The organism is Nocardia concava NBRC 100430, from assembly GCF_000308815.1.
In the GTDB taxonomy this organism is placed as follows: Bacteria; Actinomycetota; Actinomycetes; order Mycobacteriales; family Mycobacteriaceae; genus Nocardia; species Nocardia concava.
Map to the genome: position 1 here is coordinate 57,672 of NZ_BAFX01000133.1, position 100,227 is coordinate 157,898.

A 100,227-nucleotide genomic window follows, 5' to 3' on the forward strand; every position below is an offset into this window, starting at 1 on the left:
CGTCGTAGCCGAAGCCGGCGATGGTTTCGGAGAAGATCTCGATGCGGCCGCTGGGGGTGTGCAGCGGGTGGGCCGAGGGGTCGGCTCGGAAGTCGGCGAAGGCGATGTGCTCTTCGGCTTCCAGCGGGAGCTGCGTCGGCTCCCCGGCCCAGAAGGCGTCGAAGTCGGGCATCTCGTAGCCGCGGGCGCCCAGCCGTTCGCGCCATTCGTCGTAGAGGTGGCGCAGCCATTCCTGCGCGGTGCGGCCCTCGGTGAATTCCTTTCCGATGCCGAGTCTTTCGGCCAGTTCGCCGAACATCCAGTAGTCGTCGCGGGCCTGGCCGTGCGGGCGGGTCAGGGCGGGCATCGGGAAGAAGAAGCGGTCGCCCTCGCCCGAGCCGTAGTCGTCGCGTTCGATGGTCATGGTCGACGGGAGCACGATGTCGGCGTGCCGGGCCGTCGCCGACCAGAACGGGTCGTGCACCACCACCGTGTCGGGGCGGCCGAAGGCGGTGCGCAGGCGGGCCAGGTTCTGGTGGTGATGGAAGGGATTGCCGCCCGCCCAGTAGACCAGCTTGATGTCGGGGTAGGTGCGGTGCTCACCGTTGTATTCATAGGGCGCACCGGGATTCAGCAGCATGTCCGCGATGCGCGCTACCGGGATGAAGTCGTCGACTCCATTGGTCCCCTGCGGCAGCCTGGGCGGCGAGGTGACCCGCACCGCCAGACCGACATTCGCGGCCGAGCCGTAGCCGTGCCCGAATCCGCCACCGGGCAAACCGATCTGGCCGAGCATGGCCGCGAGCACCACGCCCAGCCACAGCGGCTGTTCGCCGTAGTGGGCGCGCTGCAGCGACCAGCTCACCGAGATCAGGGTGCGGGTGGCGGCCATCTCGCGGGCCAGGGTTCGAATCCGTTCCGCGGCAATGCCGGTGATCGGCTCGGCCCACTCCGGGCTCTTGAGGATGCCGTCGGTACTGCCACGCAGATAGTCCGCGAAACGCTCGTACCCGACGGTGTAGCGGTCGAGGAAGGTCTTGTCCGCCAACCCTTCCGCGTCCAGCACCTGCGCCAACGCCAGCATCAGGGCGGCATCGCTGCCGGGCCGGGACGCTATCCATTCCGCCTGCGCCTCGGCCGGAATATCGTCGCGCAGCGGGCTCACGGTGACGAACTTGCAGCCGTTCTCGCGCGCCGTCTCGATCCAGCCGCGGCCATTGTGCCGCGACACCCCGCCCGGTGAGACGGCCGAATTCTTGGGTGACAGACCACCGAACGCGACCACCAGCTTCGAATGCTCGGCCAGCACCGACTTGGTGGTGGCCCGCGCCATGATGGTGCCCATATCGGCGAGGATGTGCGGCAGCAACACGGTTGACGCGCCCAGGCTGTAGCTGTTGCGGTGGGAAACATAGCCGCCCAGGCAGTTCAGGAAGCGGTGGACCTGGCTCTGCGCGTGATGGAAGCGCCCGGCGCTGGCCCAGCCGTAGGAGCCGCCGTACACGGCCTGTGCGCCGAATTCGCGGTACACCCTGGACAATTCACCGGCCAGCAGGTCCAGCGCGGTCTCCCACGACACCGGCACGAACTCCTCGGCTCCGCGCGGCCCGGGCCCGGGCCCGTTCTCCAGCCAGCCTTTTCGCACATACGGCCGGTCGATGCGCGCGGGATGGTGCTGGGCCGAGGCGACATTGTCGATCAACGGCATGGGTTCCGGATCGCCGCGCCAGGGGCGCACCGCGGTAAGCCGATCGCCGTCACTGTCCGCCTCGAAAACGCCCCAGTGGGTGAGATGCGTGCCCATGGGACCAACGTACTCCGGGTCAGTGACATCATGACCTTGCGAATTCGGTAACCCGGAGTACGCTCATTTTTGAGTCCACTCAGTTTTCCAATTCGATTCGGAGGTGTCCGATGGCGGTTCGATCCGGATCGGAGCACGTCGGGCGCAGGCAGCGGAAGATGCATGATAAGCAGTCCCGCATCTTCGAGGCCGCGGCCGCGATGTTTGCCGAGCACGGATTCGAAGGCACGACAACCCAGCAGATCTCCGATCGCGCGGATATCGCCGCCGGGACACTGTTCCGGTACGCGGCTTCCAAAGGCGAACTGCTGCTCATGGTTTACAACGAGGAGCTGCGCAGCGCGCTCGAGGACGGCGCGGCCGCGGCGCGGGCGCACACCGAGACCCGCGAGGCGGTGTTCGGCATGGTCGGGCCGCTGCTGCGAGCCGCCGAGCAGCGACCCGAGAACACCATCGTCTATCAGCGCGAGCTGCTGTTCGGCTCGGCGACCGACAAGTACCGCTCCGAAGGACTCGCGCTGGTGGCGCGGCTGGAATCGATGATCGCCGAGCGGCTCGTCGCCGACGCGCGACGCGACGGATTTGCTTCGGACAGCGCCGAAATCGACTCGGAGCAATTGGAAGAGCGGGCCGCGTTGGCCGGGCGCAGCATCTTCGCGGTGCTGCACCTGGCACTCGTGCAACCGTCCACCGGGGCGCATTCCGGTCAGGACGCCATGGCGGATCTGCGGGCACAGATCGCGCAGATCATCGCCGGTTACTTCACATCCCTAGGGAGGCAATGACAATGAGCATCGAAATCCGTAAGGTCACCGTGCTCGGAACCGGCGTGCTCGGTTCCCAGATCGCGTTCCAGACCGCGTTCCACGGCTTCGACGTCACCGCCTACGACATCGACGACGAGGCGCTGACCGCCGCGCGCGGGCGCTTCGACAAACTGGCGGCCGTCTATCGCGAGCAGGTGGCGGGCGGTGGCGACGGCAAGGCCGAGACCACCGCGGCGGGCATCGCGCTGACTTCCGATCTGGCGCAGGCGGTTTCCGATGCGGACCTGGTCATCGAGGCGGTGCCGGAGGTGCTGTCCATCAAGCAGGACACCTACGAGAAGCTGGGCAAGCTCGCGCCCGAGCGCACCATCTTCGCCACCAACTCCTCCACGCTGCTACCCAGCGCCATGAAGGATTTCACCGGGCGGCCGGACCGGTTCCTGGCGCTGCACTTCGCGAATCAGGTGTGGCACTTCAATACCGCCGAGATCATGGGCACCACCGAGACCGATCCGGCCGTGTATCAGGCGGTGGTGGACTTCGCGTCCGCGATCGGGATGGTGCCGATCGAAATCCACAAGGAGAAGGCCGGATACGTCCTCAACTCGCTGCTGGTGCCGTTGCTGAACGCGGCCATGAATCTGGCCGAGGGCGGCTACGCGAGTCCGGAGGACGTGGACAAGACCTGGACCATCGGCACCGGCGCACCGGCCGGGCCTTTCCGGATTCTCGACATCGTCGGCCTCACCACGCCTTACAACATCCTGGTCAACAACCCCGACGAGACCGCGCAGCGAATCGCCAAGTGGCTCAAGACCAATTACATCGACCAGGGCAAGCTCGGGATCGCCACCGGAGAGGGGTTCTACAAGTACTGAGCCGTCATCCCGGCGTGCTTTTGGCCGGGATCCACTCCAGCTCAATAGATTCCGGCCAAAAAACATGCCGGAATGACGACGGAAGGGAGTTCTCATGTACTACAGCAGTGGCAATTACGAGGCTTTCGCTCGGCCGCGCAAGCCCGCCGGGGTGGACGGCAAGACGGCGTGGTTCGTCGGATCGGGTCTGGCCTCGCTCTCGGGCGCGGCGTTCCTCATCCGCGACGGGCAGCTGCCGGGCAGCAAGATCACCATCCTGGAGGAGCTTAAGCTGCCGGGCGGTGCGCTCGACGGCATCAAGGAACCCAAGAAGGGCTTCGTCATTCGCGGCGGCCGCGAGATGGAGAACCACTTCGAATGTCTGTGGGACCTCTACCGGACCATTCCGTCCATGGAGGTCGAGGGCAGTGTGCTCGACGAGTTCTACTGGCTGAACAAGGACGACCCGAACTTCTCCCTGGAGCGCGCCACGGTCAATCGCGGTGAGAGCGCGCAGACCAAGGACCTCTTCACGCTGAACGACAAGGCGCAGAAGGACATCACCAAGATCTTCCTCGCCACCCGTGAGGAGATGGAGGGCAAGCGCATCAACGAGGTGTTCTCGAAGGACTTCTTCGAGAGCAACTTCTGGATGTACTGGCGCACCATGTTCGCCTTCGAGGACTGGCATTCCGCGCTGGAGATGAAGTTGTACCTACACCGGTTCATCCACCACATCGGCGGGCTACCGGACTTCTCGGCGCTGAAGTTCACCAAGTACAACCAGTACGAGTCGCTGGTGCTGCCGCTCTACCGCTGGCTGCTGGATCAGGGCGTCACCTTCAAGTTCGATACCACGGTGACCGATGTGGACTTCGATATCACCGCGGATCGCAAGCAGGCCACCAGGATTCACTGGGTCTCCGAAGGTGTCGAGGGCGGTGTCGACCTGGGGCCGGACGATCTGCTGCTGATGACCATCGGCTCGCTCACCGAGAATTCGGACGAGGGCGACCAACACACGCCCGCCAAGCTGAACGAGGGCCCCGCACCCGCCTGGGATCTGTGGCGTCGAATCGCCGCCAAGGACAAGGTCTTCGGCAATCCGGACGTCTTCGGCGGGCACATCCCCGAGACCAAGTGGGAGTCGGCCACCGTCACCACGCTGGATCAGCGCATCCCCGAATACATTCAGAAGATCTGCAAGCGGGATCCCTTCAGCGGCAAGGTGGTTACCGGCGGCATCGTCACCGTCAAGGACTCCAGCTGGCTGATGAGCTGGACGGTCAACCGCCAGCCGCACTTCAAGCAGCAGCCCAAGGATCAGATCGTGGTTTGGGTCTACTCGCTGTTCGTCGACAAGCCCGGCGACTACGTGAAGAAGACCATGCAGGAGTGCACCGGCGAGGAAATCACCCAGGAGTGGCTGTACCACATGGGAGTTCCCGAATCCGAGATTCCGGAACTGGCCGCCAACGCCGCCAAGTGCGTGCCGGTCATGATGCCCTACGTCACCGCCTTCTTCATGCCCCGCAAGGCCGGCGACCGCCCGAACGTGGTCCCCGAGGGCGCGGTGAACTTCGCCTTCATCGGCCAGTTCGCCGAAACCAGCCGGGACTGCATCTTCACCACCGAATACTCGGTCCGCACCGGCATGGAAGCCGCCTACCAGCTCCTCGACATCGAACGCGGCGTCCCCGAGGTCTTCAACTCCACCTACGACGTCCGCACCCTCCTCGCCGCCATGACCCGCCTCCGCGACGGCGACCCGGTAACCCTCCCCGGCCCCGACCTCCTCTGGCGCGGCCTTGCAAAACGCCTCGGCAACAACGAAATCGGCGAACTCCTCACCGAATACGGCGTAATCGGCAAGTAGCCCCGGGCGCAGCCCGTAATCAAGATCAGGGAGCTCTCGGCGTCGGAATTCGCCCGAATTACCGGCCTGGGAGCTCCCTGATCTTGATTAGGATCGTGGGATGGAGAGGCGTTCGGTGGTTTTGGGTGGGGGCGGGGTTCCCGGGGCGGCGTGGATGGCGGGACTGGCCGCTGGATTAGGCAGTCGGGGTATCGATTTGGGGGCGGCCGACTCGATCGTGGGCACGTCCGCGGGTGCGATTGTCGGGGCCGCGCTGGCAGTGGGGCGTGATCTGGATTCGTTCGCCGAGGTTCCCCTTCCCCCCGGCAGCAGTGCACCGCCGCCGGCGGCGGTGAATCCCGAGCTGATCGCCGCCGCCTCCGCGGTGCTATTCGACCTCGCACCGGACCGAGATGCGGCCCGGCGCGAGGTGGGTCGGATGGCGATGGCCGAGGAGCCCGCGCAACCGGAGCACATCGCACCTCTCGAGTGGCTGGTCGGCGGCAACGACTGGCCGGACCATCGGCTGCGAGTCGTCGTCGTGGAGGCGGCCACCGGCGAGCGCCGGGTCTGGGACGGCACCAGCGGCGTACCTCTAGCCACGGCCGTCACCGCGAGCCGCTCCTTCCCTGGAGCCTTCCCACCCGTCGTAGTCGAAGACCGCTACTACATCGATGGCGGTATCTGGTCCCCCACCAACGCCGATCTCGCCGCCGACTCGAACCTGCTCCTGGTCATCGAGCCACTGGCCCACCGCACTCCGCGCGACCAACTCCGAGCCGAACTCGCCTCGACGGGTACTGATTCCGTCGTGCATTTCAGCCCAGACGCCCCCACGATCGACATCCTCGACGCACCCGCGACCGCCCGGAATCCACTCGCAAGCTGGCCGCAAGCCTTCCAAGCGGGAATTCGCCAGGCACCCGACCTGGCGAAGCAACTGACCGACGCAGATTGGTAATCCCAACGCTCCCCGTGTATTCGGGGGTGGGGTGGGCAATCTAGTGTAGGTGGGCGTGGCTGGGACAGTATTGGGGGAAATCGGGCCAGGTTACAGTTTGCGGGGGTGAATGTTTCTGGACTGCCCAATGACCGGGGGTGTCGGGGCTGGTCAGGATGCTGCTGTGAGAACTTCAGCGGTGTGGGGGACGGTTGCGGTGGCGGTGGGGACCGTCGGGGCGTTGATGTCGCCGTTGACGCCTCGAGCGGAGGCCAGTGCACCCGTCAGTGTGGCTGTCGATCGGCAGGAGCAGGTGCTCGGGACTCGGGACGGGGTGGTCGTGTCGCAGGTCAGTTTTCTGTTGCCGTTGCCGGCGAACGCGCCCGCGCATGCACCGGAGTGTGATCGGGCCGGGTTCCTGCGGTATCGGGCGGTGGATGGGCCGGGTGATTCCGCCGAGGCGGACTCGGTGGTGGTGCAGCAGCAGGGATTCAATGGCGGGGCAATGAATTCCGACAGTGTGGCCGCGAATACGGTGCGGTCCGCCGCGCAGTTGGGGCGCAAGGTGGAGTTCTGGGCGATGGCTCGGCGGAGCAGTTGCCTGGATGAGACGGCGGGGTTCGATTACGCGCTGCGGACCGGGAATTATCTGGATGCCGTGGATTACTACTTCAATGGGATGCCCATCGACGGGCGGGTGTTCCCGGGGTTCCGGAATTCGCAGGATCTGGCGCTGTTGGATTCCATGGGGCTCGAGCGGGTGCTGCGGGACCAGTACGAGATCATGCTGCACGAGATTCCGGATCAGGTTGTGCGGCAACGGAAGTACGTGTGCACCGGGATCTCGATGGGCGGGCTGGTCACGGGATTCTTCGCGGACTGGGACTTCGGCAACGGCGACCCGGACACCAGCGGCGCGGCCCAGTGCGCGGCCTTCGTGGCGCAGGACTCCATGGTCTCCTCGGATCCGGTCGCGATTCAGAACACGCCGTTCCTGCACGACCTCACCAATGCCCTCATCTCGCCCGTCAACGACGTGCTGAAGGCGACGCAGAACGTCGGTCTGCTGCCCAGGATTCTGGGTGCGACACCGGTCATCGGGACCAAGGCGTTCCTGCTCTACCGTCTGGCGGGGCTGGCCGCCTATCTCGATCCGGACGGCGAAAGCCAACTGCTGGCGCATCTTCCGCACGATTTCGAGATCGACTCGACTCTCAACTTCCTGTTCGCCACCACCTGGGCCGACTTCGCCACCAATGGCGCGGACGGCACCGGCACCCTGCGCGACTACCGCTTCACCAATACCGCCCTGCTGGGTGAGCTGCTGGACAACAACTCCTGCAACTTCGAACTGCTGCAACAGGGCATGGGCGTGCTCGATGGCGGCCCGGTGCAAGCCCGGAGCTTCCCGAATCCCGGTTCGGCGACGCAGATTCCGCTGCTGGGCAACTATCTGCGCCTTAGTGCGGGCCCGCAGGAACGCTTCGCACCATCCGACCGGTCGGTGCTCTACACCTGGCGAAACTACGACAACGTCCAGGGCGTTCCCTACACCTCCCCCGGCCACGAGGTCGCCGACATCCGTGACGTCGCAAGGCAATTGGGCTCCGGCGGTCCCTACGCCTACTGGGAGACCTACTTCCCCCTGCGCGTCGTCCTCGACATCGCCGCGGGCTACGGCGGCGCGCGCACCGCGGACATGACCAACCTGCGCTACCACGGCCTGGAACGCCTCAAGCCGAACCTGGTCCTCTGGGCCGGTGACAGCGTCGTGCAATTCGGCCCCGGCCTGGTGTTCCCGGTCCCGCAGACCGCCATCGTGCAGACCCTGCCGGGCTACAACCACGTCGACACCATCGGCGCGGCCGCGGTCCAGAACAACGGCCTCACCGACTACAGCGGGCGTTATCTGGCGGAGTTCCTGAGATCGCTCGGATAACCCTGCCGCACCCTCCGCCGCCAAAACCGAGCGGTTCACCGCCAATTCGGTGGCCGCCGCGCCGCGCTGCGAGGACGATTGGGCGTGGATGTACCCATCGCGGAGGGAAGGTATTTCGATGAGTGTCAGCCTGGCCAAGGGCGGCAATGTCTCACTGTCCAAGCAGGCGCCGAATCTGACGAAGGTGGCCGTCGCGCTGGGCTGGGACGTGCGCAGCACCACCGGAGCCGATTTCGATCTGGACGCCAGCGCCATGGCGTGCGGACCCGACCAGCGCGTCGTGTCCGACAAGCATTTCGTGTTCTACAACAACCTGCGGTCCCCCGAGGGCACCATCGAGCACACCGGCGACAACCTGACCGGTGAGGGCGAGGGCGACGACGAGGTGATCAATGTCGACCTGGCCGCCATGCCGCCGAGCATCACCAATATCTTCTTCCCCGTATCGATCTACGACGCCGAGAACCGGCGGCAGGCCTTCGGGCAGGTGCGCAATGCCTACATCCGGGTGATCGACGCCGTCACCGGCACCGAGCTCACCCGTTTCGACCTCACCGAGGACGCCTCGACCGAGACGGCCATGGTGTTCGGCGAGCTTTACCGGCACGGCCCGGAGTGGAAGTTCCGCGCCATCGGGCAGGGGTACGCGTCCGGATTGGCCGGTATCGCAAGGGATTACGGCGTCAACGTCTGATCCTCGCGCCGGAACACGGGGGTGCTCAGATACTTCAGGCCCGAGTCGACCAGCACGGTGACCACGCGCGCCCCCGGACCCAGCCGCCGCCCGATCTCGATGGCGGCCAGCACATTCGCGCCCGAGGAGGTGCCCGCGCACAGGCCCTCCTCGCGCGCGAGCCTGCGAGCCATGGCCTCGGCGTTCGCGGTCGAGACCGCCACCACCTCGTCCACCAGGCTGGCATCCCACATGGGCGGCGGATAGCCGATGCCGATCCCCTCGATGCGATGCGCCCCGGGCGCGCCGCCCGACAATATCGCCGATTCGGCGGGTTCCACAGCGACCACCAGCATTCGCCGCTGCTTGTGATACCGCAGCAGCGATGCCGCGCCCCGCAATGACGCCGCGGTGCCGACGGCCTGCACGAACGCGTCCAAACGCCCCTCGGTCTGCGCCCAGATCTCCTGGCCCATCGAGTGATAGCCGGTAATGCTGTCGGTGTTGTGCAGCTGGTCGGTCCAGAAGGTGTCCGGTTCGCGGCTGAGCCGTTCGGCCGTCTCGATCATGGCCCGGAACAGCGGTTCGGTGAACATGCCGTCCGGGCTCGGGATCAGGGTCAGCTCCGCACCGAAAGCGGCCATCTGCGTGAGCTTCTCGGCGCTGAAGGCCGTCGAGCTGACAATTCGCAGCCGATAGCCCTTGGTCGCGCAGACCATCGCCAGCGCCGCGCCCGTGCTGCCGCCGGTGTATTCGACCACGGTGCCGCCGGGTTTCAGCCGGCCGTCGCGTTCGGCCACGCCGATCATGGCCCGCGCCATGCGGTCCTTCATACTGCCGGTCGGATTCTGGCCCTCCACCTTCACCAGAATCTCCGCGCAATCCCGCGGCACGACGCGGTGCAGGCGCACCAGCGGAGTATTGCCGATCGCCGCCAAGGCATCGTCGCCAATGAACATGGTCCACACCGACCTTCCCGCCCCCCACTGGGCTCAGGGTCGATTGTCCGGCAGCGGAAGCGGTTCCGGTGCCGGATCGGCGCGGCTACGGGGTTGCCGCTACAGGGCGAGGACGGGCAGCGGGTCCGGGCGCTTGGCGGAGCGATTGTCGCCGGAGGACAGGCCGCGCAGCCGGCGCATCAGCCACGGTCCCAAGGCGACTGCGGCCCAATGCAATTCGTTGGCCATCGAGCGCAGCGGGCCCGGTTCGGGCAGGGCCGGAATGAGCGGGCGGGTCCAGGCGTCGTCCGCGCCGGGCAGGCGCAGCGCCTCGGCCATGGCGTCGGCGATCCGCTGGTGACCCAGCGGACTGCAGTGCAGGCGGTCCGAATTCCACATGCGCGGATCGGAAACCACGGCGTGGTTACCGGTTTCGGCCACGATCACGCCGTGCCGCGCGGCGGCGGCCCGAATGCGGTCGTTGAGCACCGCGATCCGGCCGCGAATCGGCCGGGCCAGCGGAATGGTGTTGGCGATATCGGGAAAGGTGAGGGTCCCGACCACCGCACCGGCCGCCCTGCAGGCCGCGAACATGGCCTCGACGTGACCGGCGATCACGTCGGGTTCGAAATTGGGGCGCAGCAAATCGTTCATGCCCGCCAGCACGGTGACCAGATCCGGGCGCAGCGACAGCGCCACGTCCAACTGGTCGGTCCGGATCTGGTGGGCCAGCTTGCCGCGCACCGCCAGATTCGCGTAGCGCAGTTCGGGATTGGTGACCGCGAGGCGCTCGGCCAGCCGGTCCGCCCATCCGCGCAGGCCGGTCAGGTCGTCGCCGTCGCCGACACCCTCGGTCTGACTGTCGCCGATGGCGACATAGCGGGTGTAGTTGCCATTGGTCATGGCGGATCGGCCTTTCGTGACTGTTCGTGGATCATCCCAAAGAAAGCGGCTCCCTTGCGGGCCGCCGCGAGTCATTTCACGAGCCCGCCGCTTCCCGTTCGATTTGCGCTACGGCTTCCTTTTGAATCCGGTCGAACTGCGCGGCCATCGCCTCCGCGAGCGCCTGGGCTCCGGACAGCGGGCGCACCATCACCATGAATTCGTCGATCTTGCCGTCGGCGTCGAAGTGCAGGAAATCGCAGCCGGTGAGGCGCTTGCCCGCGACGGTGGTCTCGAAGACGAGGGCGTGGTCGGCGGCATTCTCGTCACCGATCTCCTTGATGTAGCGGAAGTCCTCGAACACGCGCAGGACGCCGCGCAGGATGGCGGCCGTGATCGCCTTGCCCGGGTAGGGCTTGAAGGCGACGGGGCTGGTGAAGACCACGTTGTCGGCCAGCAGGGCCTCGATGGCCGCTTCGTCGCGAGCCTCTACGGCCTTCCGGAAGGGGTGCATGACGCCTCGATTCCCTAGTCAACTCATTGCATACCCGTCAGCACCGTAGCGCGATGACTCAGTAGATGTCCAGAGCCTGGATAGTCAACAAATTGAGTAGGTATCACCCGGTCAATAGACTGGTCGGGTGCGACATAGGCCGGCCGATGGTGCGATGGACCTGGCTCAACTGCGGACATTCCTGGCCGTCTACCGCGCCGGATCCATTACCGCGGCCGCCGGGCACGTCGGCCTCTCGCAGCCGACGGTGACCACCCAGCTGCAGGCGCTGGAACGCCAATTGGGCCGACCGCTCTTCGAACGTCTGCCACGCGGAGTGGCGCCGACCGCCGCCGCCCACGATCTCGCCGCGCGGGTGGCCGCGCCCCTGGACGCTCTCGAATCGGTGACCGGCAACGGCTCCGACAGCCGCCCGGTCGCGGAACCGCCGGTCCTGCTCGGTGGCCCGACCGAATTGCTGGCCACCAAGGTGCTGCCCGCGCTGGCGCCGCTCATCGCCGACGGCGTCCGGCTCACGGTGAGCACCGGTCTGGCCGACGACCTGCTCGCCGACCTCCGAGTCGGCACCTTGGATCTGGCCCTGTCCACTATCCGCCCCCGCGGCCGGTCCGTGCTCGCCGAGACCCTCGCCGACGAGGAGTTCATCCTCGTCGCCGCCCCGGAGCTGGCCGCCCGCGCGGACCTGAACCGGCTGCGCGCCAACGACTTCACCGCCACGCCCTTGGTCGCCTACGCCGCCGACCTCCCGATCGTCCGCCGCTACTGGCGACACGTCTTCGGCACCCGCCTGGAAGCCGAACCCGCCCTGGTGATCCCGGACCTCCGCGCCGTCCTCGCCGCAGTCGTCGCCGGCGCAGGCATCTCGGTCCTGCCCAGCTACCTGTGCACAGGCGAATTATCCTCGGGCACACTGCAACTCCTGCACACCCCCGAAGACGCCCCGATCAACACCATCTACCTCGCCCGCCGCGTAGGCGGCCCCACCCGCCCCGACGTAGACCGCGTGCGCACGCGATTGCAAGAGGCAGCCCGTGAGTGGCGGACCTGCGAGGACTGACACAACAGGTTGATTGTCGGTGTCGCGGCGTAGGGTTCGCCGTCGTGCAACCTGCCACCGCTGTTGTCGCGGATATTGTCGCGGGCATCGATCCCCACGATGAGCTCGAGCAACGCCATATCGCACAGACATTGGAGTGGCTGGGCTCCACCGACGACATCTTCCGCCGCGCCAAACCGGCCACTCCGTCACCGCACCTGGTGTCCTACGTGGTGTTGGTCGATCCCACCGAGCGTGGGATCTTCCTGGGTCAGCATCGGCTGGCGGGCCTGCATCTACCGATGGGCGGCCACGTGGAGCCCGGCGAGCACCCACTGACGACCGCACGCCGCGAGGCCGTCGAGGAACTTCGCATCGACCCCAATTTCGATGTGGTGGGCGAGGATCCACTCTTCCTCACCCGCACAACCACCGTCGGCCGCACCGCCGGCCACATCGACATATCCCTCTGGTACCTGATCCGCGGCACCCGCACCCACCAATACCCCCTCGACCCAACCGAATTCGACGGCGGCCAATGGTGGGACCTCAACCCGGAAGGATTCCCGGAGACCGACCCCCACCTGCCCCGCTTCGTCCGCAAACTCAATCGCGTCCTGCAGTAGCGGGCGAACCGATGAGCCTTTTGTCGCGGGTTGAACTTTGGTTACTTGCTCGGGTCGGTTACTTCCTTGGGGAAGTCGCGGTCTGGGGTGACGGTGTGGCCGTCTGCGCCCAGGGTGAGGGTGATGGTGGTTGGGCCGCCGGAGGGGCAGCAGCTGGGGTCGTTGGTTGCTAGCCAGCGGTATTGGATTTGGACGGTGCGGTCGGCGGAGCCGACTACCTGGGTGTAGGAGGTTGCCTTCTTGGTGGCGGTACCGAGGTATCCGGCGTTGTTGAAGAGGAGGACGTGCCAGGGGGAGCTGGCGGTGCCGTGGGGGGTGGCGGCCAGGACCCAGAGGAGGGAGGGGCAGGAGCCTACGGCGGCTTCGGTGGCGGATTCGGGGGTGTAGTTTTCGCCGCCTACGCCGGGGCCGAGTTTGGCGAGAGCGGCGGTGACTACGGGGGATTTCAGGTCTACGCATTTGCCGTTTCCGGCGGTGGCGGGGGCGGTGTCGCCGGTGGGGCGGGTAGGAGTCGGCGACTGCTGGGTGGCGGGGGGTTGGGTTGATTCCGGTGGGGCCAGAGTCGCCGAGGTTTGCGGCGAGGAGGCTGGGGCCTTGGTCGATCCGTCGTCCTGGCAGGCCGCTACCAGTGACAGTGCGGCGACTGCGCTGACGATGCCGAAGATCCTCTTCATGGAATGTCCCTTCCCCTGACAGACAACTACCGGATCTTTCGTTTTGCGGACTCTATTCGTTAAACCCGGCCCAGAAGGCGCAGCGATGGTCGGTGGCGAAGGTGTCGGAGAGTTGGTTGCCGGTGGGGCGGAGGGAGAGGTGGGTCGGGGCTGATGGGGAGTATCGCGGGATGGGTTGTAGGCCTTGGGGATCGGGGGTGTTGGAGACGATGAAGCGGGTCCAGTAGCGGCGCATTTCGGAGGCGAGGCGTTGCTGGTCGGGGGTCATGACGGTGGGGAGGAGGGTGCCCAGTTGGGTCAGGTCGAACAGGGAGGGGAGTTCGGCGGCGTGGTAGGCGCCCATGGGGAAGGTGCTGGGTGGGGCGAGCGGGGCGGGGTCGTCGAATTGGTAGGCGTAGGTGGGGTTTTGGCGGCTGAAGTCGGCGATCTGGTCGATGACGTTGCAGACGACCTTGTCGGTCCAGGCTCGGGTCAGGGCCAGGGCGGGCTGGGCGTAGGCGGAGAGGGGGTACTCCTGGAGGACGCGGTCGACCTCACTTCGACCGAGGCTCAGTTGGGTCTCGAGGACGGCGGGGTAGGCCGAGGCTTCGAGTCGGGCGCCGAGCGGGTTGCCGTATCGCATCCAGACCCATAGAGCCATTTCGTCGTGGTTCGAGCCGATGAAGGTGGGAACCTGCATCATTCGACCGGCTTTCAGCTCCGCCACCGGACTCCTGGGGAGAAAGCTGTTGCCGTACACCACACTCGCCGATTCCGGCGCGCGGTCCACCAGCACGTCGGGTGAGAGGCCGCGCAGGCAGTCGGCGGAATCCGGTCCGGCGCAACCGACTCCGGCCGCCCAGGCATCGCCCGCCGCCTTGGCCTCTGGCAGCGACTGCGCGAGGCACGGGCCGCTCTGGAGCATGGCGGCCTGGAACAACCCGGCCGAACTCGGCGTGGCCATGTGGGCGCAGATCGAAATGCCGCCCGCCGATTCACCATCCACGGTCACCCGGTTCGGGTCACCGCCGAAGGCCGCGATATTGCGCTGCACCCAGCGCAGTGCGGCCTGCTGGTCCATCAGCCCGTAATCGCCCGCCCCCTCCCCCTCGTCCAGCGCCGAGGCGGCCAGGAACCCGAGCGCGCCGAGCCGGTAGTTGAGGGTGACCACGATGGCGTCGCCGTCCGGCTGCGACACCAAAGGCGCTGCGCCGTACATGCTTCCGGCGCCGACCTGCAGACTGCCGCCGTGAATCCACACCATGACCGGCAGCCCGCGGCCGTCGGCGGGCAGGGTGGGCGGGGTCCAGACATTCAGGTAGAGGCAGTCCTCGGTGGTCGAGCGCAGGCCGCCCAGACCGGTCGCTTGCGGGCAGTTCGGGCCCGCGTCGCGAGCCTCCCGGACACCGGGCCACGGCGGCACGGGTTGCGGCGCACGCCAGCGCAGCGATCCGACGGGCGGTGCGGCATAAGGGATTCCGTTGAACAGTCGGTAGTTCCGCGTCACGACGCCGTGCAGACCGCCACTGTCGATGGCGACGATATCGGGCGCCGCGGCATACGCGGGCGAGCCGCCCACCGCGAAAGCCATGACCAGCATGGCCACCAGCGCGATCACCGCTCCGGCCCCTCGTCCCGCCCACTTCCGGTTGCGCACGATCACCCGAGCCTCCTGAGGCCAGCAGCGTTTCGCGTAGGCGTTCGATACTAGTCGGCCGGTTCTGAGCACGGTCCGGAGTCTCGCCACGGGCGCGAAACCGCAGCATAGGCATGAGGCGGAAGCCGAATACTGTCTCACCGTGAGACGGTCGTTGACAGTCGATTCAGCGCCGGAAACCGTGGGCCCACGAGACCTTCCACAGTTGGGATCCCGCGATGACGCTGCACTCACCCGATGCCCTCGACCTCTTCGATCCCGCACACCTCGACGACCCCTACCCGCTGTATCGCAGGCTGCGCGAGCACGCGCCCGTGTACCGCCTCCCGGGCACCGACTTCTACCTGGTGACATCGTGGGATCTGGTGACCGAGGCGGTGACTCGGGTCGAAGACTTCTCCTCGCATCTCACTGGCGCGCTGCAACGGCGGCCGGATAGCCCGCCCGCCACCTTCGATATGGACGGCGGCGGACAGGCCATCCACGTGCTGGCCACCGCGGACGATCCGAGCCATCAGGCGCAGCGCAAACTCGTACAGCCGCTGCTGGCCAGGCGGATTCGCGAGCTCGGCCCGACCGCCCGCGACCTGGTGGACCGGCTCTGGGCACAGGAGCTGCACGGCGACCGCATCGAATGGGCGAAGGGCATGGCCGACCGGCTCCCCCTGGCCCTGGTCGCCGACATCATCGGTCTGCCGGATGCCGATGTGCCGCAACTGCTTTCCTGGGCCTACGACAGCACCGAGATGCTGGGCGGCCTGGCGGATGCCGACCGGTTCGCACAGCTCGCGGCGACCACCACCGATCTGGCGGCGTACCTGTTCACCAAACTCCGTGAGGCTCACCAGAACCCGAGCGAAGACCTGCTGGGCGTACTGTCGCAGGCCTGCCGCACCGGCGAGATCACCGATCCCGTCGCGGTGCTCATCCTGCTCCAACTCGTCGGCGCGGGCGGCGAATCCACCGCCGGCCTGATCGCCAACGCCGCCCGTCTGCTCGCCACTCACCCGGATCTCCAGGACGAATTGCGCCGTGAACCCGGACTGCTACCCGCCTTCCTCGACGAGGCCCTGCGCCTGGAATCACCCTTCCGCGGCCATCATCGGCACGTCACCACCGATACCGTGCTGGGCGACACCGCGATTCCCGCGGGAAGCCATCTCCTGCTGTCGTGGGGCGCGGCCAATCGGGACCCGGCCCGCTTCACCGATCCCGACGCCCTCGATCTGGACCGCCGCAGCGGCGCGAACAATCTCGCCTTCGGCCGCGGTATCCACTTCTGCATCGGCTCGGCCCTGGCCAAGCTGGAGGCCACCGCCGCCCTGACCGCCCTGCTCGACCGCACCACGACGTTCACCCTCGTCGAAGACGCCCCGCCGCAGTGGTTTCCGAGCATCCTGGTGCGCCGCCACCGCAACCTGCCGCTCCGGGTGCGCTGACCGTGGCATGATCGTCGTCGATCGGGGGGTCTCTACAGCCGTGACCATAGGAAAGGGGTTTGTTCGTGAAGACCGTGTATCTCCGCCGTGCCGCCCTGGCCGCGCTCGCGTGTGCCGTGTCCGGTGGCCTCGCCGCACCCGCGTCCGCCGCCGACGCGGGCTCGCAGAAGATCACGCTCGACTACGCCAAGGGCAAGTGCGGCCAGACCACGCTGATGGCGCACTCGTTCACGCCCACCACGCTGGAGATCACCACCTCCAACAACTTCACCGACGACGCCAAGATCGATATGAACGGGCAGCGCACGCCGCTGCCGGATACCTATGGCGCCCAGACCACCAGGATCGATCTGGGCAGCCCGATGCCGGGCGCCATCCCGTTCGAGGTGTCGGGATCGGAGTGGCCGGGCAGCGCCGGAACCGGCTGCAAGGGCTGGATCATCGTCGCCTGAGTGGTCACGACAACGACTGAGCCCCGGGACTTCTCCCGGGGCTCGATCATTTCAACGCGCCGTGCGCATCGAAAACGCTGTGTGCCGCAGGCTCACTTGCCGTGGGCGCGCAGCTGGTACAGCCCCTCGGTCTCGACGACGACCACACCGTTGGCGTCGGTCACGACGGCCTTGAGCGTGTAGTCGGCCTTCCCCTTGGCCTCGGCCTCGTCGGCGATCCGCGCGATCTCCTCGGCCGACAGCGACGCCTCGGCCCGCACATCGGTGGCCGCGGGCTTGCGGAAGGTGATCCGCAGATCCTTCACCAGCGGGAAGTACTTGCTGGTGTCGAAGCTCGCGATGGCCAGCGCGCCGCCGAGCACCTCGGCGACGGTGAACAGCACCCCGGCGTACATCACGCCGAAGTGATTGCCATTGCCCTCGATCGGCACCGAGGTGGCCGCGAAGCCGGGGCGCACCTCTTCGGCGCGCACGCCCATCTTGTGCGCCACCGGAATCGTGAATTCCAATCCACCGTTCACGACCTCGTTCAGCGGCGGGGCGTCGTTCGCCATGCGGACCTCCATGTCCTTCGATAGGCAGAGCCTGGATACGGCCTACTTACTGACGTAGTGCCAACAAGATGAATCATTGCGGTTGAGAGGGTTGTGGCGCAACTCCCTCAGCGCTTCTTTCGAAATTGACAGAGCGCGTGAACCCGGCCACATCCGAGCAAATCATCCTACGACCCATCTAGTATGCAAGTTGTGTCCAAGACGTATTCGGCTGCCGAGCGGGCCTACCACGAGATCAAGGAACGCATCCTCAGCGGCGACCTGCCGGGCGGCGAGCTGGTCAGCGAGAACGAGATTGCCGGCGAACTCGGCACCTCCCGCACCCCCGTGCGCGAGGCGTTCCTGCGCCTGGAAACCGAGGGCTGGATGCGGCTGTACCCCAAGCGCGGCGCGCTCGTGGTGCCCGTCCCCTCGCACGAGGCCGAGCATGTGATCCATGCCCGCTACATCGTGGAGACCGGTGCGGTCGACGCACTCACCCGCATCGCCCGGGCGGGGCTGATCCCCCGGCTGCGCGAATCCCTCGACCGCCAGCGCGATCTCGCCGACGCGGGCGATCTCGACGAATTCGCCATCGTGGACGCCGATTTCCATCGCGAGTACGTGGTGGCCGCCGACAACCCGCTGCTGACCGGCTTCTACGACTCGCTGCGCGAGCGCCAGCGCCGCATGAACAGCGTTGCGCTGCACCGGGGCGAGACCAACCCGGAGCGAATCATCGAGCAGCACACCCGACTCACGAACCTGATCGAAGCCGCCGACGCCGCCGGTTTCGCCGAAGCACTCGCCGAGCACCTGACCCACGTGCACGGCGTGACCCTGAGAGGACTGTGATGGCGACGCTGACATCGGTCGGCACCCCGCTACGAAGCATCGGCACCCATCCCAAGGCGTGGCTGGGCGTCTCGGCCGCGATCTTCGCGATCGCCTGGGGCGGAAACGAATTCACTCCCCTGCTGGTGATGTACAAGCGCGACGGCCTGTCCGTCGCCACCGTGGACCTGCTGCTGTTCGAATACGTGCTGGGCATCATCCCGGCGCTGCTCATCGGCGGACCGCTGTCCGACCGCTTCGGCCGCCGCCCGCTCATGCGCCCCGCACCGGTGATCGCGGCGCTCGGCTCGACCCTGCTGGCCTTCGGATCCGCTTCGGTCCCCATGCTTTCCGCGGGACGCGTGCTCTGCGGCATCGCCCTGGGCCTGGCCATGGCGGTGGGCTCGAGCTGGCTCAAGGAACTCTCGCAGCCGCCCTACACCGGAGAAACCGTGTCCGGCACCGGCGCTCGCCGCTCGGCCATGAGCCTCACCGGCGGCTTCGGCATCGGCGCGGGCGTGGCCGGAGTGCTGGCGCAGTGGGCGCCGTGGCCCGACACCTTCGCCTATCTGATCAATGTGACCCTGTGCGTGCTGGCCGCGGTCTGGCTCTTCCGAGCCCCGGAAACCACTGCCCCGCAGCCGAACCCGGGCCGCCTGCTGGACGATCTGAAGGTTCCGGCCGCCGCGCACCATCGCTTCCGCACCGTGGCCCTGCCGGTGTGCCTGTGGCTGTTCACCTCGTCGGCCGTCGCCTACGCGATCATGCCCACCCTGATGATGCCCAAGGTACACGGCGCACCGATCGCCTTCTCCGCCTTCATCACCGTCGTCACCCTGGGTTGCGGCTTCGGCATCCAGTCGGTCGCGCGCCGCATCGACCGGCCCGGCTCGCTGCGCCTGCCCGCCCTCTCGCTGACCCTGGTCATCACCGGAATGCTCCTGGCCGCCGCCGCGGCCGCCACCCTGACCATGTGGCTGACCGTGCTCACCGCCATCGCCCTGGGCATGGGCTTCGGCAGCGGCCTGGTCGCGGGCCTGCTGGAGATCGAGCGCATGGCCCGCCCCGACGATCTCGCCGGCCTGACCGCCGTCTTCTACGCGGTCAGCTACCTGGGCTTCGGCGTCCCGGCCGTCATGGCGGTCTGCCACGACGGAACCGGCATCGGCTATCCGGCCATGTTCGGTGTGCTGGCCGCCGCGTGCGCGCTGTGCCTGGGCATCGTCGGCCGGTCCCGTCCGGTCGAGCCATAGAATCGGCGGATCGAACGAACTGAGGGGCGATGCTGAATCCACGGGCCACCAATGAGGACCTGACCGCGAAGGCGCGCATTCGCAATGCGGCAATGGACCTCTTCGCCCAGTACGGCGACTCCCGGGTCTCGCTGCGCGCGGTCGCCGCCGAGGCCGGCGTCACCCTCGGTCTGGTCCAGCACCACTTCAAGACCAAGGACGGGCTGCGCGACGCGGTCGACAAGCTGGTCGTGGACTACTTCGCCACCACCGTCGCCTCGGTTCCCCCGACCGGCACTCCCGCCGAGGTGGCCGCGGCCCGCGACGAGGCGGTTCGCAAGATGCTGCAGGAGAATCCGGCGGTCGTGAACTACATCCGCCGCTCGCTGCTCGAACCGTCCGAGACCCGCCTCCACCTGCTCGACGCCGTGGTGGAGTTGACCCGCAACGAGGTCGCCGGACTCCGCGAGGCCGGCCTCGCCTCCACCGACAAACCCGAATCCGCCCAGATCGTCGCGGTCCTCCTGCGCCAATTCGGCGAACTCCTCCTCGCCCCCATGCTCGACGCGGTCTGGGAGCGGGTCTCCCCCGACAACCCCACCCGCCCCCGCCTCTCGATCACGGTCCGCGACTGAGTACCTGATACCCGGCGCGGACCGCGACAGGGAGCGGCTCGCCCGCGATCAGTTCTCGATCGGCAGGCCCGCTTCGGTCCAATCCTGGATGCCCTCACGGTATTTGCGGACGTTCGTGTAGCCGAGCTGCTCGAGCTTGGTGGCGACGAACTGGCTGTTGGCGCAGGCCGGGTTGGAGCAGTAGGTGACGATGGCCGCGTTCAGGTCCGGGAGCAGTTGGGGGGCTCGGGTTTCCACGTCGGCTTCGACCAGGGCGAGGGCGCCGGGGAGGTGCGCCTTGGCGTAGTAGTCGCCGCCGAGGGTGTCGAGCACGATCACCGATCCGGCTTCGATTTCCTTGGCGAGCTCGTCGCGGGTGATGAGTGCGGTCATGGGATTTCCCTTCGGAACATCAGATCGAACAGATAGCGCACAAAAATGTGTGCGTGTGCACGCTACTACTTACGTGCGCGCGCACGCAACTGGTTATGATGGGGCGGTGTCCGCATCCCGATCCCATCCGGCCGTCCACGCCTGGGCCGCCCTGCTGCAGGTCCACGCCAAACTCGTGCCCGAACTCGACGCCGAATTGCGCCGGACCACCGGACTGCCGCTGAGCTGGTACGACGTCCTGCTGGAACTCGATGGGCCGCACCGGCTCCGGATGAGCGACCTGGGCGAGCGCGTGGTGCTCAGCCGCACGCGGGTCAGCCGGCTGGTCACCGAGATGGAGTCGCACGGTTTGGTGCGGCGTGAATCCAATCCCGATGACGGGCGGTCGGCGTTCGTGAGAATTACCGATACGGGCCGGCGTCGGCTCCGGGAGGCCGCGCCGCACTATCTCGCGGGCATCGAGGCGCGCTTCGGGGGCAGACTGGACAGGGCCGAACTCGAGACCGTGGCCGCTGCGCTGCGCAAGGTGCTCGGCCCGGCCGACCTCGGCCAGGTGACCACACCGAACTCGAACAGAGGAGACATCTAGTGCGTTTCGGCATCTTCGTCCCGCAGGGCTGGCGGCTCGATCTGGTCGGCATCGACCCGGCGGCGCAATGGGGAGTGATGCGAGACCTGGCCCGGCGGGCCGACTCCGGCGACGCGTGGGAATCACTGTGGGTCTACGACCACTTCCACACCGTGCCGGTGCCGACCGAGGAGGCCACCCACGAGGCATGGTCGCTCATGTCCGCGTTCGCGGCGAGCACCTCGCGAATTCGCCTGGGACAGATGTGCACCGCCATGAGCTACCGCGATCCGGCCTACCTGGCCAAGGTCGCGGCCACCGTGGATCTCATCTCCGGCGGGCGCGTGGAAATGGGCATCGGCGGCGGCTGGTACGAGCACGAGTGGCGGGCCTACGGGTACGGATTCCCCTCCGCCGGTGTGCGATTGGGCCGACTCGACGAGGGCGTGCAGATCTTCAAGCAGGCCTGGACCACCGGCAAGGCCACCCTCGACGGCAAGTACTACCAGGTCGACGGCGCGATCGTGCGCCCGCTTCCCTTGCAGGAGGGCGGGATTCCGATCTGGATCGCGGGCGGCGGCGAGAAGGTGACGCTGCGGATCGCGGCGAAGTACGCGCAGTACACCAACTTCGCGGGCGATCCGGAGACCTTCGCGCAGAAGTCGGAGCTGCTGCGCGGCCACTGTGCCGCGGTCGGAACCGATTTCGACGCCATCACCCGCAGCTCGAACTTCAATACGCTGGTCGGCGCGACCGAGGGTGAGGTGCAGGAGCGGCTGACCGAGCTCGAGGCGCGGCTGACCCCGTTCACCGGGGCCGAGGGCGCGGCTCAGCATGTCAAGGATCTGTTCCGCAACTCCCCCGCCGTCGGCACGCCCGAGCAGATCGTCGAACGGCTCTCGCAGGTCAAGGATCTGGGGCTGGGGTACTCCATCCACTACTTCCCCGAGACCGCCTACGACACTTCCGGCGTGGAGCTGTTCGAGCGCGAGGTCATCCCCGCGCTGCGCTGAGCGCCCGGCCGCACACACGCGAAATCCGCCCGCCGACACCGGTTTCCGGAGTCGGCGGGCGGATTTTGTGCTTACCAGCCCAGATCGGTGAAGAACTGGTAGCCGGTGGGATCACCGGTCATCTTCCAGTGCAGACCCTGCAGGAAGAAGCAGGCGATCAGGTTGGTGGCGGCGAAGGTGAGCAACACGGCCGGGGTGATCCCGGCGGCCCGGCGCAGGGCGGTCGAGGTGGCGCTCACCCGGCCGGGTTCGCTGAAAGCGGCCAGGAAGAGCACGATTCCGGCGGCGAGCACGGCCATCACGAAGGTGATGAAGGCCCAGGTGTAGAGGTGCAGGCCGAACAGGGCGCCGGCGTAGCCGGGATCCGGGGGCACGATGTGCATGAGCACCTGGGCTCCGGAGACGAAGCTGCCGAGGATGGCGGCCATGACGGCCCAGCCCCAGCCGGAGGCGAACTCCCGGGTGGTCACCGACCCGGTCCGCGAGCGGACGATGATGTAGGCGGGGCCGATGGCGCTGAGCAGGAAGAACATTCGCTGCAGCAGGCACATGGGGCAGGGGTACTCCCACAGCGCGAACTGGAAGGTGTAGGCGCCGAGCAGGGTGGCGCACATGCCGAGCACGTAGGCGTGGGCGAACCAGAGGCCGAGCTTGTTCGAGAGTGCGGGGGCATCGGTGGTGACCCGGGTGGAGGCGGTGAGGGTGGTCATGAGATCAGCTCCTGAGGTGGTGGTCACAGGTCGAGGACGAACGAGTGATCGATGACGTGGGGGAGGAAAGCGAGCACCGACAGGGCCAGGGTCGCCGAGCACAAACCCATCGCATAGCCCCGCGGCCAGCCGCGTACCACCGCCACCACACACAGCAGGATGAGAGCGAAGAGGAGGGTGTACATGGTGTCCTGATTTCGTCGGGGATTCGGTCACCCCTTACTTTTCACCCGACGAGAAGACGCTGGTAGACACCCCATTCCAATGCACCCATAGAACCGGACTATGACCACGCCCGGAGGAGTCGCCCGCCGGATCGGGCCGCAGTGGGACGACGCCCGATACGCGGGATCGGGTGTTCGAGGGGAAGCTCTCGAACACCCCGGGCGTCCTGCGGGCCGATCCGGCGGGCCGCCGGGTGGTCTAGCGGGGCACGGTCACCGGGTCGGTGCAGCTGGCCAGGGCGTCGACGAGGGAGCACGGCTTCGGGTCGCGGGTCGGACGGTAATCGGCCGGGACGCCGCCGTCGCGGGTGATGTCGGTGTAGGCCGGGACGGCGTCGGTGGGGCGGCGGGTGAGGGTGGGGTCGGTCAGAACGTCGACCGTGTAGAGCCCGAAACGCGGTGTGTAGGAGCCCCATTCGTAGTTGTCGGTGAGGCTCCAGTAGTTGTAGCCGATGACGTTCATGCCGTCGGCCTTGGCGCGCTGCACCCAGTAGACGGTGTCGCGCAGGTCGTCGGCGCGGGTGTAGCCGTCGGCGCGGGGCTTGCCGTTCTCGGTGGGCATGCCGTTCTCGACAATGTAGAGCGGCTTACCGGGGAAGGCGCGCGAATAGTGGTCCAGCGCATAGTAGATGCCCTCGGCCTGCAAGGGGTTGTTCCACATGTCGGTGACGCTGAACGAGCGCGGGGCGTCGGGGGAAGCCCCGTAGTAGTAGTCGATGCCGATGTAATCCAGCTTGGCCGCGATCTTTCCGATGAGCGGACCGTTCACCACGTCATCGGCGGTCGGAACGTAGGCGACATTGCTGGTCACCATCGCGCCCGGCTGCACCTGGTGGATGTAGTCGTAAATGGCATTGTGCGCCTGCGCGATTCGATCCTGCATGACCGGCACCGCGGTGGCGGGGAGATCGCCGAGCCGGACCTCGTTGACCATGTAGGCGGCCGGCTCGTTGAACGTGACCCACAGCGGATTGCCGGCGGCGAAGCGGTCCACGATCTTGCGGGCATTGGCCAGCCAGTCGTCGACCATTCCCGCGTTGTTCCATCCGCCCCGATCGACTTCCCAGCCCGGGAAGACCCAGTGATCCAGGGTAAGCATGGGCCGCATGCCCGCGGCCTCGATCGCACCGATCACCTTGTCGTAGAAGCGCAGTCCGTCCTCGTCCCACACACCGGGCTGTGGCTGCACGCGCGCCCACTCGATGCCGATCCGGTACACCTTCACACCCAGCCCCTTGGCCAGCTGGATATCCGAGAGGTACCGGTCATAGAAGTCGATCGAATCCCGGTACGGATCCTGGGTTTTCCCCGAGGCGACGTACCGCGACCAATTGCTGTCCGGCGCATGCCCTTCGGACTGGAAACCCGAGGCCGCCACACCCCAGAGGAAATCCGGTCCCATCGGATCGATCCGCGCGGGCGGTTCCGGGCGGGCGAGGGCGGGGGCGGCGGTCGCGGTCAGGGCGGCGGCAGCGGCCAGCACGGCCAGGCTGAGGTTACGGCGGCGGGATCCCATGACGAAAACCGTACAGTCCACGGTTTTGGAGGACAAGCAACTCTCAGAGGAGCCTTAGACTTTCCCAGTGGCGAAACGCGGACCCTACGGAAAAGGCATCGAGCGGCGGGAGCAGATCCTCGAGGCCGCCCTGCGCACGATTTCCGAACGCGGCTTCCTCGCGACCTCGGTGGCCGAACTGGCCGAGGCGGTGGGACTGAGCCAGAGCGGGCTGCTGCACTATTTCGGCTCCAAGGAGGAGCTGTTCGTCGCGGTGCTGCGCAAGCGCAACGAGATCGACGCGGCCGTCCTCGACAACCCCGGTCCCGAAATCCTGGTCGAGATCATTCGCCGCAATACCCGGGTGCCGGGCCTGATCGAGTTGTTCACCCATATGCAGGCCGCCGCCGCCGACACCCGCCATCCCGCCCACGAGTTCATGCGCGAGCACTACGAACGCGGCACCGCCGGATTCGCCGAACTGCTGCGCGGCATGCAGCGCGGCGGCCACGTCCCCGAGAGCGTCGATCCCGAGGTCATGGCCACCGCCTTCATGGCCCTGGCCGACGGCCTGCAGTCGCGTTGGCTCATCGATCCGTCCATCGATATGGAGTTCTATCTCGCGCAGTGCTGGACCCAGTTCACCGGAAGGAAGTTTCCCGGCACCTAACCGATCCACGCCGCGACGGCCAGGAACACGCAGATCAGCACGAACAGGATCGCCATCAGCGGGGCGATGAACTTCACGTAGCGGTCGTAGCGCACCTTGGCCAGGGCGATACCACCGGTGACCACCGCGGTGGTCGGAGTGACCAGGTTCGCCCAGCCCGACGCCGACTGCCAGCCCGTCACCACCAAAGACCTTGGCACATGGGCGAAGTCGGCCAGCGGAGCCATGATCGGCATCGCCAGTGTGGCATGCCCGGAGGTGGACGGGATGAGGAACGCCAGCGGCACGTTCACCAGGAAGACGCCGACCGCGAACACCGCCGACGAGGTACCCGACACCACGCCCTCCAGCGCGTGCAGCACCGTGCTGGTGATCTGGGTGTTGTTCATGATGACCGTGACGCCGCGGGCCAGCACGATCACGATGCCCGCGCCGACGAAATCACTGAACCCCTTGCCGATGTTCTCCGACATCTTCCCCTCGCCCAGCCCACCGGCCAGGCCCACCACCACCGCGCCCACCAGGAACAGCGCCGTCAGCTCGGAGAAGCTCCAACCCAGTTCCCACGCGAAGGGTTTCGCGCCCTGCCCGTTGACGACCGTGCCCCACGGAATGACCGCGAAGATCATGAACGCGAAGGTGAGGCCGACCAGCCACACCACCGCGATCTGCCGCGAGGTCATCGGATCCGGTTCGTGCTCATCGGCTTTCACATCGCGGTCCCCGGGTTGCCAACCGGACCAGGACTTGTCGGGATCGGCCTTGACGCGGCGGGCGTACCAGACCACGTACGCGACCGTCACCGCGGTCAGCACCACCAGCATGGCCAGCCGCAGCACGATGCCGTCACCGAGCGCCACCCCTGCCGCCGACGACGCCGTGCCCGTGGCGAAGGGGTTCACGGTCGAACACAGCACACCGATGCCCGCACCGGCGATGATCGCACCCACCGCCGTCATCCGGTCGTAGCCCAGCGCCAGGGTCAAGGGCACCAGCAGGGCGTAGAAGCCCAGCGTCTCCTCGGCGAAACCCTCCACGGTGCCCGCGATGGCGAACACCACCATGATGCCGACGATCAGCAGATACGACTTGTTGCGCAGCTTGAACGCCAGCCGCCCGATGCCGCTGTCGAGCGCGCCGGTCGCGAAGGCGACGGTGATGAAGGCGCCCACCGCGAGCACGAACAGGAACACCGCGGCCGCACCGTAGAGCGAGCCCGACACATCGGGGGCGACCTGTCCGGTCTTGTCGTCCTGAATGCCGTACAGGCCGTTGACCGGAGCCAGGAACAGATCCCGCACCCGCGCACCGAAGCTCTTCGCATCCTCGATGCGGTGGTACGAGCCCGCGATCGGATGCCCGTCGGCGTCCGAATCGTAGGCGCCCGGCGGAATCACGAAGGCCGCCAGCCACACCGCGAGGGTGACGCCCGCGAGAATCGTGTAGGTGGACGGGAACGCCCGCTTCTTCTTGTGCGGTGCGGGTTTCGGCTCGGCGTCGATCGTCCCGGCGTCGGTCACTTGCGCATCCTGTCCGCGAAGAGTTGGAAGAATTCGGCCTCGGCGAGCGCCACATTCCGCAGTTCGCTCACCAGCACCCGCTCGTTGAAGCCGTGCATATTGCACTTGGAATCCTCGACGCCGAGCATGAGCACCTCGGAGTTCGGATTGGCCGCGGCCATCGAATTGGTGAGCGGAATGGATCCGCCCATGGCCGAGTCGATGGCATCGACACCCCACGCCTTCTTCATCGCCTCCCCCATGGCCGCGTACGCGGGACCGCTGGTGCCGGCGGCGAATCCGGCGCCGACATCACCGCCGGTCACCTCCAGCTCGATCCCGTACGGCTTGACCTTCTTCAGATGCTCGATGACCGCCCGCTGTCCCTCGGCCGGATCCTGTTCCGGATGCACGCGCACGTTCAGATACGCCTTCGCGTACGGAACCACCGCCGAGGCAGCGGTTTTCGTCGGCGGCGCGTCCAAGCCGATGACGGTGATGGCGGGGCCGTACCAGATGCGCTCGCCGATGGGTCCGGTGCCGAGCAGCGGCATGCCGGGCGCCATGCCGGTCACCTCGGCGAATTCCTTGTCGGTGTAGTTCGCGCCCTGCCACTTGTCGCGCCGCAGCCCCGGCACCGCCACGTTTCCGTCGGCGTCGTGCAGCGTGGACAGCGCGGAGATCAAGGCCAGCAACGCATCCGGCGCGGCGCCGCCGAACTGCCCGGAATGCACCGGCGCGGCCAGCGTGCGCACCTCCACGAACACATCCGCCACCCCGCGCAGCGCGGTCACCAGCGTCGGCTGTCCCGCCCGGATATTGCCCGCGTCGCAGATGAGCAGCGCATCGGCCTGGAATAGTTCCGGCTTCTCCGCCGGATAGTCGTCGAAGACCGACCCGTACTCCTCCTGGCCTTCGATCACCACCGTCACGCCCACCGGCGGCTTCCCGCCGAAGGCCCGCAGCGCGCCGATGTGCGCCACCACATTGGCCTTGCAGTCCGCGGCCCCGCGGCCGTAGATCGCGCCATCCTTCTCGGTGGCCGTGAACGGTGGTGTGTTCCAAAGCTTTTCGTCCCCGGAGGGCTGCACGTCGTAATGCCCGTAGAGCAGTACCGTCGGCGCGCCGTCGGGAGCCGGGATCCGCCCGTAGATCACCGGCGAGGTATCCGGCAGATTCAATACCTGAATCTCCCCCACACCCGACTTCCGCAACTCCTCGGCGACCAGGTCGTGGGCGCGCTGGACGTTCTCCTTCGGATAGTCCGGGAACGCGATGGATGGTATCCCCACCAGCTGCTCGAGCAGCCCCTTCAACTCGGGCATCAGCCCGTCGACAGTCCCACCCAGATCCTGGCGCAGTTCCATGTCCCCATCGAACCACCTCCGGGCCCGAATCCAGCGAATCTCAGGCGACACGCGCGGTCAGCAGGGCCGCCAGCACGAAGGACAGCGAGGGCAGGATCACGACGGCGTAGAGGGTGCGGGCCAGCATGGCCGAGACCGTGGCGCAGAAGAGCAGAAACCATTGTGGGACACCGTCTCTCGTGCGCCTCGGGCCGTGGCGGCGCGGACCGCGGGTGCGCCGGGTCGAACGCCGGTCCCGCTCGACCGCCCGGGTGTAGAGCCGGACCAGCACATCGGCCAGTTCCATGCCCAGGGAGTTCGCGTACACCGCCGCCGCACTCGCCACCGTGGTGGCGTCGGCGCGCGGATCGCTGAGCAGTTCGTCCAGGGTCATGCCGTCGATGGCCTGCTCGCGGGTCAGGAGCCGGTCCGGAAACCAGGTCAGCAACCACTTCCCACCGCCGCCGGGGTCCGGCACGAAGTACGCGGCCTCCGGGGTGAGATCGCTGGTGATGGATCGGTCGGTTATGTGGAGTGCCATCGCTCTGCCTTGTCGCCCGCTCGAATTCCGGTGTGATACCGAAAGTTTGCGGATCACCGCGTGTGGCATCCACCGAGCTGCGCACTGTCCCTTGCCATTTGCTGCGGGTAAGCGACCGCGCTCTGTCCCTGCCGCGAATCGTCGGATGTCTGGTCGGTGGCACGGCCACGAACTAAGCTTTCGTGACACACTGGGAGCATCGGTGTCGGCGCAGGGGGCCGGAATGACGCGCATGCATCCGGTCGGGGAACCGATCGGTGACCTGATCCGCCGACTGCGCAAGGAACGGGGTCTGACCCAGAAGTCCCTCGCCGACCGGGTGAGCTGCTCCCGCAGTCAGATCCAGCAGATCGAGAGCGGCGCGCGCATCCCCCAGCGTCCACTGCGGGAGAGCCTGAGCGCCGTGCTCGGCGTCGCCCTGCCCGCCACCGGCCGCACGGTCTCCACCGCGGAGACCGCCGATGCCCGGGCCGACAACCTGCGCATGGCCTTCAATGTGCTGCTGGGTCAGGATCCGCACGCGGCCGAACACGCCCTGCGCATCACGCGCCGCCTCGTCGCGGCGTCCGCCGCCGGGCCGGACCTGGCTCCCCTGCAGACCATCGCGCTACGACAGCTGGATCGCGCCGAAAACCTACTGGCGCAGGTGCCTTCGCGAATCGCGCGCGTCCCGGAATGGAATACCGTCACCGACTGGTGCACGGTGCTGGAGCAGGCCACCCGCTCGGTCCGGATGGTGCATGTCGCCGGCTTCGCGGCGATCGGCGGCGAGGCGGGCGAGGAGTACCACGCCGCCATGATGCGTCTCGCGGCCCGCACCGGGGCAGCCAAACTGGATATGCGCCGGATCTATGTAATCGACGCGATCGCGGACCTATGGCCGTACGTCGATCGCCTATGGGGGCTGACCCGCGCCGGCATCACCAACCTGGTGGTCAACCGCGCACACGCACCCAACGCCCAGGGGCTCCTGGTCGTAGACGAAAGACTCGCCGTCTCAGGCGAATACGACAACTTCCGCGAGGGCCGGCTAGCCACCCGAATCTCAGCACTCGAACCGGATATCGAGTTCCAACTGGACCGCTTCGACAAACTCGCCGCCCTGCGCCGACGCCGAAAGGCCATCCGGGTCAACGAACTGATCGCGGCCGAACCACTCTCACAGTTCGCCCACCTCGATGCGAGCAACTGCCGCCAACTGTTCCGCGACGCGCTCGAACAAGCATGGGAAGAGCTGCCGCCCCTATGAATCACCCGCCTGCGCAGCGCTGTACCGGAGAATCGCGGCCGTCGCGGCCGCGCCGTACGCGCGGCTCGCGAGCGTAGGACGCGCGGAGGGGAAGTTGGAGCGGTGGAGCACCGTGATGTCATTGGCCAGCGTCACGGTGCCATCGGCGCGCGTCACCGCGCTGTTGCCGCCGGACTTGGCGGTCAGATCGACCACCACCGCACCGGGTGGCAGCGCGGCCAGAGCGGGCAGGTCCAGCAGCACAGGTGCGGGCGTACCCCGTTGTCCCGCAGCACATATCACCAGATTCGGCCGCACCGCGGCAATGTACTCGGCGACCTGGTCCGGGCCCAGATCGAGCAGGAACTCGCCCGCTCCATGCGTCAAGGCGGCGGCTCGATGTCCGATTCGGCTGCCGATCGCGGTGGGGGGCGCGTCACCGCAGGCGGACGCGGCATCGAGGGCCGCCAGCCCGGCCTGCCCGCAACCGATGACCAAGGCGCGCACCGGGCAATCCGGCTGTCGCGCACGCAGGAGCTGCCGGCCCTCCCGATACGCCACGCCACCGGCGATGCGGCTCATGGCCGTCAACGGATCCGGTTCGGCCTCACTGACACCCGAGGCCACGCGCTCGAGGGTCGCAGCCGGGTGCGCGAGCGTCGGGGCCGTGTAGGCAAGAGCCGAGGGCGTATACGCACGGGCTTGGGCCGGGGGCGCAAGAGCCTTAGGCGTGTGTCCCAGGGCCGGGTGCGTGTACGCATCGGCTTGGGCCGGGGGCGCATCGGCTTGGGCCGGGGGCGTGTGTGTAAGGGTCTGGGGCGCAAGGACTTGGGCCGGGGGCGCGAGTGCCGAGGCCGGGGGCGCGGAGGTCGGGGCCAGGTGCTCGAACGCCACTGCCTCCACCCCCTGCCTGCCCAGCCGGTGGATCTCACGGCTGCGCTGCACCGGATCCTGGAACCCGAACAACAGCTGGCCGCTGCGGATCGGCATCGAATCCAGTTCGTACGCCGGTGGTTTCACCCATGCCACCAGGTCGGACGCGGTGAAGACCGATTCCGGGCCCGACACCACGCAGGCGCCCGCGGCGCGATACGCGGCATCGGTGAAATCGGCTCGCCAGCCCGCGCCCTGCTCCACGACTACCCGCAGTCCGCGCCGGATCAAGGTCGCCACATCTTCGGGTGTGGCGGCGACGCGTAGTTCGCCCGCGGCGGTCTCGCGCAGCACGCCTACCGTTGTGACCTGTGGGGTTCGGGCCGGGATGCGGCGTTCCAGTAGTGCGCCGGAGTAGGTCAGGCCGCTGTCGATGCGTTGCAGCAGGCGCTCGATGCGGTCGAAGAGCTCCGAGACCAGGTCGGTGCCCGCGTCGCCGGAGGCGCGCCGGGGCGTGGTCACATTGAGCCGCACGCCCATTCGCGGCGAGCCGGTGCGGTCCAGGGCGACGCAGTCGACTCCCGCGGCCATGAGCAGCAGGTCCTCGAGGTCCGCGCTGGAGCGCACGGCGGCCGCGGACATGACCTCGGTGTCGAATTCGAGTGTGAGGAACATGCCGTCGCTGCTGCCCAGCGGGCGCAGCAGCGCGGTGCCGAATCGGGCGTTGACCCCGGCCACCCGCTCGCGCGCGAATTCCATTCGCTCCCTGAGGATCTTGCGGTTCTGGATCAGGTAGTCCTCGGAGGTGCCCTCGATGGTGGCACGGGCCAGATGCGTGGACTCGCGCTGGAACGCCACCCGCAGCCGCGACCGGATCGCGGCCAGCCACTGTCTGTCCCCGGAGCACGCCGCACCCAGTTTGCACGGGCCGAAAGCGTTGAAGGCCTTGGAGTTTCCGGTGATGGTCAGTACCCGGTCGTAGAGCCGGACCGGGCCCTCTTCGGTCGGGACCACGATCGAAGCGATCGGAATATGCCCGTCCACCAGCAGATCGAACGACATATCGCAGATCACCGGCACCTCGGCGGCCACGAGCACCCGGCCGATCTCGACCAGCTGCTCGACCGTGTAGTCGGCGACCACCGGATTGCCGGGCAGCGTCAGCAACACCCCGCACAGATCACCCTGTGCCGCATGGTGTTCCAGGGTGCGTGCCAGGGCCTCCGGGTCGATCCGGAAGTCGTCGTCGGCGGTCACCGGGCTGATCGCCATGCGCAGGCCGTATTTGGTGATGTGCCCGGCCACGCTCTTGTAGTAGCCCTCCGGGCAGACCAGCACCCCGCCCGGGCGGGCGAGCGTGGCGATCGCCTCCTCCAGCAGCACCATGCTCGAGTACGGGCTGACGATCACGTCCGCGAGATCGATATCGACGCCGGGCATTTCGGGTGCGGGCTGCGCGATCCGCGCGAACAACCGCTCCGCCGCCAGCCGTCGCAGGATCAGCGGCTGCTTCTTGTCGTAGGGCAGCCCGTCTTCCTGATCGGCGAACATTCCCCCCGACGCCGCGCCATGACCCGTCATCACCTCCGCCCACGCCGAATTGAGCGCGGCCGCGGCGTTCTCGGCCATAGGCAGCCCGGTCTCGCCGTGGTAGGCGTCGATGATCCCGTGATGGATCCGGCCCTCGGTCCCCGGAAACCGGCTGGCATTGTCGAGATGGACCCGCGCGGTTCGCTTCCGCTGATCGGAGCGGTCCGCCACGTCGAGCGGGTTCAGCGGTACGGCCGGTCGGCTCACCTGGGTTCGCTCTCGGTGCCCGGATCCTCGTCGTTCCACGCGCGGTGCAGGGCCGCGTGGAATCGGGGACGGCAGTCCTGCTGGTCCAGGCGCTCGAACGCGACCAAACCCGTACTCTCCACGAGATCGTTGACGACCAGCGCCATTCCGTAACTCCGGAGTTCCCGCAGGTGGTTGAACTTGCGGTGGGCGGCCTGCACATCATGCCGCAGTGTGGAGAAGCGGCTGGAGTCGCGCTCGCGGCGGCGGAAGTCATAGTCACCGGCCAGCACGTAGCTTTCGTCGACGATGAGCATGCCCTGCGCGTTGGGCGCGAAGTCCCGCTTCACCAGGATCGTCTCGACTCCCGCCTTGACCTGCTGCCAGAGTTTGTCCGCGTACGGCACCACATTGTCGACGTCGTCGAGCACGTAGACACGTTGCACCGACACCCCGGAGCGTGCCTTGCTGAGAATCGCGCGGTGGTATTCGTCGCCGATGTCGCCGCCGATGGCGCCCAGTTCGGCGGAGTGGATGGCGCAGATCGACTGCTGCGCCCGGACCAGCACGGAAAGCCAGTCGTTGACCGTATTCCACTCCCGCACAACGACACTGCCCGACGGAATCTGGGTCACGACCTCCTCGGCCCGGTCCAGCTGCCGATCGGCGATCTCCCGGAGCGGAATGAGTTCGTCGCCGGTGTCCTCGAGCGCGACCAGGCTCTGCCCGAGGCCGATGACGCGATCGGCGATGTCCGGGCTTCGGCCGAGCAGCTGTTCGAATCGGAACCGCAGATCGCGCAGCGCCTCGTCGGCATCGGTCTCGTCGTCGACGCCGGGGAGCCGCTCCCCCAGCGCCCAGCTCAGCTTCTCGCGCTGCGCGGACGGTGGCACACGTTTACCGTTCTCGATCTGTTGAATCAGGCTGCGCGAGCACCCGACCCGCAGGGCCAGCGCCTCCTGGGTGAGGCCACGCTGCCGGCGCAGTCGCTTGACCGTCGCGCCGATAACCTCGTCGTCCGAAGCCGAGCCAGACATGCTCGTCTCCCATCATGTTCCGCTTTTGCCCCGACGTGTCATGCGATGCCCATCCTAAGCACGGTGTGTCATTTTCGCCATCGCAGGACTTGCAAGAGTCGCCGGAATCTTTTACAAGCCAGGCTAAACGGGCGAAAGGGCCATAGCTGGCTTGTGGAACCGCGACCGGTTCGGCATCGAACTCGACAATCGAACGCCCGTCGACGGCCAAAGTGCTTGCTATCTACGATATCCAGCCCTCTCGCGATCGATACCGCTTAGTTGTAAGCATAATTCGCTTACCAAGTATCTCCAATGAGCAAATCTTCTGACTTTTTGCCATCGATGCCCTGAAGTATCGTTAGTGCTACAACCAGATTTGAGGAGGTGTCCGACCTCATGGCCCTCGACATCACCCCCGAGACCGTCCGCAGCGACAAGACGCCCGAGATCGCGGTTCGCACAACACTCCCCACGGACACCTGGGTGCTCTCCTGGCTCCCGAACCGGTTACTCACCTTCGAGCAGGCCCGCAGCGGCATGGTGCTCGACGAAATCCTCAGCGATCCCGCGCCCGCCGATCCCGAGCAGGCCCTCGAATTCGCCGAGCTGCGCGCCGCCGAACTCGGCCTCACCCTCCCCGAAGTCGTTGTGCTGCTGTGGGATCGATACGACCAGCGACCAACCCCGCGCCGATGCGCCGCCACCGGACACCCCCGGTGCCGGCCCGATCGGCGACCTCCCTGGTGCTGCCGCCCTCCGGGGCGGCACGGGCGGTGACGGCCGGAGGGGTGCCGTCACCGTCCGGGGACCACCGCCGGATCGGAAAGGATTGCGCGCCGGGCGAAGCCGAGCGCACCGGCCACGATGCCGTCCTCGCCGAGAGTGGACGGTGAGATCCGGAGATCGAGACCCGGGGCGAGGGCCCGGCGGCCGCCGAGATCGGCGTCCATCGTCGGGGCCAGCCACGGATACCATTCGGCGAGCAGCCCGCCGAGCACGACCTCGTCGGCGTCGAGCAGGGCGGTGATGGACAGGATGGCCGCGGCCAGGGCGCGGGCGGCGGTCGTCAGAGCGGCCGTGGCGCGCGGGTCGTCGCGGTGCAGCCGGGCCAGCAGTTCCGTTTCGGCGCTCCGTAATCCCCGCTGCCGCAATAGATCGGCGAGACCCGCCGCCTCGAACACGGACTCCGGGCCCGCGTAGCAGACCAGGCAGCCGCGGGCGCCGCAGACGCAGTCCGGGCCGTCCATCGCGACCGGGAGGTGGCCGGGTTCTCCCGCGATGCCATGACTGCCGGTGTGGATGCGACCGTCGAGCACCACGCCGCCGCCGATCCCGGTGCCGGCCTCGATGAGCACCAGGCCGCGCGAATCCCGTTCCAGGGCGTGGAATTCCGCCAGGGCGGCGGCGTTCGCGTCATTGACCACGTCGACCACCGGGGACACCTCGGGCAGGCGCGCGGTGATCAGTTCACGCAGGCGGACGGGTTCCATCCAGCCGAAATCCGGTGCCACCACGACGGTTTGGGCCGCATCGTCGCGTACCGGACCGGCCATCGCCACCACGACCCGGGCGAGCACCGGACCGTCCGCGAGCCGGGCGATCACACCCGCTATGCGGTCGGCCATGGCCTCGGGAGTGCCCGGGGCGAGATCGTGCGCCACGGTTTCGCGCCGCGTCACATCGCCTGCCAAGTCGGCGACGGCGATGCGCAGGTGTTCGGAGGTGATCTGGATGGCGGCGACGGCCGCACGGTCGGGGACCAGGCGCAGCGGGCGGCCGGGGCGGCCGCGGGTGCCGGAACGCAGGGCGTCGTCCTCGCGGAGCAGACCGCGGTCGGTGAGGTCGGCGACGAGGGCGGTGACGGATCCGTGGGCCAGGCCGGTGGCGGCGGCCACCTCGGTGCGGGCGCAGGGGCCGTGGTCGGCGATGTGACGTAGGACCAGACCTAGGTTGCGGCGGCGGATGGCGGCCGAGTCGGTGGGCGGGGGTGCGGGATCCACGGGCTCGAGATTAGGCTGTCGGATAATTATTTCAAGCATTGACGTTAATGGTGGATCAGGGGTTTGGCATGGCCGCGGGACAGATCGGACGACGGACGCTACTGATGGGGGCGGGGGTGCTGGCCCTGACCGCGGCATGCTCGAACGCGAAGTCCGGCTCGGACACGACACGCCAGGACACGGTCGGCACTGCTTACGGACCGGTGCGGGGCGAGCGGCGCGAGACCGGGGTCGCGTTCCTCGGGATTCCCTTCGCGCAGCCGCCGGTGGGTGATCTCCGTTTCGCCGCGCCCAAGCCGCCGATCCCCTGGGTCGAAACCCTCGACTGCACCAAGTACGGCCCGACCGCGCAGGTCAAACAGCTGGCCGAGGTCACCGCCATCCCCGAGCCCTCGATTCCGGGCGACAACATCCTCACCGTCAACGTCTTCACCCCGAAGGCGGACAAGACAGCGAAACTGCCTGTCCTGGTGTGGATTCACGGCGGCGGCTTCGTGGCGGGCAGCCCGGCCAGCCCGTGGTACGACGGCGCGGCCTTCAATCGCGACGGCGTGGTGCTGGTGTCGGTCGGCTACCGGCTGGGCATCGAGGGCTTCCTGCACCTGGACGACGCGCCGGACAATCGCGGCGTGCTGGACTGGATCGCGGCGCTGAGCTGGGTCCGCGACAATATCGCGACCTTCGGCGGCGACCCGGCCAAGGTGACCGTCGCCGGGCAGTCGGCGGGCGGCGGCGCGGTCTGGGCGCTGATGAACACCCCGTCCGCGAAAGGCCTTTTCCGCGCGGGCATTTCGGAATCCGGCGCGGTCACCCAGCCCAATGACCGGGCCACCGCACTGGCCGTGTCCGCGCTGTTCACCAAGCGGAACGGCCTGCCCGCCACCGCCGCCGCACTGCGCGACGTGAGCAAGATGCAGCTGCAGGACATGGAGGACAAACTGCGCGCCCCCGGCCCGGACAGCGGCGCCGCCGCCCTGCTCGGCCTGGCGCCCTGGGCGGACGGCACGCTGATTCCGGCGACCAGCGCCGAGGTGCTGAAATCCGGTGCGGACCAGGATATTCCGCTGATGATCGGCTTCACCGCGCACGAGTTCAATGCCGCCTCGCTGAGCGGCGAGACACCGGAGATCACCGACGCGACCCTCCCCGTGGCATTGGGCGCGCTCGGCTTCGCGCCCTCGACCACCGAGGGCTTCCGCCTCGCCTACCCGGGCCTGACCGCGAATCAGATTGCGGGACAGGCACAGAGCGATGCCATCATCCGGATGCCGTCCTTCCAGGTCGCCGAGATGCGCGCCGGGCGCAACCAGCCCACGTGGCTCTACGAGTTCACCTGGACCTCGAATGCGCCCAAGTTCCAAGGACAGTCGTTCCACTGCCTGGACGTCCCCTTCGCCTTCGACGTCTTGCGGAAGCAGGGCGTGACCGCCGTCGCGGGCGACAATCCCCCGCAGTCGCTGGCCGATGCGGTCCACCGGGCGTGGGTGGCGTTCGTGAGCAACGGGGACCCGGGTCCGGCCTGGCCCCGCTACACTCTCGACCGGCGCGAGACCATGATCTGGTCCGCAGCACCGCACGTCCAGTCCGATCCGTTCGCCGCACAGCGACCGATCTGGCTGCGCTGATCCGAAGGGGACGGTTTATCTCCGCCGCCGCGGGCTACCGTGTAGCTAAGGACATCGAGTCGGATGGATGGTAGGGCATGCAGGTGGCGCAGCGCTGGATCGCACCGGCCGCGGTAATCGTGGCCTGCGGATTCGCTGCCGCGCCCGCAGCCCACGCCGATCCCGGAGACACGCAGGCGGCGCTCGGCGGCGGGTCGGGGCTGGTGCTGGGCCGGTCCACCAAGTGCAGCCTGACCACCATCGGCTACGACTCGGCCGGCCGCCTGGTCGGCTTCACCGCCGGGCACTGCGCCGAGGCCGGGACGCCGGTGCGCGGGGAGCAGTTCCCCGATGCCGGGGTGGTCGGCGTGGTGCGCGACTCGGACGCTCAGCTCGATTACGCGGTGATCGAATTCGATCCGAGCGTGGTGACGCCGCTGCGCACGGTCAATGGCGGCACCATCGCCGGACTCGCGGCCGCGCCGCCCGCCTGGAGCATCGTGTGCCAGAACGGGCGGACCAGCGGCGTCGGCTGCGGCGTGGTCTGGGCGTCGAGCCCGGTCGGTTTCATGGAGCAGGCGTGCTCGAGTTACGGCGACTCGGGTGCCCCGGTCACCGCTGGTGACCAGCTGGTCGGGATCGTGTCCGCTCCGCTCATCAGTGACACCCGGGTCCTCCGCTTCAGCTGCACCGACGCGAACAATCCGATCCACACACCCGTCATCGCGGTCGCCTTCGACACCGTGCGGGCGGCGGTCGACGCGGGCAAGGGCGTGGGCAGCGGCTTCCAGCCGATCTAGTCCGGCTCAGTCGACGAGTGCATCGAGGGCGCGGTCCACGTCCTCCTCGGTGTTGTAGAGGTGGCACGCCAGCCGCAGCCGCCCGGCCCGCACGGCACCGACAATGCGCGCGGCACGCACCCGCTCCAACGTCTGCTCCGACACCTCGATCGACACCACGGCCGAATTGCCCTCGGGCAGACCGAGTCCCTTGCGCAGCCGATCCGCCAACGCCACATCGTGACGGTGAATCGACTCGACGCCGATCTGCTCGATGAGTTCGAGGCTGCGCCGCTGCCCGATCCACGCGGGCCACACCGGGCCGACATCGAAGCGGCGCGCGTTCTCGGCCAGGCGCAGCGGGCCGTCGTAGCAGGTCTCCCACGGGTTGTATCCGGCGTACCAGCCCGCGGCGGTCGGGGTCAGAGTGTCCAGAGCCGCAGGCGTTCCCGCGAGGAATACCGTGCCCTTGGGAGCGCACAGCCACTTGTAACCGGCGCCGATGATCCAGTCGGCCCCGGTGTCGTGCAGTGGCAGCCAGCCCACCGCCTGGCTCACATCGAACAGCACGCGCACACCGTGGGCCCGCGCCGCGGCGACCGTCGCGGCGATGTCCAGCACCGCGCCGTCGGCCGATTGCACCACCGCGGCGGCGACCACATCGTCGCCGGGCCGGATCGCCGCGGGGATCTCCGCCAGCGGGACCACCCGCACATTCAGATCGGGCCGCACCAGGAAAGGCCAGAGCACGGAATTGAATTCGTGCTCTGGCACCAGCACATTCGCCCCCGGCCGCAGGCTCTGCGCCACCAGCCCGACCATCTGCGACACCTGCGACCCGACCGCCACCTGGGAGGCAGCGAACCCGGTCAGCCGCCCGAACGCGGCCCGGCAGTCGTCGATCACCGAGTCCACACCCGGGATATCGAACTCACCGTGCATGCGCTGCTCTTCGGCCGCGACCACCGCGGCCAGGGTGGACCGAGGCAACAACCCGGTGCTGGCCGCGTTCAAATAGATGGTGGTGGGCGCGAACTCATCTCGCACCAGGGTCTCGAACGCGGATGGAGTAGTCATCTCTCCATCCTGCGACCGTGCCCGGCGTGCCGAAAGATCCAGCCGACCGATCACTGGCATGATCGCCGCGCGCTCGAACGAGACGACCCGGCCGTGCGCGGGGCACGGCCGGGTCGGGTGGGAGTCGGTCAGGCCGAGCGGGTTTCGACGGGGGCCGCGGTGGCCTTGCTCGTCGTGCGGCGGAAGCGGAGGATGCCGTCTTCCAGGGGAGCCTTGCGGAGCATGGCGCGGTCGCGGAAGTAGTTGTTGATGACCTGCCACGGACCGCGGGTGCCCTGGCGGGGCATGACGCCATCGCCGCGCTGGATGTAGCCGGAGGTGAGAGCGCCGCCCATGAGGGACGCCTCGGAGCGGTCGCCTTCCTCCGGGATGGCGACGACCTCGGTGTACCCGTTGTCGCGCATGTGGTTCAGCAGGCGGCAGAAGTACTCCGCGGCCAGGTCGGCCTTGAGGGTCCAGGAGGCGTTCGTGTAGCCGAGGATCACCATCATGTTGGGGACGGTGCCGAGCAGGGCGCCCTTGTAGGCCACCAGGTCTCGGGTGGCGAGGGTTTCGCCGTCGACCTCGAGGGTCGCGCCGCCGAGCATCTGGACGGTGAGACCCGTTGCGCTGACGATGATGTCGGCCTCGATCTCCTCGCCGGAGGAGACCCGGATGCCCTTCTCGGTGAAGGTCTCGATGGTGTCGGTGACGATGGACGCCTCGCCCTTGCGCAGGATCCGGAACAGGTCGCCGTTGGGGACCACGCACAGCCGCTGATCCCACGGGTTGTAGCTCGGGGTGAAGTGCTTCATGTCGACGTTGGGGCCGACCTGCGCGCGCACCGCGGCCAGCATGAGCTTGGCCGAGAGCTTCGGATTCGTCCGCGACAGTTGGTAACTCGCGCGCTGCAGCGCGATATTGCGCGCCCGGCCCGCCTTGTAGGCCAGGGCCGCGGGCACTTTCGCGAACTTGAAGCCGACCGCGACCGGGTCGTCGGCGGGCAGCGCGGCGATGTAGGTGGGCGAGCGCTGCAGCATGGTGACGTGCTCGGCATCCTTGCTCATCGCCGGGATGAGCGTGATAGCGGTTGCGCCGGAACCGATTACGACGACCTTCTTGCCCCGGTAGTCGAGGTCCTCGGGCCAGTGCTGCGGGTGCACGATCTGCCCGCCGAAATTCTCCTCGCCGGGGAACTTCGGCCGGTAGCCGTTGTCGTAGTCGTAGTAGCCGGTGCAGCCGACCAGGAAGTCGCTGGTGTAGGACTCGGTCTTGCCGCTGCGCTCGTCGAGGACCTCAACGCTCCACACGCCCTGCTCACTGGACCAGGCAGCCTTGGTGACCTTGCGGCCGAAGCGGATGTGATCGGTGACGCCGTACTCGCGCGCGGTGTCCTCGATGTACTGGCGGATGTGCGGTCCGTCGGCGAGCACCTTGGTGCCGTGCCAGGGCCGGAAGCCGTAGCCGAAGGTGTACATGTCCGAGTCGGAGCGAATGCCGGGGTACTTGAACAGGTCCCAGGTGCCGCCGATGGCGGTCCGCCGCTCCAGGATCAGGTAGCTGCGCCCGGTCTTCTCCCTGGTCAGATGGGCAGCCATGCCGATACCGGACAGGCCAGCGCCGATGATCAGAACGTCGACATGCCGCGTCATTGAAGTACTCGCTTCTGGTCGCGCCCGGACACCGGCGTCCGGGCGCACCGAGTATTACATGTTATTTCTAGTTACGTCTACCGACGGGCCGCAGGAGAGGACCAAGGTCCTCAGGCCGCGCGGACCTGACCCGGCCGATCCGGCTCCGAGCGGTAGCGGGTGGTCGGGCCGTCGATGCCGAGCACCTTCCAGACCCGCTTGGACACCGGATTCATGAGCCCGATCCGCTTGGCCAGCGCGCGGACGTCACCGAAGAAGCCCGCGAAGGCCTCCTTGGACTCCTCGGACCCGAAGAACACCTCCTTGCGGACGGAGCGCGGGATGTCGAACTCCCGGAAGAAGGCGCGCGGCGGGATCACGATGGCGCGCCCGCCGATCCACATGACGATCGGGAAGGCCAGCGACAGCACGAACTTGCTGAGCGGATCCGACTGCGGCACATGGTGCTCCAGGAACTCGTGCGCGAAGGAGATGTGCCGCGCCTCCTCGGCGATGTGAATCGCCATGACGCCGCGCATGATCGGGTGCACCTCCTCGCCGGCGCGCAGGATCGCCTTCTGCACATGGTCGATCGGCTCCTCGCCCGAGAGCACGGCGATGAAGAACAGATTCGGGAACAGCGAGGCCAGCGCCGGGACGACATAGGTGAGCTGCTTGAGGATCGGCCCCATGCCGGGTACGTCGATCCCGATGCGGTTCACCATCTCCTGGAACATGAGGGTGTGATTGCACTCCTCGATGACCTCGTGGGTGCAGTAGCGGAACTCCGGCGAGCCGTTGCGCAGCTTGAAGGTGTGCTGCACCATGCCGCCGATGAGCAGGGTCTCGAACTGCAGGCCCACCTTGGCGATATTGGCCTGCCGCCACAGCCCGATGGCGATCTTGCGGGCCTCGGACTGCGCCTGATACCAGGGATGGCGGGCGAACATGTCGCCGGAGACGGGCAGGATCCAGCGCTTGTCGTCCGGGGTGACCGCGAAATCGGGGTTGTCCCAATCGATATCGGTGAAAGGATCGAAGTGCTTGTCGACCGAACCCTGCGACAGCAGCAGGAGCTTGTCGGCGTACTGCCGCGCGATTTCGACCGTCGGGTCGGCCTTGACGGGTGCTGACGTCATTGTCAGAGCCTCTCGAAGAGTGACCTAAGTAACTGTTACCCATAGTTACACCGACGCTGGCAGGTCGTCAATAAAAGATCAGGACCAGAATCGCGGCCGCAGACCCCAGGATTCGAATTCGTCGGTGACGTAGTCGCGCAGAGCGGCCCGGGTCGGGAAACGGTCGGGATCCGCGCCGGTGATGGCGAGGGTGACGGTCTCGCCGTCGCTGGACCAGGACAGATTCAGGCCGATCTCGACGCGGCGGAAGAGTTCGGTCTCGCCCGTGCAGACCACCGGGCGCATGAGCACCGAGCGGGCGCGCACGCCCGCGATGGTCGCCACGCCCTGCCCGGTCTCGCCGAGGTTGGTGCACAGGCATTCGGGGGCCTTGGCGGTGCGGGAGAAATAGCCGAGCACGAACTTCGGCAGCATCTGCTGGATCGGTTGCAGGTGTTGCAGGGCGGGAGTGGTGGCCGGATCGGCATAGGCGAGGGCGGCCTGTTTGATGGCGGTGCGGATGTGGCGCAGGTCGGTGCGTTCGCCCTTGCGGTAGGGGACCGCGATGGGCAGGCCGGTGGTGGCATTGCCGCGCGGGTCGTCGTGGCCGCGCATGGAGTGCGGGATGTCGACGCGGGCGGAGGCGCCGTCGGCGACGCGGCCGCTGCGGCCGAGAATGCCGACCGCCACGCCGACCAGCAGGCCATTGGCGGTGCCGTCGTGGGCCGCCGCGACGGAATTCCATTCGGCCGCATCGACTTCCACGACGATGTCGGCGGCGGAATAGGTGTCCGGCAGCAGTCGCCGGGGCTCCTCCGGGCGCGGATTGCGTTCGGGCTCGGTGACACCGCGGGACTCGAAGGCGGCACGCAGGCTCGAGGCGGCGGCCCGCAGCTGGCCGAGCCCGTCGGCGAGGTGGGTGCACAGCAGGCCGGTCGTGGGGAGCGAGCCCACGAGCCGCCCCGAACTGGTCGCGGTATCGGGTGCCAGGCCGGAGTCCAGCCGCCGCAGTGCGTCGCCGACCGCGTAGAGCACCGCGCCGCCGTCCGAGCTCACGTGCGAGGTGACCAGGGACAGTAGCGTGCCGCCCGCGGTGGTCGGCGCGGCCGAGAGCCGCCAGACCCGCCCGGCGATCGGATCGAATTCGACCCGGCTCTGCGCGAAAAACCAGTCCAGGACGCCGATCTCGGGCACCGTCTCGTACTGATAGGCGAGCGGTTCCGAATGCTCGGCCGCGACCCACCAAGGGCGGGCGAAGGGCACGGCGGTCGTCATCACCCGCCGGGCCAGGAACCCGCGCGCCAGATGCGCGTGAAAGCGTTGCAGCACAGCGGGATCCAGTGGATCGTCGAACCGCCAGGCCAGCTGGTTGACCAGGGCGTTGCCGTACAGGTCGTGCAGTTTCAGGAACAGATCGTCGTCGGCGGTGAGCCGGTTCAGGACCGCGGTCATGGCTTCTCCGGATCAGCGGGCACGCAGGGTGCGAACGGTCAAGGGCGCGAACACGATCGCGACGACCAGCGCCGCACCCACCGACCAGGCGAAGTCGGAACCCACCGACCCGGAGTCGGCGAGGGTGCGCACGGCCGCCACCAGATGCGAGACGGGGTTGTAGTCGGAGACGTGACGCAGCCAGGCGGGCATGGCGTCCACCGGGACCAGGGCATTGGAGGCGAAGCTGACGAAGGTCAGCACCAGCATCGACATGCCCTGTACCGCGGCCGGTTTGGCCACGGTGACGCCGATGAAGGCGAACAGCCAGCTCATCGCGGTGGTGGCGAAGACCACCAGGGCCGCGCCCGCGATCAGGCCGAGGGGATGGTCGGGCCGGTAGCCCATGCCGAAGCCGACCAGCAGCACCATGAGCGCGGCGATCACATAGCGGGTCGCACCCGCCAGCAGTCCACCGGCCACCGGCGCGTAGCGGGCGATGGGCATGGAGACGAAGCGGTCGAAGACGCCGGAGCGGATGTCCTCGGAGAGTTGGACTCCCATGGCGACCGAGGAGGTGAGCACGATCTGCACCAGCACGCCCGGGATGAGGGTGGGCAGGTAGGCGTCGAGGCTGCCCGCGATGGCCTTGCCGAAGACATTCCCGAACAGCAGCGGGCCGACGATCGGCAGCAGGACTGCGTCGTAGAGCAGTTGCGGGCTGTGCCGGAAGGTCAGCATGCCGCGTTGCGCCATGAACAGCGACTGCGCCAGCGAGGCGCGCAGGCCGACGTGGGTGAGGCGCGGCTGCCGCACGACGCGGGCGGTCGGGTGCACGAGCACCTGGGTATCGGAGACGACGGTCATGCGCTCGCCCTTTCGGCCGGAAGCGGGGTGCGGGCCGGGCGCCGGGTCAGCGCCAGGAACACCGAATTGAGGTCGGGGCGTTCGACGCCGAAGCCGCGCAGGCGGATTCCGCTGTCGCGGCAGGCGGTGATCACATCGGCGGCGGTGCCGATATCGTCGAGCGGGACGGTCAGGGTGGCCGGATTGTCGCCATGCAATGGCGTTGTGCCGGTGAGCCTTTCGACCGCGGCATCGGCCAGCGCGCGCTGCGCGGGATCGACCAGATCGATGCGCAGCATCTCCTCACCGATCGAGGACTTCAGCTCCCCCGCCGTCCCCTCGGCCACCACGGTCCCGTGGTCGATGACGGCGATCCGGTCGGCCAGCGCGTCGGCCTCCTCGAGGTACTGCGTGGTGAGCAGGATCGTCGCGCCGCGCCCGACCAGGCCCCGCACCACACCCCACATGCGTTCGCGGGTATGCGGATCCAGCCCGGTCGTCGGCTCGTCCAGAAAGATCAAGGGCGGCACCGTGATCAGCGTCGCCGCCAGATCCAGCCGCCGTCGCATGCCGCCGGAGAACGAGCTCACCCGCCGCTGCGCGGCACCGGTCAGCTCGAACTCCTCCAGCAGTTCCGCCGCCCGATCCTGCGCGCCGCGCCGGCTCAATCCGAGCAGCCGCCCGAACAACCGCAGGTTCTCCCACGCGGTCAGGTTCTCGTCCACGGCCGCGTACTGCCCGGTGAGCCCGATCATCGACCGCACCGCCGTCGCCTGCCCGACCACGTCGTAGTCGAAAACCGTTGCCGCACCGCGTGAAGGCTTCAGCAGTGTCGCCAGCATGCGCACCGTCGTTGTCTTCCCCGCCCCGTTCGGACCGAGCAGCGCGAATACCGTCCCGGCCTCGACGCTCAGATCCACGGCCTCCACCGCGCTCATGGACCCGAAACTCTTGCCCAGCCCCCGGGTTTCGATTGCGATCTCCGTACTCATCGCACACCTCCGATCGTCGTCGGAATCTCGCGAACGGCCCTGTCCGGAGTAATGGATTCAATGACATCGGCGGCCCGCCGGACCCCGTCGTCCCGGAAGCCCGCCCCGAAGGCGGCCGCCCACGCGATCACGTCCGGTTCGGTCGCCCGAATCAGCAAACGCTCCAGCCGATTCGCAGTCAGTCCGGCGAACGACGCGGTCGCTCCCAGACCGAGCGCCTCTAGCTGCCGACCCCAGTAGGGCTGATCGGCCTGCACAGAGCAGATCACCGACGGCACACCGGCCCGCAAGGCCGCGGCGGTGGTACCCGCCCCGCCGTGATGCACGGCCACGACGCACGACGGCAGCACGGCGCCGTGGTCCACCTGATCGACCACCGCCAGACCGTCGCCGATCCGATGACGAAACATGGGTCCCACCAGCAGTATTCGCCGCCCCACTCGCCGACCGGCCTCCCGCACCATCGATTCCGTCGCCACCGGATCGGTGACCGGCATCGATCCGAAACCGACGTAGACCGGAGCCGGTCCCGCGCGCAGCCATTCGGACAGCTCATCGCCCAGGTCCGGGCTGTCGGTGGGTACCGGGAACCCGGTGAAGGGCAGGCCCGGCAGCTCGTCCGCGAGGCCGGGGAACAATGCGGGGTCGTATGCCTGGATCGCGGTGTATGCCCGGAGTCCTCGGTCCGCGATCCGGCCCGGCGTCACGGAGGTCGCCCCGGCTCGGCGGAACGCCGCGATCTCGGGAGCCAGCGCCCGGGCGCGCGCCATGGTCAGCGCGCGCCAGCCGAGCCGGTTGAGTTCCGCGGGCAGATGCCGCGCCCAGTCCGTCGGCAGCACCGGGACACTGCGGCTGGGCCGGATGGGGAAGAAATGCACGGCGGCCAGCGGGATGGCGTGGTGGCGGGCGACTTCGACGCCGACCTCCTCGCACGCCATCCCGGTGACGAGGACTTCGCTGTCCCCGGCGAGGGCGCGCAGATCGCGAGCCGCCTCCGCGAATCCGCGCCGCTGCAGATCCAGCACCGCCCGGACCCGCTGGGCCGGATTGGGGTGACGGAACCGCCGGTTGTCACGCTGGGCCCGCAGCAGCTCGCCGCTGTCGAGGCCGAGCGGTACGGCCGAAACCCCGTGCCGTTCAGCGAATTCGACCAGATTCGGCGAGACCGCCACCGTGACCTCATGCCCGCGCGCCGCGAGTTCCCGGCCGATCAGCACGCTCGGCTGCGCGTCACCGCGGCTGCCCGCGAAGGCGAGCAGGACCTTCATCGCACGCCTCCGCTCCGGAAGGCGATGCAGCGCCGGGGCGTCGAGTACGCGGTCGTGGCCGACAAGCGGTGAGTGCCGCCCGAGTGGTCGCGGCCGAGCAGGTCGGCCAGCCGGTTATCGCGTGGAGCGCCCGGGACTTTCGACAGCGCGCGCATGGCTCACACCCGAGCCGGGGTGGGTTCGGCCGCAGCGGTCACGGGCGGGTGGCCCGCGGCCTCGCCCGGGACGCCGAACGGTGCGAGCGCGGCGGCGCTACGGCCGCTGTCACTCTCCGCGGACCCTGCTCGATCGCCGCCGGACTCGGAAGTACTCGGCGTTGCCGGTACGGGTGCCGGTTCGGTTCGTGCGCCGTGGGCGAATTCGGCCATGGCCTTGGTGAATTCGGCGAGGAAGCGGTCCATTTCCACCGCGGGGAAGGAGGCGGGGAAGCGGGTGGAGAGGCGGAGGCCGTCGGCGGCTCGGACTATCCAGAAGAAGACTTCGTCGCCGGAGTAGGACTCGGCTCGGAGGGTGTGGCCGCGCAGGGATTCGACGAGTTGGTAATCGGGGAGAGCTCGGATGTCCAGGAAGGAGATGCCGAATCGGGGGCGGTCGGTGCAGTCGAGGAGTTCGAGGACGCGGGTCCAGGTGGCGTCGTTGGCGACCTTGCTGCGGCGCAGCGTGGTTCGGGTGGTTTCGAGGGCACTGTCCGGGTCGAGGTCGGGGGCGAGGGTGATGTCGATGGGGACGACGTTCACGAACCAGCCCATGGATTCCAGCCAGCGCAGGTCGGGGCGGGTGGCGATGGGCATGATGGCGCGCAGCGAGATGTAGCCGAAGGTGCGGCGGTAGGCGATGGCGAGGGCGGTGAAGACGGCGACCGAGAGGCGGTGCCCCCGGTTGGTGACGGCCTGCTCGACGCGCTCGAGATCGCTGAGCGACATGAGCTTTCGCGAGACGCTGGCCTGGGCGCGCTCCGATGTCTCGTTGCTCGCCGGGGTGATCGCCGGTTCGAAGCGCGGCAGCATGCCGCCGGAGCCGTCGAGGAAGCGCCGCCAGTAGCGGACGGGTTCGCATTCGGTGGTGAGCGAAGCCGCGGCGCCGCGCTCCCATTCCGCGAAGTCGGCCGAGCTGCCGAAGGTCGGGGATTCGCGCACCGGCTCGCCCTGGGCCACCGCCCGGTACAGCGCGCGCAGCTCCAGAATGACGATGGCCTGCGAGTAGGCATCCATGACCGAGTGGTCGGCGGCCACCAGCACGGTGAAGTCGCCGGTCTCGGCGTGCTCCACGGTGGCCAGCAGGCAGTGCGGCCAGCGCAGCGGGGAGAGCCGCGATTCCAGTGTGCCGGTGAGGTATTCGTTGATCTGCTCGGATCCGGTGACGCCGGGCACCGGCTCGTCGGCGACGGTGACATCGGCGGCCGCGCAGACCAGCCGCTGCGGTTCGGGAACGGTATGCGAGGCGAGGGTGGTGCGCAGGCCCTCGTGTCGCGCGTGCCACAGCCGCACCGTCTCGCGCCAGTGCGCGGCGTCGAGGGGCGCGTCCATTTCGAAGATGGTGCCGATCCAGCGGCCCCGGCCCGGCCGCGGGTCGGCGGCATCGGCGTTCCGGCAATGTCGCACGTGCACGCTGGTGAAGGGTCGCTCGTCGGTGGCCCAGTCGGATCCGGCGGCCAGTTCGGCCCGCCACAGGGTGAGTGCGCCTGGGCGCACGGCGAATTCGGACAGATGGGTGTAATCCATGACCGTCTCCCTCATCTAATTCCGCCGCGACGGCCACCGTTAGAAATCCGTAAATAAATCACGGGGAGCGAAACCCTCGCTCCGAAAACGGTTTATAAGCCGTCTGGCGAATGGAAAGCTAATGCCCCTACTTACCGGAGGATCCAGCGCCCGCGGCGGCGCTGCCGGTGCCCAATGCCTGTGCGGCCGTACCACCGGCCTGCGCCGAACCGCTGGCGGCGCCGCTGCCGGTGCCGAGCAGTCCCAGTACCGAACCCGGGCCGGGGAACAGCGAGGCGAGACTGCCCGCCGCGGCGCTTCCGGTGCCGAGCGCGCCGGCCAGCCCGGCGGCGGTGGAGCTGCCGGTGCCGACCGCGGCGCTACCGGTTCCCAGCTGCGGCAATACCGACGGCTGCGAGACGGGCGGGGCACCCGCACCGGCGGACGGATCGCCGTCCGCCGGTGCGGCGGTAGCCAGGGCAGGCGCGAGAAGGGGCACTGCGAGGCCCGCGAGAATGACGGCCGCACGGGCCAATCGGGGTGCGTTCATGGCCTGTATTCCTTTCACCTTCATCAGGACAAGCGCCGAGGACGGCGACTTGGTGGTCGCAGATCGAATGTGCGGCGGCGACACTGCCGAAGAAATGGCACCCGACGGGTAATTGTCTCTTCGTCCATCGGTGGGGGTCTGAATCGACCTGCGCACCAAGAAAAACACCAACATTCCAACCGCGCAACCCATAGATGCGCAAACAATTGGTTAACGAAATGTTCCCAAACGCTTCCACTGTGCTTCAGGACACTGCACAGGAGAAATTGGCCTCCACTTCACTTTTCCCGTCGCACACCCGGCGAGCCGAGATCGAAATTGAGTTGCTCGCCGGTCCCCCACATCTGGGATCCTGGGCTGGTGAACGCAGGGGAAATCGCCGTCGAGTTCGCGCCGGAGCTGCGCGTGTTCGTCGGTCAGCGGGCCGGCACACCGGTTCGCATCGACGGCACCTCGACGCTGGGCCATGTGGTGGAGTCGCTCGGAGTGCCGCTCACCGAGGTGGGCGCACTGCTGGTGAACGGGAAATCCGTTGCGGCCGGGCATATTCCGTCCGTCGGCGACTCCGTCACTGTATCGGCGGTGGCCCGCCCGCAGCCGAGTTCGGAGCCGCTGCGTTTCCTGCTCGACATCCACCTGGGCACCCTCACCCGGCGGCTGCGACTGCTGGGAATCGATGCGGCATACGAGAATCCGGATATCGGCGATGCCGCGCTGGCCGCGCGATCGGCCGCCGAGCGCCGGGTGCTGCTCTCGCGCGATCGCGGTCTGCTGCGTCGTCGCGAGATCTATTCCGGCGCTTACGTTTACAGCCACCAGCCCGCCGAGCAGCTGGATGACGTGCTGTCCCGCTTCGCGCCTCGGCTCGCGCCGTGGACCCGCTGCACCTCCTGCAACGGACAGCTGCGCGCCGCCGCGCGCGAGGCCGTGCGCGACCGGCTGCCGGACAATACCGGCCAGAGCTACGACTCCTTCGCCGAGTGCCTCGACTGCGGCCAGACCTATTGGAAGGGCGCGCACCACGCGCGGCTGGACGCCATCGTGGCGGAGGCATTGGCCAAATTCGCCTGATTCACGCGTGCATATTGTGTGCGGCGCCACTCTCCCTTACGCTCCTGTGACACCACTCGGTCTCACAACCGGCCGGGCGGCCAGGGAATGGAGGGACCTCGATGGTGAGGGTTCGGGCGGGCCGACGCGTGCTCATGGCGGCGCTGACGGTGGCCATGATGGCCGGGGGATCATGGATGGCGCCAACGGCGTTCGCCGACGACACGGCGATCGCCCCGCCCGGCGCTTCGGGCGCACCGGACGTCACCGCCCAAACCTTGTACGGCGGCATGGGTTCGCATCCGGTCGCGACCAATGCCCAGGTCGGGCCCTGCCAGGCCTCGATCGTCGGTTTCGTCCAGAACATGGCCGTCCACATCTTCGGCAATACCGAGGACCTGACCTGCACCGCGGCCTTCCCCAACGGCCTGGACTCCCCCATCGGCGTGAACACCTACTTCCCCGCCGATATCGCCGACCTGACCAGCGCGCCGCTCATCGTCCTGACCGGCGGCATCGACTCCAATCCGGGCATGTACGACCGGCTCGCGCGGCAGTGGGCGAGCAATGGCTTCGTGGTGACGATCCCCTACGACTGGTTCAACTCGCTGGCCTATGTGCCCGCGGCCGGTCTGGCCCTGGCGATCTGGCAGAACCGGGACGCGGGCTCGCCGCTCTTCGGCAAGGTGGATCTGTCGCGCACCATCTTCGCGGGCCATTCGGCGGGTGGTCAGTCCACTCAGCAGATCGTGTCGGTACTGCCGGGGGTGGCCGGGCTCATCGACCCGGATCTCCATGTGGCGGGCGCACTCGCGATCGAGCCCGGTCCGCTGGCGCTCGGCCCGCTGCTCGGGGTGCCGACGCTGTATCTCACCGGCATGAACGATTTCGTGGTGCCCGACTTCGCATGGGTGCGCTGGTGGCAGTACAACCTGACCTGGAATGCCCCCGCCTGGATCGCCAATGCCCGTGGGGTGAGCCACTTCTCGCCGGTCGACGACACCGAGGACTACCGCTCGTCCGGGACCGCGGTGGCCTGGCTGCGGTATCTGGGCTTCGAGGACGAGACCGCCAAGCAGTTCTTCGTCGGCCCGAATTGGGCACTGCGCCAGGACAAGACGTACTTCAGCGTGGAACGCAACGCGCTCGCCAACGCGGTGCGGTAAGGGGCTTCGATGAGATCGCATCGTCATTGGTTCGGCACGGCCCTGATCGGCGCGACGCTGGCCGCCGGGTCAGTCCTGGCACCCGTCGCCGTGGCGGAGCCCGCCGCGAACGCCTGCGCCGACCCCGCATCGGCCGGAATGGATCCCGCCGCGCTGGCCGACGCCATCGACTTCGGTACGCGCGGTGGCGGATTCGCCATCCAGGTGTACCGACACGGCTGCCTGGTCGGGGATCGCACCGGTACCGGGAACCTCCCCTACCCTCTGGCCAGCTCCAGCAAGGGCGTCACCTCGGTGGCGATCGGGCGCGCGATCACCATGGGCTACTTCGGCCTCGACGATCCGCTGGGCAAGTTCTTCCCGCAGGCCGATGCCGCGCATGCCGCGCTCACGGTGCGGCAGGTCCTCACCCAGACCACGGGTCTGCGCTTCACCTGGGCGGCCGATGTCGCGGGCATCGCCACCGACGAGGTGCTCCAAACCCTGGAAACGCCTTTCGCTTTCGAGCCGGGGACGACGTTCCAGTATGCGCAGGCGGCGCTGGTGCTGCTGCCGCGGATCGTGGAAATCACCACCGGGCTGGACTTCCAGGAGTTCGTGCAGCGGGAACTCATGTCCCCGTTGGGAATCAACCGCGACCACTGGGTGTGGCTGCGCGACCGCAGCGGGAACACCGCGGTCAACGGTGGGTTGGCCATGCGCGCCGATGACGTCGCGCGCCTCGGTCAGTTGATGCTGAACGAAGGCCGCTGGGGTGAGCGGCAACTCATCGATCCCGGCTACATCCGCGAGGCCCAGCACGGCACCACCGGCAACCCAGGCTACGGATTCATGTTCTGGCTCAACTCCGGTGACTCGTACAAGTCGGCGACCGTGCCCGTCGCCAAGACCTTCGACCACCCGATGTTCCCCGGCGCGCCCCGCGACCTCTACTCCTTCGTCGGCGCGCTCGGCCAGTTCGTCGCCATCATTCCCAGCCGCGACATGGTGATCGTGCGCCTCGGCGTCCCCGGCCGCATCGACCCGGCCAATCTCCAGACCTCGCTGGCCGCCGAGACAAATCCGGACAACAAGGAGTTCCTGCGCCGCGTCACCGCCGCGGTCACCGACCTCCCCGCCGAGCCCTACGACGACCCCTACCGCTACGACAACAGCCTCGGCCCGGTCATCGGCAATCTCGACGATCTCGCCTTCTGGACCGACCCGGTCACCGTCACCCAGATCCTGCTCGGCGTCGGCCCCTACGCCTCGGGCAACTGCAACATCCTCTGGTGCAACGGCAAACTCGTCCCGCAGGACATCTTCGCCGCGATGCTGGATTCGGGCGGCCAGCTCGCGGCGGCCCTGCTCGCCCTGGGACAAGGACAGCGCTGAGCAGGTAGAACCCTTGTCATCCCGGCGTGCTTTTGGCCGGGATCCACACCTTGGTCAATGGATGCCGGCCAAATACACGCCGGAATGACGAGGCTGGTCCGTCAGCGGGCGCGGGCGGCGGCCGCGGCCGCGTCGAGGCGCGCACCCAGCGCCTTGACCTGGTCGCGGAGAGTTTCGATGTCCTCGACCGGGACGCCGACGAGGTCCAGCACGGTTTGGATCATCTGCTGTGCGCCGTGCTGCAATTCACGGCTGGAGTCGGTGGCGTGCAATACGACCGCCCGGCCGTCGGTGGCGCTGCGGACGCTCTCGACCAGGCCGCGCGACTGTAGCCGCTGGACCAGGGGCGAGAGGGTGCCGTAGTCGAGGTGGACCTGTTCGCCCAGGTCCTTCATGGTGATGCCCGGGCGTTCCCACAGCGCCAGCAGCACCAGGTACTGCGGGTAGGTGAGGTTCATATCGTCCAGGAACGGCCGGTAGGCAGCGGTCATGGATCGTGACGTGGAGTACAGCGCGAAGCACAGCTGGGCATTGAGCGAGAGCAGCGCGTAGTCGATCTCCTCGTCCGCTCCGGCCCGGTGCCCTTCGGGTGCGGAAGGCGGATGTTCGTGCATTACTGCACTGTACTGCGGACGCCGGGGAGCACTGTGTCACGGACAGTCGCCAGCACCGCATCGGTGGCCACGCGATCGCCGACCGTGATGCGGATACCGGTGGGATAGGTCTTGACGTGGATGTCCGCGCCCGCCAGCGCGGTTGCCACGCGGTCGGCGTCCGGGCCGGGCAGGGTGAGGTAGGAGAAGTTGGCGTAGCTGTCGGGGACGCACAGGCCGAGCTCGCGCAGTCCGGTGGTGAGGCGGGTGCGGTGCTCGCCGAGCACCGCGATGCGCGCCTCGATCTCGGCCTCCGCCTCGTAGCAGGCGCGCACCGCGACCTCGGCCAGGGCGGTCATGCCGAAGGGCAACTGCCAGCGCGAGATTCGCTCGATCAGCTCCGGATCGCCGATGGCGTAGCCGACCCGCAGTGCGGCCAGGCCGTATGCCTTCGAAAAGGTGCGCAACACAAGCAGATTCGGATGACGATCGAGCAGTGCGAAGACATCGGCCCGCTCGGACTCGGCGACGAAATCCACGTACGCCTCGTCCAGGACGACGGTGATCGCGGCGGGGATCTCCCGCAGGAAGGCCTCGAATTCGACCGGCGGCACCAGGGTTCCGGTGGGATTGTGCGGACTGCACACCACCACCAGCCGGGTCCGCTCGGTCACCGCGGCGGCCAGCGCCGCCAAGTCCTGGCGGCCGGCGCCGGTGAGCGGCACCGCGACCGGCCGCCCGCCGGCCATGCTGGTGAGGATCGGGAAGCCGTCGAAGGTGGGCGTGGCCATCACGACTTCCGCTCCGCCGGAACCGAATTCCTGGACGATGTGCATGATCACGCCGGTCGCGCCCGCGCCCACCGCGATGGCGTCCGGCGCGCAGCCGAGCCGTTCGGCGATCAGGCGCGGCAGCCGCTGGGGCAGGAATTCGGGGTAGCGATTGGCCGAGGCGAGCGCGCGGCTCAGCGCCGCCCGCACCGAGGCGGGCGGGCCGTAGGGAATCTCGTTGAGCTGCAGCCGATGTCCGGCCGATATCAGCGGGGTCAAGGCGGTCACCCCCTTTCAGCGCCCGCCCCACCGGACCGCGGCGGCCGCGGCGAAATCGCCCGCGTGCGCGAAGCCCGCGAACATCACCAGCGAGCCCGTCGGCACCCGGCCCTCGTCGACGGCGCGATCGAAGGTGACGGGAATGCCCGCGCCGAAGAGGTTTCCGCAGTCATCGAAGGTGTCGGGGTGCTTGTCCTGCGGCAGTTGCAGGGCGTCGCGCCAGTTGCGCAGGAAGGCGCGGTTGGGCTGATTGGTGACCAGCAGATCCAGCTCCTGCGACTTGACCCCGATGCGCTTGCACACCGCGTCGGCCACCTCCGGCACCAGCCGGTTGCCGCGCTGCAGCACCTTGGCGATCTTGGATTCGGTGAAGCCGACATGCATCTGGCCGCTCCCGGCCTCCCAGTAGCGGCGAGGCGGCTCGGCGATGGCCGTCATCTGCCCGGCGAACTCCGGCAGGTGCCGGGTCTCGATATCGAGGATCGGCGAATCACCGGACTTCACAATCAATCCCGCGCCCGCGCCGTCACCCGGAATGGCGGCCTGCGCCTTGCCGCGGACCTGTTCCTGGGTGAAGATCTGGCCCGCCGCGTTCTGCACGGTGACCACCAACGCGGAACGCGCCTCGGAGGAGAGCAGGATCTGGCGGGCCAGCTTCATGCCGTGCACGAACGACGCGCAGCCGCCATTGTGCAGATCGATCAGCCATTCCGGCGAGATGCCCAGGCGGGCGGCCACTTCGCCGCCATTGCCGACGATGGCGACCTCGGGCAGCTGGGTGTGGACGATGAGAATGTCGATGCTGCGCAACACATCCCGGCCCTGGCGTTCGAGGATCGGGGCGACCGCGCGTTCGGCCATATCGGCGGGCGTCTCGCCCGGGGCGATGTGGCGGCGGAACTTGGGCGCCTTGAACATGAGGTTCGAGGTGACCTCGTCGGGATCCGCGTACTGCACGAAATAGTCTGCGGGGACGATGTTCTCGGGCAGGTACCCGGCGACGTCGATCAGGCTGACGGTACTCATGCTCAGTTCATCCATTCCGGCTTGATCGGCTGTCCGTTGGCGTGGCGGTGTTCGCAGATGGCCTTGAGATTGCGCAGTTCCAGCAGGTGTCCGGCGGCGAAGAGGTGCCAGAAGTCGCCGACCCAGACCGGGCGGCCCTCGGGCTCGGTCTCGGGGTAGCCGTTGTTCTCGTAGAACGGGTGGTGGCAATTGGTCCAGGTGACAACGCATCCCGGCTTGTCGAGCACCAGTTGCGCGTCGACGACCCGCATCAGGTAGATCATCCACAGGTGGTCGGCCTGATCCCAGGCGCAGTGGTAGTCGACGGTGCGGGCCTGGGCATTGGACACCGTGCGGGTGTAGATGCGGGTGTGCGAACCGATCCGGTCGTCCGACACCCAGATCTCGGGATCGGCCTCGGTGCGCTCGAAACCCCGCATGCTGTAGGTCCATTCGCACAGGCTGCGGGTGTCGGCGAGGTAGTCGAACACCTCGTCCGGCGGGGCGTCGATGAATTCGGTGACGGTGCAGTACTGGCCGTAGATCTCGTCGTGCGGGTAGACGGAGCGGGTCATGTCCAGCACCAGCGGCATGCCCTCCTTGAGGGCCATGGACTCGATGCGATACACACCCGGCACATTCACATCCGGTACCTCGATGGGCTCGGCTTTGACGGTCTCGGTCATGCGAGGGGCTCCTTCAGAAACGGTGCGAACGGTGGGATCTCGTCCGGGTCACACTGCAGTTCGATGAACGCGGGCCCCGGTATTGCCCGCGCCTTCTCCAAGGCGTTCTCGAATTCGGTCAGGGTGCGCGCGGTCCACGCGGGCAGATCCGGGAACATCGCGGCCACCCCGGCCCCGATCTCCGCCGCCCGGAACCGGTTGAAGCTGTACGCGCCGGAGTAATAGACCTGCTCCCGCGTCACGCACATGCCGTGCGCGTTGTTGTTGAACACCACGAACGTGACCGGCACCTGATACTCGACCGCCGTATGCACCTCGTGCCCGTGCATGAAATACGCACCGTCCCCGGCGATCACCACGGCCCGCCGCCCCCGCCCCAACGCACACCCGACCCCCGCCCCGAACGCATACCCCATCCCGCCCATCCCCAGCGCGATGAGAAACCGCCCGCCCGCGGGAACCCGCAAATGATGCACCACGGCCGCCCCGGTATTCCCGGCATCGACAACCACATCAGCCCCCGGCTCCAGCGCATCCTCGAGCGCGGCCACCGCCGCCCGATACCGCACGCCAGGCCCGGAAGCCTCCGGCACAACGGAATCCGGCAATCGCCGACTCGCTACCGGGTGTGCCGGTACGGGGTCCATCTGCCCGGCAAGTTCACTCAGACTGGCGGCCAATGGCCCTCGCACGACGGTGTGCGCAGGGACGAACGGCTCCTCCGCCCCCAGATACACCACGTGCGGGCAGACCTCCAGCGCCGCATCCAATCCCGCTCGCGCGGTCACCGGAAGCGCCGCTCCCACCAGCAAGCACAGGTCCGCGTCGGCGACGAGCTCCGGCGCCCGCGGATGCCCCATCACACCGGTGACGCCGGCGAACAACGGATCCCGATTCGGGAAGGCGTCCTTGGCATCCGGCGTGACCAGCACCGACGCACCCAGCGCACGCACCACCGCCGCCAGTTCGTCCCGGGCATCCGCGAGCCCGACCTCCGGTCCGGCGATCACGACCACCCGAGACCCGTCGAGTGGCACATCAGGAAGGGAGATTGAGGCAAATCCCGTCGCCGAGGTGCCATTCGACGGGCCGGTGGGTGTTGCCGGCACTGCGGCGGCTTGAATGCTCTTGGGTAGTAATAGGACTGAGGGGCCGCCTTCGAGGGCTGCGGCGATTGCCCGGTCCAATGCGGCGGAAATATCTTGTGGATCAGTGACTTTCACGCAGTAGCGGGAGACCGCGCCGAAGATCGTCTCGGCGTCGAGGCGGCCGGGGAGGCCGCTGGTGTCTTGGAAGGCGCCTCGGCCTTCGAGGGTGGTGGGTGGCTGGCCGACCAAGGCGAGGATCGGGACTCGGGAGTCGAAGGATTCGGTCAGGGCGGCAAGGAGATTCATGGCTCCGCCGCCGGAGGTGGCGGCCACGACGCCGAGGCGGTGGGTGGCGCGGGAGTAGCCGTCCGCCATGGTGGCGGCGCCGAATTCGTGTTTGGCGAGGATGCCGGTGACGGCCGGGTGGCGGTGGAGGGCGTCGTAGAGGTCCTCGATATTGGCGCCGCCGACGCCGAAGACGTGGTCGGTGTGGGCCGCGATGCGGTCGACGATCAGGTCGGCCACGGTCTGCGTTTCGGGTTCGGTCTCGGACACGATCCCCCATTTCGTACTGCCTTGTCCGCGATACATCGCACACAAGGTATCCATGGGGAGCGAGTTCGATCAACGTGTCACAGGTCACAGTAGGGACCGAAATGCGCTGTTAGCCAGGGCAATTAGCCAAGCGAAGACCCCGCCGGGGGGCGGCCCCGGCGGGGTCCCGGTCCGGCTGCAGGGGAACCGGACCGCGGGGTGAACCGCTACCGGCTCAGGGCCGGTACACAGGTATCAACGAGCGGCGGCCCGGCGCGGTTCACCGCGCACGCCCGATCGGCGTGTCGAATGTCCGAAAACCGCGCGGGACAGCCGCAGGCAGCGATTGTCGCCATTGAGGGTGAGGCCGAGACGATTGGGGACGTAGGCGAAGGACAGACCGGTATGCGGATCGGCGAATCCGAGCGAGCCGCCCAGGCCGGGCGTGCCGTACGCGCGATGATCGGCCGAGCCGAACGGGAAAGTGGGACAAGACTTTCGGAACCCGAGATGGAATCGCGTGGTGGTCTTCACGACCGCATCGGGCGCGGGCACCGGACCGGCGTCGGCCAGCCGGGCGCGCACCGAGCCGGAGATCGGCAGTTCCCCGGTGAGACCCGCCGCGTAGATGCGCGCCAGCCCGCGCGCCGAGCCGACGCCATTGCTGCCGGGCAGTTCCACCGACATGACCTCCGGCCGCACGAAATCCTCGGGCATGCCCAGATCCGGCACGGCCAGCGCGCGGAAGAGCTGGCCGCGCCGCAGCAGCGCCGGAATCGCTTGATTCCAGGGCAGATTCCGTTCGTAGCGCAGCTCGAGCCCATTGGTGCGGACCAACCGCGCGATGCGGTCGCCGCCGAGGTCCGCGTCCAGTCCCAGGGTGAAATCGACGCCGAGCGGTCCGGCGATCTCCTCGGCGAGGAAGTGCCGAATGCTGCGCCCGGCCGGGTCGGCGCGGCGCACCAGCTCATTGATGAACAGTCCGATACTCACGGGGTGATAGCCCTGCCGGGTACCCGGCGTCCACGCGGGCCGCTGCGCCGCCAGCACCCCGGCGACCCGGTCCAGATCGTGCAGATCGGCCAGGGTCATCCGGGTCCCGCGCAATATATGCAAGCCCACTTGATGATCGATGAGCTGGCGGACGGTCACCTCGCCCTTGCCGCGCGCCGCGAACTCGGGCCAGTAGCGCGCCACCGGCTCGTCGTAGTCGAGCTGTCCGCGGGTCACCAGCATGGCGAGGATCAGTGCCGCAACGCCTTTGGTGGAGGAGAAGACCGGCGCGATGGTGTCGCGCTCCCACGGCAGCCGCCGCTCCCGATCGCGCAGCCCGCCCCAGAGATCGACCACGGGCGTGTCCCCGTCGAAGACCGCGACCGCCGCGCCGATCTCACCGTGGTGTGCGAAGTTCCGCCGGAAGGCGTCGGCGACCCGGCCGTACCCCTCGGCGACATACCCGTGCGTCATGATCTCGGTCATCGAGAGCGAGCCTAACGAAGCCGGATTTCCGGGTCGCGGCCCCAGACGTCGAATGGGATATGCCCCACCGCGCGGCCACGCGGGCTGAGGCTCCGGCCCATGCGCTTGAGCGTGCGCAGGGTCAATTGGCGCTCGGTGATCCGCAACTCCGGAAACTCGCGCTGCAGGCGGGTTTCCAGCAGCACGCCCTCGCGCGGGCCGCGCAGCCAGGCGATGAGCATGACATTGCTGTCATCGGCGGTGGAGACGCAGAGCCGGATCTCCGGCCAGGACGCCAGGGCCGCGCCGAGCCGGTCGAGGGCTGACGCGGGGAGTTGCGCCCAGTAGTTGGCGGTGACGGTCCAGCCCGCGGCCTGTTCGGCGAAATCGCAGCGGAACACCAACCGGCCCGAGCGCGTCATCTCGGAGATGCGGCGGCGCACCGTGGTTTCGGTGAGGCCGGTGTCGCGGGCCAGGTCCGCGATGCTGCGGCGGCCGTCGGCGGACAGCGCCAGGATGAGGGCCGCGTCGCCGGGCCGGATGCGCGAATGGGTCGGCGCGGGGCCGCGCGGATCGGTCAGCAGCGTGCGCTGGCTCGGATCGAGGGCCTGCGGCCGCCAATGGCTGCCCTCGACGTACACGTGCTGGTTGACCGCGGTGCGGATCTCCTCGACACCGGGCAGGGCGGCCAGCTCCCGCGCGGTGAGATCGTCCAGGGCGGCGAGGTTTTCGACGGCCACCGAGAGTTGCACGGGAAAGCTGCCGGTGACGCGTTCGACGCTGAAGACGCACGGCATGGCGGCGAGCCGGTCGCAGAGCTCGGTCAGCTTCTCGGCGCGGCACCGCAGCCGCAGGTAGGCGACGGTAGCCAACTCCGGTGCGTAGGCCGTGATCCACGCCAGCCCGGAGGCGGTGAGCTGCTGCCAGCGCCGGGCGGCGGTGGTGGCGTCCACGCCGAGCGAGGCCCCGATCCGCGTCCAGGACGCCCGCGGATTGATTTGCAGCGCATTAACCAAATCCAGGTCGCGCTCATCGAAGGCGGTCAGGGCGGCGGATTCCGGCACACTGCTCGCCGCGATGGCGGTATCCGGCGATTCGGCCGTATCCTCGGACATGGGGCCCAGTGTGGCAGTTCAGCCACTCCTCCCGCCGCGAAGGGGCTTGGATGCCACGCACCACCCGGATAACCATCGCGCTGCTGTTCGCGGCCTGGGTTGTCGACTACATCGATCGGACCGTGATCAATTTCGCGCTGCCGGCCATCGGTGACGACCTCGGTCTCGATCACACGCAACAGGGTCTGCTGGTGTCGATGTTCTTCGTCTCCTACGCGCTGATCCAGATTCCCGGAGGGTTGCTGGCGGACCGCTACGGGGCCTTGAAGGTCGGGATCGCGGGGTTGACGGCGTGGTCGGTCTTCACCGGATTGACCGCCATCGCTTGGTCTTTCGCGGTGCTGCTGGCCATCCGGTTCCTGTTCGGATTGGTACAGGGCGTGTTTCCGGCCGCCGCCATCAAGGCGCTCGCCGAACGCAGTCGGCCCGAGGAGCGTACGACCGCCGCGGGGTGGACGAACTCCTCCAATGCGGCGGGACTGCTGCTGGCGGCGGTGATCGCGGGGGTCTTGCTGCCCACGGTCGGCTGGCGGGTGATGTTCGCGGTGATCTCGGTGCTCGGGGTGGCGGTCATCCTGGCGTGGCGGCGGTGGATGCCGGAACCGCTGGTGCAGGACGATATTCCGATCGCGAACGTAGGCACCAAGGCCGAACGGCGCGCGGTGCTGTTCTCGCCCACGCTGCTGGGGTTCGCCGTCATCTTCTTCGGCTACGACGTGCTGGTGTGGGGTGTCACCGCGTGGACGCCGACCTTCCTGAAGGAGCAGCACCATATCTCCCAGAGCGGCATCGCCTTCGCCGCGGTGCCGACCACGCTGGCCGCGGCGGCCGGGGTGGTGCTCGGGGCGCGGCTGTCGGATCGGATCGGCGGACGGCCGCGGGTGATCGTGGTGCCGGCCATGGCGTTCACCGCCGCCATGCTCTTCGTACTGCCGCGCATGGCATCGTTCGCGGGGTTCGTGCTGGTGGGCACGGTGATGAGTCTGGTCGCCGGAATGGCGTACATGCCCGCGTTCGCGGTGCCGCTGCGCGCGCTGCCCAGCGCGTACATCGGTGCGGCCACCGGGGTGATCATTTTCGGCGGTCAGCTGGCCGGTGTGCTGAGCCCGCTGGCGTTCGGTGTGGTCACCGATCATCTCTCGTACACAACGGCTTTCGAAACAATGGCCGCCGGTCCGCTGCTGGCCCTGGTGGCGGCGACCGTGGTACCGCAAACCGCCGAGGCGTTCCGGGCGCTGCTGTCCCGCCGCGGCTCGGCGACCGTCCCGAAGGAGAGTCTCACATGACCGAGCAGTCCACCGCCGCAGCGCTTTCCGAGCACTGGCAGCAGGTCTACCGCCAGTTGCACGCGCACCCGGAGCTGTCGGGCGAAGAGCACGCGACCGCGGCCCTGGTGGCCGAGGAGCTGCGGGCGCTGCCGGGCTGGGAGGTGACCGAGAATGTCGGCGGCACCGGCGTTGTCGGCGTGCTGCACAGCGGTCCCGGACCGGTGATCTGGCTGCGCGCCGATATGGACGGGCTGCCGGTGCGGGAGGAGACCGGCCTCGACTACGCCTCCACCGTGCCCGGTGTCATGCACGCCTGCGGCCACGATGTGCATGTCACGGCGCTGCTCGGCGTCTGCGCCGAACTGGCGGCGAATCCGTTGCCCGGCACCGTGGTCGCGCTGTTCCAGCCCGCCGAGGAGACCGGTTCGGGTGCGCAGGGGATGCTCAATGACGGCCTGCTGGAACGCTTTCCGCATCCGCGCATCGTCCTCGGCCAGCATGTGAGCCCGCTGCCCGCCGGAATCATCCTGAGCAAGCCCGGCACCCTGATGGCCGCCTCCGATTCGGTGCGCGTCACCTTCCTCGGCAAGGGCGGGCACGCCTCCCAGCCGCACACCGCCATCGACCCGCTGCTCATGGCGGCCTCGCTGGTGGTGCGCCTGCAATCGCTGGCCGCGCGCCAGACCGCGACCGCCTTCAGTCCGGTGCTCACCGCCGGAGCGCTGCACGCGGGCACCCGGCCCAACATCATCGCCGACACCTCCGAGGTGCTGCTCAGCCTGCGCACCTTCACCGACAGCTCGCGCAACCGCATGGTGGAGGGCATCCAGCGCATGGCCGAGGCCGAGGCGGCGGCCGCCGGTGCGCCCCAGGAGCCGAAAGTCGAGTTCTACGACCACTTCCCGGTCACCGAGAACACCCCCGGCGACACCGAACGCGTCCTCGCCTCCCTCACCGCGGCCAACCTCCCCGTCCTGCCCATGGACCACCCCATCACCGGCAGCGAGGATTTCGGCGCCTTCGGCACCGCCGCCAAGGCCCCCTCGGTCTTCTGGCACATCGGCGGCATCGACCCCGCCCGCTTCACCGAGGCAGACCAGATCCACATGCTCACCGAAGGCGCCCTCCCCGAACACTTCCCCTCCAACCACTCCCCCCACTTCGCCCCCGACCCCGCCCAGGCCCTCCCCACCGCCATCACCACCATGCTCACCGCCGCCCGCGCCGAACTCACCCGCCCCTGAGTTCGGACCCCACGTCCGTGATCCGCGCACGACCTACCATGGCTGAATGAGCGGATCCGGCAAGTGGGAAGTCGAAGATCTCGCCCTCCGAGCCCGCCGGGCGAGATCCTTCGGCGCGGCAGCCGACGCCTACGACGCCCACCGCCCGGACTACCCCCTGGCCGGGATGCGGTGGGCGCTGGAACCGCTGGGCTCCACCGATGTCCGCGTACTCGACCTCGGTGCGGGCACCGGCAAACTCACCGGGGTAGCGCTGGCGGCGGGCGCGCGGGTCACCGCCGTCGAACCCGACGAAGGCATGCGCACGGTCTTACGTGACCGCCACCCTCGGGTGCCCGTGCTGGCCGGAGCGGCCGAATCCATTCCGCTCCCGGACAATTCGATGGACGCGATCATCGTGGGCCAGGCCTTCCACTGGTTCGACCTCCCCCGGTCCTTCCCCGAATTCGCCCGGGTCCTGCGCCCCGGCGGCGTCCTCGCCGCCTTCTGGAACGACCACGACGATTCCGTCGAATGGGTGGCCGCCTTCGACCGCCTACGCCACTCCTCGGCCTCCTTCCCGCCCGCGAACCCGGAACCGGACCTACCCACCCATCCCCTCTTCACCTCCTTCGCCCAATCCGTCTTCCCCCACTCACAGCTCCGCACGGCCGAATCCCTCACGGCCACGATCGCCACCCACTCCCACGCCCTGGTGATCCCGGAAGCCGAGCGCGAGGCCATTCTGGGTCGGCTCACCGAATTCCTCCGCTCCCGTCCCGAAACCTCCAGCGGCACATTCGAAATGCCGCTTCGCACTACGGTCATTCGCGCCACCGCGATCTAGGCCACCCGGAGGGTTTCGCCCCTTCTGACGATCACGACGCCGATCAGGATGAGCAGACCGCCGAGAAGCTGTATGGGGCGGGGCGTTTCGCCGAGCAGATACCACGCGAACACCAGTCCCGTCAGGACTTCCAGGAGCGCGGCGAACGCGGCCAGGCGAGGACCGAGCAGGCGGGTGGCGGCGATGCCGGAGACATAGGCGAGGGCGGCGGTCACCGTGCCCAGCACCAGCGCCGGCGGCCACCAGGGGACGGTGAAGTCTTGGAAGGCAATGCTGTTCGCGGTGGCGCGCAGTGGGACGATGCCCACGATCCCCGCGGCCAGCAGGATCAGGCCGCCTATGAGGAGGCCCGAGGTGGCGAGCACGGTGCCCGGCAGCGCGGTGTCGGTACGGGACGACAGCAGGACGAACGCGACCCCGCCGAGCATCGAGGCGAGCGCCCATCCGATGCCGACCCAGCCGATGCCCGCCTCGGAATGCAGGCCGACCACGAGCGGTAGCCCGGCGAGACCGAGAGCAGCGCCCACCACCGTCATCCCGGGTGGCCGTTGCCGATGCCTCGACCACAGCCAGCCGGTCACGGCGATCGGCGCGGTGTTCTGGATGAGCAGCGCCACCGCGACTTCCATGTGGGATACGGCGTTGAAGTAGGTCAGCTGAACTCCGGCGACCGCGAACAAGCCGTAGTGGGTGAGCAGACGTGCGTTGCGGCGCAGGAGATTCCACCGACCGCGCAGTTGAACCAGCGCGATCGGCAGCAGCACCAGCCCGGCCGTCAGCACCCGCACCACGGTCGCCGCCGCCGAACTCCACCCGGCCGCCATCAACCCGTGCGCCAACGGGCCCGACAGGGAGAACGACGCCGTCGACACGACCGCGTAGCCCAGCCCCAACCCCATCTCAGTGCCGGGTTTCGGTGGTGAGGTAATGGATGAGATCACGTGGGAGTCCATGGGTGTCGTGGAGGTAGTGGTAGTCGTCGTCGGTCAAAGTGCCACTGAAACGGCTGCGGGACAACAATTGTCGTCCGCGTTCGAGTAGCTGACCGAACTTGCGTTCCTCGTCGAGCAGGGCGGTACGTATGTCGTGTGGCGATCCGAGCTGCCCGAAATGATCGAGGGTGTGCTCGATGAGGTCCATCGGCAGATCGGAAAGGGTGCCGGCGGGATCGTTGCGCCACAGCGTGGTCAGCACCCGGCGGATCAAGCGGCGCAGGACATAGCCGCGGCCGTTGGGGGACGGGGTGATTCGATCGCCGAGAAGTACGACGACAGAACGGAGGTGGTCGATGACCAGATTACGAGAGGAGCCGTCCAGGCCCGGCCACAAGCGGGGCAGCGTCGAACGCCAAGGCTCGAAAAGATCTGTCTCATAAATCGATTGGGCACCCTGAAGAATGCTCACCAGGCGTTCCAGCCCCATACCGGTATCGATATTGGGTTGGGGCAATGGTTCGAGAGTGCCGTCGGGGTGACGGTGGTAGCGCATCATGACGTGATTCCAGACCTCGACCCACCGGTCGTCGGTTGTCGGTGTGCCCCGGGGGATTTCGGGACCGGTCCAGACGAAGATCTCGGAGTCGGGGCCGCACAGACCGGTGGGCCCGTTGGACCACCAGTTGTCGTCGGTGGTGGGCTCGATCGGGACGCCGAGATCGGTCCAGGTCTGCCAGGAGTCGTGGTCGGGGTCGACCTTGTGGTCTCCGCCGAAGACGGTGACGTGCATTCGCGACGGGTCGAGGCCGAAGCCGTCGCGGAGGAGTTCGTAGCCCCAGCGCAGGCTTTGCGGGCCCTGATAGTCGCCCAGCGACCAGGAGCCGAGCATTTCGAACACCGTCAAATGGGTGTCATCGCCGACCTCGTCGAGATCGGTGGTGCGCAAACAACGTTGGAGACCGACCAGGCGGCGACCCCGCGGGTGCGGGCGGCCCATCAGGTATCGGGTCAGCGGGTGCATGCCGGAGGTGGTGAACAGCACCGGATCGCCCGGTGGCGGGACGAGCGATTCGCTCGGTATGAGTTCGTGGCCGCGGTCGCGGAAGAATTCGAGGAAGGTCTGGATGATGCGGTCGGTGGTGAACATGGCGGTTGCTCCATCGAGTGAAATCGACTGGAAGCGACCACGAGTGGCAGTGGAGACCGACACGCACCGGCGGACCGCTTCCGGTCGCCGGCTGGGAAAAGAGGTCAGAGGGCCGCGACCGACGAGCTGTAAGCTCGCGGGCTCGCGGGTGCGATTGGTGAACAGACCTCCATGCGCCTCACGGTAGCAACGAGGCCGAGGGGAGCACGAGCGATTATTCGGCGGGTGCGATCCGGTCGAAGATGAGGTCGAAGTCCTTGCGCCAGGTCGCGCCCTGATCGTCGGAGGCCTCGGCGCGGGCCGCGATCTGGAGCGGGCCGACGTCGGCGACGAAGCGCTGGAACATGTCCGAGTCCTCGCGGGTCATGACCCAGTGGAGGCCGTCGAAGGACATGTCGAAGACCCGGGCTACGCCTCGTTCGTCGTGGTAGAGGGCGGTGTAGGACTTGCGGGGGTCGCTGTAGCCGAGCACCAGCACCATTTCGCTGGTGGCCGGGGCGACCTCGCCGGTCATGGTCCAGCGGAAGACCACGAACGCGTCCCCGAGCCACTCCCCCACCGCCGACCCGGGCTCCTCACGGTCGGCGGGTTCCAGGAACCACGCGTTCCGCATTGTCGCCCGCCACGACCCGACCAGGACGTCCAAACGATCTATAGCCTCGTTGCGCATGACTTCCTCCTCGAAGGGCTGACACCTCCATCCTCCGCCGCCGGCCTCGCGGACGGGGTGGATCAGCGCCAGGTCGGCCCGCCGTCGAAGTGGACGTCGAACTGGTCGTGGAGGTCGTCCATGCTGTCCCAGTCCGCTTCGCCGCGGGCGATTCGGCCGAGTTGGCGGAAGTACTCGAACCGCGGGATGCCGGGGGTGAGGACCGCGAAGAATTCCGCCGGAGCCTCCGAGGACGCGCCGAAGGCGTGGGTGACGCCGGGCGGGACGACTACCAGGCCGCCCTTGTCGACGCGGTGGAGTTCGCCGTCGACAAGGAATTCCATTGTGCCGCCGAGGATGTAGAAGATCTCGGTGGAGCGGGTGTGATGGTGGGGGCGGGTGCCGTCCGCACCGGCGGGGAGCGCCAGGCGGTTCGCGCCGAACAGGCCGTCGGAGTTCTGGCTGTCCTCGAGCAGCCAGAAGGCGCCGTCACCGGGGAGCTGGACCGCTTCGACATCGCGTTCGTTGACGATGAAAGGCTTTGTCATAGCAATCACAACCGGACCACGGCCCGTTTTATTCGTCTATTGGTCGAAGGCGATGTGGAGGTCGTCGGATTCGGGGAGGGTTTGGCAGGCGAGGGTCAGGCCTTGAGCGAGTTCCTCCTCGATCAGCGATTCGTTCTGGAGCATGCGGGTGCGGCCGTGTTTGACGGTGCATACGCAGGTGGCGCAGGCGGATTCGCGGCAGACGTAGGGGGCGTCGATGCCGTGGTCGAGGAGGACGTCGAGGAGCTTCCTGGTTCGAGGCCAGGGCAGGGTGTGGGTTTCGCCGTCGATGTCGACTCGGACGGTCGCGGTGTCGGCGGTGGGGGTGTCGGCCGGGGGTTCGGCCGCGGTCGGGGCGTGGTGTTCGAAGGGGTTGTCGGTCAGGGAGCGGTATTGCTCCTGGTGGATGGACCGGTCGGGGATGCGGAGCTGGTTCAGGCCCAGTTTGATCGTCGAGGCGAATCCTGCTGGGCCGCAGAGGTATACGTCATGCCGCCGATAGGGCCGAGCCCAGCTCGAGATGGCACGCGGGGTCGGAAGCCCGCGCTCGGATTCCAGCCAATGCGTCACGGTCAGGCGGCGCGGATGACGACGCAGCAACTGCTCGAGCTCGGTGGCGAAGATGACGGACGGACGATCGCGGTTGGCATAGAGCAGCGCGATATTCCTACGCCCCAGGGCCAGCGCCGATTTGAGGATCGACATGATCGGAGTGATGCCGCTCCCGGCCGCGCAGAGCAGGAGGTCATTGCTCCAAGTACGCGGGGTGAAGTTCCCGGCGGGCTCCAGAACGGTGAGGATGTCCCCCGCGGAGACGTTGTCGCACAACCAGTTCGAGCCATACCCGCCGGGCGTCCGCTTGACGGTGACGGTGGGCCGTTCATCGCAGTGCGGACTCGACGACAGCGAATAGCACCGGGCCACGGAACCGGTCCGGTCGCTGGGCACCCGCAGGGTCAGGTACTGCCCCGGCGAGTAGGTGAAACGACCGGTCAGATCGGTGGGGATATCGAAGATCAGCGAGACCGTGTCGGCGGTCTCGCTGATTACTTCGCGCACCTTGAGTTCGTGGGCGCGAGCATTCACCGGGTACCCCCTCCCCTGCCCAGCACCAGCTCACCGAGCGACTGGATCCGCTCCATCGAAAGCGGTTGCGTGATCCGGCGATTCACCCCGGGCGCGATCCGCAGCATGAAGTAGCCGAGCCACGCCTCCGCCCGAACCGGCACGACGGCCAGGTCGTAGCGGATGGAGCGAACCACCGCGCGCGCCACCAGATCAGGGCTCAATGGCGAGAACGGCAGCCGCTCGGCCAGCTCCTGGAGCTGGGTGGCGATCTGCTGCCCACGAGCGAGCAGGGCCGGATCGACACCGACCGCGATGGCGTGCTGAGCGATATTGGTGTTGATAACCCCCGGGCAGATCGCGCTCACCCCAACGCCTTTGGGCGCGAGCTCCAACCGCAGGCATTCGGTGAGCATCTTCACCCCGGCCTTGGACACCGAGTACGCCGACATGACCGGCGTCGGCGTGAACGCCGCCGCGGACGCGATGTTCACGATGTGCCCGCGCTTGCCCTCGTCGATCATGAGCCGCCCGAACGCCCGGCACCCGTACACGACCCCGAGCAGATTCACGCCCAGCTGCTGCTCCCAGTCCTCGGGCTCGAGATCCAGGAACGCGCCGCTGACCAGGATTCCGGCATTGTTGACCAGCACGTCCGGCACCCCGTGATCGGCGTGCACGTCGCGGGCGAAGGCCGCCCAGGCGTGCGGATCGGTCACATCGAGCTGCATGGCGACCGCCCGCTGCCCCTTCGACTGGATGATGGCCACCGTGGACAGCGCCGCATCCTTGTCGATATCGGAGACGATGACCTGAGATCCCATGCGCGCGAACCGAAGTGCCGTCGCTCGCCCGATGCCGCTGCCCGCACCGGTGACCACGACCAGCCGCGGATCGATACCGTTGATTTTCACGAGGCCTCCTCGGAGAGCGCGACCGGCTCCGACGCCACCGGAGCTCCGATGGTGTAGCGGTACACGTCGAGATCGAAATGGCGGTTCTGCCAATACATCTCGCCGTGCGTGGACGGGCGGAACGGCGAATCGCCGTGATTGTCGATGTAGTAGGTGTTGGAGCCGTCGCAGACCGGGGTGAACAGGAAGTTCTTCTCCTGCCGCCGCAGGCAGCGCCGGAAGTACTCGTCGTGCACCTCCTGCCGGATCTCGGCCTCGGTGGCGCCGCGCGCCTTCGATTCCGCGATGACCCGCGCCAGATGCGCCGAGGTGGCCTCGATCATCCAGATATAGGAGCCCAGCACGAACCCGTAGGGCCCGGTGATGGTGAAGGCGTTCGGGAAGCCGGGCACCGAAACGCCCTGGTAGGACTGGTAGCGGTGCTCGTCCCAGAACTTCTCGAGGTCCTTGCCGCCGCGTCCGTACACCGGGAACGGCGGCACCGAGCCCTTGTCCCACAGCTTGAATCCGGTGGCGCAGATGAGCACATCGATCTCGTGCTCGGTGCCGTCGACGGTGACCACGCCGTGTTCGGTGATCCGTGCGATGGAATCGGTGACCAGGCTGACGTCGGAGCGGTTGAACGTCTTCAGGTAGTCGTTGGACATGGACGGCCGCTTGCAGCCCAATCCGTAACGGGGCATGAGCTTTTCCCGCAGCTCCGGATCGTTGACCTGGGAGCGCATCCACCGGCGGATCGGCACCTCGGCGAGCCGCCGCCCGGTATCGGTGAGCCAGCTCGGTCCGACCACCATGCCGCTCATGGCGAGTTCGGTGCCGGCATTGCCGACCAGCCGCAGCGCCGACCTGATCCGCTTGTTCCCCAGGACCTGACGCCCGAGCCATCCGACCTCGGCGTCGTTCTTGGGAAACACCCAGATCGGTGTCCGCTGGAACACGGTCAGATGCTCGGTCTCGTCCACGATGGCCGGAATCAACTGCAGCGCAGTAGCTCCCGTCCCGATCACGGCCACCCGCTTCCCGGCCAGCGACACATCGTGATCCCACAGCGCCGTATGCATCAGGATCCCGCCGAAGTCGTCGATCCCCTCGATATCCGGCATCTTGGGCCGCTCCAGCCCGCCGATGGCCAGCACCACATACCGCGCGGTGAAGCACTGTCCGCCGTCGGTGGTCAAGCGCCACAGGCTGTTCCGTTCATCGAACTCGGCGGCCACGATGGTGGTGTTCAGCCGCAGCCGGTCCCGCAGCCCGTACTTGTCGACCATGCTCTCGGCATACTCGCGCAGTTCGGTGCCGGGCGCGAAGACCCGCGACCAGTCACCGCGCTGCTCATAGGAGAAGCTGTAGATGAACGACGGAATGTCCACCGCCACCCCGGGATAGGTGTTGGCATGCCAGGTGCCGCCCACCCGATCCCACTTGTCCACGATCACGAAGTCGTGAATACCTTTGCGCTGCAGTGCGATACCGGTGCCGATTCCCCCGAACCCGGCCCCGACCACGATGACCTCGTGGTCGGGGCGGGCATCAGTGGGCACACCACTGCCACCGTCTGTTCCCATTGCTGAAAGTCCTTCCGGCTCAGCCGATGCGATCCAGCAGTTCGCCGTCCGCCCCGAACAGCTCCCGCCGCCACTGCTCGAGCAGCGCGTTGGTGTCGATGTCGTCGGGGTGGAAGCCCGGCCGCATGTAGGGCCGCATCTCCTTGAGCAGGCCCTTCACGATCGGGCCGCGATACAGCCGGATCGATTGCCGCACCACCTTCAAGGGCCGCCAGCTGCGCGGGTCGCTCAGGATGGAGGCCAACACGCCGAGCGACACCACCGGGATGGTGAAGACGTACATCCCCGCCATCACGCCGATCCGCACCACCTCGGCCCCTCCGGCATTCCGGAAGACATCGAAGGCCACGGACTTGTGCTCGAGTTCCTCGAATGCGTGCCAGTTCAACAGGTTCCACACCTCGGCGTCGCCGGGGATGTCCTGAATCTCCCGGGTGCCCAGCACCCGTTTGGCGAGCGTGGCCGTGTAATGCTCGGCCGCCGCGGTCACCGCCAGGTGCACCTGCCGCGGCACCGCGTTCTCGACCGCGATCACGCCCTTCTCGCGCACCGCGCCGGGGTCGAAGGTGAAGATGCGGACGATCGGGAAGCCCATCTCGATGAGCTGCTCGTTGAGCCGCCGATGCTGCTGCCCGTGCACCGCCTCCTGACCGATGAATCCGGCCACCCGCTTCTTGAGGACGGGATCGGTGATCTCACCGGAGAATTTGCGCACCGAGCGGATGAAGGATTCCTCGCCCGGCGGGAAGGCCGCGGAGAGCACGGCGATCAGATGGGTGAGTGGGATATCGCCCTGCACGAAGTGATGCGCCATGGGCTCGGGCTCGCCGAACCGGAATCGCATGCGCCGCACCTTCGGATAGGGCATGGGGGACGTGGTTTCCTGCCGACCGATCGCCATTGGTCGGTCCTTTCTAGCGATGGAATTGTGGTTACTTCAGGTGGTCGACGAGCTGACCGTCTTTGCCGAAAAGCTCCTGCTGCCAACGGGACAGCAGCGCCGAGGTGTCGATATCGTCGGGATGGAAGCCGGGGCGCAGATACTTGCCCAGCTCCGGCATGAGGCCGCGGAAGACCGGCCCGGTGAACAGCCGGTATGCCTCGCGCGCCACCCGCACCGGCTGCCGCCGCGCGTTCTCGTCCCGCCCGACGGCCAGCGCCAGACTCAGATAGGTCAGCGGCAGTGTGAGCGAGTACATGGCGAGCATGACCCCGATGCGGGTGCGCTCACTGCCGCCGACGGCGCGGAAGACGTCGAAGGCCACCGACTTGTGCTCGAGTTCTTCCAGCGCATGCCAATTCAGCAGATTCCACACCTCGGGATCGCCCGGGATGCTCTGGATCTCGTCGCTGGCCAGCACCCGCTGCGCCAGCACCGCGGTGTAGTGCTCGGCCGCCGCGGTCATGGCCAGATGCACCTCGGGTGAGAGCCGCTGCTCGAGCCACAACGCCCGTTCCTTGGCCTTCTCCGAATCCAGCCATTGAATGGGATAGCCGAGTTCCACGAGCTTTTCATTGAGTCTGCGGTGCTCGTGGCCGTGCATGGCCTCCTGCCCGACGAAGCCGGTCACCCGCTTCTTGAGCACCGGATCGGTGACCCGGTCGGCCACGCGCCGGACCGAGCGGATGAAGGATTCCTCGCCGGCCGGGAAGCCGCCGGACATGCCGGCCACGAAATGGCTGTAGACCATGTCGTTTTCGACGAAGTACTTGTCGTTCGAAGCGCGTTGATCGAATCGGAACTTGATGCGACGGGCCTTGGGATAGGCCTGCGCCGGAAGGGTATTCGCCATCTGGACCATCCTTGGTGCAACACAAAGTACCTAGTACTACGTGTTCGATGTGATGCCCAGTGTAGGATTGTCCCAGACACCACACAAGGGGGTGCGCCCTAACGAATCGAATTACAATCTGCCCCATGGCCTCCCACCCGAATCGCGACCGCCCGGGCGAGCGGAAGGGTGATGCCCGCTACGACCGCTGGCACACGCACCGCACCTCGGTCCGGGCCGAACTCATCGAGGCCACCATCCGCGCCATCGACGCCCACGGGCCCGATCTGTCCATCGACGATGTGGTGAAAACCGCTGGTATACCGCGTCCCAAGCTGTATCGCTTCTTCGGCGACAAGGTGGAACTGCTGGCCGCGGTGAGCGGGCGCGTGCAGGAACTCATCGTCGAACGCGTGACCCCGCACCTGGACCCCACCGGACCGGTGCGCGAGGCCCTGCGCACCGCCCTGTCCGCCTATATCGACCTGGTCGCCGAGCGCCCCAATCTGTTTCGCTTCATCGTCAGCTCACACGTGGTGGCGGCCTTCGGCGCGGCCCGCCTGATCGACGATGGCCGTCCACTGTCCGATACAGTCGCCGACTTCTTCTCCGGGGTGCTGCGGCTGCGCGGCGCGAACGGCGACCACACCCAGTTCGCGGTCGACGCCATGCTCGGCGCGATCGGCCTGGGCGTGCTGCGCTGGCTCAACGAACCGGTCATCACCGCCAGGGAACTCACCGAGGAGCTGACCGCCTTCGCCTGGGGCGCGCTCTCATCCACCGCAGAATCCCGCGGCCTCACCCTGGATCCCGCCGCGCCGCTGATGCCGGTCCACGAACTCAGCGAATGAACCGCTCCACCATCCGCCTTTCGCTGGCGGCATCGCCCAGCGGCCAGGTCAGCAGCGACAGCACCATGCGCACGATCCATTGCGCCGCTTCGTCATCCGGCGCGATCCCGGTGATGAGCGTGGCGATCCGCCCCAGCTCCGGCGAACTCGCGAACGCCACATCGCTGCCGCCCGCCCGCGTCCCCGCGAATCCCTTGGCCAGCACCGGATCCGAGCGCACCGCCGCCACCGACGCCAGAATCGCCTCCACGATCCGCCGCGACCCCTCGTAGCGCCGCACCCCGGCCGTCACCCGCTCGGCCACCCGCACCGCCGACTTCGCCATCACCGCGTCGAACAGCGCGGCCTTGCCGGGAAAGTGCCGATATAGCGTCGCTCGGGAACACCCCGCGGCACTCGCCACCTCATCCATCCCCACCCGATCGAACCCCCGCGTCTGGAACAACTCGGTCGCGATCCCCACAATCCGCTCCGACGCCACCGACCGCCGCACCCCACCCGCCAGCCAGTCCACGCGCTGCTCGACCATATCCACTCCTCACCGGAAGATCAGTTCTCATCCTGAGATGTGAGGCGGGATTCGTCCAGAGAAGCGGACCCGGATCTAGAATTGCTGAAAGTTAGCCAATCCCTGTGAAGATCAGAGGTGGTCATGACTGCAGCACCCGTGGATCGCACCGACTTCGACAACTCCGAGCGCGGCTTCATCGCCCGCCTCGAACCGGGCGTGATTCCCGGCAGGAGCGGCGGCGTGGCCTACGACGCGGACTCCTTCGACTTCCTGAAGGGCGAGGGCGCGGAGACTGTGCCGTCGAGTCTGTGGCGGCAGTCGCGACTCACCGCGATGCAGGGGCTGTACCAGGTGTGCGAGGGCGTCTATCAGGTTCGCGGCCTGGATATTTCGAATATGACGCTGATCGAGTCCGACAGCGGCGTGATCGTGGTCGACCCGCTGGTGAGCGCCGAGACCGCGGCGGCCGCGCTGGGGCTGTACCGGGCCGAGCGCGGCGACAGGGCCGTGACCGCGGTGATCTACACCCATCCGCATGCCGACCACTTCGGCGGCGTGCTGGGCGTGGTCGATCAGGACACGACCGTGCCGATCATCGCGCCCGAGCACTTCATGGAGCACGCGGTGTCGGAGAACGTCTACGCGGGCACCGCCATGCTGCGGCGCGGCATGTACTACTCGGGCGCCAACCTGCCCCGCAACGCGCGCGGCCTGGTCGGCATGGGCCTCGGGCCGGTCGCCTCCGCGGGCGAATTCGGTTTGCTGGCACCGACTCTCGACATCACCGAGACGGGCCAGGAGGAGGAGATCGACGGGGTGCGGTTCATCTTCCAGATGACGCCCGGCACCGAGGCCCCGGCCGAGATGAATTTCCTGCTCCCCGACCGCAATGCGCTGTGCATGGCCGAGAACGCCTGCCACACGCTGCACAACATCCTGACCCTACGCGGCGCTCAGGTGCGCGACGCGCGGATGTGGTCGCGCTACATCGCCGAGGCGATCGAGATGTTCATCGACGACACCGATGTCGTCTTCGCCTCGCACCACTGGCCCACCTGGGGCCGGGACAATATCCTCGAATTCCTTATCCAACAACGCGATACGTACGCCTACCTGCACGACCAGACCGTCCGGCGAATGAATCAGGGCGAGATCGGCAGTGAGATCGCCGAGGACTTCGGGCTCGCGCCGGAGCTGGCGGCCCGGTGGAACAACCGCGGCTACTACGGCTCGCTCAGCCACAATGTGAAGGCCGTCTACCAGCGGTATCTCGGCTGGTACGACGCCAATCCGGCACACCTGTGGATGCATCCGCCGCAGGCGCAGGCCACCCGCTACGTGGCCCTGCTCGGCGGCGTCGACGCGACCGTCGCCAAGGTGAAGGAGTTCGCGGACCAGGGCGATCTGCGATTCGCCGCCGAACTCGGCAGCCACGCGGTGTTCGCGGATCCGAACCACGCGGGGGCCAAGCAAGCCCTGGCGGACGTATTCGAACGGCTCGGCTTAGGCTCCGAGAACGCCACCTGGCGCAACTGCTTCCTCACCGGCGCACAGGAATTGATCCAGGGCATCTCCCCGGTCCAGCTCTCCGCCAATCAGTCGGTGGCCCTGGCCATGAGCATCACCCAGCTCTTCGACACCCTGTCGCTGAATATCGCCGGGCCCCAGGCCTGGGCGGAAAAGTTCAGCATCGCTTGGCATTTCACCGACAGCGGCGAGAACTACCACATGGAGCTGAGCAATGGCGCGCTCATCCACCACCCCGCCACCCGCAAACGCGACGCCGACCTCGACGTCACGCTGACCAAACTCGGCCTGCTGCAACTGATGTCCACCGGCTCGTTCGACGGCACGCAGACCAAGGGCGACACCGGAGTCTGGCAGCGCCTCACCGGGCTGCTCGACCAGGCCGACCCGAATTTCGCGATCGTCACCCCCTGACGGTCAGGAAGCCACCATCTCCTTCCGGACCGTCTCGGTGATCTGCGAGCCGGTCAGGATCATGGCGACCAGGAAGTCGACGAGCTGGGCACGATCGATGTCCAGCTCGCCGCGCAGCCATTCGGTGAGGATCTCGAGGCCGCCGTGGGCGAGCGTGCGGGCGGCGAGTTCGGCGTGGATGCCGCGCACGGCGTCCTCGCCGAGCAGTTCGCGGCCCTGGTCCAGCATGACCCGGGCCACCAGGGTGACGAGTTCGGTTCTGCGGTGGCGCAAGTCGTCGGTGGTCTGCATGTCGATGGTCAGGCGCTTGCGGGCCGGGTGGTCGGCGATGGCCGCGACACCGGCTTCGACCACCGCCCGCAGGCGGATTCGAGCGTCGGCGGGCTCGGTGGCGATGGGCGCCATGACGGCGGCGACGACCTCGGCCAGCTGCTCGTCGACCAGTTCGTACAGCAGTCGGTCGGTGTGGCTGTAGGCCTCGTAGAAGTAGCGATCGTTGAGTCCGGCGCGGACGCACAGCGCGCGCACCTTCAATCCCCCGACGCCCTCCTCGGCGATAAGCTCGAGGGCGGCCTCGCGCAGCCGGTCCCGCCGCTGATCGCGGCGCTCATCGGCGCTGAGTCCGGCGTATCGGCCACGAGATGTTTCCACGAACCCGCCCTGTCTGTTGCCATGCCGCAAGGTTTGGTGAAGACTATCACCAAAGTTCTGGTGACGTCCTTCACCAGAAGAGTGAACGCACTCAGGAGGCACGCAATGGCGCGTACCGAGCACCTGCCCGACCCGGTGATCTTCCGGGAGTTCCCCTTCAATGTCGGGGTCCGGCTCATCGGCCCCGGGGACATTCGCCCGACCCCTGAACAGCAGGCGGCCTACCGCAGGTTCACCAAGATGGGCGATCCGCTGGCCGACGCCGTGGTCGAGATGTTCCGGCGGCTGCCCACCGGACAGGGCCGGGCCATGTTCGAGACGGCCCTCGAGCACGGCATCGACGCGGTGCCGGACGCGCCCGTCGAGCTGAAAGCCCTTTTCGCGCAGCTCGATTCGTTGCCCTTCTGGCTCGATCGGGACAAGCTGGAGCGCGCGGCCCGGGTCAGCGGACGGGTCGGCCCCTGGGCCACGAACCTGGCCCTGGCGATGTTCTCGCTCAATGGCGGTTACCTGGCGTCCCGGGCGGGCAAGGTGCTGATCGGCACCGGGGGTCTGTCGGCGGAGAACATGGCCCCGCGCCGGGTCGCCGAAACCGTGGGCTGGTGGATGGACGTGACCGCGCGTGGGGGCCTGGAACGCTTCGCGCCCGGCTTCAAGAACACCGTGCGGGTACGCATCATGCACGCCCAGGTCCGGGCGGGTATGAATCGGCGGCCGGACTGGGATTACCAGAATTGGGATCACCCGATCAACCAGTCCCTGACCGCGGGCACCCTCATGCTGTTCTCGCTGGCCACCATCGCCGGATGCAATGCGGTCGGACTCACGTTCTCCCGCAAGGAGAAAGCGGCCGTCTATCACCTGTGGCGCTACGTCGGGCAGCTGATCGGCCTGGATCCCGAGATAGTGCCCGCCGACGAGACCGACACCTGGCGGCTGCTCTGGCTGCAGGCGGACTACGAGTTCCTGCCGGACGAGGATTCTCGGACCCTGTCCAAGGCGCTGGTCTCCGCGCTCGCCTCGATCTACGGGTTCGATGACGGGGATCTGCGGTCCCGAATGCTCGGCCGCGCATACACGCTCTACGCGGCGTCGTACGGCCGAATCATGGTGGGCAAGAGCAACGCCGACTTCCTGGGATTGCCCAACAACCCGATCTTCCTGGCGGCCGTGCTCGCCACCGCCGCCGTCAACGGCGCGCTGGAGGTGCCGCGCCGCATCATCCCCGGCGCAACCCGGCTGAACGAGACCCTGGGCCGCCGCATCACCGAGCGGATGCACGCCCGGATCATCCGTGCGAACAAGCCCGACCGCAGCTACGCCCGCCATGATCGGCTGGCCGAAACCCGCGCGGCGTGATTTCCTACGCATGAGTAACGTTCCTGGAGAACCACCCTCGATGAAGGAAATCGCGTCGATGACTGTGCCGCCTGTCCTGTCCGAGCGTCTGCGCCTGCCCGCGGTCGCATCACCCATGTTCATCGTGTCCCGGCCCGAGCTGGTGATCGCCCAGTGCAAGGCCGGGATCGTGGGCTCGTTCCCGTCGCTGAACGCGCGCCCGCAGGCGCAGTTCAAGGAGTGGCTGGTGCGGATCGAGGAGGAGTTGGCCAAGCACGACGCCGACAATCCCGAGCAGCCCGCCGCGCCCTACGCGGTGAACCTGATCGTGCACAAGAGCAATGACCGGCTGGAAGAAGACCTGGCCACGGTCGTCGAGCACAAGGTGCCGATCGTCATCACCTCGCTGGGCGCGCGCCCGGACGTGAACGAGGCCGTGCACTCCTACGGCGGAATCGTGTTGCACGACATCATCAATGACGTGTTCGCGCACAAGGCCGTCGAGCGCGGCGCGGACGGCCTGATCGCGGTCGCGGCGGGCGCGGGCGGCCACGCCGGACCGCAGTCCCCGTTCGCCCTGGTGCAGGAGATCCGCGCCTGGTTCGACGGCCCGCTGCTGCTGTCGGGTTCCATCGCCCACGGCCGCTCCATCCTGGCCGCCCAGGCGGCGGGCGCGGACCTGGCCTACATCGGCTCGGCCTTCATCGCCACCGACGAGGCCAATGCCGTCCCCGCCTACAAGCAGATGATCGTCGACTCCGCCGCCGCCGACATCGTCTACTCCAACCTCTTCACCGGCGTCCACGGCAACTACCTGCGCGGCAGCATCACCGCCGCCGGCATGGATCCCGACAACCTGGCCCAATCCGACCCCTCCGCAATGGATTTCGGCACCGGCGAATCCGACCCCGCCACCCCCGGCGCGAAACCCTGGAAGGACATCTGGGGTTCCGGCCAGGGCATCGGCGCGATCGACGCGGTGGTCCCGGCCGCCGCCGTCGTAGACCGCCTCACCCGCGAATACGCCGAAGCCAAGGCCCGCCTGCTCAGCCTGTAGCTACGCACCCGCCGGTTCGGGGCGAGGGTCGTTGATGCCCACGATCGGGAGACGCAGTGCGGCCGGGGCTGATGGGGGCACGGCCGGGCTGCGGGGTGCGATCGGGGCTATGCGTTGGTAGGTGGAACCCAGGGCGGGACGGGCGTCGGCGTCGCCCTTGTTGGGCCACAGGGAGATTGCGCGTTCGGCCTGGGCGGTGATGGTGAGGGAGGGGTTGACGCCCAGGTTGGCGGAGATGGTGGAGCCGTCGATGATGTGGAGGCCGGGGTGGCCGTAGAGGCGGTGGTAGGGGTCGACGACGCCGGTGGCGGGGGTGTCGCCGATGACGCAGCCGCCGATGAAGTGGCCGGTCATGGGGATGTTGAAGATGCTGCTGCTGGTGGCGGCGGTGGGGACGCCGTCGATCTTTTCGGCAATGCGGCGGGCGACCTCGTGGCCGGCGGGGATCCAGTCGGGATTGGGTTGGCCCTCACCCTGTTTGGTGGTCATGGTGCGGCCGAAGAGGCCGCGTTTGGTGTAGGTCGTGATGGAGTTGTCGACCGATTGCATGACCAGCAGGCCGACGGTCTGTTCGGACCAGTGGCGGGGGTTGTGGATGCGGATCAGGTCGCGGCGGTGGTGGGCGAGGGCGCGCAGCCAGCCGCGCCAGCGCGGGCCGTCGCCGCTGACCATGGCGGTGGTCATGGGCGACATGGCATTGCTGCCCTTGCCGTAGCGCACCGGCTCGATGTGGGTGTCGGGGTCGGGATGAATGGACGAGGTGATGGCCACGCCCTTGGTGTAATCGCTGTCGCGCCTGCGACTCCGGACCGCCAGCAGCTCTTCGGAATTCGTGCGCGAGAGGTAGCCGAGCCGGGGCGAGATGTTCGGCAGCGAGCCGCGGTCGCGCAGCCGGTGCAGCAGCTTCTGGGTGCCGAGCGAGGCCGCCGCGAAAATCACCTGCTCCGCGGTGAATTCGTGCCGCTGCTTGCGCACCCAGCGACCGGTGCGGGTGGTGGAGACCGCGAAACCGCCGCCCGAGAGCGGCCGCACATCGGTGACAGTGGTCAGCGGATGCACTGTGGCCCCGGCCTTTTCGGCCAGATAAAGGTAGTTCTTGACGAGCGTGTTCTTGGCATTGTGACGGCACCCGGTCATGCATTCGCCGCAGTGCGTGCAGGTGCGCCGATCCGGTCCGGCCCCGCCGAAGAACGGGTCCGGCACATTCTCGCCCGGCCGCCGCCCCGGACCGCCGAAGAACACGCCGACTGGCGTGCGCCGATAGGTATCCGAAATCCCCATCTCCTCGGCCACTTCCAGCAGCACCCGATCGGCCGGCGTGGTCGCGGGATTCACCGTCACGCCCAGCATCCGCTTGGCCTGGTCGTAGTGCGCTGCCAGCTCGTCCTTCCAGTCGGTGATGTGCCCCCACTGCCGGTCGGCGTAGAACTTCTCCGGCGGCTCGTAGAGGGTGTTGGCGTAGACCAGCGATCCGCCGCCGACGCCCGCGCCCGCCATGATGAAGGTGTCCTTCAACAGCGTCAGCCGCTGAATTCCGAAGCAGCCCAGCGCCGGAGCCCAGAGATACCGGCGCACGCGCCACGAGTTCTCGGCGAACTCGTGATCCTCGAACCGCCGTCCGGCCTCCAGTACGCCTACGCGGTACCCCTTCTCGGTCAACCGCAGCGCGCTGACGCTGCCGCCGAAGCCGGAGCCGATGACGAGGACGTCGTAGTCGAATCGCATGCTCCGAAGCTACGACCAGCGGTTATCCATCCATGACAGACCGGCGGCCATTAAATCGACAGATTCGGCCATCCCGGCGCGGGCGCATGCCCCCTCGGAATGCCCACCGCTAACTGGAATCAACCCGATTCCAACGGTGTCCGAAAACCTCCGGTGCGGCCATAGTGCAGGCCTGCTGTACTGCGTTTTCTCTACCTGGAGGCCCTGGTGACCAGTCCCCAACCCGCACCGGAGACATCCGGCGCACGACCGTCCCTGCCGGACGTCCTCGGGCGTCTCGGCGCCGACTGGTGGTCCGTGATCGTATCCGGCGTCGTGGTCGTGCTCGCCGTGCTCAACGCCCTGCCGAAGATTCCGTGGTGACGCCATGAGTGATGCCACCGCCACCCCCGACCTGACCAAGACCTCCGCCGCCGCCGCTGAAACCATTGGCGACACCGAGGCTTTCGACGAACCCGCCGGACCCCTGACCCTCACCCGCCTGCTGAGCTACGTCCCCGGCATTCTGCTGCTCATCGCGGTCGGCGTGCTCGGCAAGTACGCGCAGACCTGGTGGAACACCACCGCCAAGCACAACCACTGGACCGTCCCGGACATCGAATACGTGCTGTGGGCCATCCTCATCGGCCTGCTCATCACCAATACCATTGGCCTGCACCGGATCTTCCGTCCCGGCGTGGGCACCTACGAGTTCTGGCTCAAGGTCGGCATCGTGGCGCTCGGCTCGCGCTTCGTGCTCGGCGATGTCGCGAAACTCGGTGGCACCAGCTTCCTGCAGATCCTGGTGGACATGACGGTGTCGGGCGCGATCATCCTGGCCGTAGCGCGCTGGCTCGGCCTGTCCGGCAAGCTCGGCTCGCTGCTGGCCATCGGCACCTCCATCTGCGGTGTGTCGGCCATCATCGCGGGCAAGGGCGCGATCCGGGCCCGCAATTCCGATGTCTCCTATGCGATTGCCGCGATCCTGGCGCTCGGTGCGGTCGCATTGTTCGCTCTCCCGCCGCTGGGCCACGCCATCGGACTGAGCGATCACGAGTTCGGGCTGTGGGCCGGTCTGGCCGTCGACAATACGGCCGAGACGACGGCCACCGGCTACCTGTTCTCCGATACGGCGGGCAAGACCGCGGTGCTGGTGAAGTCCACGCGTAATGCCTTGATCGGCTTCGTGGTTCTGGGTTTCGCGGCCTACTGGGCGTCCCGCGGTCAGGCCGACGCCATCGCGCCCGGCCTGCGCGCCAAGGCGGCCTTCGTCTGGTCCAAGTTCCCGAAGTTCGTGCTGGGCTTCCTGGCCGTGTCCGCCGTGGCGACCTTCCACTGGCTGAGCAAGCAGCAGACCACCAACCTGGCGAATGTCTCGCGCTGGGCGTTCCTGCTCACCTTCGCCGGGGTCGGGCTCAACACGAACATCCGCGAATTGGCCCGCACGGGTTGGCGTCCGCTCGTGGTGGCGGTGGTCGGCCTGGTCTCGGTGGCGGTCGTATCGCTGGTCCTGGTGCTGTTCACCTCGCGCGTCCTGCACTGGGGCGTCGCGGGCTGACCTGCTCGTCATCCCGGCGCGCTTCTTGGCCGGGATGACGGGGGTCAGGCCCCGCGCTCGAGTTCCAGCGGGCGAGCCTCGGCGAAGCGTTCGGCCAGGAACCGCATGCCCGGTCCCGCGAAAGCCAGTGCGCCACCGATGTGTTCGCGGCCCTGCATGGTGTGCATGGTGACGTCCGCGCCCAGCGCCTTCCAGTCCTCGGCCAGCCGCACCGCCTGCGGATAGGGAATGATCTGCTCACTGGTGCCGCCGGCCACCAGAACCGGTGCGGCGGGCGCGATTCCGCCCAGCCGGTTCTCCAGCAGGCGGGCCTTGACCTCCGGCACCTCGAACGGCGGACGGTAGGTGTAGGTCGAGACCTTGGTGGGCACCACCAGGCCCGCGCCGATCCCGACCACCGCCGCGACCCCGGCATGGGTGCGACGCGCCAGCGCGGCCAGGACCCGGCCCTGCGGGTTGAGGTGTTGCAGCACATTCAGTTCCGGATACGCCGCCTCGATGCCGAGCACACCGTAGAAGAGCAGCACGGCGTACGGGGTGTCGTCCAGGAACTTCACCATGTCGACCAGATCGGCCGGGGCCGAGCCGACCGCGCCGCCCTCCAGCGGCAGGTCCGGAGCGTAGGTGGGCTGCAGCTGCAGGGCCCAGCCCGCGGCATTGCCGCCCTCGGAGTAGCCGTAGATGCCCAGCGGCCCATCCGGATCGAGCTCCGCCTCGGGCAGGCGTCGCGCGGCGCGCATGCTGTCCAGCACGGCCGGGCCGAGCGCGCGGCCCATCACGTACGGATGCAGGCCCGGGCTGCCCAGCCCCGGATAGTCGGTGATGGCGAGCGCCCAGCCGCGCCGCAGCGCGGCACGCAGGAACACCGATTCGTATTCGATGCCGTAGCGCAGCTGCCAGGACGCGGCCGCGACGGTATTGGCCAATCCCTGGGTGCCGACGGCATACCCGACCAGCGGCCGCGATCCGGGTCCGCGCCACGGCGTGTTCGGCACCAGCACGGTGCCGGTGACCTGCGTCGGATCTCCCTTGGCGGTGGTCGTGGTGTAGCTGATGCGCCAGGCGCGGGCGGGCAGTTTCAGACCGGGCAGCATGCGCGCGGTCATCGGTTCGGCGGCCAGCAGCCGACCGGGTCCGAACGCGCCGGGATGTCCGGCACCTACCGCCGCCTCGTCGAAGCGATTGGTGTTCGCAGTCATCGTTGCCTGCCCTTCTCACACAAAACATGCGTTATGCAGTTGTCGCGCAAGCGGTTCCGAGCGTTAACACTGTCCCGGACAGTCCCGCCTGATCGAAACCATACCCAAAATGTGAAAGAGTGACACCTCTTGTCACAAGTACTCCCACTCGGTGGGACGGCCTCATGTAGTGACAACCGCCACCCGGCGGCGAAATACTCCCGCGCCCAGCCACGTTGCCGCACTTGTGACCATCCCCCGCATCCTGCTGATCTCCGGCAGCACCCGCGCCGCCTCGACCAATACCGCCGCCCTGCGCACCATCGAGACCAACGCGGGATCCGACTTCGAGACCAGCTGGTACGACGGGCTGCTCGACCTGCCGCCCTTCATCCCGGGCACCGAACCCGAACCGCCCGCGGTCGAGGCCCTGCACCGGCAACTCGCCGCGGCCGACGCGGTGCTGTTCTGCACCCCCGAGTACGCGGGCATGATCCCCGGCAGCCTCAAGAACCTGCTGGAATGGACCATCGGCAATGCCGATCTCAGCGATAAACCGGTCGCCTACGTGAACGTCGCCTACGAGGGCCGCGGCGAGGCCGCCGTCGCCACCCTGCGCACCGTCGTCGGCTACGCCGGAGCCGAGATCGTGGAGGCCGCGTGCGACCGGATCACCGTGCTGCAGAGCGATATCGGACCCGACGGCCTGGTCTCGAATCCGGACGCGCGCACCCGCCTGAACGCCGCCGCCCGCGCCCTCGCCGAGCACGTCACCCGCCCCGCCGAGCCCCTCACCTCGGTCAACCTGAATAATCGAGTTGGTTGAAGGCAGAACACCCCTCCGGACACAGGAGTGTGCGGGCATGGACGTGGGAATCTTCGGAGCCGGTCATTTCGGGCTGAGCCTGGCGGGTTTGTTCGACCGCGCCGGGCACACCGTGCACATCGCCAGCCGCCACCTCGACGAACTCGCGGCCACCGTGTCCGAGCGCGGACTGCGCCACACCTACCCGGGCGACGTCGACCTGGTGGCCGGTTCCTCGACCATCCTCATCGGCGCGGTGCAGTGGCTCCAATTGGAAGCCCTGGCAAAGGAATTGCCGGATCTGGACGGCAAGATCTGGATCGACCCGGCCAATCCGTACGTCCGCGAGGCGGACGGCACGGTCACCCTGCTCGCCACCGATGGACGGCCGACCAGCGCCGTGGTCGCGGACCTGGTGCCGAAGACCCAGCTGGTCAAGGCCTTCAACGCCTTCACCACACCGATGTACCGGTCCGGCCCGCTGACGTCATTGGGTCGAATCGTCGCCCCGATCGCGGGCGATCACCCCGCCGCACTGTGCCGAGTCGCCGAGCTGATCAAAACCACCGGCTTCGTCCCCATCATCATCGGCAACATCGAGGACAGCGTCATCCTCGAACCCAATGGTGCACTACGCCACCTCAGCATCCCGCTCATCGCACCCTGACGACGAGCCTGTCATTCCGGCGCGCTTTTGGCCGGAATCCACAGCCGCGAGGGTGTGGATCCCGGCCAAAAACATGCCGGGATGACGAGGGTATGACGAGGGCTTCTCCCCGCCGATCAGTCGGAGACGTCGGGGAAGGCTTGCTGGCGGTGGCCGCCGCGGAGGGTGCCTTCGAGGTAGGCCGCCTTGCAGGCGCGGCGGGCGATCTTGCCGCTGGAGGTGCGGGGGATGGAGCCGGCGGGGACCAGGAGGAGATCCCGGACCGTTACGCCGTGGCGCTTGGCGATGGCCGCCCGAACCGTTTCGGTGATGGGTTCGGGGTCGAGTTTGGCCGCGCCCGTGCCGCGTTCGGCCACTATCACCAATTGCTCGGCGGCACCGGCCGGATCCGCGCCATTGGCGGCGCCGATGTCGACCGGGATCTGGTCGCCGGAGACGGAGAACGCCGCCACGAAACCCGGGCGCAGGGCGGTGCTGGACTCCTGGGCGGAGTACTCCAGATCCTGCGGGTAGTGGTTGCGGCCGTCCACGATGACCAGATCCTTGACGCGGCCGGTAATGAACAGTTCGCCGTCGTAGTACGTGCCGTAGTCACCGGTGCGCATCCAATTCGCGTCGGGCTCGGTACCTTCCGCACGGCTCTCGGGCTGCCGGGAGGTGAGCTTGGCGTGGAAGGTCGCCTCGGTCTCCTCCGGACGGCCCCAGTACCCGCGGCCGATATTCGCCCCGTGCAACCAGATCTCGCCGACCTCGCCCTCCGGCTTCTCCGCGCCGGTCTGCGGATCCACGATCACCGCCCACTGCGACAGCGCCACATAGCCGCAGGACACCTGGGCCACAGCGTTTTCCGCATGTTCGTCGACCTCGACCATGCGCCCGGCATTGAGGCGATTGCGATCCACCCAGACGGTGCGGGCCTCGTCCTCGCGCTTGGTGGCGGAGACGAACAGCGTGGCCTCGGCCATGCCGTAGCAGGGCTTGATGGCGGTCTTGGGCAGGCCGTAGGGGGCGAAGGCGTCGTTGAACTTCTTCATCGAGGTCACCGACACCGGCTCGCTGCCATTGATCAGACCGATGACATTGGACAGGTCCAATTCCTCACCGGGCTTGGGCAATCCACGCGCGGCCGCGTGCTCGTAGGCGAAATTCGGTGCGGCGGCGAAGATCTCGGCGCCGTCCTCCTGGGCGGCCAGTTCCTTGATCCAGCGGTAGGGCCGGCGCACGAAGGAGCTGGGCGACATGATGGTGATGTACTTGCCGCCGATGGTCGGCAGGATGACCGTGAGCAGGCCCATGTCGTGGAACAGCGGCAGCCAGGTGACGCCGCGGGCCTTCTCGGTGATGCCGATGGCATCGATCATCTGCAGCAGGTTGGTACCGACCGCCCGGTGCGTGATCTCGACACCGGCCGGCGTCCGGGTGGAACCCGAGGTGTACTGCAGGTAGGCCACATCGTCCATCTCGATCTTGGGACGAATCCAGCTCTCGCCCACATTGTCCGGAATCGCCTCGACCGCGATGATGCGCGGCCGCTGCGGCGCGGACAGGTGTTTGAAGAGCTCGCGCACCCCGGCGGCCGCCGAGCCGACGGTCAGGATGGCCGCGGGACCGCAGTCCTCGAGCACCGCGTGCAACCGGTCGGTGTGGCCCTGCTCGTCCGGATCGAACAGGGGCACCGCGATATTGCCCGCGTACACCGCGGCGTACATGGCCACGATGTAGTCGAGTCCCTGCGGCGCCAGAATCGCCACGCGATCACCCGGCTGCGTCACCTGCTGCAGCCGGGCCGCCACCGCACGCAGCCGGACGCCGAAGCGGTTCCACGTGATGTCGTGGTACTCGCCGTCGTGTTCGCGCGAATAGTCGATATAGCGGTATGCGAGCTCGTCCCCGTTGACCTCGGCGTGCCGGTCGACGAGGTCGACCATGGTCTGGTTCTCGGGGAGTTTGATGTTGCCGTGCTCGTCCAGAACGTCTTCGAAGGTTCCGCCGATCATTCCCTATCCTTTTTCAACTCACAGTCGAGGACTGTGTAGTGACACCGAACAAAGATCGACACCGAAAGCCCGAATGTAGCTGGGGGCTGGGGAACTCTAGCAGGTGCCGCAATCCCGCGTCACTCGTTACGGGCCGAATGCGGTAACCGCACCGACCCTGGTGGGTGTCAGTAGCGGCCGAAGGCGATGGCCACATTGTGCCCGCCGAAGCCGAAGGAGTCGTTCAGGGCGTAGTCGTACTGGCCGGATCGCGCCTGGCCATGTACCACGTCGAGGTCGATCTCCGGGTCCTGGTTCTCCAAATTCAGTGTGGGCGGGATGATTCCGTCCCGCACGCTGAGCACGGTCAGGACCGACTCCAGCGCACCGACCGCGCCGATGGAATGTCCGAGGGCGGACTTCGGCGCGTACACCGCGGCATGATTGCCGACGGCTTGCTTGATGGCGTTCGCCTCCGCGGTGTCGCCGATCGGCGTGGCGGTGGCGTGCGCATTGATATGCGTGACATCGGATTTGGACAATCCGGCGTACTCCATGGCCCGGGCCATGGCCCGGGCCGCGCCGGTGCCCTCGGGGTCGGGGGCGACCAGGTGGAAACCGTCGGAGGTGATGCCCGCGCCCATGATTCGCGCGTGGATCTTCGCGCCGCGCGCCTTGGCGTGCTCCTCGGTCTCGATGACCATGAGCGCCCCGGCCTCACCGAAAACGAAGCCGTCGCGGTCCATGTCGAACGGGCGGGAGGCGCCCTTGGGATCGTGGTTGCGGGTGCTCATGGCGCGCATCATCGAGAAGCCCGCGATCGGCAGCGCCTGGATGGAACCCTCCACGCCACCGGTGACCACCATGTCGGCATCGCCCATGACGACCATGCGCCAGGCATTGGCGATCGCCTCCGCACCGGACGAACAGGCCGAAACAGGCGTCGACACACCGGCCCTCGCGCCCAGTTCCACACTCACGCAGGCCGCCGCGCCATTGGGCATGATGGCCTGCACGGCCATCGGCGGCACCTTGCGGTAGCCGCCGTTGACGAGTTTGTCGCGGGCGGACATCAGGACTTCCGCACCGCCCAGTCCGGTTCCGATGGAGACCCCGAGCCGGTCCTTGTCCACCTCCGGATTGCCCGCGTTGGCCCACACCTCGCGGCCCAGCACCAGCGCCATCTGCTCGACGTAGGACAGGCGGCGGGCCTCGGGCTTGGTGAGCTGATCGGTCGGCGACACCTTGAGGTGACCGCCGATGCGCACGGGCAGCCCGAAGTCGTCGAGGAAGCTGTCCTCGAGCACGTCGATCCCGCTCTCCCCGTTGAGTAGTCCCTTCCAGGTCGAGTCGACATCACCGGCGATCGAGGTGGTCGCCGCAAGCGATGTGACCACGACACTAGGGAAGTTTCGGCGGTTGGGCGTCTGCATGTTCACTCTCCGTAGCAATGCTCCGGCGAACCAGATGTGGATCCGCGTGGACTGTCAAGGACTGGTATGCGACTAACGAGAGCACCCGGCCAGGCACGCATCGGCGGGGTATGAAGCCAATCTTCGGCGAACTGGGCTAGATTATCCGAGGCTAAGCCGACCGGTTCCATTAAGCGACACGCGGGCATCCCTTTTCAATCCCCGGGGCCCCTCCGCCGCAGCGGCGATCGCCGGATCTCCAGCATTCTCTCCAGCACCATTCCCGCAGGGTCTAGCCATTTCGAGGGAGGGCACACCATCGTGGCCAGGAGTCTCACGCAGTTGGAGCTGCTCATCGAGTTGGAGCCGATTGCCGAGCAGAACGTGAACCGCCATCTATCGATGGCCAAGCCCTGGAACCCACACGACTACGTCCCATGGGAGCTAGGGCGCAACTTCGCAGCAATGGATGGGGTGGACTGGGATCCGGAACAGTCGCAGCTCAGCGAGGTGGCCAAGGCGGCCATGATCACCAATCTGCTCACCGAGGACAATCTGCCCAGCTACCACCGGGAAATCGCTGAGAACTTCTCACAGGACGGCGCCTGGGGCACCTGGGTCGGCCGCTGGACCGCCGAGGAGAACCGGCACGGCATCGTCATGCGCGACTACCTGGTGGTGACGCGCGGCGTGGATCCGGTGGCACTGGAGCAGGCGCGCATGATCCACATGACCAATGGCTACAACCCCGCACATCTGGTCAAGAAGGCCGAAAATCCCGCCCACGTCAATGCCGATGCCGGATTCATGCACTCTGTCGCTTATGTGACTTTCCAGGAATTGGCCACGCGCGTTTCGCACCGCAATACCGGAAAGGTGTGCGACGACCCCGTGGCGGACCGCATGCTGCAGCGCATCGCCGCCGACGAGAACCTGCATATGATCTTCTACCGCAATATCTGCGGTGCGGCCCTGGACCTCTCGCCGGACCAGGCCATCGACGCCATCACCAACATCATCATGGCCTTCCAGATGCCCGGCATGGGCATGCCCAACTTCCGCCGCAACGGCGTGCTCATGGCCAAGCACGGCATCTACGACCTGCGCCAGCATCTGGAAGAAGTGCTGCTGCCCAACCTCAAGAAGTGGAACATCTTCGACCGCACCGACTTCGGCGCCTTCGGCGACCGCCGCCGCAACGAACTCGGTGAGTTCCTCGACAAGCTGCGCAAGGACGTGGTCCGCTTCGAGGAGCAGCGCGACCGCTCGCTGGCGCGCGAAGCCCAACGGGCAGAGAAGGATTCCGTCCTGATCGGCTGAAGTCCCGAGTGGCGCAGGGAAAGGGGTGCGCGTCCGCCCCTCCCCTGCGCCACTCGTCGTTTCGGGGCCTGCCGGGCGAGCAGTACGACGACCACACCGAGCGCCGAACCCGGTTGGCGGGCCGCGTTGCAGGCGGCACCGTCGGCATTCGCGCCCGGGCCGGATCCGCCAGATGCCGTGTGGCATCGGAGATGTCCACATCTCCTTCTCTGCTCGGTGCCATGCCGCAGGTGTGCTGCCGCCACTCTTCGACCCCGGCCGAACTGTGCGCGGCGCAAGCAGCCCGCTAGAACAGGGTGGGTGGCTCGGTGGGGAGGGGGTCGGGGAGGGGGTCGGGGAGGGGCTCGAGGTCGGGGAGGTGGGTGCGGACTTCGGCGTGGAAGCGGCGGGCCAGGTCTCGGGAGGCGGCGTTGTCGGGGGTGTGGATGAAAATCGTTGGGGAGCGGCCTTCTCGGAGCCAGGCGACGGTGGTGTCGATCCAGGGTTGCCAGCCCTCGACGGTGGCGGCGAGGTCGTCGCGGCCGTGGTAGCGGACCATGGGGAATTCGGTGAGGGCGCGGGTGCGGCGGGGGTTGTTGGGCTTCTTGGTGCGGGCCTCGTATTCGGCGGGGCTGGCGGCAGGGCTGGCGAAGAGGACCGTGGTGTCGAAGGGGATCCACTCCGCGCCCGCGGCCTCCAGGACCTGCTCGAGTTGGGCTGTGGCGCGGGGGTTTTCGAAGAAGACCGGGTGGCGGACCTCGACGGCGCAGCGGTAGTGGGTGGGCAGGCCGTCGAGCAGGTGGGCCAGGGCGGGCAGGTTGGTGAAGGACGCGGGGAGCTGCACCCAGAGCGCGTGCAGGCGGCGGCCGAGGGGCTCGATGGCGTCGAGGAAGTGGGTCATCTCGTCGTCTACGCCTGCGAGGCGGCGGTCGTGGGTGATGGTGCGGGGCAGCTTCATCACGAAGCGGAAGTCGGGATCGGTTTGGCGGGCCCAGGATTCGACGGTGCGGCGCTGCGGGGTGGCGTAGAAGGTGGTGTTGCCCTCGACCGCGTTGCACCAGGAGGCGTAGTTGCGCAACCGTTCGTTCGGGGGTAGCGGCTTCTCCTGCCAATCCGGGTGTGTCCACATCGCGCAACCAATAAAAAGCCGCATATCTGCCACGTTAAGTCAAAGACTTCCTGGGCCGCAGCCAACCAAAGGTAAGCTCCACCGCCCGCTTCCAGTTGTCGTATTCTTCGGCGCGCAAGGCCGAATCCATCCGCGGCAACCACTGCGCCGCGACGCGCCAATTGTGGCGCAGCCCCTCGAGATCCGGCCAATAACCGACCGCCAGGCCTGCCGCGTAGGCCGCGCCCAGCGAGACGGTCTCGGCCACGATGGGACGCATGACCGGTATGTCGAGGACATCGGCAATGATCTGCATGAGCAGGTTGTCGGAGGTCATACCACCTGCCACCCGCAGCGCCTCGGCGCTCAGCCCGGAGTCGGCGTTCATGGCCTCGACGACATCGCGCGTCTGCCAGGCCGTCGCCTCGAGCACCGCGCGGGCGATGTGCCCCTTGGTGATATACGAGGTGAGGCCGATCAGCAGCCCGCGCGCGTCGCTGCGCCAGTGCGGGGCGTACAGGCCGGAGAAGGCGGGCACGAGATAGCAGCCACCATTGTCTTGCACTGTGCCCGCGAGGGTTTCGATCTCGGGCGCGCTGGCGATCAGACCGATATTGTCCCGAAGCCATTGCACCAGTGAGCCGGTCACCGCGATCGGCCCCTCCAGCGCGTACACCGGTTCCGGACCGATCTGATAGCCGATGGTGGTCAGCAGCCCGTGCTTGGAGCGCACCAGCTCCCGCCCGGTGTTCATGAGCAGGAATCCGCCTGTGCCGTAGGTGCATTCGGTCTCACCGGGCGCGAAACAGGTCTGCCCGAACAGCGCCGCGTGCTGATCCCCCAGCGCCGCCGCGATCCGCACACCGGGCAAAACCCTTCGCGCGGTACCGAATTCACCGGTCGAAGGCTGAATGCGCGGCAGCATGGCCTTGGGAATATCGAAGAACCGCAACAGTTCATCGTCCCATTCCAGCGTGGACAGGTTCATCAGCAACGTGCGTCCAGCGTTGGTCACATCGGTGACATGCACCCCGTGATCGGCTCCGCCGGTGAGGTTCCAGATGAGCCAGGTCTCCATGGTGCCGAACAGCACCTCGCCGCGTTCGGCCCGCTCACGCAGTCCCGGCGTGCGATCCAGCAGCCACCGCAGGCGCGGCGCGGCGAAGTAGGTCGCCAACGGCAGGCCGCACAGCTCCCGAATCCGTTCCGCCCCACCGGATTCCCGCATGCGCTCGACGAGCTCCTCGGTGCGCACGTCCTGCCAGACGATGGCCCGCCCGATGGGAGTCCCGGTGCGCGCGTCCCACACCACGGTGGTCTCGCGCTGATTCGCGATCCCGACGGCCGCCACCTGATCCAGCGTGATACCCGAATCCCGCAGTGCCGCAGGAACGATGCGCTCCACATTGCGCCAGATCTCCAGCGCGTCCTGCTCCATCCAGCCCGGCCGCGGATAGTGCTGCTTGTGCTCGCGCTGTGCCACCCCGGTCAGCCGGGCCCGCTGATCGAAGAGGATGGCGCGGGTGGAGGTGGTGCCCTGATCGATGGCGAGCACATACTTCTGACTCACTGGGAACCTCCGAGATCGCGTGAAACCGCCGCCGCCGCATCGCGGACCTGACCGATCGGCGCGGGCCGGAAACGCAACTGCCCGTCGCAGAGCCGGTCGACCGGCCCGGTGATACCGATGGCACCCACCACCAAACCACCCCGCGACCGGATCGGCGCGGCGACGCTCGCCTCACCGGAGCGGTATTCGCCGATATCCCCGGCCCATCCGGTGCGCCTGACCTCGGAAATGGCCCGCCGCAACGCGATCGGATCGGTGATGGTGCGATGGGTCAGCGCGGGCAGCCCGCCCTCGCGCACGGAATCGGCCAGCTCGCCGTCGTAGGCCAGCAGCACCTTCCCCAAAGCCGTTGCGTGCGGCGGCAATTCCTCCCCCACCGCCAATTCCTGCTCGGTGTTGTCGGGCCGGAAGACGTGATGGATCACCACCACTCCCCCGTCCACCGGCGCGGCGATCCGCACCGATTCCCCGCTCCGCGCCGCGAGGGCGTCGGCCCGGTTGATGGCCCGGGACCGCAGTTCATTCGCGTCCAGGTGCCCCGCCCCGAGATCCTGCAGCGCCGGGCTCAACTGGTACTTGCCGCTCACCGCGTCCTGATCCACGAACCCCACGCCTTGCAGCGTCCGCAGGATCCCGTGCGCGGTCGGCTTGGCCAGTCCCAGCGCCGCCGCGATCTCCCCCACCCCCATGCGCCCGGACCCGCGCGCGAGCAGCCGCAGAATGGCCGCCGCGCGCTCGATCGACTGAATCGGACCCGGCATGTTCAGAAACCTATCAGCAAACCGTTCGGCATTGTCGAACGCGTCGCCTGTGCGGATGACGTTCCACTTCGTAGCGTGGACGTCGGGCCGGTCTCACCCGCGCCCACGCCCGCCGCCACCCCGGGGACCCGGGCAAACAGAACTCAACGTCGAGTTTCCGGAGAGGACCGCGATGACGCAGTATGTCGGAGCCATTGATCAGGGCACGACCTCCACGCGATTCATGGTGTTCGACCACGGCGGCAATGTAGTTGCCCGCCATCAGCTCGAGCACGAGCAGATTCTCCCGCAGGCCGGGTGGGTGGAGCACAATCCGGCAGAGATCTGGGAACGCACCCGCACCGTCATCAAGAGCGCCCTCGCCGGCGCGCGCCTCACCGCCGCCGATCTGGCCGCGGTCGGCGTCACCAATCAGCGCGAAACCACCATCGTGTGGGACCGCCGCACCGGAGTCCCCTACTACAACGCCATCGTCTGGCAGGACACCCGCACCGACCGCATCGTCGCCGATATCGAGAAGGCCGGCAAGGGCGATCTGATCCGCGACAAGGCCGGTCTGCCGCCCGCGCCGTACTTCTCCGGCGGCAAGCTCAAGTGGATCCTCGACAATGTCCCCGGCGTCCGGGAAGACGCCGAGAACGGCGACGCCCTCTTCGGCACCCCCGACACCTGGCTGATCTGGAATCTCACCGGCGGCGTCCACGGCGGCGTGCACATCACCGATCCGACCAATGCCTCGCGCACCATGCTTATGAACCTCGAAACCCTGGACTGGGACGACGAATTGCTCGCCCTGTTCGGGGTGCCGCGGGCCATGCTGCCGCGCATCGCGCCGTCCTCGAATCCGGAGGGCTTCGGCACCACCTATCCCGACGGTCCCTTCAAGGCGTCGGTGAAGATCGCCGGTGTGCTCGGCGACCAGCAGGCCGCCACCGTCGGCCAGGTCTGCTTCCGCCCCGGCGAGGCCAAGAACACCTACGGCACCGGTAACTTCCTGATGCTCAATACCGGTACCGAGATCGTGCACTCCAAGCACGGCCTGCTGACCACCGTCGCCTACCAGTTCGGCGACGAGAAGCCGGTGTACGCGCTGGAGGGCTCCATCGCCGTCACCGGGTCGGCCGTGCAGTGGCTGCGCGATCAGCTCGGCATCATCTCCGGCGCGGAAAGGGTTGAGGCCCTGGCCCGTCAGGTCCACGACAATGGCGGCGTCTACTTCGTGCCCGCCTTCTCCGGACTGTTCGCCCCCTACTGGCGCGCGGATGCCCGCGGCGCGATCGTGGGCCTGTCGCGCTACAGCAATAACGCCCACATCGCCAGGGCCACACTGGAATCCATCGCCTATCAGACCCGCGACGTGGTCGAGGCCATGCAGCAGGACTCGGGCGTGAAACTCGACACCCTGCGCGTGGACGGCGGCGTCACCGCCAATGAGCTGGCCATGCAGATCCAGTCCGACTTCCTCGGAGTTCCGGTCTCGCGGCCAGTGGTCTCGGAGACCACCGCGCTCGGCGCGGCCTACGCCGCGGGTCTGGCGGTCGGATTCTGGCGCAACACAGACGAACTCGTCGCCAACTGGCACGAGGACAAGAACTGGCAGCCCACCTGGACCGAGGAACAGCGCCAGAAGGGTTACGCGCGTTGGCTCAAGGCGGTCTCGCGCACCCTCGACTGGGTCGATCTCGACGATGACGACGACCAGCGGCGCTGAGCCCCAGAAGACTTCACATCACCGATAACAAGGAGTTGTTTCGTGTCCGCACAATTGGATCCCGCCTACCGCGCCAGGGCGATTGATTCGCTCGGCGACACCGAAATCGACGTGCTCGTGATCGGTGGTGGAGTGACCGGAGCGGGTGCCGCCCTGGACGCCGCCTCGCGTGGCCTGTCCGTCACCCTGGTCGAGGCGCGCGACTTCGCCGCCGGCACCTCGAGCCGCTCCTCCAAGCTCATCCACGGTGGCCTGCGCTACCTCGAGCAGTACGACTTCGCCTTGGTCCGTGAGGCTTTGAAGGAGCGCGGGCTGCTGCTGAACAAGCTGGCCCCGCACCTGGTGCACCCGGTCTCGTTCCTGTTCCCGCTGCAGAAGCACTACGAGCGCTTCTACATCGGCGCGGGCATCGCCCTCTACGACACCATGGGCGGCGCGCGCTCGGTTCCGATGCACAAGCACCTGAGCCGTTCCAAGGCACTGGAATTGGCCCCGGCGCTCAAGGAAGACGCCATGACCGGCGCCATCCGCTACTACGACGCCCAGGTCGACGACGCCCGCCACACCATGATGATCGCCCGCACCGCGGCCCAGCACGGCGCGACTGTGCTGACCCGCACCAAGGTCACCGGCCTGCTGCGCGACGGCGAGAAGGTCGTGGGCGCGAAGGTCATGGATCTGGAAACCGGTCTGGAGCACAGCATCCGGGCCAAGACCGTGATCTCGGCGACCGGCGTGTGGACCGACGACATGATCAAGATGACCGGCGTCGACTTCCCGTTCCACGTGCGCATGTCGAAGGGCGTGCACATCATGGTGCCGCGGGAGAAGCTGGATATGGGCACCGGCATCGCCATGAAGACCGAGAAGTCCGTGCTGTTCGTGATTCCGTGGGCCGAGCACTGGATCATCGGCACCACCGATACCGACTGGTCGCTGGACAAGGATCACCCGACCGCCACCGCCGGGGACGTGCAGTACATCCTCGACCACGTCAATTCGCTGCTGCGCGAACCGCTCACCCGCGCCGACATCGTCGGCACCTACGCGGGCCTGCGGCCGCTCATGACCGGCGCGTCCAAGGAGACCTCCAAGCTCTCGCGCGAGCACGCGGTGGCCGAGCCGGCCCCGGGCCTGTTCGTCATCGCGGGCGGCAAGTACACCACCTACCGGGTGATGGCCGCCGACGTGGTGGACGCCGCCGCCGAGCGCCTGGGCAGCGATGTCGCGCCGTCGGTGACCGGCAACCTGCCCATCCTGGGCGCGGTCGGCTACCAGGACATGCTGGCGTCCATCGCCGACGTGGCCGCGCGGGCCGAGCTGCCGGTGGAGACCGTGGAGCACCTGCTGGGCCGCTACGGCTCGCTGTCGGAGGAGATCTTCGACCTGGTCGCCGCGGTTCCCGAACTGCGCCAGCCGATTCCGGGCGCGGAGGACTACATCGGGGCCGAGGCCGTCTACGCCGCCACCCACGAGGGCGCGCTGCACCTGGACGACCTGCTCACCCGCCGCACCCGCATCTCCATCGAGGTGCCCGACCGCGGCCTGAAGGCGGCCCCGGAGATCGCCCGTCTCATCGCGCCGCACCTGGGCTGGACCGACGAGCGCACCAACAACGAGATCAACCGGTACTTCGACCGCGTGCACGCCGAGCTGGCCGCTAACGAGGAGAAGGACGACGAGGCGGCCAATGCGGCACGCCTGGTCGCCACTGCTTGATTTCCGATACATAGAGCGCTGTAGCGCCGCACGAGAAATTTCGTGCGGCGCTACAGCCGTATCTCGGTGAGCTGAATTCCATTGCGCCGGAATTGTTTTCAGAACTTGTGTTCAGCGTCCATTTACCTCTAGCGTGTTTCTAAAGGTTTGCTGAGCGAAAGACCGTAGAGTCTGGTTCAGAGTGGCATCGGACGCCGAACGGAAGGCGAATCAATGGGCTTCAGCTCTATCTTTGTCAGTGAGGCACTGGGTACCGGAGTACTGATACTCCTGGGCGCCGGTGTAGTTGCCAATGTGGTGCTGGCCAAGTCGAAAGGCTTCGACGGCGGCTGGCTGCTCATCACCTTCGGTTGGGGTCTCGGCGTTTTCGGCGGCGTCTATGTCGCCTACAAGACCGGCGGCCATCTCAATCCCGCGGTCACCATCGGCAATCTGTTCTCCGGCGCAAAGGAATACGCGCCCGGTATCGAGGTGAATTTCACCAATACCGTTGCCTACCTGTCGGGTCAGCTGGTCGGCGCCTTCCTCGGCGCCTGCGCCGCCTACGTGGTCTACAAGAAGCACTTCGACGAGGAGCCCGACGAGGGCAAGAAGCTGGGCGTGTTCTCCACCGGCCCGGCCATCCGCTCCTACACCTGGAACTTCCTCACCGAGGTGATCGCCACCTTCGTGCTGGTCTTCGTGATCCTCGCCTTCGGCAAGACCCCCAGCGGCCTGGGCCCGCTGGCCGCGGCGCTGCTGGTGGTCGGCATCGGCGCGTCGCTGGGCGGCCCGACCGGCTACGCCATCAACCCGGCCCGCGACCTCGGCCCGCGCATCGCCTACGCCCTGCTGCCCACTCGGCGCGCGGCCAACGTGCTGCCGGAACGGATTCCGGCCGACGTGACCGCCGGCGGTGCGGCCCAGCGGGTCATCGAGGAGAGCCCCGGCGACCCGATCTCCTCCACCGAGAAGAACGCCGACTGGTCCTACGCCTGGGTGCCGGTCCTCGGCCCCCTCGTCGGCGGCGCGCTCGCGGGCCTCGTCGCCCAGTGGTACATGTAGTCCCCCAGCTCCTCCCCAAGGCCCATCGACCTCGGCAGAACGCCGAATGTCGGTGGGCCTTGTTAATTTTCGCGGCACATCGATTGAGCGCGAAGCACGAAGTACAGCATGAGCGGCGGGGAAATCACTTACCTGGAGCTGTCCCAGGACAGCGGTTCGGTTTCGGCAGCACCAGCAGCACCACCACCCACACACACAAGTTCTACGAGTTGACATCCTCCCGGCCCTGAAGAGCCGGGATTCCCTCAAACGAGAGGGAGTGGGGTGTTTCTCGCGATTAGCCCACTGGTTGGTGCCGCTCCCGAGTGGGAGACTTCCGCACCCGATCCCCCGATGCCCTCGGGTTCTGGAAACGCTCTATTGCGGATGTTGATCGCCGCGTTGGTATCCGCGTGCGCTTCGTGGTCGCAGTTCTCGCACCGGAACACCGCTTGGCTCTGACGGTTTCCGGCCGAAATGTGGCCGCACGGCACACACGTCCGGGACGTGTTCGCCGCGGGTACGAACACCACGCTCGACTTGTCGGCCAACCGGCGCGCGAACTCACCCCAGCACGAGGACATGATCCCCCGCGCCAGACCCCGCTTGGCCGCCCGCCCGTTGGGCAGAAACCGGCCTGGCTGGTCCGGGTCCGGCCGGGGCGCGGGTTTCTTGACCATGTTCTTGATCGGCAGCTTCTCCAGGGCGAACCCGGTGTAGGCGCGGGCGAGACGCGTGGTGGTCTGCTCCACCCACTCGGTCTTACGGTTGCGGTCGACCAGACGCAGCTTGCCCAGCTGACGTTTGGTCTCCTCACGGGCTCGCGAGCCACGCCGCTGACGCGCCAGCTTGCGCTGGAGCGCCTTCGCGCGCCGCTGTTGCCCCTGCGAAAGCCCAGGCGCGGTAGCGAATTCGCCATCGCTGGTGGCGATCGAGTTCGCCACGCCCCGGTCCACACCCAGGACATCGTCACTCACGGAAGCCATCTTCTCCGGTGGTGCTGTCACGAACGACACGTGCCACACACCATTGCCGAAGGTGACCCGCGCCGATTTCGCGGCGGCGATCCGATCCCACGCCACCGTGACACGGAACCGCAGCCGGGTCGCCGATTTCGGAATGACCACCTCGCCCCAGCGCTTGTTCAACCGACGCACCACCAGATCCCGCACCACGAAACTCTCACGCCCCCGGTGACGCTTCTTGAACCTCGGATAGCCGGCCCGGCGGGCAAAGAAGTTCCGGAAGGCCCGATCCAGATCCCGCAACGCGGCCTGCTGCACCGACGACGACCCTGCCCGCAACCAATCGAATTCCTTACGGGCCTCTGCCAATTCACGTTGCTGCTGAGCGGCGTTCAGCCGCAACGCCTGGCCTTTGACGTGGTAGCCGCGCTGTTCCAGCCCGAGGTTGTAGAGGTAGCGCGCGTGACCCAGATGCATGTTCAGCACCTCCACCAGGTCGGCGGACGGATAGGCACGCTGCAGGATCGACACGACGACTCACCCCCTTGCGTAGGTCGAGCAGTTCAGAACTCGGACAACACTATCGACACCCACCGACAAAAACTCCGATGCGCTAACCCGGCCTCGAAAGACCGGGCTTTCGCGCATCGCACCGGTCAGACTCCGATGCTGGACAGGTCTCCGGGCTCCGCGCCGAGGCTCAGGAAGTGCTCGGTGGCGACGGCGACGAAAATCGCTCGGCCGGTGGCGATCACGGTGTCGCCATCGGTCAGCGTGGTGTCGATGAAGAGCTTGCGGCCCTCGCGGGCGGCGAGCACCGCGGTCACCACGAAGTCGCGGTGCAGGCGGGCGGGGGCGTGGAAGTTCACGTCCAGCTTGACCGTGACGGCGGGCTGGCGCAGGGGGACCAGGATCGCGCCGCAGGCGTCGTCGAGGGCGGCGGCGAGAATGCCGCCGTGGGCCACGCCGGGCGCGCCCTGGTGGCGCTCGTCCAGGGTGAGGGTGCCCAGGACCGTGTCGCCGCGGCGTTCGAAGACGATGCCCGGGGAGGCCGGGTTCGCGGGGCCGCAGCCGAAGCAGCCGGGGTGATGCGGCGGGAAGGGTCCGTCGGCGACCTGGTCGCCCAGGGGCAGCGGTCCGGCGTCGCGATCATGATCCATGCCAAGAATTTAACTCATATTCAAAAATGGCGCACGACCCGCCCGGAACGACATGCCGAACTTCGTCGGAATTCATCCCATATATCGGGATTTTCGTTTCGCATATTGGTCACAGTGGGAGAATGTCCACGTGAACCGCACTTCCCGCTCCCTCGCCGCGGCCTGCGGCGTTCTGGCAGCCGTGGCCGTCGGGACCACCGCCTGCGGATCGAGCACCGACCACTCCGAACACGACAAGGCCACGCCTACGGTTCGGTCGGGCATCCCGGATTCTGCCAAGAAGTTCGACGTCTCCAGCCCGGATCTGAAGGACGGACAGGCCCTGCCGCAAGCACTATGGGCCAACTCCAACGGCTGCCAGGGCGGCAATCAGGCCCCGAAGGTGCAGTGGTCCGGCGCGCCCGCCGACGCGAAAAGCTTCGCGGTCACCATGTTCGACGCCGACGCCCCCACCGGCAGCGGCTTCTGGCATTGGCTGACCTGGGACATCCCCGCCACGTCAACCGACCTTGCCGCCGCCCCCAACGCCGTCTCCGGCACCAACGACCTAGGCATCACCGGCTACCTCGGCCCCTGCCCGCCCACCGGCGACGGCATCCACCACTACTGGATCACCGTCCTGGCCTTGAGCACCCCCACCCTCGGCCTCCCCGCCAACACCCCACCCGCCCTCGCCGCCTTCGCGCTGAACCGCCAGACCATCGGCTATGCCCGCATGATCGTGACCGCCCAGCAGTGACCGGAACCAAAAGCGCCGCGCCGGAATGATTCCGGCGCGACGCTGTCGGGGATTCGGTTCAGCTCTTGGACGAAGATGACTTACCGGCGGTCTTGGCATGGCCGTTCTTGCTGTGGCCGTTGCCGTTTCCGCTGGCGGACTTGGCTTTTCCGCCCTTGCCGACGGTCGCGATCGACTCTTCGGTGATCTTGGCGGCGGTCTTCTTGCCGCCGGTGTGGTGGATCGCCTCGATCTGGAGGCCGTCGTCGTCCGCGTCGATGCGGACCGTGTCGCCGGGGGCGAGGGAGCCGTCGAGGAGCTTCTTCGAGAGGGCGTTGTCGAGTTGCTTCTGGACGGTCCGGCGTAGCGGGCGGGCGCCGAATTCTGGCTGATATCCGTTGTCCGCCAACCAGTCCATGGCCTTCTCCGAGACGTCGAGGGCGATGTCCTGGGCGTGCAGGCGGCGGCGGGTGCCGTCGAGGACCAGGCCGACGATATTGCGGAGTTGGGACTTGTCGAGGCGGTGGAAGATGATCTGCTCGTCGAGGCGGTTGAGGAATTCGGGGCGGAACTGCTTGCGCAGGCGCTCCTCCAGCTGCGGCGTGATCGCCTCCAGGTCACCGTCTTTCGCCGACAGGATGAGGTCGGAGCCGATATTGCTGGTGAGAATGACGATGGTGTTCTTGAAATCGACGGTGCGGCCCTTGGAGTCGGTGACGCGGCCGTCGTCGAGCAGCTGGAGCAGGACATTGAACACGTCCGGGTGCGCCTTCTCGACCTCGTCGAACAGGATCACCGAGTACGGCTGGCGGCGCACCTTGTCGGTGAGCTGCGCGGCATCGTCGTAGCCCACGTATCCGGGCGGCGCGCCGACGAGACGCGACACGGTGTGCTTCTCCTGGAACTCGCTCATGTCGAAGCGGATGAGCCGGTCCCTCG

At 67.6% G+C, this 100,227-nt stretch carries 93 protein-coding genes (1 of these 93 cut by a window edge); 39 read left to right on the top strand and 54 right to left on the bottom strand.

From position 1 onward, the window contains the following. Window positions 1-1,783 carry the 5' portion of a molybdopterin guanine dinucleotide-containing S/N-oxide reductase gene (locus ON43_RS31065; protein ID WP_040813226.1) on the bottom strand. Its footprint begins 506 nt before the window's first position, so only the first 1,783 of its 2,289 coding nucleotides appear in the window; the start codon lies at window positions 1,781-1,783; the stop codon falls past the left edge of the window. A 158-nt stretch (window positions 1,784-1,941) separates the two neighbouring features. Here ON43_RS31065 and ON43_RS31070 point away from each other — a divergent pair, with 158 nt between their 5' ends. The 6 genes from ON43_RS31070 (at window position 1,942) to ON43_RS31095 (ending at window position 8,835) form a co-directional block, all read left to right on the top strand. Next, window positions 1,942-2,568 carry a TetR/AcrR family transcriptional regulator gene (locus ON43_RS31070; RefSeq protein ID WP_040813304.1) on the top strand — a complete coding sequence of 209 codons (627 nt, stop codon included), beginning with the start codon at window positions 1,942-1,944 and terminating at the stop codon, window positions 2,566-2,568. A 2-nt stretch (window positions 2,569-2,570) separates the two neighbouring features. Further along, entirely contained in the window at window positions 2,571-3,428 is an 858-nt protein-coding gene (locus ON43_RS31075; protein WP_040813227.1) for a 3-hydroxyacyl-CoA dehydrogenase, read from the top strand. A 94-nt stretch (window positions 3,429-3,522) separates the two neighbouring features. Then, window positions 3,523-5,283, top strand: a complete 1,761-nt coding sequence (locus ON43_RS31080) for an oleate hydratase (RefSeq protein ID WP_040813228.1) — start codon at window positions 3,523-3,525, stop codon at window positions 5,281-5,283. Window positions 5,284-5,383: 100 nt separating this feature from the next. Further along, window positions 5,384-6,223, top strand: coding sequence for a patatin-like phospholipase family protein (locus ON43_RS31085; protein WP_040813229.1), 840 nt, complete (start codon window positions 5,384-5,386; stop codon window positions 6,221-6,223). Window positions 6,224-6,386: 163 nt separating this feature from the next. Beyond that, window positions 6,387-8,141, top strand: a complete 1,755-nt coding sequence (locus tag ON43_RS31090; RefSeq protein ID WP_245568829.1) for a hypothetical protein — start codon at window positions 6,387-6,389, stop codon at window positions 8,139-8,141. 118 nt (window positions 8,142-8,259) lie between these two features. Next, a complete protein-coding gene (locus tag ON43_RS31095; protein ID WP_040813230.1) occupies window positions 8,260-8,835 on the top strand; it encodes a TerD family protein in 576 nt (191 codons plus the stop codon). Here ON43_RS31095 and ON43_RS31100 read toward each other — a convergent pair. The 3 genes from ON43_RS31100 to ON43_RS31110 form a co-directional block, all read right to left on the bottom strand. Further along, window positions 8,817-9,773 (bottom strand): PLP-dependent cysteine synthase family protein, encoded by a 957-nt coding sequence (locus tag ON43_RS31100; protein ID WP_040813306.1) that lies wholly within the window; start codon window positions 9,771-9,773, stop codon window positions 8,817-8,819. The genes ON43_RS31095 and ON43_RS31100 overlap by 19 nt on opposite strands. A 99-nt stretch (window positions 9,774-9,872) precedes the next feature. Continuing rightward, window positions 9,873-10,655 (bottom strand): SGNH/GDSL hydrolase family protein, encoded by a 783-nt coding sequence (locus ON43_RS31105; RefSeq protein WP_040813231.1) that lies wholly within the window; start codon window positions 10,653-10,655, stop codon window positions 9,873-9,875. 76 nt (window positions 10,656-10,731) lie between these two features. After that, window positions 10,732-11,148 carry a nuclear transport factor 2 family protein gene (locus tag ON43_RS31110; protein ID WP_040813232.1) on the bottom strand — a complete coding sequence of 139 codons (417 nt, stop codon included), beginning with the start codon at window positions 11,146-11,148 and terminating at the stop codon, window positions 10,732-10,734. A 127-nt stretch (window positions 11,149-11,275) separates the two neighbouring features. On the opposite strand from ON43_RS31110, the gene ON43_RS31115 reads away from it, so the two are divergent. Further along, window positions 11,276-12,205: a LysR family transcriptional regulator gene (locus ON43_RS31115; protein WP_245568830.1), complete on the top strand. Its 930-nt coding sequence runs from the start codon at window positions 11,276-11,278 to the stop codon at window positions 12,203-12,205. 44 nt (window positions 12,206-12,249) lie between these two features. Further along, window positions 12,250-12,810, top strand: coding sequence for an NUDIX domain-containing protein (locus ON43_RS31120; protein ID WP_040813234.1), 561 nt, complete (start codon window positions 12,250-12,252; stop codon window positions 12,808-12,810). A gap of 41 nt (window positions 12,811-12,851) precedes the next feature. Here ON43_RS31120 and ON43_RS31125 read toward each other — a convergent pair whose 3' ends face one another. Beyond that, window positions 12,852-13,484, bottom strand: a complete 633-nt coding sequence (locus ON43_RS31125; RefSeq protein ID WP_051179483.1) for an LppP/LprE family lipoprotein — start codon at window positions 13,482-13,484, stop codon at window positions 12,852-12,854. Between the two features lie 52 nt (window positions 13,485-13,536). Continuing rightward, window positions 13,537-15,126 carry a carboxylesterase/lipase family protein gene (locus ON43_RS31130; protein WP_157514247.1) on the bottom strand — a complete coding sequence of 530 codons (1,590 nt, stop codon included), beginning with the start codon at window positions 15,124-15,126 and terminating at the stop codon, window positions 13,537-13,539. A 212-nt stretch (window positions 15,127-15,338) separates the two neighbouring features. Between ON43_RS31130 and ON43_RS31135 the strand changes: the two genes are divergently transcribed. After that, a complete protein-coding gene (locus ON43_RS31135) occupies window positions 15,339-16,559 on the top strand; it encodes a cytochrome P450 (protein WP_040813235.1) in 1,221 nt (406 codons plus the stop codon). 65 nt (window positions 16,560-16,624) lie between these two features. Continuing rightward, window positions 16,625-17,011 carry a hypothetical protein gene (locus ON43_RS31140; protein WP_157514248.1) on the top strand — a complete coding sequence of 129 codons (387 nt, stop codon included), beginning with the start codon at window positions 16,625-16,627 and terminating at the stop codon, window positions 17,009-17,011. Window positions 17,012-17,103: 92 nt separating this feature from the next. Here ON43_RS31140 and ON43_RS31145 read toward each other — a convergent pair whose 3' ends face one another. Further along, a complete protein-coding gene (locus ON43_RS31145) occupies window positions 17,104-17,565 on the bottom strand; it encodes a YiiD C-terminal domain-containing protein (protein WP_040813309.1) in 462 nt (153 codons plus the stop codon). A gap of 183 nt (window positions 17,566-17,748) precedes the next feature. Here ON43_RS31145 and ON43_RS31150 point away from each other — a divergent pair, with 183 nt between their 5' ends. From ON43_RS31150 to ON43_RS31160, 3 genes are read left to right on the top strand one after another with little or no spacing between them, the layout of a single operon-like run. Beyond that, window positions 17,749-18,399: a GntR family transcriptional regulator gene (locus ON43_RS31150; protein WP_040813237.1), complete on the top strand. Its 651-nt coding sequence runs from the start codon at window positions 17,749-17,751 to the stop codon at window positions 18,397-18,399. Continuing rightward, the gene (locus ON43_RS31155; RefSeq protein WP_051179485.1) at window positions 18,399-19,631 is read left to right on the top strand and encodes an MFS transporter; all 1,233 of its coding nucleotides are present in this window, start codon (window positions 18,399-18,401) and stop codon (window positions 19,629-19,631) included. Before ON43_RS31150 ends, ON43_RS31155 begins: the two co-directional genes overlap by 1 nt. Before the next feature lie 29 nt (window positions 19,632-19,660). Next, the gene (locus ON43_RS31160; protein ID WP_040813238.1) at window positions 19,661-20,245 is read left to right on the top strand and encodes a TetR/AcrR family transcriptional regulator; all 585 of its coding nucleotides are present in this window, start codon (window positions 19,661-19,663) and stop codon (window positions 20,243-20,245) included. 48 nt (window positions 20,246-20,293) lie between these two features. Here ON43_RS31160 and ON43_RS31165 read toward each other — a convergent pair whose 3' ends face one another. Then, window positions 20,294-20,617, bottom strand: coding sequence for a rhodanese-like domain-containing protein (locus ON43_RS31165; RefSeq protein WP_040813239.1), 324 nt, complete (start codon window positions 20,615-20,617; stop codon window positions 20,294-20,296). Between the two features lie 106 nt (window positions 20,618-20,723). Between ON43_RS31165 and ON43_RS31170 the strand changes: the two genes are divergently transcribed. Together ON43_RS31170 and ON43_RS31175 are read left to right on the top strand one after the other, a co-directional pair. Then, window positions 20,724-21,206: a MarR family winged helix-turn-helix transcriptional regulator gene (locus ON43_RS31170; RefSeq protein WP_051179486.1), complete on the top strand. Its 483-nt coding sequence runs from the start codon at window positions 20,724-20,726 to the stop codon at window positions 21,204-21,206. Continuing rightward, entirely contained in the window at window positions 21,206-22,198 is a 993-nt protein-coding gene (locus tag ON43_RS31175; RefSeq protein WP_040813240.1) for an LLM class F420-dependent oxidoreductase, read from the top strand. The genes ON43_RS31170 and ON43_RS31175 overlap by 1 nt, the downstream gene beginning before the upstream one ends. A gap of 71 nt (window positions 22,199-22,269) precedes the next feature. Here ON43_RS31175 and ON43_RS31180 read toward each other — a convergent pair whose 3' ends face one another. From ON43_RS31180 to ON43_RS31185, 3 genes are all read right to left on the bottom strand, one after another. Next, window positions 22,270-22,908: a disulfide bond formation protein B gene (locus ON43_RS31180; protein ID WP_063712666.1), complete on the bottom strand. Its 639-nt coding sequence runs from the start codon at window positions 22,906-22,908 to the stop codon at window positions 22,270-22,272. Window positions 22,909-22,931: 23 nt separating this feature from the next. Further along, window positions 22,932-23,093, bottom strand: coding sequence for a hypothetical protein (locus tag ON43_RS45130; protein ID WP_157514249.1), 162 nt, complete (start codon window positions 23,091-23,093; stop codon window positions 22,932-22,934). A 238-nt stretch (window positions 23,094-23,331) separates the two neighbouring features. Beyond that, complete coding sequence (locus tag ON43_RS31185) at window positions 23,332-24,648, bottom strand: family 1 glycosylhydrolase (protein WP_040813242.1); 1,317 nt, start codon at window positions 24,646-24,648, stop codon at window positions 23,332-23,334. Window positions 24,649-24,715: 67 nt separating this feature from the next. Here ON43_RS31185 and ON43_RS31190 point away from each other — a divergent pair, with 67 nt between their 5' ends. After that, a complete protein-coding gene (locus tag ON43_RS31190) occupies window positions 24,716-25,297 on the top strand; it encodes a TetR/AcrR family transcriptional regulator (RefSeq protein ID WP_051179487.1) in 582 nt (193 codons plus the stop codon). Here the strand turns inward: ON43_RS31190 and ON43_RS31195 are convergent. From ON43_RS31195 to ON43_RS31205, 3 genes are read right to left on the bottom strand one after another with little or no spacing between them, the layout of a single operon-like run. Continuing rightward, a complete protein-coding gene (locus ON43_RS31195; protein WP_086008062.1) occupies window positions 25,294-26,817 on the bottom strand; it encodes a YfcC family protein in 1,524 nt (507 codons plus the stop codon). The two genes, ON43_RS31190 and ON43_RS31195, sit on opposite strands and share 4 nt — an antisense overlap. After that, window positions 26,814-28,163 carry a M20/M25/M40 family metallo-hydrolase gene (locus tag ON43_RS31200; RefSeq protein ID WP_040813243.1) on the bottom strand — a complete coding sequence of 450 codons (1,350 nt, stop codon included), beginning with the start codon at window positions 28,161-28,163 and terminating at the stop codon, window positions 26,814-26,816. The genes ON43_RS31195 and ON43_RS31200 overlap by 4 nt, the downstream gene beginning before the upstream one ends. A gap of 40 nt (window positions 28,164-28,203) precedes the next feature. Then, window positions 28,204-28,683, bottom strand: coding sequence for a hypothetical protein (locus tag ON43_RS31205; RefSeq protein ID WP_040813244.1), 480 nt, complete (start codon window positions 28,681-28,683; stop codon window positions 28,204-28,206). 223 nt (window positions 28,684-28,906) lie between these two features. On the opposite strand from ON43_RS31205, the gene ON43_RS31210 reads away from it, so the two are divergent. Further along, window positions 28,907-29,932 carry a helix-turn-helix domain-containing protein gene (locus tag ON43_RS31210; protein ID WP_040813245.1) on the top strand — a complete coding sequence of 342 codons (1,026 nt, stop codon included), beginning with the start codon at window positions 28,907-28,909 and terminating at the stop codon, window positions 29,930-29,932. On the opposite strand, the gene ON43_RS46900 is transcribed toward ON43_RS31210, so the two are convergent. Both ON43_RS46900 and ON43_RS31220 read right to left on the bottom strand, forming a co-directional pair. Beyond that, on the bottom strand, window positions 29,927-32,581 hold the full coding sequence (locus ON43_RS46900; RefSeq protein WP_040813246.1) for an aminotransferase class I/II-fold pyridoxal phosphate-dependent enzyme: 2,655 nt from the start codon (window positions 32,579-32,581) through the stop codon (window positions 29,927-29,929). The genes ON43_RS31210 and ON43_RS46900 overlap by 6 nt on opposite strands. Further along, window positions 32,578-33,597, bottom strand: coding sequence for a helix-turn-helix domain-containing protein (locus tag ON43_RS31220; protein ID WP_040813247.1), 1,020 nt, complete (start codon window positions 33,595-33,597; stop codon window positions 32,578-32,580). Before ON43_RS31220 ends, ON43_RS46900 begins: the two co-directional genes overlap by 4 nt. A 366-nt stretch (window positions 33,598-33,963) precedes the next feature. Here ON43_RS31220 and ON43_RS31225 point away from each other — a divergent pair, with 366 nt between their 5' ends. Beyond that, entirely contained in the window at window positions 33,964-34,356 is a 393-nt protein-coding gene (locus tag ON43_RS31225) for a hypothetical protein (RefSeq protein WP_063712662.1), read from the top strand. Between the two features lie 17 nt (window positions 34,357-34,373). Here the strand turns inward: ON43_RS31225 and ON43_RS31230 are convergent, their stop codons facing one another. Continuing rightward, a complete protein-coding gene (locus ON43_RS31230; RefSeq protein ID WP_040813248.1) occupies window positions 34,374-35,579 on the bottom strand; it encodes an ROK family transcriptional regulator in 1,206 nt (401 codons plus the stop codon). A 68-nt stretch (window positions 35,580-35,647) separates the two neighbouring features. Here ON43_RS31230 and ON43_RS31235 point away from each other — a divergent pair, with 68 nt between their 5' ends. Continuing rightward, window positions 35,648-37,204, top strand: coding sequence for a carboxylesterase/lipase family protein (locus ON43_RS31235; protein WP_040813249.1), 1,557 nt, complete (start codon window positions 35,648-35,650; stop codon window positions 37,202-37,204). 77 nt (window positions 37,205-37,281) lie between these two features. After that, the gene (locus tag ON43_RS31240; protein ID WP_040813250.1) at window positions 37,282-37,983 is read left to right on the top strand and encodes a chymotrypsin family serine protease; all 702 of its coding nucleotides are present in this window, start codon (window positions 37,282-37,284) and stop codon (window positions 37,981-37,983) included. A 6-nt stretch (window positions 37,984-37,989) separates the two neighbouring features. Here the strand turns inward: ON43_RS31240 and ON43_RS31245 are convergent, their stop codons facing one another. From ON43_RS31245 to ON43_RS44430, 9 genes are all read right to left on the bottom strand, one after another. Further along, entirely contained in the window at window positions 37,990-39,039 is a 1,050-nt protein-coding gene (locus tag ON43_RS31245) for an aminotransferase class V-fold PLP-dependent enzyme (RefSeq protein WP_040813251.1), read from the bottom strand. Between the two features lie 128 nt (window positions 39,040-39,167). After that, a complete protein-coding gene (locus tag ON43_RS31250) occupies window positions 39,168-40,670 on the bottom strand; it encodes a flavin-containing monooxygenase (protein WP_040813252.1) in 1,503 nt (500 codons plus the stop codon). Between the two features lie 110 nt (window positions 40,671-40,780). After that, entirely contained in the window at window positions 40,781-41,794 is a 1,014-nt protein-coding gene (locus ON43_RS31255) for an AurF N-oxygenase family protein (RefSeq protein ID WP_040813253.1), read from the bottom strand. Window positions 41,795-41,866: 72 nt separating this feature from the next. Continuing rightward, window positions 41,867-43,219, bottom strand: coding sequence for a hypothetical protein (locus ON43_RS31260; protein ID WP_040813254.1), 1,353 nt, complete (start codon window positions 43,217-43,219; stop codon window positions 41,867-41,869). 12 nt (window positions 43,220-43,231) lie between these two features. Beyond that, entirely contained in the window at window positions 43,232-44,065 is an 834-nt protein-coding gene (locus tag ON43_RS31265; RefSeq protein ID WP_040813255.1) for an ABC transporter permease, read from the bottom strand. After that, window positions 44,062-45,036, bottom strand: a complete 975-nt coding sequence (locus ON43_RS31270; RefSeq protein WP_040813256.1) for a daunorubicin resistance protein DrrA family ABC transporter ATP-binding protein — start codon at window positions 45,034-45,036, stop codon at window positions 44,062-44,064. The genes ON43_RS31265 and ON43_RS31270 overlap by 4 nt, the downstream gene beginning before the upstream one ends. Then, window positions 45,033-46,304 carry a glycosyltransferase gene (locus ON43_RS31275; protein ID WP_051179489.1) on the bottom strand — a complete coding sequence of 424 codons (1,272 nt, stop codon included), beginning with the start codon at window positions 46,302-46,304 and terminating at the stop codon, window positions 45,033-45,035. The genes ON43_RS31270 and ON43_RS31275 overlap by 4 nt, the downstream gene beginning before the upstream one ends. 158 nt (window positions 46,305-46,462) lie before the next feature. Beyond that, window positions 46,463-48,025 (bottom strand): condensation domain-containing protein, encoded by a 1,563-nt coding sequence (locus ON43_RS31280; RefSeq protein ID WP_040813257.1) that lies wholly within the window; start codon window positions 48,023-48,025, stop codon window positions 46,463-46,465. A gap of 127 nt (window positions 48,026-48,152) precedes the next feature. Then, window positions 48,153-48,554 (bottom strand): hypothetical protein, encoded by a 402-nt coding sequence (locus tag ON43_RS44430; RefSeq protein ID WP_157514251.1) that lies wholly within the window; start codon window positions 48,552-48,554, stop codon window positions 48,153-48,155. A gap of 360 nt (window positions 48,555-48,914) precedes the next feature. Here ON43_RS44430 and ON43_RS31290 point away from each other — a divergent pair, with 360 nt between their 5' ends. The 3 genes from ON43_RS31290 to ON43_RS31300 all read left to right on the top strand — a co-directional run bounded on the left by ON43_RS31290 (window position 48,915) and on the right by ON43_RS31300 (window position 52,144). Beyond that, complete coding sequence (locus ON43_RS31290; protein ID WP_040813259.1) at window positions 48,915-49,625, top strand: Mut7-C RNAse domain-containing protein; 711 nt, start codon at window positions 48,915-48,917, stop codon at window positions 49,623-49,625. Window positions 49,626-49,726: 101 nt separating this feature from the next. Next, window positions 49,727-50,770 carry a poly(ethylene terephthalate) hydrolase family protein gene (locus tag ON43_RS31295; protein ID WP_157514252.1) on the top strand — a complete coding sequence of 348 codons (1,044 nt, stop codon included), beginning with the start codon at window positions 49,727-49,729 and terminating at the stop codon, window positions 50,768-50,770. Between the two features lie 9 nt (window positions 50,771-50,779). Continuing rightward, window positions 50,780-52,144 (top strand): serine hydrolase domain-containing protein, encoded by a 1,365-nt coding sequence (locus ON43_RS31300; protein ID WP_051179491.1) that lies wholly within the window; start codon window positions 50,780-50,782, stop codon window positions 52,142-52,144. A gap of 101 nt (window positions 52,145-52,245) precedes the next feature. Here the strand turns inward: ON43_RS31300 and ON43_RS31305 are convergent, their stop codons facing one another. From ON43_RS31305 to ON43_RS31335, 7 genes are all read right to left on the bottom strand, one after another. After that, on the bottom strand, window positions 52,246-52,758 hold the full coding sequence (locus ON43_RS31305; protein WP_083913860.1) for a MarR family winged helix-turn-helix transcriptional regulator: 513 nt from the start codon (window positions 52,756-52,758) through the stop codon (window positions 52,246-52,248). Beyond that, window positions 52,758-53,795 carry a pyridoxal phosphate-dependent aminotransferase gene (locus ON43_RS31310; protein WP_373283509.1) on the bottom strand — a complete coding sequence of 346 codons (1,038 nt, stop codon included), beginning with the start codon at window positions 53,793-53,795 and terminating at the stop codon, window positions 52,758-52,760. The genes ON43_RS31305 and ON43_RS31310 overlap by 1 nt, the downstream gene beginning before the upstream one ends. A 6-nt stretch (window positions 53,796-53,801) precedes the next feature. Next, the gene (locus ON43_RS31315) at window positions 53,802-54,812 is read right to left on the bottom strand and encodes a 3-oxoacyl-ACP synthase III family protein (RefSeq protein ID WP_040813260.1); all 1,011 of its coding nucleotides are present in this window, start codon (window positions 54,810-54,812) and stop codon (window positions 53,802-53,804) included. 2 nt (window positions 54,813-54,814) lie between these two features. Beyond that, window positions 54,815-55,477 (bottom strand): SRPBCC family protein, encoded by a 663-nt coding sequence (locus ON43_RS31320; protein WP_086008064.1) that lies wholly within the window; start codon window positions 55,475-55,477, stop codon window positions 54,815-54,817. Beyond that, window positions 55,474-57,120 carry a thiamine pyrophosphate-binding protein gene (locus ON43_RS31325; protein WP_245568831.1) on the bottom strand — a complete coding sequence of 549 codons (1,647 nt, stop codon included), beginning with the start codon at window positions 57,118-57,120 and terminating at the stop codon, window positions 55,474-55,476. Before ON43_RS31325 ends, ON43_RS31320 begins: the two co-directional genes overlap by 4 nt. 234 nt (window positions 57,121-57,354) lie before the next feature. Beyond that, complete coding sequence (locus ON43_RS31330; protein ID WP_063712663.1) at window positions 57,355-58,578, bottom strand: serine hydrolase domain-containing protein; 1,224 nt, start codon at window positions 58,576-58,578, stop codon at window positions 57,355-57,357. Window positions 58,579-58,589: 11 nt separating this feature from the next. After that, window positions 58,590-59,672 carry an Lrp/AsnC family transcriptional regulator gene (locus ON43_RS31335; protein WP_051179493.1) on the bottom strand — a complete coding sequence of 361 codons (1,083 nt, stop codon included), beginning with the start codon at window positions 59,670-59,672 and terminating at the stop codon, window positions 58,590-58,592. Window positions 59,673-59,722: 50 nt separating this feature from the next. Between ON43_RS31335 and ON43_RS31340 the strand changes: the two genes are divergently transcribed. The 3 genes from ON43_RS31340 to ON43_RS31350 are packed head-to-tail and all read left to right on the top strand — an operon-like array spanning window position 59,723 to window position 63,010. Further along, window positions 59,723-60,958: an MFS transporter gene (locus tag ON43_RS31340; RefSeq protein WP_040813324.1), complete on the top strand. Its 1,236-nt coding sequence runs from the start codon at window positions 59,723-59,725 to the stop codon at window positions 60,956-60,958. Beyond that, window positions 60,955-62,184, top strand: coding sequence for an amidohydrolase (locus ON43_RS31345; protein ID WP_040813261.1), 1,230 nt, complete (start codon window positions 60,955-60,957; stop codon window positions 62,182-62,184). The genes ON43_RS31340 and ON43_RS31345 overlap by 4 nt, the downstream gene beginning before the upstream one ends. 46 nt (window positions 62,185-62,230) lie before the next feature. Continuing rightward, complete coding sequence (locus tag ON43_RS31350) at window positions 62,231-63,010, top strand: class I SAM-dependent methyltransferase (RefSeq protein WP_040813262.1); 780 nt, start codon at window positions 62,231-62,233, stop codon at window positions 63,008-63,010. On the opposite strand, the gene ON43_RS31355 is transcribed toward ON43_RS31350, so the two are convergent. From ON43_RS31355 to ON43_RS31395, 9 genes are all read right to left on the bottom strand, one after another. Further along, window positions 63,007-63,951, bottom strand: a complete 945-nt coding sequence (locus tag ON43_RS31355; protein ID WP_245568832.1) for an EamA family transporter — start codon at window positions 63,949-63,951, stop codon at window positions 63,007-63,009. The genes ON43_RS31350 and ON43_RS31355 overlap by 4 nt on opposite strands. After that, window positions 63,911-65,092, bottom strand: a complete 1,182-nt coding sequence (locus tag ON43_RS31360) for an alanine--tRNA ligase-related protein (protein ID WP_040813263.1) — start codon at window positions 65,090-65,092, stop codon at window positions 63,911-63,913. Before ON43_RS31360 ends, ON43_RS31355 begins: the two co-directional genes overlap by 41 nt. 214 nt (window positions 65,093-65,306) lie before the next feature. Next, a complete protein-coding gene (locus ON43_RS31365; RefSeq protein ID WP_157514253.1) occupies window positions 65,307-65,762 on the bottom strand; it encodes a hypothetical protein in 456 nt (151 codons plus the stop codon). Window positions 65,763-65,824: 62 nt separating this feature from the next. Next, window positions 65,825-66,289 carry a cupin domain-containing protein gene (locus ON43_RS31370; protein ID WP_040813265.1) on the bottom strand — a complete coding sequence of 155 codons (465 nt, stop codon included), beginning with the start codon at window positions 66,287-66,289 and terminating at the stop codon, window positions 65,825-65,827. 36 nt (window positions 66,290-66,325) lie between these two features. Beyond that, window positions 66,326-67,375, bottom strand: coding sequence for a ferredoxin--NADP reductase (locus tag ON43_RS31375; protein ID WP_040813266.1), 1,050 nt, complete (start codon window positions 67,373-67,375; stop codon window positions 66,326-66,328). Continuing rightward, window positions 67,372-68,268 (bottom strand): SDR family NAD(P)-dependent oxidoreductase, encoded by an 897-nt coding sequence (locus tag ON43_RS31380; protein WP_040813267.1) that lies wholly within the window; start codon window positions 68,266-68,268, stop codon window positions 67,372-67,374. The genes ON43_RS31375 and ON43_RS31380 overlap by 4 nt, the downstream gene beginning before the upstream one ends. Continuing rightward, window positions 68,265-69,833: a flavin-containing monooxygenase gene (locus tag ON43_RS31385; protein WP_040813268.1), complete on the bottom strand. Its 1,569-nt coding sequence runs from the start codon at window positions 69,831-69,833 to the stop codon at window positions 68,265-68,267. Before ON43_RS31385 ends, ON43_RS31380 begins: the two co-directional genes overlap by 4 nt. 19 nt (window positions 69,834-69,852) lie before the next feature. Beyond that, a complete protein-coding gene (locus ON43_RS31390; RefSeq protein ID WP_051179495.1) occupies window positions 69,853-70,734 on the bottom strand; it encodes a metal-dependent hydrolase in 882 nt (293 codons plus the stop codon). A 31-nt stretch (window positions 70,735-70,765) separates the two neighbouring features. Further along, complete coding sequence (locus ON43_RS31395; protein ID WP_040813327.1) at window positions 70,766-71,626, bottom strand: metal-dependent hydrolase; 861 nt, start codon at window positions 71,624-71,626, stop codon at window positions 70,766-70,768. A 125-nt stretch (window positions 71,627-71,751) separates the two neighbouring features. Here ON43_RS31395 and ON43_RS31400 point away from each other — a divergent pair, with 125 nt between their 5' ends. Beyond that, complete coding sequence (locus ON43_RS31400) at window positions 71,752-72,456, top strand: TetR/AcrR family transcriptional regulator (RefSeq protein ID WP_040813269.1); 705 nt, start codon at window positions 71,752-71,754, stop codon at window positions 72,454-72,456. Here ON43_RS31400 and ON43_RS31405 read toward each other — a convergent pair. Then, window positions 72,446-72,985: a TetR/AcrR family transcriptional regulator gene (locus ON43_RS31405; protein WP_040813270.1), complete on the bottom strand. Its 540-nt coding sequence runs from the start codon at window positions 72,983-72,985 to the stop codon at window positions 72,446-72,448. The two genes, ON43_RS31400 and ON43_RS31405, sit on opposite strands and share 11 nt — an antisense overlap. Before the next feature lie 123 nt (window positions 72,986-73,108). Between ON43_RS31405 and ON43_RS31410 the strand changes: the two genes are divergently transcribed. Next, entirely contained in the window at window positions 73,109-74,908 is a 1,800-nt protein-coding gene (locus ON43_RS31410; RefSeq protein WP_040813329.1) for an alkyl/aryl-sulfatase, read from the top strand. 3 nt (window positions 74,909-74,911) lie between these two features. On the opposite strand, the gene ON43_RS31415 is transcribed toward ON43_RS31410, so the two are convergent. Beyond that, window positions 74,912-75,559 (bottom strand): TetR/AcrR family transcriptional regulator, encoded by a 648-nt coding sequence (locus tag ON43_RS31415; protein ID WP_040813271.1) that lies wholly within the window; start codon window positions 75,557-75,559, stop codon window positions 74,912-74,914. A gap of 105 nt (window positions 75,560-75,664) precedes the next feature. On the opposite strand from ON43_RS31415, the gene ON43_RS31420 reads away from it, so the two are divergent. Next, entirely contained in the window at window positions 75,665-76,918 is a 1,254-nt protein-coding gene (locus ON43_RS31420) for an oxygenase MpaB family protein (RefSeq protein ID WP_040813272.1), read from the top strand. 58 nt (window positions 76,919-76,976) lie between these two features. Then, complete coding sequence (locus tag ON43_RS31425; protein ID WP_040813330.1) at window positions 76,977-77,954, top strand: NAD(P)H-dependent flavin oxidoreductase; 978 nt, start codon at window positions 76,977-76,979, stop codon at window positions 77,952-77,954. Here ON43_RS31425 and ON43_RS31430 read toward each other — a convergent pair whose 3' ends face one another. Beyond that, window positions 77,955-79,679, bottom strand: a complete 1,725-nt coding sequence (locus ON43_RS31430) for a GMC family oxidoreductase N-terminal domain-containing protein (protein WP_040813273.1) — start codon at window positions 79,677-79,679, stop codon at window positions 77,955-77,957. 207 nt (window positions 79,680-79,886) lie between these two features. Here ON43_RS31430 and ON43_RS44435 point away from each other — a divergent pair, with 207 nt between their 5' ends. Further along, the gene (locus ON43_RS44435) at window positions 79,887-80,042 is read left to right on the top strand and encodes a hypothetical protein (RefSeq protein ID WP_157514254.1); all 156 of its coding nucleotides are present in this window, start codon (window positions 79,887-79,889) and stop codon (window positions 80,040-80,042) included. A gap of 4 nt (window positions 80,043-80,046) precedes the next feature. Next, on the top strand, window positions 80,047-81,216 hold the full coding sequence (locus tag ON43_RS31435) for a YeiH family protein (protein ID WP_083913861.1): 1,170 nt from the start codon (window positions 80,047-80,049) through the stop codon (window positions 81,214-81,216). 44 nt (window positions 81,217-81,260) lie between these two features. On the opposite strand, the gene ON43_RS31440 is transcribed toward ON43_RS31435, so the two are convergent. Continuing rightward, window positions 81,261-82,415, bottom strand: coding sequence for a lipase family protein (locus tag ON43_RS31440; RefSeq protein WP_083913862.1), 1,155 nt, complete (start codon window positions 82,413-82,415; stop codon window positions 81,261-81,263). Window positions 82,416-82,641: 226 nt separating this feature from the next. On the opposite strand from ON43_RS31440, the gene ON43_RS31445 reads away from it, so the two are divergent. Together ON43_RS31445 and ON43_RS31450 are read left to right on the top strand one after the other, a co-directional pair. Continuing rightward, on the top strand, window positions 82,642-83,220 hold the full coding sequence (locus tag ON43_RS31445; protein ID WP_245568833.1) for an NADPH-dependent FMN reductase: 579 nt from the start codon (window positions 82,642-82,644) through the stop codon (window positions 83,218-83,220). Window positions 83,221-83,257: 37 nt separating this feature from the next. After that, entirely contained in the window at window positions 83,258-83,866 is a 609-nt protein-coding gene (locus ON43_RS31450; protein ID WP_040813274.1) for an NADPH-dependent F420 reductase, read from the top strand. 116 nt (window positions 83,867-83,982) lie between these two features. Here the strand turns inward: ON43_RS31450 and fadD32 are convergent, their stop codons facing one another. Together fadD32 and ON43_RS31460 are read right to left on the bottom strand one after the other, a co-directional pair. Beyond that, the gene (gene fadD32, locus ON43_RS31455) at window positions 83,983-85,863 is read right to left on the bottom strand and encodes a long-chain-fatty-acid--AMP ligase FadD32 (protein ID WP_040813275.1); all 1,881 of its coding nucleotides are present in this window, start codon (window positions 85,861-85,863) and stop codon (window positions 83,983-83,985) included. A gap of 167 nt (window positions 85,864-86,030) precedes the next feature. After that, the gene (locus ON43_RS31460; protein WP_040813338.1) at window positions 86,031-87,275 is read right to left on the bottom strand and encodes a KasA/KasB family beta-ketoacyl-ACP synthase; all 1,245 of its coding nucleotides are present in this window, start codon (window positions 87,273-87,275) and stop codon (window positions 86,031-86,033) included. A 300-nt stretch (window positions 87,276-87,575) separates the two neighbouring features. Between ON43_RS31460 and ON43_RS31465 the strand changes: the two genes are divergently transcribed. Beyond that, the gene (locus ON43_RS31465; RefSeq protein WP_040813276.1) at window positions 87,576-88,574 is read left to right on the top strand and encodes an acyl-ACP desaturase; all 999 of its coding nucleotides are present in this window, start codon (window positions 87,576-87,578) and stop codon (window positions 88,572-88,574) included. 286 nt (window positions 88,575-88,860) lie between these two features. On the opposite strand, the gene ON43_RS31470 is transcribed toward ON43_RS31465, so the two are convergent. From ON43_RS31470 to ON43_RS31480, 3 genes are read right to left on the bottom strand one after another with little or no spacing between them, the layout of a single operon-like run. Next, window positions 88,861-89,706 carry a DUF72 domain-containing protein gene (locus ON43_RS31470; protein WP_040813339.1) on the bottom strand — a complete coding sequence of 282 codons (846 nt, stop codon included), beginning with the start codon at window positions 89,704-89,706 and terminating at the stop codon, window positions 88,861-88,863. Window positions 89,707-89,716: 10 nt separating this feature from the next. Further along, the gene (gene glpK / locus ON43_RS31475) at window positions 89,717-91,231 is read right to left on the bottom strand and encodes a glycerol kinase GlpK (RefSeq protein WP_040813277.1); all 1,515 of its coding nucleotides are present in this window, start codon (window positions 91,229-91,231) and stop codon (window positions 89,717-89,719) included. Then, on the bottom strand, window positions 91,228-91,992 hold the full coding sequence (locus ON43_RS31480) for an IclR family transcriptional regulator (RefSeq protein WP_040813278.1): 765 nt from the start codon (window positions 91,990-91,992) through the stop codon (window positions 91,228-91,230). The genes glpK (ON43_RS31475) and ON43_RS31480 overlap by 4 nt, the downstream gene beginning before the upstream one ends. A gap of 172 nt (window positions 91,993-92,164) precedes the next feature. Between ON43_RS31480 and glpK (ON43_RS31485) the strand changes: the two genes are divergently transcribed. The 3 genes from glpK (ON43_RS31485) (at window position 92,165) to ON43_RS31495 (ending at window position 96,466) form a co-directional block, all read left to right on the top strand. After that, a complete protein-coding gene (gene glpK / locus ON43_RS31485; protein ID WP_040813279.1) occupies window positions 92,165-93,703 on the top strand; it encodes a glycerol kinase GlpK in 1,539 nt (512 codons plus the stop codon). A gap of 42 nt (window positions 93,704-93,745) precedes the next feature. Then, window positions 93,746-95,422 (top strand): glycerol-3-phosphate dehydrogenase, encoded by a 1,677-nt coding sequence (glpD, locus tag ON43_RS31490; protein WP_040813280.1) that lies wholly within the window; start codon window positions 93,746-93,748, stop codon window positions 95,420-95,422. A 213-nt stretch (window positions 95,423-95,635) separates the two neighbouring features. Then, a complete protein-coding gene (locus ON43_RS31495; protein ID WP_040813281.1) occupies window positions 95,636-96,466 on the top strand; it encodes an MIP/aquaporin family protein in 831 nt (276 codons plus the stop codon). 245 nt (window positions 96,467-96,711) lie between these two features. Here ON43_RS31495 and ON43_RS31500 read toward each other — a convergent pair whose 3' ends face one another. Next, window positions 96,712-97,941: an RNA-guided endonuclease InsQ/TnpB family protein gene (locus ON43_RS31500; protein WP_063712664.1), complete on the bottom strand. Its 1,230-nt coding sequence runs from the start codon at window positions 97,939-97,941 to the stop codon at window positions 96,712-96,714. Between the two features lie 125 nt (window positions 97,942-98,066). Continuing rightward, window positions 98,067-98,570 carry a PaaI family thioesterase gene (locus tag ON43_RS31505; protein WP_051179496.1) on the bottom strand — a complete coding sequence of 168 codons (504 nt, stop codon included), beginning with the start codon at window positions 98,568-98,570 and terminating at the stop codon, window positions 98,067-98,069. A 130-nt stretch (window positions 98,571-98,700) separates the two neighbouring features. On the opposite strand from ON43_RS31505, the gene ON43_RS31510 reads away from it, so the two are divergent. After that, entirely contained in the window at window positions 98,701-99,309 is a 609-nt protein-coding gene (locus tag ON43_RS31510; RefSeq protein ID WP_245568835.1) for a YbhB/YbcL family Raf kinase inhibitor-like protein, read from the top strand. Window positions 99,310-99,367: 58 nt separating this feature from the next. On the opposite strand, the gene ON43_RS31515 is transcribed toward ON43_RS31510, so the two are convergent. Then, window positions 99,368-100,227, bottom strand: an 860-nt coding sequence (locus ON43_RS31515; RefSeq protein WP_157514255.1) for an AAA family ATPase, incomplete at its 5' end; no start/stop codon positions are given.

Excerpts from the sequence above, each read along its gene's own strand:
- ON43_RS31345 (WP_040813261.1), top strand. The coding sequence starts at position 60,955 with ATGACCGAGCAGTCCACCGCCGCAGCGCTTTCCGAGCACTGGCAGCAG.
- ON43_RS31410 (WP_040813329.1), top strand. The coding sequence starts at position 73,109 with ATGACTGCAGCACCCGTGGATCGCACCGACTTCGACAACTCCGAGCGC.
- ON43_RS31220 (WP_040813247.1), bottom strand. The coding sequence starts at position 33,597 with ATGTCTGGCTCGGCTTCGGACGACGAGGTTATCGGCGCGACGGTCAAG.
- ON43_RS31495 (WP_040813281.1), top strand. The coding sequence starts at position 95,636 with ATGGGCTTCAGCTCTATCTTTGTCAGTGAGGCACTGGGTACCGGAGTA.
- ON43_RS31370 (WP_040813265.1), bottom strand. The coding sequence starts at position 66,289 with ATGACAAAGCCTTTCATCGTCAACGAACGCGATGTCGAAGCGGTCCAG.
- ON43_RS31385 (WP_040813268.1), bottom strand. The coding sequence starts at position 69,833 with ATGGGAACAGACGGTGGCAGTGGTGTGCCCACTGATGCCCGCCCCGAC.
- ON43_RS31145 (WP_040813309.1), bottom strand. The coding sequence starts at position 17,565 with ATGGCGAACGACGCCCCGCCGCTGAACGAGGTCGTGAACGGTGGATTG.
- ON43_RS31110 (WP_040813232.1), bottom strand. The coding sequence starts at position 11,148 with ATGCACCCCTTCCGGAAGGCCGTAGAGGCTCGCGACGAAGCGGCCATC.
- ON43_RS31205 (WP_040813244.1), bottom strand. The coding sequence starts at position 28,683 with ATGGCACTCCACATAACCGACCGATCCATCACCAGCGATCTCACCCCG.
- ON43_RS31185 (WP_040813242.1), bottom strand. The coding sequence starts at position 24,648 with ATGGGATCCCGCCGCCGTAACCTCAGCCTGGCCGTGCTGGCCGCTGCC.
- ON43_RS31340 (WP_040813324.1), top strand. The coding sequence starts at position 59,723 with ATGCCACGCACCACCCGGATAACCATCGCGCTGCTGTTCGCGGCCTGG.
- ON43_RS31095 (WP_040813230.1), top strand. The coding sequence starts at position 8,260 with ATGAGTGTCAGCCTGGCCAAGGGCGGCAATGTCTCACTGTCCAAGCAG.
- ON43_RS31105 (WP_040813231.1), bottom strand. The coding sequence starts at position 10,655 with ATGACCAATGGCAACTACACCCGCTATGTCGCCATCGGCGACAGTCAG.
- ON43_RS31470 (WP_040813339.1), bottom strand. The coding sequence starts at position 89,706 with ATGCGGCTTTTTATTGGTTGCGCGATGTGGACACACCCGGATTGGCAG.
- ON43_RS31430 (WP_040813273.1), bottom strand. The coding sequence starts at position 79,679 with ATGCGATTCGACTACGACGTCCTCGTCATCGGCTCCGGCTTCGGCGGC.
- ON43_RS31180 (WP_063712666.1), bottom strand. The coding sequence starts at position 22,908 with ATGACCACCCTCACCGCCTCCACCCGGGTCACCACCGATGCCCCCGCA.
- ON43_RS31505 (WP_051179496.1), bottom strand. The coding sequence starts at position 98,570 with ATGGATCATGATCGCGACGCCGGACCGCTGCCCCTGGGCGACCAGGTC.
- ON43_RS31265 (WP_040813255.1), bottom strand. The coding sequence starts at position 44,065 with ATGACCGTCGTCTCCGATACCCAGGTGCTCGTGCACCCGACCGCCCGC.
- ON43_RS31150 (WP_040813237.1), top strand. The coding sequence starts at position 17,749 with ATGCAAGTTGTGTCCAAGACGTATTCGGCTGCCGAGCGGGCCTACCAC.
- ON43_RS31200 (WP_040813243.1), bottom strand. The coding sequence starts at position 28,163 with ATGGAACTGCGCCAGGATCTGGGTGGGACTGTCGACGGGCTGATGCCC.
- ON43_RS31450 (WP_040813274.1), top strand. The coding sequence starts at position 83,258 with ATGGACGTGGGAATCTTCGGAGCCGGTCATTTCGGGCTGAGCCTGGCG.
- ON43_RS31165 (WP_040813239.1), bottom strand. The coding sequence starts at position 20,617 with ATGACCGCACTCATCACCCGCGACGAGCTCGCCAAGGAAATCGAAGCC.
- ON43_RS31100 (WP_040813306.1), bottom strand. The coding sequence starts at position 9,773 with ATGTTCATTGGCGACGATGCCTTGGCGGCGATCGGCAATACTCCGCTG.
- ON43_RS31270 (WP_040813256.1), bottom strand. The coding sequence starts at position 45,036 with ATGAGTACGGAGATCGCAATCGAAACCCGGGGGCTGGGCAAGAGTTTC.
- ON43_RS31420 (WP_040813272.1), top strand. The coding sequence starts at position 75,665 with ATGGCGCGTACCGAGCACCTGCCCGACCCGGTGATCTTCCGGGAGTTC.
- ON43_RS31135 (WP_040813235.1), top strand. The coding sequence starts at position 15,339 with ATGACGCTGCACTCACCCGATGCCCTCGACCTCTTCGATCCCGCACAC.
- ON43_RS31405 (WP_040813270.1), bottom strand. The coding sequence starts at position 72,985 with ATGGTCGAGCAGCGCGTGGACTGGCTGGCGGGTGGGGTGCGGCGGTCG.
- ON43_RS31330 (WP_063712663.1), bottom strand. The coding sequence starts at position 58,578 with ATGACCGAGATCATGACGCACGGGTATGTCGCCGAGGGGTACGGCCGG.
- ON43_RS31390 (WP_051179495.1), bottom strand. The coding sequence starts at position 70,734 with ATGGCGATCGGTCGGCAGGAAACCACGTCCCCCATGCCCTATCCGAAG.
- ON43_RS31395 (WP_040813327.1), bottom strand. The coding sequence starts at position 71,626 with ATGGCGAATACCCTTCCGGCGCAGGCCTATCCCAAGGCCCGTCGCATC.
- ON43_RS31460 (WP_040813338.1), bottom strand. The coding sequence starts at position 87,275 with ATGCAGACGCCCAACCGCCGAAACTTCCCTAGTGTCGTGGTCACATCG.
- ON43_RS31275 (WP_051179489.1), bottom strand. The coding sequence starts at position 46,304 with ATGAAGGTCCTGCTCGCCTTCGCGGGCAGCCGCGGTGACGCGCAGCCG.
- ON43_RS31125 (WP_051179483.1), bottom strand. The coding sequence starts at position 13,484 with ATGAAGAGGATCTTCGGCATCGTCAGCGCAGTCGCCGCACTGTCACTG.
- ON43_RS31085 (WP_040813229.1), top strand. The coding sequence starts at position 5,384 with ATGGAGAGGCGTTCGGTGGTTTTGGGTGGGGGCGGGGTTCCCGGGGCG.
- ON43_RS31260 (WP_040813254.1), bottom strand. The coding sequence starts at position 43,219 with ATGACCGCGGTCCTGAACCGGCTCACCGCCGACGACGATCTGTTCCTG.
- ON43_RS31350 (WP_040813262.1), top strand. The coding sequence starts at position 62,231 with ATGAGCGGATCCGGCAAGTGGGAAGTCGAAGATCTCGCCCTCCGAGCC.
- ON43_RS31250 (WP_040813252.1), bottom strand. The coding sequence starts at position 40,670 with ATGACGCGGCATGTCGACGTTCTGATCATCGGCGCTGGCCTGTCCGGT.
- ON43_RS31235 (WP_040813249.1), top strand. The coding sequence starts at position 35,648 with ATGGCCGCGGGACAGATCGGACGACGGACGCTACTGATGGGGGCGGGG.
- ON43_RS31400 (WP_040813269.1), top strand. The coding sequence starts at position 71,752 with ATGGCCTCCCACCCGAATCGCGACCGCCCGGGCGAGCGGAAGGGTGAT.
- ON43_RS31210 (WP_040813245.1), top strand. The coding sequence starts at position 28,907 with ATGACGCGCATGCATCCGGTCGGGGAACCGATCGGTGACCTGATCCGC.
- ON43_RS31245 (WP_040813251.1), bottom strand. The coding sequence starts at position 39,039 with ATGACTACTCCATCCGCGTTCGAGACCCTGGTGCGAGATGAGTTCGCG.
- ON43_RS31080 (WP_040813228.1), top strand. The coding sequence starts at position 3,523 with ATGTACTACAGCAGTGGCAATTACGAGGCTTTCGCTCGGCCGCGCAAG.
- ON43_RS31155 (WP_051179485.1), top strand. The coding sequence starts at position 18,399 with ATGGCGACGCTGACATCGGTCGGCACCCCGCTACGAAGCATCGGCACC.
- ON43_RS31070 (WP_040813304.1), top strand. The coding sequence starts at position 1,942 with ATGCATGATAAGCAGTCCCGCATCTTCGAGGCCGCGGCCGCGATGTTT.
- ON43_RS31295 (WP_157514252.1), top strand. The coding sequence starts at position 49,727 with ATGGTGAGGGTTCGGGCGGGCCGACGCGTGCTCATGGCGGCGCTGACG.
- ON43_RS31240 (WP_040813250.1), top strand. The coding sequence starts at position 37,282 with ATGCAGGTGGCGCAGCGCTGGATCGCACCGGCCGCGGTAATCGTGGCC.
- ON43_RS31075 (WP_040813227.1), top strand. The coding sequence starts at position 2,571 with ATGAGCATCGAAATCCGTAAGGTCACCGTGCTCGGAACCGGCGTGCTC.
- ON43_RS31320 (WP_086008064.1), bottom strand. The coding sequence starts at position 55,477 with ATGACCGAGACCGTCAAAGCCGAGCCCATCGAGGTACCGGATGTGAAT.
- ON43_RS45130 (WP_157514249.1), bottom strand. The coding sequence starts at position 23,093 with ATGTACACCCTCCTCTTCGCTCTCATCCTGCTGTGTGTGGTGGCGGTG.
- glpK (WP_040813279.1), top strand. The coding sequence starts at position 92,165 with ATGACGCAGTATGTCGGAGCCATTGATCAGGGCACGACCTCCACGCGA.
- ON43_RS31315 (WP_040813260.1), bottom strand. The coding sequence starts at position 54,812 with ATGAGTACCGTCAGCCTGATCGACGTCGCCGGGTACCTGCCCGAGAAC.
- ON43_RS31425 (WP_040813330.1), top strand. The coding sequence starts at position 76,977 with ATGACTGTGCCGCCTGTCCTGTCCGAGCGTCTGCGCCTGCCCGCGGTC.
- ON43_RS31305 (WP_083913860.1), bottom strand. The coding sequence starts at position 52,758 with ATGCACGAACATCCGCCTTCCGCACCCGAAGGGCACCGGGCCGGAGCG.
- ON43_RS31365 (WP_157514253.1), bottom strand. The coding sequence starts at position 65,762 with ATGCGCAACGAGGCTATAGATCGTTTGGACGTCCTGGTCGGGTCGTGG.
- ON43_RS31280 (WP_040813257.1), bottom strand. The coding sequence starts at position 48,025 with ATGGATTACACCCATCTGTCCGAATTCGCCGTGCGCCCAGGCGCACTC.
- ON43_RS31435 (WP_083913861.1), top strand. The coding sequence starts at position 80,047 with ATGAGTGATGCCACCGCCACCCCCGACCTGACCAAGACCTCCGCCGCC.
- ON43_RS44430 (WP_157514251.1), bottom strand. The coding sequence starts at position 48,554 with ATGAACGCACCCCGATTGGCCCGTGCGGCCGTCATTCTCGCGGGCCTC.
- ON43_RS31440 (WP_083913862.1), bottom strand. The coding sequence starts at position 82,415 with ATGACTGCGAACACCAATCGCTTCGACGAGGCGGCGGTAGGTGCCGGA.
- ON43_RS31360 (WP_040813263.1), bottom strand. The coding sequence starts at position 65,092 with ATGTTCACCACCGACCGCATCATCCAGACCTTCCTCGAATTCTTCCGC.
- ON43_RS31480 (WP_040813278.1), bottom strand. The coding sequence starts at position 91,992 with ATGCCGGGTCCGATTCAGTCGATCGAGCGCGCGGCGGCCATTCTGCGG.
- ON43_RS31300 (WP_051179491.1), top strand. The coding sequence starts at position 50,780 with ATGAGATCGCATCGTCATTGGTTCGGCACGGCCCTGATCGGCGCGACG.
- ON43_RS31160 (WP_040813238.1), top strand. The coding sequence starts at position 19,661 with ATGCTGAATCCACGGGCCACCAATGAGGACCTGACCGCGAAGGCGCGC.
- fadD32 (WP_040813275.1), bottom strand. The coding sequence starts at position 85,863 with ATGATCGGCGGAACCTTCGAAGACGTTCTGGACGAGCACGGCAACATC.
- ON43_RS31335 (WP_051179493.1), bottom strand. The coding sequence starts at position 59,672 with ATGTCCGAGGATACGGCCGAATCGCCGGATACCGCCATCGCGGCGAGC.